Consider the following 115,343-nt stretch of genomic DNA (forward strand, 5'->3'; position numbering starts at 1 on the left):
GCAAGAGGAGCCACAATGAGTACCCAAGATCCCACCGGCGGCGACGCCGGTGGCAGTCCCTTCGAGGGCGAGCGTCTGCCCCCGTACGCGCCTATCCCGAGCGGTTGGGTCGTGCCCCAACCGGAGGAAGGTACGCCGCAGCCGGGTAGCTCCACGCCTGAGGTCGGCTCGGTATCAAGCGGCGACGCTTCCTCTGATGCACAGCCGGGCGATGCTCCCGCAGAGGGAGGCCCTGCCAGCGGTGATGGCACAGGCGGCGCACTTTCAGGCGGCGCACTTTCAGGCGGCGCACTTTCGAGCGGCGCACCTTCGGATGACGATGTCGCGAGCGACATTCCCCCCGGCGTGGTTCCGATCAGCGAAGCGCCAGCGCAGGACATCGACACCGACGACGTCATCCCTGATGATGTCGAAGCCATCCCCGCGGTATCGGAAGCAGAGATTGCGGAGATTGCTGCTGCTGAAGCTGCCGAGGCGGCGGGTGCAGCCGAATCTGCCGAATCTGCCGCCCGAGAGGAGGCGGCTGCATTCGCGGAAGCAAGCGCCGATTCCACCACGGTTCTCCCCGTTATCCCCGCCGCCGGCGACACAAGCGCCACGCAGGCAATCGCCGGGTTCAGCGCGGCTTCTTTTGCCGCTTCGAGTTATGGCTCCAGTTTCGGAGCCGCTGCGGACAACACGCCAGCGAATTCACCATCCGAGGGCGATTACTCGACGTACGAGGACGCCGAGGAGCATGACGTATTTGCGGGCTGGGCCAGCCCCAACGACTCCGCAAGCAGCGGGGGTGCGAGCGGTACCAGCCGCCCTGCCGCTGCGGTCAGGGGCCGGGATCCAATTCGCACGGCAGCTCGCGGTATTGGTCAAACTCTCATCACCCTCGGCGTCGTCGTGCTGCTCTTCGTCGTCTACGAGGTCTATGTCACCGACCTTTTTGGCAAGCAAAAGCAGGAGGCGGTCAGCGAAGCTTTGGACCAACGCTGGGCAAGTGTTGAAGCTGCCACTGCTCCCGCTACGAGCACAGCTTCAGGCAGCGCCGAGCCGGGCACCACGGCGCCTGCCGCTCCGCCATTGCCAGAGGCACAGGTGGTCGACCCCGCAAAGCGGGTGCGCAGCTATGACACCAAGATTGGTGAAGGGTTCGCGAAGATCTTTATCCCCGCTCTCGGATCCGATTATCAGTACACCGTTGTTGAAGGCACGACGGTCGAAGATCTGTACGGAAACCCAGGCCACTACCAGGACACTCAGTACCCGGGCGAGCTCGGTAATTTCGCCGTCGCTGGCCACCGGGTGTCGAAGGGGTCGCCCTTCAACGCGCTGGATGTTCTCAACTCGTGCAACTCCATCATTATTGAAACGCAAAACGACTGGTTCGTGTACCGCGTTCTGCCGATGGCCGAGGAAACCGCGAACTGGGCAAGTACCGCACCCGGCAACCCGCAGTGCGCGGGTGTCGCGCCGCTCGACGGCGAGTATTCCGGCGTGACGGGCCGCGAGATTGTGCAGCCCTCGGATTACTCGCAGGTGCTGCCCATTCCGCACAGCAACTCGGGCGGGCCGCAAGCCCTGGCCGCCGCGACCCAACGGCTGGTCACCCTTACCACGTGCCACCCGCAGTTCTCCGACCGGGAGCGAATGATCGTGCACGGTGTTCTCGTCAAGAGTTACGCGAAGACAGACGGATTCCTTCCGCCAGAACTGAACGAGGTATAGCCCATGTACAGCTTCATTTGGCGTCATTTGCCAGGGCCCGCGGCGGCCAAGTTCGCTCAATCGATCTTGCTGTTCCTCATCGTCACCGCGTTGCTCTTTTTTGTGATTTTTCCGTGGGCTGAGCCGTACCTGCCCTTCGATCAAGTCCAGGTTGGCCAGTAACACCCAGTCGGCCTACGCTTCATGCTGTGGAAACACACTGCGCCGCAAGCCTTCCGCTTCAGTAGAGCGAGAGTGCTCTCGGCGCAGTGTGTTTCGTTTCCTCGTAGGCTAGGCGCGGAAGGCTTCGGGGCGTTCCGTCGGGGCCTGCGCTAAAGCCTCAAGGGCGTCCACTCGGCCGAAATCCTTGCCGTAGACGGGGGTCCCGGGTTGTTGGCGCCATGACTCCTCTAGGGCGCCGCCATCGATGGGTTCGAATCCGAGTTCAGAAATCAGCGCGAACACGATGTCCTTTGCTGGACCATCCTCGCCGGCGATGGGGAGGGCGATGCGGTCCGGCCTATCTGCGCCCTTGGACTTATCCCGCAGGTGCTTCCACCAAATCCCGTTGAAGGCTTTATAGACCGGCACTCCGAGATGCTTGCTCACCCAAAGGCTTTCGGGTAAACCGTCTTCGATCTCCGCGATCAATCCGTCGCGTTCTTTGGGGTAATAGTTGTTGGTCTCGATCACCACTACTCCGGGGTTGGCTCCAGCCAGCACATCCGAGGCGAGCTGCGGGACATTCTTCTGGGGAATACTGATGATCACGAGATCTGCTCCCTTGGCAGCCTCGCCGGCCCAAGTGGCCACCGCGCCAGATTCGGCGGCCAACTCCGCCAGCGTCTCAGGGGCGCGGGAGTTGGAAACGCGTACTTCGTGGCCCAGCGCCCTGAGCTTGCGGGTGAGCGTTCCGCCGATAAAGCCGGCGCCGATAATTCCTATTTTCATCTGTGGCTCTTTCATGAAGTGGTTGGACCGCTAGAAGTTTCGTCTCTGATGCCTCCCAGATGGTTGAACGCGGCGTCGGCGCGCGGTATTCCGGGCCGCTATCCTGCTCCGCTCGCCCATGCGAGCAGTCGCCGAAGGCCCACCTTCCGTGGCTTTATCTATTAATGTGATGAGATTCGTATTCAGGCGACCGAAACTCCTGGGCCGCGATAGATGACAGCGGCATCATTTGGCACGAACCTACTTAATGGGGTGATCAGTGGAGGGTACTCACACAGACATCCCAGATACATCCGGATCGGCAAAGCCGCCGCAGTTGTCGGACGTTGCCGCAATTGCGCAGGTCAGCGTCGGGCTTGCCAGCCGGGTACTCCGCGGTGATTCGACTTTGAGGGCGCGACCGGAAACCCGCGAACGCGTGCTGAACGCCGCAGCTCTGCTCCAGTACACGCCCCACCGCTCGGCCCAGGCGCTCCGGGGGCAATCGACCGGCACGTTTGGCCTGGTCGTTCACGACATCGGGAACCCTATTTACGCGGAGATCATCAAAGGGGCCCAGGACGCGGCTTCGGCTGCAGGATTCGGCCTCTTCCTTGCCGATGCGGACGATATTTCTGCGCGTGATGCCGCTTACCAGTCTTTGGTGGCGCCCGGACGCGTGGACGGGTTGCTGCTGCAAGCGGGTGGTTACGAAAGAGACGAAGCGCTGACCAGCGCGTTAAAGTCGCGCCGCCCGTTGGTGCTGGTCAACTCAACATCCCCGCTGGAAGTGCCAGCTGTCCACATGGATAACGAAGCAGCTGCCCGACTGGCCGCGGCCCATCTTCTTGATGCGGGGCATCGCGACATCGCGTTCGTGGGTGGCTGGATGGGCTCGCCAACATCCAGCGCCCGTGTAGCCGGCTTAACGAGCGCGATGCGCGAAGCGGGACTGCCCGCTCCCTTGGAGTTCGATGCGGGTTGGGACATGGCGGCGGGGCGCCGGGCGATGGCGAACATAGCGGAAAGCGCTGTCCTCCCAACTGCTTTGCTAGTGTCCAATACCTTTGTGGCCGTGGGCGTCCTGACTGAGGCACGCCTACGAGGCATCGCCATCCCGGGTGATCTGAGCGTGATTGCTTTCCACGATGTGTGGCTGGCGGAAGCTGCCTATCCCGCGCTGACGGTGGTGTCGACTCCGTTGCGCGAGATGGGGACAATTGCCGTAGATGCATTGGTACGTTTGACCCAGGGTTTTGAGGTGGGTTCCACCTGTGTCACCTCTCCCGGACTACACATCGTGCTCCGCTCCAGCACGGGGCCGCCTCGGACGCGGCAGCGGCAGATCTGAGAAATTTTCAGGAAAATTCTTGACATGGCAATCAATGCTCGTTATTTTCTTCAGTAGTGGTACAACGATTTACCAAACACCAAGGGTTCCCTGTTGTGCACTACCGGTAGCTCGGGGTGTCGATCTCCAACGGTGAACGGATAGCGCAAGCGTCCAACGACGGACGTCTTAGTACGTAGGCCCATTGATGTACTTCGCAGGGCAGGCCAATGGCGGACTTCCATAAAAGCACTTCTCGCACCGCACTTCCCACGGCGTAGGCGAAGAGGGGAACGATATGACACGGTTACGGATCGCTTATCGCGCCTTTGACGGTTTTCAGCGCGCACTAGAGCGGCAGGCAAGCACATTCGCCCTGCCCGGTGTCGAGATAGAAGCCGTGGCAATGGATCCCCCATCGTTGTCACTATTGCTGCTTGACTCGGGTGCACTAGCCAGTGACGGGTGGGATGTGGTCATGGTGCTGACAGATTGGATTCCACAACTCGTGGCGGCGGGCTCCCTGCGTGCGCTGGACTCGTGGCTCGAGAAGGACACCCTCACCGACTGGCCAGGAGATTTTCACGACGGCGTGCGCAGATTGGCGGTGGGTCCTGATGGGCGCACCTACGCTTTGCCCTATCACGACGGACCTCAGGCGCTTGTTTATCGCTGCGACCTCTTCAGCGATCCGGTCGAACAGCGTATGTTCGTCACGCGTTTCGGATACCCCTTGCAGGTGCCCACAACGTGGCGTCAGTTCCTCGACGTGGCAACGCATTTCACTCGTCCGGAGGAGAACCTAGCGGGCTGTGTGATGGCAGGATTTCCCGACGCGCACAACACGGTCTATGACTTTTTCATCCATTTGTGGGGTCACGGCGGTGAGATTCTCGGCACCGACGGCCCGATGTTCGACAGTGACGCCGGGGTCATAGCACTGTCTTGGCTGCGAGATTTGATGCGATCGGGGTCGACCCAATCTGATCCATTAGACACCGACAGCGTCGCTGCGGGTGAGGTTTTCGCCGCCGGTGGCGCTGCGATGATGTGGAATTGGCTCGGTTTTGCCGTTACTGCCGAACTCGACGGGTCACCGATCCAGGGGCGGGTGGGAGTTGCTCCGATGCCCGCGGTATCCGATCCGCCCGGCCCCACGTTGAGTTTGTACTGGACGCTCGCGATCCCCGTGGGCGCCCGCGACCCGGATCTGTCCTGGCAGTTTCTCGAGCACGTTGCGCAGCCGGCGGGCGACAAGATCACTGCTGAAGCCGGAGCGGTAGCTGTGCGTCTGTCGAGTTGGAACTCATCGGATCTGCACAAGAAATTTGGCGCATACCGGGTGATTGAAAGTGCTCACGACCACGCCCGGAACCTGCCAGCGACTCGCTATTACCCGGCCATCAGTGAGGCTTTGAACACTGCCATCGACAACGTCTACCGGCACGACGCCGACCCCGCAGCCGAACTCGCCATCGCTGCTAACTTGGTGCGGATCGCCATGCAATCGGAGGTCCCCTCATGAGCTTCGCCAGCGATCTTGAGAAAGCGGTGGCACCGCCAGCGTTGTCCGAGCAGGCTCGCCAACTCGGAATCGGCGTCGTAGGTTGCGGGTCGATCGTCAGAGCCGCGCACCTGCCTGCCTACCGGAAAGCCGGATTGAACGTGGTGGCGGTAGTGGATCGCGACGAGGCGCGGAGCGCGGGCGTGGCAGAGCAATTCGGCATTGGAAGGACGTACGCCTCGGTGGCGGAAATGCTCGCCAATCCGGCAATCGCAGTGCTAGACATCGCGGTGGATCCGGAGTCGCAGGCCGATATTGCCGCGGCAGCGATTGCGCGCGGCAAGCACCTGCTGTGCCAAAAGCCTTTCTCCGAATCCTTCTCCACCGCAACGACACTCGTGGAACGCGCTGAAAGCGCCGGTGTACTTCTGGCCGTAAATCAGCAGATGCGTTGGGAGCAACTGGTCCGAGGAATTAAATTCCTCATTGACAACGGTGCACTCGGGACGATCTACGACGTCTTCATCGATATCGATGTCAGAACGGACTTCGCGTCGTGGCCCTTGATGGCGCCCCGTCCCCGACTCGAGCTGTTCTATCACTCGATTCATCACCTTGATTCGCTGCGTTTTCTGATGGGAGAGTGTGTTGACGTGTCTGCCTCATTGAGCCGGCATCCGCTTCAAACAATCCCGGGCGAAACCCGCTCGCTGGTTCACCTGCGCTACGCAGAGGGCGCCACGGCCAGTATTCGGACGGACCACAACAACTGGTCCGACGACCCGCGTGCCCTGATTCACGTTCGCGGCACCGAGGGATCCATCGATGGCGAGTTGGGGTTGCTCTACGACTACCCGAACGGCCGGCCCGATAGGTTGGTCTTGCGACGCAAGGACGGAACCGTCGAGCACCACGAGTTTAGTGGGAGTTGGGTCCCTGACGCGTTTGTCGCCAGTATGTCCGACCTGCTCGGCGCCATTGATGGCCTGCGAGAGCCATCAGCCAGTGGGCGTGACAATCTCGAGACGCTGCGGTTGGTCCATGCAGCCTATCTCTCGAATGAGCGCGGAACCCGCGTCGACTGTGGCGGTTTCACCCCTGACGAAAGCGAGCCACCGGCATGAGCGCCCAGGTGCGGCCACTGGATGGCCTCGTAGTTTTAGACCTGAGTCAATTTCTCGCCGGACCCACGGCCGCCGCCAGGCTGGCCGACCTTGGCGCATGCGTAATTAAGGTGGAGCGATACCCCGACGGTGACCCGTCGCGGGCGATGGTCGTTGCGAAAGACATGGATTCCGGCGGCGATAGCCTCATCTTCCACGCCATCAACCGTGGTAAGACGAGCTTGCTGGTCAACCTGAAATCGGCAGAAGGGTTGAGCCGAGTCCGGGAGCTCATTTCCACGGCTGATGTGCTGATTGAAAGCTATCGACCAGGCGTCATGGAAAGACTGGGCCTGTCGGTGGAACAGGTACATGAACTCAACCCGTCGCTGGTCTACGGACGGATTACCGGCTACGGCTCCGAAGGGCCATGGACTGGACGTCCCGGCCAAGACCTGTTGGTGCAGGCCCTTTCTGGCCTCTGTTGGCTGCAAGGAGTCGACGGCAGCGACCCTACTCCCATCGGATTCTCCATCGTCGACGCCGCGGCCGGTTCAGCGTTGACACAGGGCATTTTGGCCGCGTTGTTGCGACGAGCACGAGGCTTGTCTGTTGGCGGACTGGTGGAAGTCAGCCTGCTCGAGAGCGCCATCGATCTCCAGTTCGAAGTGCTGACGTTGCACCTAAATCAGAAGGCACTTGAGCAACCGCCGCGAAGCGCCGTCAACCCGGCGCACCCCTACTTGGCGGCGCCGTACGGCATATATCGGTGCTCCGACGGCTGGCTCGCTGTGGCAATGGGAGGGGTGGATGCGCTCGGAAAGTGTTTGGGTGATGCGTATTTGGCGCAGCTGAACGATTCAAAAGTGTGGTGGAGCGAGCGCGACACCATCAAAAGGCGGGTCGGTGAAGTGCTTGTTGAATTTCGTGTCCAGGACGCCTTGAACAGGTTGCTCGAAGCCGGTTTATGGGCGTCGGAAGTCCTCGGCTGGAACGAGCTGGTCCAGCACCCGGGGTTCGAAGCGTTAGATCTGCTTCAGAAATTGGTGCGTGAGGACGGCACGAGCGTGACGACCACCCGATGCCCCTACCGCATCGATGGTCAGGTTCTGACCGCGCCACTGCCGGCGCCGGTGCTTGGTTCTGCCGGAACTATCGATTAGGAAACCCATGAACACCGTCAGCCGCTTTTATCAGGATTACGAGATTGGCGCCGAGCGCGCAACTCTCGGCCGTACCATCACCGAGACCGACATCGTGATTCACGCCGGACAAACGGGGGATTTTTTTCCACACCATATGGACGCCGAGTGGAGTGCGACGCAGGAGTTCGGTGAGCGCATCGCCCACGGCACGCTGGTGCTTTCTGTCGCGGTCGGCATGACCGCATCGGAGATCAACACCGAGGCATTTAGCTACGGATACGACCGTATCCGCTTCATCCGCGCCGTCCGGATCGGGGACACGCTGACCGTGACGGCATCCATCACGGGGCTTCGAGATCACCCGCGACGCCAAGAGCACGGCATTGTCGAAGAGACCGTGACCGCAACAAACCAACACGGCGAAGCCGTGTTGTCGCTTGTCCACCTGTACATGGTCAACAAACGAGACCACCAATGACGGTCGTCCAAGTCCACGTACTTATCCAAAGGAGAAGGAACATGAAGTTCAAAACAGCGGCGATTAGCGCGGTCGCGGTCATGACGACATTGGCCGCGTGCTCATCCAGCGATTCCGCGGCCCCTAGCAGCAGTTCGAGCATGGCCCCGGCGAGCAGTTCCAGCGCGGCGCCGGCGAGCAGCTCTAGCGCCGCCCCGGCAGCAAGTTCGGAAACCTCGGCTCCGGCAGCAAGTTCGGCCGCCCCAGCTCCCGGCAAGAAGTACACGATCGGCATCTCCAACCAGGGCTTGTCCGTTACCTTTCCCGCCGCCATCGGCAAGGGGATCGCGGACGAGGCCAAGGCTATGGGGTTCGACGTAGTCGAACTTGACGCACAGTTCAATGCCGACAAGCAGGTCAACGACGTGCAGGACCTCATCTCGCAAAAGGTTGACGGCATCCTGCTGATCCCAGTCGATGCTGGACTCTCCACCAGGCTGGTCGACGCAGCGGTCAAGGCCGGAATCCCGATTGCTAGCGTGCACGGTCAGGTCGGCGCCGACCGCCCCCTCGCCGACGTCTACAAGGGACTGGATTTCCTGTACATCGAGGACGAAGTGGCAGCCGGAGCCACAGCAGGGAAAATCGCAGTGGATCAAATGCCAGCGGGCGGCAAGGTGGCAATCATTGAGGGCCAAGCTGGCTTTGCGGAGGTGCAACTGCGTGCCCAAGACTTCAAGACGACTTTAGAGAAGACAGGCAAGTTCGAGTTCGTGGCAAACCAACCAGGAGATTGGACCGCCGAGAAGGCCCAGGCGGCTTGCCAGGGGATCCTTGCTGCGCAGCCGGACATCGCGCTGTTCTATGCCCAGTCGGATGATATGGGCGTTGGCTGCTCGAAGGCAGTGAAGGCCGCCAACAGTGCAGCGAAGGTCATCGGTGTTGGTGGATCCAAGACCGGAATTGAAGCCGTCGCCAACGGCGACATGCTGGGAACCGTGTGCTACAAGCCATTCTCGTCGGGTCAAGAAGCTGTAAAGCTCTTCGCCAAGGTGCTCGAGGGCACGTGGACCGAGCCGGGCAAGCTGATCACCTACGACACGCCGGGCATCACCAAGGCAAACGTCGACAGCTGTACCCCGCAGTGGTAGTCGACTGATGGGAAACGACGAGACCGTGCACGAACACCGAGAGTTCGCAGACATACTCGATATGCGCGACGTGCATATGACGTACGCAAGTGGCACCGTTGCGTTATCGGGTGCGAGCCTTCGTGTTGGAGCGGGCACGGTGCACGGTCTCGTCGGTGCCAACGGCGCCGGAAAATCGACTCTCATCAAAATTTTGTCCGGAGCGCAAGCGGCCACCTCGGGCTCTATTCAATTCCGCGGGAAAACAGTTTCCTGGCCCAATCCCGCGGCAGCGCAAGCCGCTGGTGTGGCGACGGTTTACCAAGACACTCCTTTGGTTCCAACCCTGTCGGTCTTGGAGAACGCTTTTCTCGGACGGCGCGGAATGTGGCGCTCGCCTTCCACGCTGCGAAACCAGCTCGGTGCCCTGTTGGCCCAGATCGGACTCCACATCGATGTCGACACATTGGTGTCGGACCTGTCCATCGGGTCTAGGCAAATGGTGGCTTTGGTTCAAGCACTCGCCTGCGGCGCGCAACTGATTGTCATGGACGAGCCGACCGCTTCTCTTGCCGAGAGTGAGCGCCAAATGGTATTTGATGCCGTGCGGGAGGTGGCGGCCGCTGGAAAATCCGTGTTGTACGTTACGCATTTCCTTGATGAAATCTTTGAGCTGACATCGGAGTTGACCGTCATCCGGGATGGCAGGACTGTGTTGGCCGCCCCAACGGCCTCGGTTTCCGAGGACGAGTTGGTTCAGTCCATTCTCGGCAAGAAGGCTCTGTCCGAGATCTCAAAAAAACACAGCACAGTGGGAGAGACAGCAGTACTGCAGGTGCGTGGTGTGAGTACGGGGCAAGGCCTGAAGGAAGTTGACCTCACGGTACGTGAAGGCGAAATTCTAGGCATTGCAGGTCTTCTCGGAAGCGGTCGCTCTGAAGTGTTACATGCTATTTTTGGCGCCGACCCGCGTAGCGCCGGCTCCATCCAATTGGATGGGCGCGAAGTTCCAGCGAACGTCGGCAAGGCGGTCCATCGGGGCATCGCGCTGGTTCCGGAGGATCGCAAGTCCCAAGGTATTTTCCCTGGGTGGGAGATCTGGCGCACCACCAGCTTGCCTGACTTGGGCAATCTGTCGTGGAAGTCCCTTGTGTTGCGACCTTCTCACGAGCAACACCGGGCACAACGGGCCATTTCCGACTTGGGCATCCGGGCGGTGGACAGCGATGTGTGCACCGACGCACTCAGTGGCGGCAATGCCCAGAAAGTGATGTTCGGCAAATGGTTGTACGGGGACGTCCGGCTGCTGCTGCTGGACGAGCCGACAGCGGGTGTTGATGTGGGAGCGAAAGCCGATATCTTCTCCCTCATTCGTGGTTTCGCGGCCGCAGGCAACGCCGTCATCATCGTTGCCTCCGAGTTCGAGGAGCTCCTGCGGATCGCCGACCGCGTGATAGTTGTGCGGCACGGCCGGTGTATTGCGGAGCGAGATGCTGCAGACACCAACGAACACGAATTGCTTGCTTTGGCCAGCGGGCTCACCACACAGACCGGGAGACAGACACTATGACGGCGACCAAGGCATGGCTACCTCCCCTGCGCGCGTTGAGTTTGCAACGAGCGGGTGTGGTGTACGCGCTGGCGCTGTTGGTCGCGGGACTACAGACGTATAGCCTCATCGTCGGACGCGCTCCGTATCTCACCGCTGACAACGTCGCTAATGTTCTTGAACAAACCAGCTTGGTGGCGATCATGGCGGTCTTCATGACGATCGTGCTCATCACCGGGAACTTCGATTTGTCAGTGGGGGCAACCGCCGCCCTTTCTGGAGCGGTCGCGCTGAAGGTGCTCGACTCTTTGGGTGCTCCTTTGGCTTTCCTGGTGGCGGTACTAGTGGGGTTAGCTATTGGGCTGCTCAACGGTGTGCTTGTCCAATTCGTCGGCGTCAATGCTTTTATCGTCACGTTGGGGACCTTGACAGCTGGCCGCGGGGCGTTGCTGCTCCTCACCGATGGCCGGACAGTCACCGCTGACAGCGATGCTTTCGTCACGTTGGAGTCCGGTGACTACCAGCTTCCTATCGCGCTCGGCTACGTGAGCGCCGCGGCGCTGGTGGGAGGGGCAGTATTCCTGTGCCTGCGTCGTACTGCGCGAGGCGATGTGGCTCGACTCGGCGGCCCAGTCATTCCCCTGGCTATATCGGGCGCAGCGCTCCTAGGAGTTGCCGTATATGCCCCCCGTCTTCTCAGGCTCCCCACCTCGGTGTGGATCATGATCGCGCTGACGGCCATTGTTGGATCCATCCTCCGGTTCACCGTCGTAGGTCGGCGGGTCTATGCCACCGGCGGCAATGTAGAGGCGGCGCGCCTGGCGGGGATCAACGTCGCGCGTTACCGCGTCGCGGCCTTCATGCTGAACGGGGCAGCGGCGGCCGTAGTGGGTGTCTTGTACGCCGGGAAACTGGGCGCCATCAACCCGCAGGCGTTGCAAGGAATAGAACTCACCATCCTGGCAGCGGCGATCTTGGGCGGCACGTCGCTTCTCGGTGGGTTGGGATCGGTGGCGAAGTCCGTCATTGGCGCACTGATTCTCTTTGTGCTGGCGAATGGGTTCAATATTTTGAACCTCGGCGCGAACTGGCAGGGCTTGGTGCAAGGCGTGGTGATCGTGGCCGCCGCGACGATCTACACAGCCGCTGGCCGCAAACGCCGGAAAGTGGCTGGTCCGGCTGTCTCGGAAACGCCTCCCGTTAAGCCGCCCAACCAGATTGCGAGCTAACCGAGATGTCCGTCCGCGAGATGTCCACCACTGATGAGGCGATCGTCCTCCGAGGGGTCACCTGGGGCCACACCCGCGGACTTCTGCCCGTCATTGGCGCGAGTTCTGCGTGGGCCGACAGGACTGCGGACCGCGTCGCGGTGATCTGGGAGGCGCGAAGCCTCTGGGACTTTGGCGAAGGTGATTTGACGTCGATTGCGCAGCAATATGACCTGATGGTGATCGACCACCCGCTCGTCGGTGATGCTGTATCCCAAGGCTTGCTCGTCGATCTTGCTGGCGACGCGGCCTTCGTTGCCGAGGCGCACGCGGACAGCGTGGGCGATAGCCAGCGGACCTACTGCGCCGACGGCGCGGTCTGGGCGCTGCCAGTCGACGCGGCCTGCCAGGTTGCGGCTTGGCGTCCAGACCTTTTCGAGAATGTAGGTGTGGCAGTGCCAACAACTTTGGCCGAAGTCCACGCGCTGCCTGTTGCGTTGCCGATCGCGATGGCTGCGGCGCCAGTCGATGTGTGGTGCATGTGGCTCGCCCTGTGCATTGGTGCCGGCGAAGAGCCACTGCGCTCCGAGGGTCGCGCAGTCACGCGGGAGGTTGCCACCGCCGCTTATGACGAACTCGAGCGCTTGGTTCAGCGTGCGGGGCCAGAGTGGTTGGGGCGCAATCCGATCGACGTATTGCGAATGCTGAGCAGCGGCGATAGAGCTGCCTACATTCCTTTTGTGTTCGGCTACAGCAACTACTCCCGCCCGGGATACAGCCGCAATTTGCTACGTTTCGGCCCGTCGCCATCGTCCTCGCGAACGCCTGCAACTACGGTTCTGGGAGGCGCGGGCGTAGCTGTGTCCGGCGTCAGTCCGCACCGCGAAGACGCCATCGACCTCGCCAGATGGCTCGCTTCCAAAGAATGTCAGAGTGGCCCTTATCTGGAGGCGGGAGGTCAGCCGGGTCGGTTGTCGGCGTGGCGTAGCCCCCTGGGACAGATGCTTGCCGGGACGTACTTTTCAGACACCGAGGCCGCGCTGCAAAGGGCATACCATCGCCCAATCTCGGTCGGGATGCGCAGGTTCCAGACCCTAGCGGGCGACCGCCTGTTGGCCGCGCTGCGGGCTCACGAGCGTCCCGATGCAGTCATCGATGACATCGACCGATGGTGGGCAACAGTGGGATCGCCCGCTGGTGACCGACCCCTGGAGTAAGCGCCGTTCGGGGCGACGCCGCTATCGGGTGGACGCCAATGCGAGGAAGCCAGTTCGGGAATGAAAACGAGGTGCAGCTGATGCGGCACCGTGAGGGAATGTGGATCACCGATGAGCGTTAACGAGATCGCGTCAGTCGACGGAACAGTAGCGAAGGTCGTCATCGCGGGAGAGGCGGACCCGGCGTGGGTCCTTTCGCAGGGCGCCCAGTGGCATCGGCTGCCCGCGGACACGTCATTGGCGAGCCTTCTGGCGCTTTCCAGCGCGGACTTGGCGTCGGTGCTTGCCAGCCCGCACCCAAAAATCGACCTTGCCGCCAATGCTGTCGAACTGTGCCCACCCGTCGATACCACCACCGAAATCTGGGCAGCCGGGGTGACGTACCTTCAGTCTCAGCAGGCCCGGACTGCCGAGAGCGCTGTGCCGGACGTGTACGACCGGGTCTACGAGGCGGACCGGCCGGAACTGTTTTTCAAGAGTATCGGCTGGAAAGCCAGTGGCCCCGGTGATCCCGTGGCGGTCCGGGACGACTCGGGGTGGAACGTCCCCGAACCCGAACTGGCGCTCGTGGTTAACTCTCGCGGCGAGATCGTCGCACTCACCATCTGCAATGATGTGAGTTCGCGGTCCATCGAGGGCGAGAACCCGCTATACCTGCCGCAGGCGAAGGTGTATCTCGGCAGTTGCGCGATTGGCCCATGGTTGGTCCCCGTTTCCTCGGTGGATCCGCACAACCTTGAAATCTCCATGACCATTACCCGCGACGGCGCGGTGATCTGGTCCGATCGCACCAGCACCGCCAAGCTAAAGCGGACCATCCAGGAACTGGTAGACGCGCTCTTCACAGCAGCGGTTTACCCGGAGGGTGCGATCCTCTCGACTGGAACCTGCCTTGTTCCCGCCGACCCGTTTACTCTGATGCCAGGCGACAGCGTGGAGATCTCGATTGAGGGGATCGGGACCCTGACCAACCTCGTTCTCGCTACCTCGGATTCGGAGATGGTAGCGACCATCGCCGCACGCCGCCCGAATAGAGCTGGTGGTGTTGCCTAGCTGCGCTGGCCTTTGCGCGCGAACTGCTGGGATCTCCGTATGGCGACCTGCAGGTACATCGGTCCGGGTAACCCGCGTTGGGTGCTATCTGGGAAACTGGACCTCGTGAACAACCCCGCACGCGCCACGATCTTGGTGGTCGACAACTACGACTCGTTTGTCTACAACCTCGTGCAGTACTTAGAGCAACTCGGCGCCACCTGCGTGGTGCGCCGCAATGACGAGGTCACGCCGCAAGAAGTGCTGACCCTGGGCGCTGGCGGTGGCTCCGTTGACGGGGTTTTGCTCTCGCCCGGCCCCGGGGTGCCAGCAGAGGCTGGCGTCACCGAAGACATGATCACGTTCTGCGCGGGCAAGGTCCCGGTACTCGGTGTCTGCTTGGGACATCAAGCGATAGCGGAAGTATTTGGCGGCGTCGTGGATCGCGCACCCGAGCTGCTCCATGGCCGGACCTCATTGGTGCACCACAACAGCGCCGGAGTGTTCGAGGACCTGCCGGATCCCTTTACTGCCACCAGGTATCACTCCTTAGCCGTCGTTGACTCCACGGTGCCCGAGGTTCTGGAAGTCACGGCCCGGACTGAGGGCGGGGTGATTATGGGGTTGCGTCATCGGGTGTACGCGATCGAAGGCGTCCAATTCCATCCCGAGTCGGTGTTGACCCAGGGCGGCCACCGGATGTTGGCGTCCTGGTTAGCCGAATGCGGCTTTCCACAGGCCCGTGACGCCGTCGCGGCCCTCGAGCAGGACGTCGAAGCCCTTCGAGTGTCCGCGCTCTGAAAAACGTTTACTAAGCTGGCCAGGAGGTAAGCATCCAGACGAGGGCCCCAGCGTTGGCCAACGCGGTGATCGCCGGGCCGAATGTCTTTACTCTGTCAGATATCATACGACCGATCGCCGCATCGAATCCCTGAACCAGAATCATCGCCAGTGCGGCTGCGGCTTCGGACGCGATTGACCCAATCAACATGCCGGTGACAGCCAGGACGGAAAGCGCCATCAATGCTTCTCGCCAATGCGTACATCGATGGAATCCGAGACTCACCGGTCGCAGTTCGGAGCCCGACGAGAGCATACATGCCATTCGCGAGAAAACTGACCACGGTTACTGATGCACAGATCCAAAATGCAGCTGATACAGGCTCGCCTTCTGGGCGGGAGCCGCGCAATGGCTGGCTACGGCAAACCGAAAAATTAAATTCCGCTATCCGAAATTCACGCAGCAGATCAGAATACTGACATAAACCTGCACCCGCTCAGCTTTGGTGCTGGGCGGGTGCAGGCTTATGTTCTATGTGGTGCCCGTGTCAGGCGCGGCGTCGAGCAACGAGTAGCGTGCCAGCGCCTAAGCCCATCAACAGCAGCGCCCAAGGCAACAATGTGTCGGTGTGGCTTCCCGTTTCGGGCAAGTATTTCGTTGGAGCCGGTGGTTTGCCGTTGGCAGCACCCCCCGCGACTGCAAGTGAGCTCGTGTTATTGCCGCCTCCGTCTAACTTTGGTGCGGTAGATGAGGTGGGAGACGTTGTGGAAGCGCTCATTGGCGGCGACGGTGTCGTCGACGAAGTTGGTGTTTGGGTTGAAGTAGTGGGCGGGGTGGTTGTGGGCGGGGTGGTTGTGGGCGGCGTGGTTGTGGGCGGCGTGGTTGTGGGCGGCGTGGTTGTGGGCGGCGTTACCGTGACCTGGGCGGGATCGTCGTCGGTAACCGTGTTCTTTTCCAAATCGATCGCCGTGACGGTCGCTGTATTGACGTAACCGGCTGAGATTGATTCTGGGCACAGGAAAGTGAACGAGGCTCCAGGATCGAGCGCAGCGGGTATCACCTGAGCGACGACGCATGCCTGCAGAGTCGCATCAGTGAGCTTGATCGATGTCAAAGTCTGCTGCCCGCTGTTGGTGACTACCAGTTTCCATTGCACGAGACCGCTCAAGCCGACGGAGTAGGAATCGCTATATGGTCCGCCGGTAGCGCCAACAGTTTTGTCGATCGTAATGCTGGAGGCTCCAACGAATCCGAAGTCAACCGTCAGATTAACATCCCTGTCGGGTAAATCTGTCTTGTTGGGTGATGTTTGCCCCAAGGGTGAACCCCCAGTCAGCAAGCTGACGACACCGGACTTCACGCCGTTGAGCGCCGGGTTGACGCCGGTGGCCTGATGATCTTTTCCTTCATCGGATCCGTTGCTGGGATCGGCGACGCCGGCGGGGGCGGCCTTTTTACCCGCTAACGGTCCACCATTTGCGAAATTAATGGAGGGTAAGAAAACGAAGTAGGAGCCGGGGGCTAATCCCTTGACGAACCAGCGGCCATCGCTGCCAGTGATTGCGCTGCCGGCGGGGGAATCAGTACCTGGCACCTTTCCTGCGGCATAGATCTGGACGGCGACGCCCGGAACTCCTGGTTCGCCGGCATCAGCGACCCCGTTGTAGTTCGTGTCCAGAAAGACGAAATCGCCGATGGCTACCTGTCGGATTTGTGGCTGAATTTGGGCGCTGAAGAATACCGGCAGAGCAATGTCGCCGAATCGGGCTTCCCAAGAATTTTTGTAAATGTCCCCAGGCTTCGCGGCTGCCGTGGTTTGGAAGTTCAGCAGAATGCTGAAGTTTCCGGATTTTGCGGGCAGAAAAGCTGGGTTGGTGCTGTTGCCCACAAAGCGCAAAGCTGTGACCGCCGATAGAGTGACGCCGGGGCAGGTTGAGGCCGCCACAGCTGCGAACGTGCACGGCCATTGTGTCGAACCTAGTGCGGCCGCAGAAGCGGGGTCTACCCGGCCGTCGAGGGTGGCGCCGTCGAGTGCGTCCAGGGCGCCGGGCGCAGTGGTCGAAACCCACGCCACCTCGCCTTTTGATGAAGGTGTGATGTTTTTGAGAGTGAGACTTCCAGGGGTAACGACGCTGCCCCGCGTGTCACCAGCGTAGGGAAGGATATCGATGGCGTCGAAGCTGTTCAGGTCGGTTGCGGAGTTGTTGGCGAAATCCAGTTTGTAGGTTGCAACGTCGCCAGCATCAAGCAGCGGGGTGAGGGCCGCTTTAGAAATCACGGCTTGGTTGCTGCCATTTACGTCGACAGTATTGGCTGACAGGGTGTAATTATTGCTGTATCCCCCGATTTCGTCTGGGGTTTGGATTGGAAGTCCTGCCCTATCTGGCGAGTTGACGGAAACATAATTTGTGTAGCTCCCAGTTGCTACTGCTCCGCCAATTTGTGCTTTATAGGAGATAACCGCTCTCTTCGTCCACGGCATATCGCCAAGCTTCCACGTCATAGTTTGGTGGCCTGTCGCATCGAAGGCGAGAGTCGGCTCTGCGGTCGCTGGTGCTGCGGGGTAGGACAGGGGTGTCTGAAATTTCGCGCTGCCGGGAACATAAGTGAAACCCAGCGGCAATGTGTCTGTGGCAGTCACGTCACTGGTGCTGCCTGCGCCTGCGCCATCTTCGAAAAGGTACCCGGACGACTCCGCTGGCTGGGATTGGACTGTCACAGTCCAAGGGACGTTATCGCCTACCCCGTAAGTAGTCCCAGCGCCGTCATCATTGGACTTTCCGACGAAGACTGCGCCCCGAATTAAAGTCCACCAAGAAGAATTGAAGCCAGCACTTGTTGTGTATGCCAGCGGTACGGTGCAATCTGGGTAATTCGTGCATGGCGTCAGGGTCGGGCCCCCGACGGTGTCGGAGAATGCGGCGTAGTTGCGCATTTGTTGGCCATTGGGTCCGGTTAGTGGCTCCCAAACGAATGTGAACCCGGCGTTTTTCCCTGGTGGCACGGGTTGCAGCAGGGTAATCCGCGACATGTTGAGGTCCTTGGCGTTAACAACGCCTAGACCTGAGTTCGTGAAGTCGACGTCAGCGGCAGTTACCCAGCCGTCTGCATCACCTGGCATCGGAGCTGGGGCACTGCAGTCGTTCGAGGATTGGCTTTTGTATTCTTCGCTGTCAGTCGCGACAGTGCGATGAGTTCCCCAAGGCCCAATTCCATACTCTGCAACATAGGTCCCGTTATAAGAAACGTTATTTTGAAACTGGAGTGGGTTCGAAGAAAAGGGGACACCGAAAACGTTAGAAGATGAGCCGCTCGGTCGAGCCAAGGTAAATTTGTCGTTCTCCCATTTGTCGCATAGCTGAACGCCGGCCGGATAGTCCGCGCCGCCTTGATTGATAAGCCCTATTCTGCTCTGAAATTTCGAACCCAGCGCAACGCCGAGCCCGCGAGTTTCGGTTTTGTAGTATCGACCGTTGACTCTGAGGTCAAGCTGGGTGCAGACCCCGTTGTTGAGTGTGCTCTCAGCGCCGTTGCCGAAGTTCGACTTACCCCCGGTGTCGGCCGGATCCCAATTGTTTACTCCACTTCCGGCTAGCCATGGTGATCCTGGGTTGGGCGTTGTGCAGGTTCCAGCGGTGGTGGTTCCTACTGCGTTGCCGAAGTACATTGTGCCGATTCCGTCGCCGGCGGGGGCGGTGGCCGCGTCGACATCAGTTGCTGGAACCCGGAGCAGCACTTGCGCAAGTGCGTAATACCCAAGGTGACCGGCGGTCAGGTTCTGGCCATAAACGTCTTTGGTGGGCGGAGCGGCTGGCCTATCGAAATCGGGGCTGAAAGTCAAAGTGATGGGGGCGCCAGGGTTCGCCTGAACACACGTTGCATTCGCATCCCGCACTTGATAATCCCAATTGAGGGTGGCCGCCGACGCCACCTGCGGCGCGTTGAACAGCGAGCTGTTTACGATGCTGCAACTTTCGACCATCGTGCTGGAAGTAGTGAAAATGTCGCTGGTGGTCACCGGCGAGGTCAGCGCCGAATTGCCTCTGGTGTCAGCGTCGGCGGCCCTCAAACCGATCGTGTAGAGGACGTCGTAGCCGGCGGGCAAGGTCTCCGTCGCTGCGGCGAAGGTGGGCTGGACAGGTATGTCTTTAATTAAGTCCCAGCGGGGAGCAGCTGATGTAGTCACCGGCGCTGAAGTTTGCGAAGATGTCGCGCTGCCAAGATTGGTCACTGACGCTGTTGCGGTGAAACTAATACCGTCACCCATGGAGACTGGAATAAACGCGGGCATTTGAACGGTGCCCGTGGTCGCTACGGTCAACGGCCCTAAATTACAGGTAAATCCGGTTCTCGGCGTGAGGAAAGTTAGGCCGCCTTTGCAGATGCCGCTGACGGGGTCCGTTGACATCGCGAAGGATTTTTCGACCAATGCGCCGTTAGATAAAGACACCGTTAGTAAATTGTCACCTCCGGTGAACGGCGGGTTAAAAGAGTAGTCAACGCTGTATTGAACCGAATCGCCGGTGCGGACAAACCCGTTGTTGGCGTTAAGGTCATCACCCGGCTCCTGGACGTTGTTTCCTGCCACACAGGGAACATCGACGCCATCAGAGCCGTCGTTGCACCAATCTTCAAAAGGCGCGGTGCCGTCGGTGAGTTTTTGAATCTGTACCTGAAGCTCGTTGGCGCTTGCTGTGGGAGCCGCGACTAATTGCAGGCTCGCTGCAGCTAGGCACATCACCCCCACTGTCACAGTGGCTCGTAGTTGAGCGGATCGGGAGAAAGGGAATGTGAACAAGGCCTGCCTTACGTCAGATTTGCGGACTGTAAGGCTGATACTAGGCCATCGGGACGAATCAAAAATTCCTCTTTAGACTGGTATTACATCGAGTTTTGGTCGTTTCAGTTACTTACAGTAGTTAGATTTGCGGCCACCGCGGCGTGTACGCGCAGGCACGGAAGGCGACTAGTGGACTGAAAGAGGCAGAGTATGTCTGCGTCGCTAGAACCGCCTGCGGATTAACCTGCCCAGCGGGCAGAAGGATCGAGGAGAACAGCTCGGGGTCCGTCAAGTTGAGGTTCATGGAAAACACACTCCCGCGGACCAGCGAAAAGGCTTGTCGCCGCATTGTGGCGACAAGCACTATCGAAGCCGAAGAATTACGTACCGCTGTGAGCCGCAAGCTGGCCGGCGACGACAATCGAGGTGTCCTAGTAGTTCTTCACGAGCGCTGCAGGCGGGATGCGCTCGTGGGGCTTCGTATTGGGTTAGCCCACTCGGCGCCAGCTGGTTGTAGCTGGGGGTATTAAACCGTCGGGAACCTGATTTGAGCGTTATTGTTCCCTTGGTTGAATGGACAATATGGATCAGCGCGATGATGGCGGCGAGGGTGGCCTGCTGTTCGATCGTCAATTGTTGCTGCGCTGCTTCTCCCACCTCTTTTGGTATGTCTTTGGCGGGGGAGACGCCTACTTCTGCTTGACGGCGCCGCCCCGCGCCGCTTTCAGTACCAAGCGGAAGCCGAGGAGGACCAAAAATCACGAACCGTTAACCTGTCTCCGCCTCCGTCCAGAACGGACCTATGGGACGGTTCTGAGGCAACCGCCGACAGCGATGGGAGTGATGGAGTAGCGTCCAGCACGATCATCAAACCGGAAACAGTCGCTTGCAGGTACATGCCGACTAAAGTGCTCTGACGAATTCTTGCTGATTGTGCAGTATTGGCAGTGGAGCAAAAAGGTCTTGGGCCCCTTCAAAAGCGAGAGATTGAGAACCCGGCTATTTTGTGATCGAACGCCGACTCACCCGCTAGGAGGCAGATGATGTCCCGAGCGTGACGGTGATGGTCTCGGTAGCCGTGCCGCGTAGCAGGGTGACGTCGATCTTCGCGCCGGGCGCGGCGGAGCGGATGGTGGCGACCAACGCATCTGAGGACTCGGTGGGAATCCCGTTAACCTTGGTGATCACATCTCCCACCTGCAGGCCAGCGGTTTCCGCCGGCCCGGCGGCCGTCAGCTTGCTGATCTGAGCTCCCGTGGACACAAGCTTGCTAGCAGCGGCATCCGAAACAGAGGCGCCGAGTACGGCATGGGTTGCCGAGCCGGTCTTGATGATCTCGTTCGCGACGCGGGTGGCAGAGTCGATCGGAATCGCGAAACCGACGCCGATAAAGCCGGACTGGCTCTGCGAATCTGTCGACAGCGAGGCGATGGCGGAGTTGATTCCGATGATTTTGCCGGACATGTCTACCAGCGGCCCGCCAGAATTGCCGGGGTTGATGGCAGCGTCGGTCTGAATCGCGTTCAATACGGTATCGCTGGACGCGGCAGTCGATTGGCCGCGCTGTCCGGGTAGCTGCTGCTGTTGCTGCGGTCCACCGCTCTCGGCCGCGGTGCGCACCGGCCGGTTGAGTGCGGAGACGATGCCCGTGGTGACGGTGGCAGAAAGGCCTAGGGGAGAACCGATGGCGACCACCGGTTCCCCGACGGTCAAGTTTCCGGAAGTTCCCAACGACGCCGGCGTTAATCCGGTGACGTCAGCAACCTTGATCACAGCGAGGTCGCTGGTCGGATCGGTGCCCACCACTGTGGCGGTACCGGTGGTGCCACCGTTGAACCGCACTGTCAGATCGGTAGCTCCGGCAACAACATGGTTGTTGGTGAGGATGTAGCCATCCTTGGTAAGGATGACGCCGGAGCCTTCGCCTCCTGACGTTTGTGACGTGGCAATAACCGAAACAACGCTCGGAAGGACGGTCGCAGCAACCTGCTCGACACTGCCGGCGGGCGCCGTCGAGCTCGCCGTTTCTGCCGACGAGAGCTGGGTGAGAGAGGTATCAGCGGGCGCGGCGGAGTTGTTTCCGGACATGCCAGCACCCAGATAGCCGCCGCCGATCCCTGCGCCGAATGCGATTATCAGCGCTGCACCGACCAAGGCTGCTGATAGGCGCTTTTTACCCGCTACCGGGGGCTGTTGAGGCGTTCCGGCGCTGATGTGCTGGGGCCCGGAGGTCTGTCCCGAGTAGGACCCCGAGGACGGGAACGAGCCTGCGCCCACGGCGCGCTGCCCGCTGGTGATGCGGGGGTCCCCATCCTGCGGTCGCACGTAGGCGGTCTGGGTGTTGTAACCGGTAGCGGGATGGCGAGCAGTGTTGTAGGCCGCAGGGTAGTAGCCAGCGGCGCTGCGGTCCGCGGGGTGATAGCCACCGGAATTACCGGGCGCGTCATAGGGAGAAGGGTTATAGGAGGATGGGGCGGCTCCATCTCGGACGGACGGCTGGTATCCCTGCGAGCCGCGGCTCTGTGGGTTATATCCCTGCGGGCCATAGCCCGCATCTGCCCCGGGAGAGGGGTGGGAGCCGTAGGCCGAAGTGGCGCTGCCAGGGGTCGAACCTGGGGCGGGTGCCCACTGCTCGGACTCGACCGGGTTCGACGGGGTGGGGTAGGCGGCGCCGTAAGACGGGCGACCTTGCACCGGGGGATCGAACTGCTGACCGATAGGGCCCGTTTGGCTGTCGAAGCGAACTTGCGCGGGATACGCCGGTGACGAAATAGGTGACGGAGAAGTGGGATAAACAACCATCGCGTCAGCGTCGCCGATCTCGGGGATCGCGCCGTCGGGCTGATCGAGCCGCAGACCCCCTAAGTTCCCGGCAACCGCACTTGGGCCGTGTGGTTCGGTGTGATCCGGTTCGAAGACGGGAGTCGGGCTGCCATGTACCGGGCTGCCATGTACCGGGCTGCCATGTACCGGGCTGCCATGTTCTGGGCTGCCATGTTCTGGGCTGCCATGTTCTGGGCTGCGAAACTCGTCGGCACTGGACTGGCCGGCGCTAGACTCCCCGGCGCCGAATGTGCGATCAGACGGCGTGCTGCTCGAGGACGAGGTGTGGTCGGACTGCGCTGGGGGGAAGTTGTTCTCGCTCATGTGTCCAAGGTGATCCGTCAGTGTGTGCGTTGCATGGGGACCACCTGCGGTGATGCTCAGAGTTGGGTAGCCGTCCACCGCACCGGCCCCAAACATACGACTGCCGCCCCCAGAAGATTCTGGGAGCGGCAGTGGTCGCTGGTGGGGATCAGCCTCCCGGGGTGGGCGGTGCGCCGCTGGGCGGGGTCGCAGGCGCGGCTGGCGGGACGCCGACCTCGAAGGCAAATGGTTGGTTGAACTTCACGACAGACCCGGAAGTGGGGTTGGAGCTCACTACCAAGCCCACCTGAGCTGGATCGGCGACCACCCTATCGACGGTGGTAAACGTGCCGGTGAAGCCCTGGGAGGCAAGAAGATTCGCAGCAGCCTGGGCGCCGATACCGACGATTCCGCCAGGCACGGTGAGCTTCTTCTCCACCCCCACTTGGACGTTGATGGCGCCCACTTTGACGAAAGGCGTCCCGGTGGCGGGGTTTTGCTGGATGACTTTGCCGATTTGGGCAGGGTTGGCAGTCTCGACATCCTGCTTAGTTATCGCGGTGCCGCCTGTCCACCCCGCTTGAATCGCAAGCTGACTTGCCGCATCCGCCGTCTGGTTCTCGAGGTTGGGCATGATGAACAGCGAGTTGTCCGAGGTGTAGATGGTGGCCAGGCTTCCCTTGGCCACGGCCACGTTCGGCGGGTCCCCCACAACTTCGAGGACAGTGTCCTTCGGTTCGACTCCTGCCCGAGGAACAACCGCTGTAGTGAAACCGAGCGCTTCGATCGCTGCTTTCGCTTCCGCGAGCGGCTTGCCCTTAAAGGTGTTCCAGTCCGGAGGGGTGGCTGTCTCCGGCCCCTTACCGATGACCACCTTGACGATGGAACCGGGCGCGAGTTTGCCCTCGGCAGGATCCTGACTTTGTGCCTTCCCGAGGGAGCCCGCCGGACCGAAGGCATCACTGAATTCCGGTGTCAGGTTCCCGTCTTTGAGGATCTTTTCCACTTCTTCTTTGGTCTTGCTGACGACGTTCGGCACATCGACGAGTGCACGTTTGATACCGATGGTCAGCTGAACCTGCTCGGAGGTGTCGCGCAGGGTGTTCGGGCTGGGGTTCTGGTCCACCACCAAACCGACCTTGGCGTCGTCGACCTCTTCGGTCAAATCCTGCGGATTGATGGTGAACCCGGCGTCGCGAATAGCCGCCTCCGCCTGCTCCTTGGTGAGATTCTGGCAATCGGGAACCCTTGCCGGCTGCGCGGGTTCGGGTCGGTTGGCCACGCTGATGGTTACCCAGATCGCAGCGATCAACACCGCGATACAGAGGGCGCCGACTCCGACAAAGCCCCACACCCGCTTAGATTTTGCTGCCGGGTCCACGTAGTCAGCTTCCACGGCCGCGATACGGGACGGCGGGGCGAGCATCGGCGCTGCTACGCCGGCGCCGTTACCTACCCGCGCTGGCGTGGCGCGCATGAGTTCGGTTCGTTCGTCGTTGCTCATCACGGGGGTGGCGTGCACGGCTTGCCCGGAAAGTGCGCGCACCATGTCGCTCCGCATTTCGGCGGCGCTCTGGTAGCGGTTCAAGGGGTTCTTGTTCAGCGCTTTGAGCACGATCGCGTCGAGTTCTGCCGGCACCGCAGGGTTGACCTCGCTGGGCGCTTTGGCGTCCTCGCGAACGTGCTGGTAGGCAATAGCCACGGGGGAGTCGCCGGTGAACGGCGGTTGGCCCGTCAACAGTTCGAACAGCACGCAGCCGGTGGCATACACATCGGACCGGGCATCAACAGCCTCGCCGCGCGCCTGCTCCGGGGAGAGGTACTGAGCCGTACCGATGACGGCAGCTGTGGCGGTCATGGTGTTCTGACTATCGTTGAGCGCGCGCGCGATACCGAAGTCCATCACCTTGACGGCGCCTGCCTTGGTCAACATGATGTTGGCCGGCTTGACGTCGCGATGCACAATTCCGTGGCGATGAGAGAAATCCAGGGCTGCGCAGACATCGGCCATGATCTCCATGGCGCGCTTGGCCGGGAGTGGGCCTTCCTTTCGCAAGATGTCACGCAAGGTCTGACCGTCGACGTACTCCATCACGATGTAGGAGACGAGCCCCCCTTCGCCCTGGGAGTCGCCGGTGTCGTAGACGGCAACGATGGCGGGGTGGTTGAGGCTGGCAGCATTCTGCGCTTCACGCCGAAACCTCGTCTGGAAAGAGGGGTCTCGCGCCAAATCCGCCCGGAGGACTTTGATGGCGACGTCCCGGCCCAGACGCAGATCGCGACCGCGGTGTACCTCGCTCATGCCGCCGAAACCGAGCGTTTCGCCGATCTGGTATCTATCACCGAAGATCTTCGGGGCTGTCATTTGATTTCCTTATTTACTCTTCTAAGTAACACAACAGTCCATTCTTGCAGTTCCGGCCCACTTTGTGGGTCCCGTGGTGATCTGGGCGGTTGGCGGTTGTGGGGTTTCGCCAGACCTTGCGTTGCTCGCGACACCCTCACCACCACCCGGGAGTGGTCGCGGTGCCGACCTCGCTGGCCAGCCCCAACGTTCCGGAGCTGGCAGGGCCCGAAAAATAAAGCACCGTCGTAAACGCTGCCACCAGAGCCAGCACGAGCAGCGCGATCACCACTGCGACACCCGTGTGCTGCTGGGCGCGGACGCTGACCGGCGCCACCGGCCGCGGTGCCTGTCGGATTTGCGGCACGGGGGGCGGCAGCGGCATGTTCGTGGAACTGCGCCCCGCGACGGCAGGCATGACGGCAGTAGTCGCCGGAGTGCGTGTGGCGCGATGCTGCGCAAAGTTCGCAGGGGCGCCGAAATGCCCGGGCGGCAGGCCAAGCCCGGTACGCACTACTGCCACGGCCGCGGCAAAACTCGCTCCGTCCGGGTAGCGCCGGTTCGGATCTTTCACCAGCGCCTGCGCGATCAACTGGGCCACGGGGGTCGGTATGTCGGAAGGAAGCGGCGGCGGTGTGTTCCGGATTTGGGCCGTGGCGACGACGACGGGGTTATCGCCGGTAAATGGTCGGTAGCCAGCCAGACATTCGAAACCAACAACGCCAAGGGCATAGACATCCGAGGCCGGTCCTGCAGCGCCGCCGCTGGCTTGCTCTGGCGAGAGATAGTGCGCGGTCCCCATCACCATGCCTGATTTGGTGACAGGAACGTGATGAGCCACTTTCGCAATGCCGAAGTCAGTAATTTTTACCTGGCCCGCCGGCGTGATCAGGATGTTCCCGGGTTTGATGTCGCGGTGGATGAGGCCGCGCGCGTGCGCGTCCTGCAGGGCGCGGCCGGACTGTTCCAGCATGTCCAGAACTCTGCCCAGCGGAATTCGAGGCGTTCGCGCTAGCACCGCTGACAAGGCTTCGCCGCTCACTAATTCCATCACCAGGAAAGCGGTGTCGTTGGGGCCGCCGGGGTAGGAGAACGTCTCGCCGTAGTCGTAAACGGCCGCGATCCCCGGGTTGTTAAGGGAGGCGGTGATCTGCGCTTCGACTCGGAAACGTTCGACGAATTCTGGGTCAGCAGTGAGTTCGGGGCGCAGAATTTTCACGGCCACGGTACGAACGAGCGTGCGGTCCGTGGCTTCCCAGACTTCGCCCATGCCGCCGACGGCGATCCGGCGGTTGAGCCGATAGCGACCCGCCAACAGCAACCCTGGTGTGAGAGCCATCAGCGTTGACTCGCAATCGCCAGCGCCAGTACTTCGCGGCCGATGGGTGCGGCGACACGCGACCCGGTAGCGGCCAAGCCTTGGTCGCCGCCGTTCTCGATGAAGACCGCGATGGCTACGGTGGGATTTGCCGCGGGCGCGAAGGCCACATAGGACACGTGCGGTGGTGTGTTCTTGGGGTCGGTGCCATGCTCGGAGGTCCCCGTTTTCGACGCGATCTGCAGGCCCTCGATTTGCCCGGCGCCGAAGGTGGTTTCTTCGGTGGTGATCATCATCTGCTTCATTTCGGCGGCCACCGCCGCGGGGATGGCGCTGGCGTTCGCGGTGGTGAACTTCGCTTCCGACAAGGTAGCCAGGTCGGGGCCCGTAGTTTTGGCGATCAAATACGGCGCCATCCGGACGCCATTGTTGGCGATGGTGGCAGCGATGACGGCGCTCTGCAGGGGCGTCATCGCGACGTCACGCTGTCCGATTCCGGTCTGCGCGAGCGCGGCGTCGTCGACAATAGGTCCGACTCCCGATCCCTTCACCGGCAGCCCACCGGCGACGCGGTCGCCGTTGGGGAGGCCGATGTTGTAGCTCTCATCGTTGACACCTAGAGCTGCGGCCTGCCGCTTGAGGGCGTCGGCGCCGATGCTGACGGCAAGGTCGGCGTAGGCGGTGTTACATGAGTACGCCAAAGCTGTGGTCATGGTGACGTCCTGACCGCCGGAGTTACCGCACGTCTCGCCGCCGAAGTTGGACAACGTGGCGCCTTCGGTGCCGGGCAGGGTAATGCGCGCGACGCCGGTCAGTGGCGTTTCCGGGGTGTATCCCTGGGAAAGAGCGGCCGCGGTGACCACGAGCTTGAACGTCGAGCCGGGCGGATAGAGCGCCGAAGTGGCCCGGTTGATGAGTGGGCTGGGTGCCCCCGTTGTTTCTATGTTGAGAAGATCGTTGTAAGCGGTTCGTTGGGTCGCGTCATTGTGGCTGGCCAACGGCGTTGCGTCATACCCGGGGGTGGAGACCATGGCCAGGATGGCACCCGTCTGCGGGTTGAGGGCGACGACGGAACCGGTGAGCCCCTTGGCGGTGAGCAGGTCGTAGGCCCGTTGCTGTACTTCTGGCAGCACCGTCAGCTCGACGTTCCCACCTCGCGGATCGCGTCCGGTCAGGAAGTCCCCGACCCGGTCAGCGAGCAGGTCTGCTGACTCACCCGCTAGCAGATCGTTTTGCGCGCTTTCGATCCCCGTAGGGGAATAGCGTAGCGAGTAATAGCCGGTCAGATCCGTGAAGGCAGGTCCACCGGGATAGCTTCGCTGGTAGCGGTACGAATCGTCGGAGGCATCGGAACGGGCCAGCACCACCCCCTGTGTTGCGGTGATGAGGCCGCGTTGCCTACTTGACTCCTCGTAGAGAATCCGGCGATTGTTCGGGTCGGTGCGGTACGCATCCGACTTGACCAGCTGGATGTAGGTGATGTTGAGCAGGAGCGCGACGATCAGCACGATGACGACGTTCCCCGTTTTTCGCAGGGTGCGGTTCATGGTCGATCACCGTGGTCCGAGTCCGACCACGCGCTGTTCCGCAGGTCGCCGACCGGCACCATCTCAGTGGGAGTTTCGGTCAATTGCACGGGTGGTGCCTTGGGCGCGACGGGTGGCGCCGGCCGTCGCGACCCGTCGGATATCCGCACTAGTAATGCCAGGATGATGTAGTTAGCTAGGAGGCTGGAGCCACCGTACGACAGGAACGGGGTCGTCAAACCGGTCAGTGGGATTAAGCGCGTCACGCCGCCGACGACGACGAACACTTGGAATGCCAAGGAGAATCCGAGCCCGGCGGCCAGTAACTTTCCGAAGTTGTCTTTGACTGCCATGCCGATTCGCAGCCCTCGAGAGGCCAGCAAGAGATAGCAGATGAGTACGGCGGCGAGGCCGGCCAAACCCAACTCCTCGCCCAACGCCGCGGTAATGAAATCGGTGGAAGCGAATGGAACGAAGTCGGGGCGCCCGGCGCCTAGCCCGGTGCCGAACATACCGCCGGTGCCCAGCCCCAACAGCGATTGGACGAGTTGGTAGCCGGCGCCGGTGGGATCGCCAAACGGATCGACCCAAATGTTCACCCTGGTCTGGACATGGGAGAACTTGGTGTAGGCGAAGTAGGCGCCGCCGGAGAATCCGATAAGTCCGATGATCAACCAGCTCACCCGGCCGGTCGCCATGTAGATCATCATCAGGAAGACGCCGAAGAGCAGCAGCGCGGTGCCCAGGTCCTTCCCGAAGAACAGCACGCCGAGGGCGGCAACGATCGCGATGAGCAGCGGCGCCAGGTCGCGCGCCCGCGGCAGCACGATGCCCAGCACCTTGCGGCCAGCGGTGGAGAGCACTGTCCGCTTGGTTACTAAATAGGAAGCGGCGAAGATGATCAGCGCGATTTTGGAAAACTCCGCGGGCTGGATTGAGAGGAAACCGGGGATCCTGATCCAGATGTTGGCGCCGTTGATGCGAGGGGCCAGCTTCGGGGCCACGATAGAGAGCATCGCCGGGGTTGCTAGGAAAATTAGGCCCAGGAGCGCCAGTGTGTAGGCGTATTTCTGCAGGTGTGAATGGTGTTTGACCACCATCAACACCACGAGAAACATGATCAGCGCCACGCCGGTCCAGATCAGCTGAACGGGCGCTTCCGCGCGGGGGACTGGCTGCCCCGAAGTAATAGCTTTTACTTTTTGGGCTAGGTCCAATCTGTGGATCATGACCAAGCCCAAACCGTTGAGCAGCGCCACCAGCGGCAGCAGCACGGGATCTGCGTAGGTGGCGACGGACCGCACCACCATGTGCGCGATCGCGTAGACCACCAGGAACGCGCCGCCGTACCAGAGGAGATCCCAGGACACGGCGCGACTTTGGTTCAACTCGACCAAGGTCAAAGCCCCGGTAACAATCAGGGCAACCATGATGAGCAGCATGAGCTCGCCGCCGCGTCCCGTGTAGGACGGGGCTTTGGCGGGGTGAGCCGCGGGCGAGCCGGGCCCCGCTCCCGCGTTGGCCACGGCTTTGCCGGCAAACCGGCTCACCGGGCGACTCGGCAAGAAACGCCCGGGACCGCCGCGGGGGCAGAAATGGTGCTCCCTGAGACCGTCGGGGTGAGGACGGTGGTCGCGGTGGTCGCGGTGGTCGAGGTGGTCGCGGTGGTCGCAGTGGTCGCAGTGGTGAAGTCAGTGGTGCCTGCCGCGCCGCCTGCTGCGTCTGCGGTGGCTGCGTCTGAGGGTGTGGTGGAGCTCGCGCCGGTCACCGCCGCCGCAGAAGCCGCGGTTCCGGCGCCGATGATGATGCCGCCGGTGTTTCCAAAGTCGCCTCCCGCTGAGCCGTTGGCGGCAGAGCCCGACTCGGAGTCGGTCGCCGCTGACGGTCCCGGCACCGAGTTGTTTCCTGTCCCCGTCATACCCGGTTCATTTGCTGGGGTGAACCCGAGACCGCTGGGCACGGGAGGGTTCTCGACGGCAGGGGTGGTGGAACCTGACGAGCCAGACGCGGCCGTACTGCTCGGTGTGTTGGTTCCGGTCGCACCGCTGCCCAGTGCTTGAGCCCCAGGTTCGGGGCAGAGCGGGAGCAATTGACCATTGAGTCGGACCACAATGGCTCGGGCGTCCTGTAGGTCGGAGGCGTTAATCCCGGCGATCACTTGGTCGCGCGCTGCTGGTACGAGGTCTGCGGTGTAAATCGGGACGCAGTCGCCGCCGAGGCCGAGGCAGGAGTTTTCTTGTGCGCTGGACAGTTCGGCGCCCAACACGGATCCGTCGACTCCCCGAAAGACGGTGACTTGCCCTGCGTTGTCAGCGACGAAATATCGGGTGCCGACCCACTTAATACCGAGTACAGCGCCCACGATCAAAAGCACAACCATTGCGAGCCCGAAACCAGCTCGCCGCATCCACCGGCGGGTTCGGCTTGGGGGCGGGCCCATCAGGCTTGCGCGCAGCTCGCTGGCAGCGAGTTGCGCGTCCCGTTCGTCGCGTTCCCTGTCCGGGTCGGACTCCAGATCGCCATCGGCGTCCAAATCAGCGTCCGTGCCATCATCGGTGTCTGGACCGGCCGGACCTCCGCTACTCCCCGGGAGCGGCTCGGCCCCCGCGTCGCCGGGGCGGGCGGCCGCGGCTTGGGCTGCCAGCTCGCTCACGCTCAGTTCCTGGGGCAAGGCAATGCGAGGCATTCGCCTAGTGAACTTTATCCCGCCCAGGGGTCCGGTGGCGTCTGCGTCTAGTGGGTCGATTCCGCCTGTGCTGATCCCGCTGTCGTCGTTGATCTCGCTTCCGACATCAACCACGTCGGCAACGATCACGGTCACGTTGTCTGGTCCACCGCCGCGCAGTGCCAACTCGATCAGCCGGTCGGCGGCTTCGATCGTCTCGTAACTGGCCAGGGTATCGGCGATGGCCTCGGCGGAGATGACGCCGCAGAGCCCGTCCGAGCACACGAGGTAGCGGTCGCCGACGTTGGCCTCACGCATTTGCAGAGTTGGTTCGCTCTCGCCGCCGTTGAGTGCGCGCAGAAGCAAGGAGCGCTGCGGGTGCCGGGACGCTTCGTCTTCGGTGATACGCCCTTCATCAATAAGCGACTGTACGAAGGTGTCATCATGGGTGATTTGCGAGAGCACCCCGCCGCGCCAGAGGTAGGCACGGGAGTCGCCGACGTGCGCCACCCCCAGTCGTTTTCCGTCGAAAAGTAGCGCGGTGACAGTTGTTCCCATGCCTTCGAGGTCGGGGTCCGCGAGTACCATTTCGGAGATGGCATTGTTGCCGTCGTGGACCGCTTTCTCGAGTGGGCCGAGGAGGTCCACGCCTGTCGGGTCGACTGCGTCCAGCGGTGCGAACGCGGCCACTGCCAGCCGGGACGCAGTGTCGCCGGCCACGTGGCCGCCCATGCCGTCGGCGACTACGAGCAGCCTGTCGCCAGCGAAAACGGAGTCTTGGTTGTTCGCTCGCAAGAGGCCGCGGTCGGTTCGCGCTACATATCGCAGGGTGTGGTTCATGGCCGTAGCTCGAAGACGGTGCGGCCAATCCGAATCGGCGTCAAGGCGGGGATCGGTACCGGTGTACTCACCCTTGTTCGGTCTACGTAGGTGCCGTTCGTGGAGCCGAGATCTTCGAGCCAGTAACTCTGTCCTTGCAGTGTGAGGCGCGCATGTCTGGTGGAAGCAAAGTCGTCATCCAGCACCAAGGTTGAATCGTCGGCGCGACCAATCAAGATGGGGTTTTGGCTCAACGCGATCCTGGTGCCGGCCAAATGACCAGCGGTGACGACGAGCTGTCGTGGTGGCCCAGAGGGAGCCGGAGCCGGCCGCGTGTTGCGCTGACGGCGCGCCCGCTTCGCAGAGGGCTCAGCGACGATGGACGCTGCTGCCACCCGCATGTCGGCACGGATGACGCGAATCACGGCCAGCACAAATAGCCAGAGCAGGATAAGAAATCCCACCCTGGTGAGTTGGAGTATTACTGCTGGCACGTCGGGCGCCTACCCGTGTTGGTTAAAAATGATGGTCGAATGCCCGATCCGGATAACGTCACCGTCTGCGAGTTGCCAGGTCTGGACTCGGGAGTTGTTGACGGTGGTGCCATTCGTCGAACCCAAATCGTGCATCACAGCGACGTGTCCATCGAAGTAAATGTCGATGTGGCGCCTCGACACCGAGGTGTCGGGTAGCCGGAACGCGGCATCTTGGCCGCGGCCCACCACGTTCTGGCCCGAAACGAGTTGATAGGACCGTCCCGACCCGTCATCGGCACGCAAAATTGCGACAACCTGCGGGGGCGGCGAATTCTGCGAATACTGGCCCTGCGGGTTGTACTGGCCCTGCTGTTCGTACTGGCCCTGCGGGTTGTACTGGCTCTGCTGTTCGTACTGGCCCTGCGGGTTGTACTGGCCCTGCGGGTTGTACTGGCTCTGCGGGTTGAATTGACCCCGCTCGTCGTACTGTGCGGGTTGGCCGTACTGGTCCGACTGCGGGCGTCCGTAGGGCGGTTGCCCAGAGGGCGGCGGCTGGTGACCAGCCTGCTGGGAGGAGGGTTGCGGGTAAGGCGGCGGCGCATATAACGGCTGTTGGGGCGGCATCTGGCCGTAGACGGGTTGCCCATAAGCAGGCTGCTGATAGGCGGGGTGCTCGAAGGGTGTCGGCTGCCCTCCAGCCGGCAACTGCTGGTCGTACTGATTGCTATGGGGAGGGTGGCCAACCGACGCCTCGTATCCGTGCCCAGCGGGATTCGGGTCCTGGTAGGCAGGGCGACCGAACTGATCCGCGTTGTAATGATCTGCGCGGTTGTCGTAAGCCTCAGGCGCTGGCGAGTCTGCTGGGACAAATTGGCCGGCCCGATCCGGATGCTGAGAATCCGGCTGCTGCTGCCGGTTCGGATCAGCTGGCGGCTGAGTCATCTGCACTCCTGGGCTCGGGGGTGGTGCTTGTTGACGTCGTCCCGGGCGGCCCACATCGGGGTCAACCAGGGAACTCACACGGAACTGGCCCGTGTGCAATACATCTGACTCTTCCAGCACCACGTCCACATCACCAAAGGTGTACCAGCCTTGCTCGGCGACGTACTCCTGAACGGTGTCGGCGAGAGCCTGGGCAACGCGCCGGTCGTCGTCGCCGAGACCCTGGCGGTCTGTGGGCCCGAGGGTGACGGTGAAGCGGTTGGGTGAGACCGTGCGGCCACCCTGATGTTGCAGGTGGGATGTCGCCTCGGTCTGTAAGGCGGTGATAACTTCGTCGGGGTGCACGGTGCCGCCGAAGAGACGGGCGAAGGTGTTTCCGACAGCTCCCTGTAGGCGCCGCTCAAAACCTTGAATGATGCCCATTCCCACCTCCTTCTCGTCCGCTAGCCACGCTGAGGTACGCAGTGAAGCGATTGCGCCGCAGTCGCCTGCGTTGTGCCGAACCACCCGCCGAACTTCTGATTTTGCTCAGGAAGCGATCAGCTTGGTAGCCCACACACTTGGCAACGCTTCCGCTTGATGTTACTGGGGACGCGTGAGGACGAGGTACGTTGCGCCAATCTGCGAACTTTCCTCAGATCGGCTGAGCGGGGTCCAGGGGCGCGGTTGATGGGCCATGGGCGCGGCGCATTTCAGTGCGTGATCGTCCGGAACGCACCTGCTTTATCGGATCCTTTCGGACTCTGGCAGGGATACTTACGCGCCCGCGGGCTGCGCAATCACGCGGGGTGCGCTAACCGGCGAATGCTGGTGCTTGCCGAACCACCAGCGCAAAGCCACGTAACGAGCCACACCTACTGCTCCGTTCACGGAGATAAGAACGATCAGGCTCATCGTGCCGTTGGTGTCCACAGTGGCGAGCACCAACGTGCTTGCCACGAGCGCGACGAGACTGAAGGCAGCGGCGACTGAAAGGTCGCGTTGTCGCGAATCTTTGTCGTGCACTTTGAAGGTAACGGATCTGTGGGCTCTGTTTGCTACCACAGTGGATAGGGTCCAAGAGATGATGTTGGCCCAGACGGTAGAGGTAATCAGTGCTAGGCCGGCGAACATACCAAGCTGGATAACGGTTGCTATGCCACCGATCCCGATAAATCGCGACAGCTGGCTTTTGCTGGCGCCGGCTCCCCTGAAAGAGACGTTATCGGCTGCGTCGGGGGCGCAGGGCTTGTCCGATGCGAAGCAGATATGCATCGGAACCTCATTTCGGGTGCGCTGTTGGGCTAGGGATTGTTATCTGTGCTTCGTAACAGAACGCTGGGGCGGCGAGAATATGCCAGTTAACATTTGTGATCTCGGCCATAAGCTAGAGGGCATTTGGTCGAGCGGATGTGGTGAGGCGGCAAGGCCCGGCAACACAGGGGAGTAAAAGGTCTCACGCTAACCGACAAGTGAGCGCAAGTACCGGCCAACAAAATGACGCTGGACGCGCCGCGACACTGGGCCCCCGAGTCGCGTTAGCCGGTTTCCGGCGCGCGAGAAGGAGCGGATCTGAAAAGTCACCGATTCACTTCCCGGGTCGCGCGAGATGACGAACAATTCCTCGCCGATTTCTGGGTGCCCCTGCAACGCACCGTAGGCGAAGCCGCAACGGTGCTCTTCGTCGATCACGTACACCACTCGGCAGGGAGCCTGGAGCCGCCATGGCCCGAACCGGATCAATTGATCGACAATGGCGCCTTCGGTGACCTGCGCTGAAGAAACCGTCGCCCCGATGCCGGCGCGAGTAAGCACCTGCCAACTCATCAGGGTGAGGCGCGCTTCGTCGAAAACCGTTGCGCCACTTCCTATCTGCCGCTGCTGATCGATGTGGTGATACCCAGGGGGTAGCGGCCCCCGGGTAGCGCCGAGCTCCGAATAGTTATAGGGCAACAGCGCGAGTTGGGCGGCGGCGGCGGCAGTAAGAAATTCGGGCATGGGGGGATTATCGCTTGGCTGCAGGTCAACGTGAGTCAGCTTGCGGGTCGCTGCGTTGTAACAGCGTTTCTTGGAGGAATTCATCGAGGACGCGGTTGAATCTGTCGGGTTCGTCGAGTTGCGGAAAGTGCCCGGACCGCGGAAAGACGCTGACTTTGGCGTGCGGGAGTGCGGCGGCCAAGCTGTCAGCGTGCGTCGAGGGGATCATCCGGTCACGCCTCCCCCAGACCAGCAGCACCGGCATAGTGGCCAGGCCTGGCAGTTTGTTCACAGCAGTGACGCGTTGCCCGCTCACGTCGATGACGGCGCGGCTAGAAGCGAGAAAGGCGCGGCGCGTTTCGCCGTCAGCCAAGGTGGAAAGACTTTGCCACGCCAGTAGGGAACCGGGGCTCAGACTTGGGAGTCCAGTCCATGCCCAGGCTTTCAAAGCGAAGTCGACGCTGTGACGCACGGGTGTCGATGCGACGATGGGGATGATCAGTTCGCTGCCCGGCAGGGTTGCGGCGCGAAGTGCGGCGTTGAGTTCCAGTCCAAGACCGCCGGAGCTGACAAGCACCACCCGCGCTGTCAAAGCCGGAAAAAGGTAGGCGAATTGCATAACAATCCCGCCACCCCATGAATGTCCAATAATGGTGGCAGAGTCAATACCCAAGTGCGCCAACAGGTCTCGCAAAGTGGCCGCGTGGGCGCCGAGGGAGTAGTCGCCCAGCGGCTTGGCGCTGGCACCGTGCCCGAAGAGATCAGGTGCGATGACGCGATAGCGCTTGCTGAAGGCCTCAATCTGCGGGAGCCACGCTTCGTGTGAACTCATCAACCCATGCACCAGGAGAAGGGCGGGTCCGGAGCCGACGTCCACGAAGGCGAGTTTTTCACCGTCCAGCTCGGTTGACGTCACGTGCGGTACTTCCATGACGTCCCCTACTCTTTGCCGGTGAGGCCAGCCTAGGCGGTGGTGGACCGCCGACGGGCGGCGGCTGCCGCGGCGTCGTCGGCGCGTGCGACGTGTGGCCCCTGTCCGAGAACGGCTGCCAGAAATCTGCCTTCCGTCAGCCCACTCCCGCGTGGATGCGCCCAGCGCCCCCGCAGGAGCGTCGATGCGAAGCGCTTGGTCGGAGATGACAGCGGATTTGTTCGTGATGACGTGAGCGTTGACGCTGCCGTCAAAGCAATCGACAGCACCAAGGAAACGCCCCCGCTGGGAATAAATGCTCAGCTTTCCTTCGTTCTGGCAGGTAATTGCCAGGCGGAGTTCGGCAGCATCCGTTGATCCCGTGATCGCCACTGCACCAGGCCCAGCCCCCCCGCAGCCGCGGCGATCAGCGCGCGGTACCGCGTCCGGCTGGAATGAAAAGTAGCGGGTGCTTCGATTATTGCCCGGTTTCTACCAAACCTCTTCGATAGGCGCGAGGCGATCTATAGATGGCGGAGGCGCCCCTATGGGTCGAAAAGAATTTTGTCCGTTTTGCGTGATGAACGCCTAGCCGCCGCGTCCCTGTCTATAGAAAGCAGCGAACAGCGAGACTTGCGCAAAGTTGTGCTCGTCAGAAGTGGTTTCTACCCGCGAGGTGGGTATCTAAGCCGGATTTCATCTCGAGCGGGGAGATCACCGTGGGTGGCGCCGACGCCCGGCTCCACCCACGGATCGACTCCCAAACTATGGCGCGACATCTGGGTAAAGAGGCCTAATGTTGGCGGGCTGAACCTACCGGCGGTCAACAATTCATGCGCTGCGGGTGCGCCGGTTACGGAAGAGTAACCACAATTTTCGATGCGGACACGCCTGCAAGCAGGATGTCCATCGCGCGTTGGATGTCGGATAAGTCGTTCCCGACGACGGTGGGGTTCGGCGCCGCAACGTAGCGGCCCTCCGACAGCGCATCGGGCAAATAGTCACGGTAGATCGCTGTACTGACCTCGTTGTTCTTGAGCGATGTCCCGGCGATGTATTTGATGCGGATGCGCCGGCTTCGGGATCGAAACTGGAGTGCGATGTTCGAGCTGATCAATCGAACTGTCACACGGAGTTTCTCCGGCCACCCACCCGTGGCTAAGCCAGCGAACGATACGGGCGGGGTAGCGATCGAGAGAAACCTGTTACCCGGGAGACGACCCAAAATGCGCACGCATGATGGGGCACCCGTAGCGCCGAAAGAGATTGCCCCGGCTAGGGTTCGGCCTGTGAAGGCCTCCATAATGTCTGCCTCTACGGTCGCGCTGTGGTAGTCGAAGACCTGAGAAGCGCCGAGGGCTGTGACGAATTCGAAGTTGCGCGGGGAGGCGGTGGTGATGACGTCGTATCCGGCGGCGACCGCTAGCTGGATCGCATTGCATCCGACGCTGGTCGATCCTCCCCACACCAACACGGTCTGTCCGGTCGCAGCAGGATTCGCCGATGGGAGTTGTAGCCCTAGATTGTCGCTTTGAAAGAGGCCGCTGGACGCAGATGACACCGCCAGGGGAAGGACTGCAGCATTCTCGTAGGGCATGGACTTCGGAATTGGCGCCGTCATTCGCTCCAGCAGAACGCTGTAGGACTGGAATGCCCCCTGGGCCGGATCATTGGTGTCCTTATCCGTACCCACCGCGTGGCCGAAAACCCGATCGCCGATCTGGAAGCGGGTGACTTGGGGCCCGATCTCGACGACCTCGCCCGCAACATCTGAGCCAAGGACCGCTGGATACTTCAACCAACCAAACAGCAGACTGCCCTCGACCTGGATGATCCAATCAACGGGATTGACGGCCACGGCGTGGTTGCGCACCAAGATCTGGCCAGCCGCAGGACGCGGATAGGTAGCTGGACCGACCTCGAGTTTGGCGTGCTTGTGGCGAATCCAGGCGGCGGTATTGGTCGGCATGACGGGCACTCCTCATCGGGACCTCGGTGCATTAGAGGCAATCTCCACCGCGATTAGTGATCTTTTGCGAACGCGCGCACTTAGCGTAGGTCAGGGCCGCGATGGGCCTTCACCCAGGTCAATCGTCACCTCTCCCGATTCCACTGCCAGAGCCGGGCAACGCGTCATCGAGTGACGCGATCAAGAAACGCGACCGTCGAGGCAAGGGCCAATTGTGAATTCGCGAGGTCCAAATGGAACTGATACTCGTGCGGCAGTTCCGGTGTGGTGTCGTCGGGGTAGAACACGGAGGTCACGTCGACTCCGAGATCGGACAGTCTTGCCGCCATGGGCTTTGATTGCATCGCAGTGAGCGGGTCGGCGTTGCCTCCCGAGATCCACGTCGCGGGGAAGTCGCTCGTCACATGATCGAGGACTCCCATCAAGGCGCCGCCTGGGGTGCCCGACCACTCGCGCCGACCCAAGTACGCCCACAGCGCGGTGCGAAACCCCCATCCACCGATCCCAGGCGCTTCGGGAATGCCGCTCACGTCAAAGATGCCGCACTGCAGGACGACGGCCCGAAGTTGACCTGGAGTGAGTGCGGGTGGAATTGCGACCCTGGCGGTGTAATCCGGGTTCGAGATCATCGTTGCTAGCTGGGCAGCGAGCTGCGCCCCGGCTGAGTCACCCGCAAGGACGATCCGGTTCGGATCGATGCGGTATTCCGCGGCGTGCTCGACAACGAACCGTAGAGCGTCATTGAGCTGGCCAAGCGCGGTTGGATAGATGGCCTCGGGTGCAACCGTGTAATTGACAGCGACGGTCGTATAGCCACTCGAAGAGATAATTTTCGCGTACGGGCTGACGTCGGATTTGTCGCCCGAGATCCAGGCCCCGCCGTGTATCCAGACCATTGCGGGGAAGGGACCCGCCGAGTCGGACGGGATAAAGATGTCGCACGTAGTGTCAGCGCCACCCTTGCCGTAGGCGACGTCAAGTATCTCGACCACGCCAGCGGATGGTTCATAGGGCCGCATTTTCTCCGCAGTTTTGCGACCTTCACTCTCAAATAGCGCCCGAATCAGTAGGCACGCAGGCCAGGGACTGATCCGACTGAAAAACGTTGTAGCCATACCCATAGTGAGAAACCCCAGTGGAATCCAGTGCCGCTTCATCGAGATCCACGGTGTCATGGCTCCAGGCTAATGGACGCGCCATTCGTCCTTGGTGACTTGCCACAGGCCCTCGATGCCGGTCCCGGCCGGGCCTTGCGCAATGCAAGAGGGCCGGTCGGGAAGACGGCGGAACCCGAGTGTGGCGGGGATGCGGGCGCTGGCCAGGTTGTTCACGTCATGGGTGATCTGGACTCGTTCGATACCGGGCACGGTGAAGGCAAGATCGGTGAGCGCTCTGCTGGCAGCGGTGGCGATGCCCTGGTTGAGATGGTCGCGGGCGACCCAGTAGCCGATCTCGAGTCCGCCGGGTCCGGGCCGGCGATGCAGCCCCCCGGAGCCGACGAGCTGACCTGCGCGCCATATTCCGACGGTCAGATCACCACCGCTGGCCCAGTCGGCGGCCCAAGTCTCCAGGAGCTCACGTCGCTGATCCAGCGTTTGCGGCTCCAGCGCGATCCACGCCATGTAGGGACGGAGATGGTCGACGTTCGCGGGTATGACGGCGTGCAGCGCGGCGGCTTCTTCCGGTTGCCACAGGTGCAGGTCAAGCCCGTATCGCTGTGTCTGTTTCGGGAGGCGGTGGGCGGAGGCGGCTGTTGTCCCCGGATCAGTCATAGCCCCACACACTAAGGGTGAACAAGACCTCACAGCGAGCCGAATACTGTGCATCCGCCAACGGGCCCGGCTTAGCACCCCCCAAAAAACAACAATCCCCGCACCACCACCAAAGAAGCGGTGATCTGCGGGGATTGTGTAAACCCAATGCCGGTAGTTCTGTGAACTACCCACTGTGCGCGAGGGGGGAGTTGAACTCCGATGCACACACCAACACGCCGATACCTGAAGGTACATCAGACAGTCTCTGATCAGGGCGAACAGTGAACCAACCTAACAGCGACCAACAAGCAGATACATCCGAGACCGTCAACGGCGACACATAGCGTGACACATGGAGCCAGCGGCACAAGGTGAATTTGGAACCCATCGCGTAAGAACAGTCCCGCCTAGTCGATCAGTCTCACGACCCATCCTTCTTCTGTTGTTGGTGCTGCGTCTTGGATGTGGTCGTTGGCGCAGAACATTGGCGGGAGTGGGTGGAAGCCTTTGGCTTGGTTTGGTGGTGGGTTGATAGTGATGTGTTGTCGGAGGATTGCGTCGCAGTCTGCGTTTTGGCAATGGGCGTTGGTGTTCTCGGCTATCCAGGGCATGGGTGTTTCCTTTAGGTGGTTGTTTCGTTTGGTTGCAGTGCTTCGACTGCCTCTACTAGCTTGCCGAGATGGTTGTTGTGGGTTTTCATTCGCCCTGGGATGGACTCTGAGCTTTCGACGGTGATTCTTGCGATGTGGGGTTCGACGTTGAGGGGCATTGTGTCGGAGTATTCGCGGCCAGAGTCGTCCTGGTATTTCAGGTGGATGGTCGTTTGTTTCGGGAGTTTGTGCCGGTTGACGTAGTCGTGTTCGTCGCCTTTAGGGACGCTTTGCCACCAAACGTTTTCGAGGTGTTGCCCTGGTCCGAATACTGCGATTGGGTCGGCGTACTGCCGCCGTATGTAGTAGCTGGCCAGGTGTGGCCTGCCGTTTTCGATGGGTAGCTCCGGCGTGAACGCGACTCGGAGGTTCCTTGCCATTGATGGGCCGGCGTTTCTGATGACTAGTTCCAATGCATCACTGTTTGGCGCTGTTCGGAACTCGGCGAGGATCATGGGGCGACTACGGTCGCGGCTGTCTTTGGCAGTGCTTTGGAGGGCACCAGCGGCGATCACGGCGGTGACGACGGCAGCGATTGCAGCGAGGCCCGTCCCGTACTTGTTCGACCACTCCCAGACGTTGGTCATTCCTCCGGTAATAATGCCGACGAGGATTAGGACCGCTACCAGCCCGACGATGCTGAATCGGAGCCAGTGCTTTCGGATCGGGTTCGTTTCTGTAGCCATCGAGCGGTCCTTACCTCGTGCCCGGACCGCCTTTCGCGGAGGGCTGGGTGGTCAAGTTAGCGCGTTCTGGGGGGCATTGGATAGGAGCTCCGTTTTCTGTCATTCTGCTGCTCCTCTGAACGAGTGGACGAAGGCTGCGAAGTCAAGTATCCATAAGCACCTCTTAGGCCCTCCGTTCGGTGTGCGCACTAGGCTGTTTCCCGCTTCCCTACACATAGGTTGGGAAACGGGCAACAGTGCTTATTGCTCGTCGTGGTCGACCAGGCGTAGGTCGCTGATGTTCTGTAGGTAGAGCATTGCGAGCATGAGGGCGGTCGCTAGGTCGCCGTGGCCGTCTTTGTCGTCGGTGTCGTAGGTGGTGTTGCCGGATGCGCTGACTTTCTGCCGGAACGATGCGAGCTCACGTTCTAGTACGTCTCCGAGTAGTAGGCCGGTGGCGATCTTCAGCCGGCCCCGCTGCAGGGGTACAACCACCGCGTCCCCCATGTTGCGTTTGATCGTTGAGGTGATGGTGATCGCCCGGTAGGTGTTTTGGTTCATCTCCCCGGCCCTGTACTTCTCCCAGAACAGGTCTTTGACTGCCCGTCCGACACCTGTTGCGTCAAACCTGAATGAGGTGTTGGCGTGGTAGCGGTGCCTGGGGTGGCGCAGGATTTCGGCTGTTTCGTCCACGACCTGGGGGTAGGAGGTGCCGAGCGGCCATTTCTTCAGGTACCGGACGTGGTGTTGGGTGATGGAGCCGTGGGGGATGCGTTCGAGGTGCGGTGTTTCGGCGTAGTTGGCGCGGCTGTATCCCGGCGGGAGGGCGGTGAGGTGTTCGACCACGGCGAGTGCGCTGTAGTCCTGGGCTTGGCCGAGGTCGAGCCCGATTGTGTATGCGGCCATTAGTACTCCAAGGGTGTGACGTTGTGGGTGAATGCGGCCCGGATCAGTTCGGTGTTGAACATTTGGGAGTCGGTGTCTCCGAACTGGCATTCGTAGTCGGATGCGAACACATACGCGCCGAGGGCAGCTTTGATTTGGGCGATCCTGTTGGCGCTGTATTGCGCGGATTCGTAGGCGGTGACCTTGTGTCGTTCCCAGCCGTTGCCGAGGTCGGTGTCGAGCTTGTGGAACCATCCCCGGCGTCCCCACGGCGTTGATAGGGCGATGATCTGCCCGTCCGAGGCGACCATGGGTAGGACGCTGGCGAATATGTCGTCGTCCACCCGTGACGCTTCGTCCAGGATCAGCAGTCGTGCCCCGGCGAAACCTCTGGATGTGCCTTCGGTGCCTGGTAGGGACACGATGCGGGAGCCGTTCTCCAACTCGAGGGTGGACTCGGAGTCGGCTTTGGCTTTCACTGGCCTGCCGCACGCGTTGTAGACCGCTCTGCAGCGGCGCAACATCTCATTGGACTGTCGTTGCCCTGGGGAGAACAGCAGGACCAACGAGTTGGGCCTGTAGAGGGCTGTGTGAACGCTTTTGATTGCGGTGGTGGTGGTTTTACCGACTTGCCTGGCGCAGTTGACCACGACCCTGCTGGCGATGGTCCGCAACAGTCGCTCTTGCCATGGTTCAGCCACAAACTCGACCCGGCGCCCGAAGGCAACCGGGTCGAGTGCGGCAGCTGCGTCGGCTGCGAATGCGTTCACGCTTCTATCGCCTGCAACCGGTTGGCGACAGCGAGCGCGGCGTCGGGGAACAAGCTCAGGGCCTCAAAGATCGCGCCACGAGCCTGTATCCAGTCGGGCAAGGTTGCCAGGTTGATGACGACCTTCGTTGATTCGTCCAATTCCCCGGTGAGCTTGGCCAGCAGTTCGATCATGGAGCGCAGTTCCTTCGCTGCGCTGACGCTGAGAGCGCCGTTGCCTTTGGCGCGGGCATCTTCGAGGGTGTACTTGATTTCCTTGTAGATGTCCTCGAGCCGGTCGATTGCTCGCCTGGGTCCGGCTTCCTCGTTAATGACCCTTGCGAGGGCCTTGCTGATGTGCGAGCGGTGCCGGCGAACTGCGTCTTTGAGCAGCCCGTATTTCGCCCCGATAGCGGCGTAGGTTCCCCCTCCCATCACGATGTCGGCGTCGAGTTCGGCGCGTCTTGGGTGGGTGCATCCACCACAGGGCGGCGGCATCAGTCGGTGGACAGCGCGTCGTTGATCGCCCGGTAACCCGCCGGGTCCTCGGCGTGGATCGCGGCGAGGTGTTCGTATGCCTTGGGGCCGCTTGTGTTGCCTTCGGATATCAAGGTTACGAGGCCGTCCCAGGCCGCTGCGGACTTGTTTGCGGCGTCCGCCTGGCGTACCGCGACGTAAGCACCCGGCTCGGGCTCTAGGTCAGCGAGGCGATCAATCACGGCCTCGCCTATCCAGCTTGTTTCGGGTTCGGTGAATCCGCGTCCATCGGTGGGCGGTGCCTGACGTGACTGTTCGTAGGTGGGTCCCCAGTCGGCAATGGCTTTGAGAATTTCGGGGTCATTGGTGCTGGCGATCACAGACTGCAAGTCCCGTCCGCTTTCGAGCAGCATCATTGCTTTCTTCCAAGCCTGCTCCTGCCGAATCAGCAGGTTCTCGGGGGCTTTCATGGATGACTGCGCTTTGGTTTTCGCTGCGGCGTACTGCTGTGCTGCTGCCGCGGCTCGCGGGTTCATTACGCCGGAGGCAACCCGGTGGGCTGAGGCCATACCCTCGGCGCGGAGTTCGTTGATGCGCTGGACGCTCAGGTTCGGGTCGGTGAACTTCTTCGCGGCTTTCATTGCTGCGATGAAGGCGAGGGTGGTTTCGAGGTTCTTGTTGTCGGTCATTCTGTCTCCTAGATGAGGGTTGTACTGGTACTTCTGAGGGTGTGATCGGGGTGGGTAGGGGTCAGTAGCGGCTCCCCACGATTGCGCGGCTCGATTCGGCGTTGGATTCGCGGATTTGCACCTTGGCGTGACCGCGCACGAACTCAGCGAGGTCGCCGTGCCCTTCGATGGTGAGAACCACTTCCTGGCGGCTCGAGGTATTGCCGCCACCTGGCATCCCCCGCCCGCGTAGCCGGCGAGAACTTCGCGAGGAACACGGCGCTGCTGGATGGCGGTCATGGCCTGGACGCCGTAGTAATCCACGGACGGTTCGGGTTGGATGAACTCCCCGGAACGGACCTTGATCGGTTTGCCGTTGACCATTCCGAGCAGGTTGTCCATCGTTGGGTCCACGGGTGAAACACCCGGCAGGAGACCGCCCTGGGCGTATCCCATCAACGCTGCTACCGACCCGCCTGTGTATCCGCCGATGCTGTTCACTGCGTCGTGGACAGCTTTCCCGACGCTGTTGTTGAGAAGGATCGTCCCTGAGATGGTGAAGTACTTGTTCGCCACCGCCTTGTTATTCACTGAGTCAATATCGGCCTTCGACTTTTCGATGCCGTTAGCGATTACCGTCAGCTCCTTGTCGGTAAGTTTCACTCCCTCAACGATGCCGAGCTTGTCAGCCAAGGCACCGGCAGCAGCCACGCCACCGTCCATGCCTTTGTTGTTCTCAATGAACATGGCCCGAGCATTGTCAGCGGCTGATCTGGCACCTGCGAACGCCGTCCCGAGGTCCCCGTTCTTCAACCCCAAAGCCAGCGCGGAAGCTGTGGATGCATCGGCGGCTTCCCGCTGCTTATCGAGGGAGTCTTTCCACTTCGACCCAGCCTCGGTGACGGTGTTGATCGACCCATCGGCGTTGATCAGCGACTCAATGTGACCCTCGGTGGCCTTCGTGGCGTCGTCGAATGCCTTCTTGCCGTCGCGCATCGCGTCGTTCAAGTCCTGCTCAACTTGCTCGGCTGACTTGTTGATGCCGAGCATCCGATCGATGGAGTCGGTGAGCCCTTTTGCGGACAGGTCGAAGTCGGCTGCGGCTTGTGCACCGTCCTTGAATCCCTGTTCCATCTCCGTCAGCGGCGGGTTCGCTGCCCGCAACAACCCGGCGAGATCAGCGATGCCACCCTTGGCATCGAGGATTGCCTCGCCCATGAACGCCCCGGACTTGCCCAGGCCAGCGGCTGCCTCATCGGCTTTGCGGAATGCGGCGCTGCTGTAATCCACGTCCTTGGCCAGCAATGCACCAATTCCTGAACCCTGCACTGTCCCAACGACTTTCTCCACAATGCCGAGGGCTTCGGCCATGCTCCGCATCGTGCTTCCCATGGACTCACCGACCCACTTGAGCCCATCCCCAACAAAGCTGATGGCTTCAATGAAGGGGGTTAGGGCACCGACCGCGAACCCCAACGCCGGGGTCATGTCGTTTAGGAACCCGATTGTTGACTCCGCGAATGGCAGCAGTTTCTCCCCGATAGCAATTGCTGTTAGCTCCAACTGATGCGTGAGCGCGGAGAGCCCAGAGTTTGCGGTGTCGTTAGCCTGGTCGGTGGCCTTCTGTGCCTGACCGTTGAACACACCCAAACCGGTACTCGCTGAGTCGAGGGACTTGAGGAATCCCGGAATCTTGCTGATGCCCAGGTCCTCCAGTGGCGTACCGAACAGCGCAATGGCGGTGTTGGCCTGGATCGTTGGGTCCTTGATCTTGACCAGGCCGCCGATGATCTTGTCGAACGCGCTGCGTGCGGTTTCCCCACCGGCCAGAATGTCACCTGCCATGGTTTTGGCTGACAGCCCGATGGTGCCGTAGGCGGCAACGCTCGTTGACGACATATCCGTTGATCGGATCGTGAACTCCTTGATGGAGTCCCCGGCCTTGTCCATGGCGATCGCGCCGTCAGCGGAGGCGTCAGCGATCAAACCCAAAGCCTGGGTGCCGCTGATCCCTAACGACTCGAAATAGGTGGAGTACTCCCCAACTACGTCGAGCAGGTCGCCCCGCATGTCCGTGGTCGTTTTCTGTGCAGCCTTGGTGAGCATGTCGAATGCTTCCTGTGCATCCTTTGCCAGGCCCGTTTTGATCAGCCGGCCAACGGTTGCCGTGACCCTCTCTGATTCCTCGCCCGTCACCGTGACAAGGGTGGTGACGAATGTGGCGAACTTCTGCAACTCCGCGTCCGAGGCATCACCTAGCCCTGAGATGTTGGTGATGACACCGGCCAGGATGCCATTTAGTTCACTGATGGACTCACCGAAACCCTGCCCGTAAAGGTCACCGGCGATCTTCCCCACCCGGGCGGACTCATCGGCAGTCAGATCAAGTTGGGCCTGTAGCTTGGCTTGCCCTTCCTGAAAGTCCATTGCGGCCACGAGGGACGCGACCAGGGCTGCGCCGATAGCAGCGCCTGCGACCGTGGCCTTCCCGGCACCGGAGGAACCGAACTCTTTGATCTTGCCCAGCATCCCGCCCGTTGCGCCGTCCAGGCTGTCGCCCAAACCTCCGAGTCCGGATTCCAGGCCTGCACTGATTTCGCCACCAGATGACCTGGCTTCACTGCCACCTTCGGAGCCGATGCGGCTGATGTCGGAGCGAACCCCACCGGCGACACCATCAACAACCGAGGACAGGCCGGACAGCCCCGACTCCAAGCCCGCGCTAATCTCCCGGCCCGCTGACGTGGCCGCTGAGCCACCTTGGGAACCAACCTGGTTGATGTCACCTACGACCCCGCCCGCGCTGTTCGGGATAGCGGCGGAGAGACCGGATAGGCCAGCTTCAAGCCCGGAAGTCATGCTCCGCCCGGCCTGGGTAGCTGCGCTCTCACCTTCCGTGCCGAGGGCTTTGATAGCGGCGATGCCTTGAGCGGCCCCTGATTCTGTTGCTGACGCATCAACTTTCAGATATGCGACAAGCGTGCCTAGATCAAGACTCATTTGGTGCTCCTAGGGTTTTTTGCTGCGCAAGGTTGCGCAGCGTTTCGATTAGTTCTGACTCGTACTGCTGGGACTGGGTGCGCCACTCAGTCACTTCGGCTTCGCAAGCCCGAAACTTGGTGCGCCACCTGGCGCTCTCAGCCCGCAACTCACGGATTTCCTCCCAGATGCAGGCGGCGTCGTCCCTCGAGACAGCGCCCACCCGAGTCATGGCGTCCCAGAGGCGGTCAGTGATCACGCCGCACCTTGGCCGATGATGCAGATGACGCACCTTCCGCCTGATGTGCGAATCGCGGCTTGGCACTCGGAACAAGTGCGAGTGCCCAAGGGAGCAGCCAAGGGAGCGAAGGGTGCAGTGTGCGTGTGCGTGCTCGCTTCGCTCCCTTCCTGCTCCCTTGGAGGTTCGGTGTTCGTTAGTCGCCAGTGCCAGGGACCGTTGAATTCAGGCTTGTAGGCTTCGATCCCCAGCCGAGCCTTTGCACGTTTGGTCTGATCCTTGGAGTACCCGGCGGCATCGGCGGCGCTGTAGACCTCGGTCGCTCGGTAGTTCGCTTCGGTGAGTAACGAAGTAAGCCAGCTGTCGATGGAGCGCTGCCCGCTCGAGTCCTCGCCCGGCCTGCCTTCGGCGTTGGCTCGCATGATGTCCCGAACCGAACGCTCCGAGGTGCTGCCGGTGAACTCGTACCGTGACACCCAAGCTGTGCCGTCGTCGGTTTCCACCGGCGTCGGGATGATCTTGTATTGCAGCGACGGCAGGTTGTCCCGTCCCAAGTTGTTCTTGGTGGTGCTCATCACGAACGTCGGCTCGGATGTTTCGTCCGCGTCCTCGGCTGCTTCCTCTCGGGCGAACCCGATCCCGGCCCTAATGAGTTGCCCGAAGGCAGCAGCACCTTGGATCGCCAACAACGGGTCGCCTGATGGTGCCGACTTGTTGAAGTGGGCCAGGCCCACGACAGCGCACTTGGTCCGGTCGGCCATTTCCACCAATGGGTCCAGGGCAGCCCGAACTTCCTTGCCCCGGTAGTCGTTGATTTCAGCGCCCAGGGCAGACAACAACGGGTCGCAGACCAGCAGGCCGACGTTGTTCTTCTCAATCAACCGGCCGAGCGCTTTGGTGTCGGTCGGCAAAGTCAGCTGCGCGTGCTCGTTGTTGTCTGTCACAACGTCCACGAAGTAGACCCTGGACATATCAGCGCCAGCAGCGAGCAGGCGCGGCCCGATGGTCATCTCCCTCGAGTCCTCATTGGCGGCGATGATCACCGACTTCGGCTTGCCATAGTGGGTTCCGGGCAGGGTCCCGGTGGTCAGGCGTGCCACCAACCACAGGGTGAACTGGGACTTGCCGATCCCGGCTTGCCCGGCGGCGATAGTGAGAGAGCCGACCGGGATTCTTCCCTCGGAGTCCTGCGGGGCAGCACCTTTGGGGGCCGTGTCCCATAACCAAGTTGGCTTACGCATCCGAATCTTCGAAGCCGCTGTGAGCGTCAATTCCCGCACAGGCTTCGGTGTCGCCTTCGCCCCGAGCGTCACGATTTCGGGCATGTCCAGATCGGCAGGTTCGGCTTCGATGGTGTCCGGCCAGAACACTGTTGGCGCGTTCACTGTGCATCCGTTCCGGTGACTGTGTCGAGGCCAGCGTTGACACGGCTCAGACCCTCGTGGACAGCCTCAAGCTCCGTCAGGACCGCAAGACCTAGCTCGGCCAAACTCCCTGTGAGAGCGGCCTTGTGGACCCGATCGACCGCTGCCAAGCAATCACGGCGAACAGCGTGCTCGGCAACACAAACCGCCAAGTACTCGCCACTAATTGCGGGCGGTGCGGACAGGGAAAGACTTGCGACGAACGATGACAAGTCCATGTGTGGGCTGGCGCCAGGACGAATCAAGGCTCGGCTCACTGCAAACTCGGGGATGGTGACCATGGAGACCGGGATGCCCTCGGAGTCCATCTTGCGCATCAAGTTCTCAACGAACCGACACTTGGCCTCGACAACATCGGAAACACCATAAAGCGATCGCATCTTCTCGCGGCCCTGTTTCGTGGCGTTGATCTGTGCGGCAACCAAACCCATCTCAGCCGATGTCGAATCGACTAGCTCGGGGCGGGTTCGTACTCGGGTACTGCTCGTAACTGAGGGGCAGCCTGTGCCATGGTGAGGCTCAATTCTGCGCATACGTGCGCGAAGACTGGGTTGGCCACAAAGGTGTGGCGTTGGCCTGCCTTGGGACACCCGGTCCCTTGCCAGTACTAGGTCCACGTCCAGCAGACCCTTGAAACGGCAACACATGTCAGGCTTTTTCGTCGGTGCGCCAATGGTCAAGCTTGACCATTGTGGCGACAGCCTCGTCATAGCCGAACTGGCGGCCACTTTCCCAAAGCTCGTTGGCTTGGGCCTTGGTGAGAGTGACTGTCCGTGCCTTCTTTTTGGCGACTTTCTTGCTCATGCGCGCTTCGCTCCCGTCAGAAGGTCAGCGGCACCCGTAGAGGTGGACGCGATGATGGAGCCGAGCACGATGAGACCACCGAACTGGACGGCGGTCTCAGCGGACAGCGCCGACAACTGAGCGCCGTCGAACTCGATGCGGGCCTGTCCGGTGAACAGGCCATGGGCACGGTAGCGGGTAACCCTGATCGACACTGTTTCGCCTGAGATGGTTTGCACCGAATCGAGTTCCTGCTCGCAGTACTCATTAGGTCCAGCGGGATGACCTGACTTGCACCACTTCTCACACCGGGCGATCTTCGGCCCGAACCAGAACCGGCCCTCGATGGCGTCCAGGCCCTGCCCAGGCAGCCCATCCTGAGCCTGTTCCAAGGACGCCACAACATCGGCAACGCTGGCGGCACCGGCGATACGAACAACACGCCGATCGCCAGCATCAACCTCAACAGTGACAGGGAAACCCGGTGCCACCACAGGCACGTCAGCTTCGACGTACACGCGACAGTCGCGCTCCAACACCCAGGCACATAACACCGTGAGCGGGACGACATCTGCGACCAGGTCAGCCCCGGCGTTGAACAGTGCGTTGGCCTGACCAATCTTGTCCATGCCGTCGAAGAACCCAGGGAACTCGAGGGCATCAGCGAAAGTCGTTGCGGCGGCGCTCACAGGACAACCTCTTTCAAAGCGGCCAACAACTCACGCGCTTCGGAATCATTCAGGAACACAGTCCCCGAAATGCCGAACGTGATCTGCACTGGCTGCGCGAAAGAATCCACACGCTCAGCAACAATCGGAGCCAGGATCAGCGACCGGGACTCGATGCGGGCCATCAGCGGGACACCCGAACGCGAGCGACAGCCGGCAACGGACTGCGGGGAAGACTCCCAGTAGAACGCACGATGAACTGGGTGAACGCATTCACCGGGACCGCCGGTGTGGGTGGGACGTTGTAACCTTGATTCATTACTGAACTCCTTCTTGCGGAATGGGTGCGGTGATTGGCCACCGGGAGCGACAACTCCTTGGTGGCCGTTTTGTTTTCGGTCTGCACGATCAGGCCGCCGGACTGGCAACGCCGTCGAGAATCCGAATGAACTGCTCGCGGGGAATCAGTACGCGCCTCCCGATGCGGATCGCCGGAAAGGTGCCTTCCTCGATCGCCCGATCCAAAGTCCGAACGTCTACGTCCAGCACCTCCGCGCCTTCGGTACGTGTGAGAGCAGCTGTGGTCATCTTCCGAACGTCGGCAAGTGTGAGCTTTTTCGACTTGGACATCTCCACCTCCTTTTCAATACGCGACACAATTTGTGTCTTACTCAGTAGACCACTCGATGTATCCAAATGTCAAGATGTCCACTAGAGTGTGTTTCTATGACACAGGTAGACGGGACTGACGTAGAGCCAACTTGGGGAATTGACTGGAGTCGAATGGTCGGTGAGCAGATAAAGATCTGGCGTGGTCGGCGGGGACTGTCTGCTCAGCAGCTTGCTGATCGAACTCGGACTCTCGGCTACACCGTTAGCCGAAACACCATCGCTTCACTGGAAAGTGGGAGGAAAGAGACCGTGCCGATTCAGGAGCTCGTGACCATCGCACGCACGCTGGAAGTTGCGCCGCTGGCTCTGTTGTTTCCGGTGGGGACCATCGACACAGTCGGTGTGCCAGGTCCAGACCGAATCTCAACCTGGGAGGCGGCTCTCTGGTTCTCCGGTGAAGTTCGCAAACTTACAAGCGCCGACGACCCCATGCATCAAGACTGGGGACGAGGGGAATACAGCCTGGGCTATGAGGAATGGGATGCCGGAGAAACACACGGAATCTGGGAGTACTACATCGAACCGCGAAACGACGCTGGCGCACTGTCAGACCTCCGCCTCGCGGAAGCCGAACTGACGAAGTGGCGAGCCCTGATGCCGCTGGTCAAGCACGCTTTCCTGGTCTTTACTACGGCCAAAACTGACTCCGTGATCGATACCTGGCAGTCCGTGTTCCAGTACGTCGGTCAACAGGCAGACAAGCATTGGCAAGTTATGGAGGCGCACCGAGCGAAAGCCAGGACGTACCCAGTCCCCGCCGACCTACACAACATGGAATCCGAGGAAGCCGACCACGCCAAACTGTTGCGACTCCTAGCCGGCGAATCCTCATGACTACCCGCAAACGGCAAGCAGGGGACGGCAGCATCAACGCCTACACAACCCAAGCCGGCACCCGCTACCGCTTCGAAACCCGACTACCCGTAGACCCCGACAACCCCGATGCAGGCACCAAGCGCATCGTGCGCGGAGGGTTCACCACCCGCACCGAGGCAGCCACCGAAGGCCGACGCATCCTCACCGGCACATCAACCACGACAGCCAGGAAGAAAGGGGCGGCGACCTTCGGGGACTTCATCACCAAATGGCTCGCAGGCCTAGACCTGGCCGAAATAACCATGGCCGGATACCGCAAGCTCGCACGCCTACACATCACCCCCGCCCTCGGTGCGCTCACCATCCCTAAGGTGACACCGACGACCCTTGCCAAGCACTACCGGGAACTCGAGGCACACGGCAGGAAGGACGCCACCCGCACCGGTCAGGCACTCTCAGCCAACACCGTCCTCAAGGTCCACGTCCTCATCGGGCAGATGCTCGAGGCAGCAGTCAGCGACAACCTAGTCACCCGTAACGCAGCCAGGCACAAGGACGCCAGGCCGCCGTCACCCAAGACAGTCAGGGCGCAGAAGCCAGAGATACACCCATGGGAATCGGAGCAGGTGAAAGCGTTCCTCGCATGGTCCAAGCAGGCAGGGGATGGGAGATATTGGGCGTGGGCCGTAGCGGTCCGTACCGGCGCTAGGCGTGGGGAAGTACTGGGACTTCAATGGCGCGACCTAGACCAAACAGCCAGCACCATCAGCATCAGGCGATCCGTTGTCCTGGTGAAGGACCACCAACAGGGTGAGCACCTGGCCGTGAAGCCACCGAAGTCGGGTAAGTCCAGGGTCATCGCCTTGGACGCGGCGACCATGAAGCTACTGCAGGAATGGAAACTACAACGGGCATCACTGTCCCTCGAACTTGCAACACCCGGCGCATACGTGTTCGGTGATCTGTCCAATAAGCCGCAGCACCCTGAACGCTTCTCACGGCAGTTTCAGCGGTCAGTGGAGCAATGCCGCCGGGCGCAGATGCAGGCAGCGCAGAAGGCAGCAGGGGAGGGAAGGCCGGCTGATCTGACAGGGCTGGTCCCCACGGTCAGGCTCCACGACCTACGGCACACGCACGCCACGTTGCTACTGCAGCAGGGGGTCAGCCCGAAGGTGATTCAGGAACGACTCGGACACGCCAACATCAGCATTACCCTCGACATTTACAGTCACGTCCTGCCGACCATGCAGGCATCAGCGGCCGACCTCCTGGCCGCCGTCCTCGCCTAACCGATGCGCGTTCCAGCCACTTCGGACACATGCAAGGACGCGGATCTTGACCCGAATAAACGCGCTTGACACATAACTTGACACATGGAAACGACGAAAGCCCCCGATCTGCGACGTAACCGCAGGTCAGGGGCTTTCTTGCACTGTGCGCGAGGGGGGAGTTGAACCCCCACGTCCTTTCGAACACACGGACCTGAACCGTGCGCGTCTGCCATTTCGCCACTCGCGCGAGTAACTCGCCTGAGATTATCACGCATCGATGGGCGCTCGACACACACTGCGATCGGAGGGTGGTGTGCCGGGGACCGTCAGCCCCGACCGGCCCAGCTGACAATGCCAGCTGTGTGATCAGGCCCGAGATCTGCACTCCCCTGCGCCCCGACATCAAGTGCGTGCTCGATGGTCTCGGCGTCGATGGCATGCGAAAACAGGTACCCCTGCGCGTACGGACAGCCCAGGGACTCGAGGATCTTTGCTTGCTCCTCGCGTTCCACGCCTTCGGCAATGACGTCCACCCCAAGGCTTTGACCAAGCTTGATGAGGGCCTGCAGAAACCTGACCGCCGCCGGATCCTTGTCGAGTCTTGTCACAAAACAGATGTCGATCTTGAGCACTTGTACCGGTATTTGTTGTAGGTGGAATAGCGACGAAGCGCCGGTACCGAAATCGTCCAACGCCAACAGGACGCCGAGTGTGCACAGTCGACCCGTGACGTTTGCTGCGACGTCGAGGTCCGTCAAAAGCGCGTCCTCGGTAATTTCAAGCATCAATTGTTGGGGCAGGAGCCCGTGGAGTTCGAGGACTGCGGCGACCCGATCGGGAAACTCGCTGTCGGTAATCAAGCTGGGCGGGATGTTGACCGCAACACGCAGGTTTCGGTGACCCACTAGCTCAGACCAGCGGGCAACGTCGGCGCACGCCCGCCCGAGGATGTGGTCGGTAAGTGCGGGCATCAGGTGGGAGCGCGCCGCCAACGGAATGAATTCTGCTGGGGGGATTTCTGCCCCCGCGTGCTCCCAGCGGGCCAAGGCTTCGAAGACGACGGTTCGTCGAGAGCTCAATTCGACAATGGGTTGGTATAGCACTGTGATGGTGCCCTCGTGGACAGCCCTCGACAACGGGCCACGCAGTCGGAGGTCGGAGCTCGTGGCCAGCGCCATCGACGGGTGGTACATCGCCATTTGGCCTTTGCCAGCGCGTTTCGCCGAATACATGGCGACATCCACCCGGCTCATCAGCGACTCAACTGTGGGAGCTTCGTCTTCGGCAGGCACCTCGATCACGCCGACGCTCGCCCCAATCAGAACCGATGTGCCAGCCAGTTGGAAGGGTTCTTGGAACGCATCCATCACGCGGGTGGCAACAAGCGTGGCTTCTCCGCCATCCTCGATCAGGATGGCGAATTCGTCGCCGCCCAACCTGGCAAGGGTGTCGCCGGTGCGCAGAGCTCCGCGAAGCCTTTCGGCAATCCGGATCAAGAGCTCGTCACCCGCCGCGTGCCCCAGCGAGTCATTCACGCCTTTGAAGTCATCGAGATCGCAATACAACAGTGCCAGCGGACGCATATCGCGCCGATGCAGGTCCAGTGCGTGGGCGAGGCGGTTGGAGAAGAGTGCGCGGTTAGCCACACCGGTGAGCTGGTCGGAGAATGCTTGCTGCTGCAGTTTGTGTCCCCGGGCAGCTACTTCGGCCAGCAGTCTGTGGTTTTCCCGCATTGTCAGGTACTGGCGGGCCAGAACTGCGAGCGCGACGCTAGCCAGAGCGAACCTCTCGACACTGCCGAGAGGGTGTCCGTAGAGGTACCGAACAAACAGCACTACCGCAGCGATGAACAGTGGGGTGTACGGAAGCATGGTCGCCCCCGCCGGGACGTCGGTGTGCGCTTCACCCCCGATTTCGGTGCTCGGTTTGCTGGAAACGGCGGCTCCAGCGAGCAGGATGAACGCCGCAAGCCAGCCAAGGTCGACGTACGTTCCAGTGATGTAGGAGTCAGTGGCGGTTTGGTAGGCGAAGGCGCTATCCGACAACGACATGGCGGTCATCGCCAGGGTGATGAGCACCAAGCTTGGGCGTTGCACTGTGGGTCGGGCGAGAACTGAAAGTGCTAGTGCCACTAGAAGAATGTCACTGAGCGGGTAGGCGAAGGAGACGATGAGTTCCCATTCGCCGGGATGCCCGGCCTGCGCCATCGCGTTCAAAACAACTGATCCAGAAATTGCCAGCAACGCGCCCGCTGCGACGCAGCCGTCGAGAAAGCTGCGGGAGCGAGCCTCGGAACTGCTAGGCCCGGGGAACAGGAAGAGGGCAGCGCAGGCTGCCACCGGGAACAGGAGGTATCCGGCATCGGCTACTGAGGGAAACGGGGATTCGACGTGGGCAATCAGCTCATACCAACACCACACTGCTTGCCCGAGCATCCAACTTCCGAGACCAACGGCGAAGGCGATCCACGCGAGGCGCAATCGGCCGATGCTGCGTCGCGCGGCGAACGCAGCGCAGGTCGCTCCAATCCCCGACGCTATTAACTGGCTCAGGTTGCCGACCACGCCCATGACGTTGTCCCCGCCGGGTCTTACGACAAAGGTGACCACCAGTAGTACGCACGAGAGTGCCGCTAGCCCCCGCCAGAACGGCAGCGCGCTGACGCGAAGCGTGCGCAAGTCGACTGGCATAGCTGTGGGTAACCTTTCTGTGGCACCGCCCATTGTCGCCTGTTCAGCGGCCGAATGGCGGGAATATTCGCTGCTCATCTTTCTCTCACCCAGCTGCGCAGCCGATGGCGGGCACAGCTGCCGAGATCTTGACCTTCGGTGACGGGGTTGTGCCGGGGATTAGCTCCGAGGGGGAAGCGGCCGCTGAAGAGCAGCGAAAAAAAGTCGTCGTGCGGACGCCGGTGCGCCCCCCATTCACCCGAGGTATCTGATTCGATGGTGTTCATCATTCCCCGGCGGCTCCATGGCCAGTGGTCGCCCGTCACTGTCAGGTCAGGAGTTTCCCGCCGTGCCAAGACAGGCCGAATATCCCCACGCCAAGCACTTTGTTCTACATCTGAGCGACACACACCTGCTCCCGGGCGGCGCCCCGTTATACGGGCATATCAATAATGCCGGCTACCTGCGCCAGTTGCTGGCGTCGTTAGAAGCGGCGGGGACCAAACCGGAGGCCATCATTGTCACCGGCGACCTCACGGATAAGGGTGAGCCGCAGGCGTACGCGGCGCTGCGGGAGATCGTCGACCCGGTGGCGGAACGTCTAGGGACCCGGGTTATTTGGGTGATGGGTAACCATGACGATCGCGCTAATTTCCGCACTGAGCTGCTGGCAGACGGCCCCAGTGTCCAGCCTATTGACCAGGTTTTCGACGTCAACGGACTCCGGGTCATCACACTCGATTCCACCGTTCCGGGTTTCCACTACGGGGAGGTCAGCGACCAGCAATTGGAGTGGCTGGCGGCCGAACTCGGCACGCCAGCGCCGCACGGCACGATCCTGGCAATGCACCACGCTCCGCTGCCGTGCATCCTGGATCTAGCGGTTCTGGTCGAACTGCGAGACCAGGAAAAGTTGAAGCGGGTTATCACCGGCAGCGACGTTCGGACGATCCTCGCGGGTCATCTGCACTTTTCGACGCATGGAACATTCGCGGGGATCCCGGTCTCGGTCGCCGCCGCCACGTGTTACACGCAAGACTTGGTGGTTGCTGTCGGCGGTATGCGCAGGCAAGACGCCGCGCAGGCCTACAACCTGGTGCACGTGTACGGCGACACCGTGGTGCACTCCGTGGTTCCGATGGTGCAGCACCAGACCTTCGGCGCTGTCGACGCCGAGGAGGTGGGGGATCGGCTGCGCGAGGCCGATGTGGTGATCGCGCCACCCGGTTCGCCCACCACGTCGAACTTTGTCTTCTAGTGCCGTGCCGTGTGCGGCGACAGTCCTAGTTCCGAGGCAGCTTCGGGTACTTCCCAGGGTGCAGGGATCGGGAAGTAACGGTCCAGGAACAGCCGCACCGTCGCGGCCCGTTCCTCTTCGGGTACCTCGGGGAAGCTGCCGTCGTTCAGGCAGAAGAAGTCGAGTGAGCGGCTCTTGAGTAAGCCGGTGAGGGAGCGCAAACCCGAAGTAGACGTGGTGTCAACGTATTTCAGGCGCGCCCTGTCTTGGACCACTGCCCGCCCCGTCATCAGTGCGTAATAGTGGTAGAGCGAATTAGTTACTGAGATGTCGGTGGCGCTGCGGAATTTACTGGCCTGGGTGCGAGCGAAGTCTTCCGCGAATTCGGTTTCCATTTCGACCAACACGCTTTTTCGCAGAGGGGTCGCGGCGTGTTCCAAATGACGGGTCGTCACCTTGCCGAACCTGTGGAGAAGGAGGGCCCGGTTGACCCTGGCCGCGTTTTCGTAGCCGCTGCGTTGCGGGTCGGAATCGCCCACACCGATGCGCAGTGGAGCTTGCAGGAACTTCGTCAAACCGCCGGGGGAGAAGAACATCTCGGGGCGGACAGGCCGACCGAAGAACATATCGTCGTTGGAGTACAAGAAGTGCTCGCTGAGGCCCACGATGTGCTGCAGTTGGCTTTCCACCGCGTGCGAGTTGTGCGTGGGCAAGGCATTTTGGTTGGAGAAATGATCGCTGCCGCGAACAAGGGTGACCTTGGGGTGTTCGTCGAGCCACTGCGGCCGCGGCGAATCGGTGGCAATGAAGATGTGGCGGATCCACGGTGCGAACAAGTAGATAGACCGCAGCGCGTATTTCAACTCGTCCAGTTGGCGAAACCTGGAATCGGCGTCGTCGCCTTCGCCCACCACGTAACTGTCCATCCGGCGGGCGCGGGCTCGCTGAAACTCCGCTGACGAACCATCTACCCAGGAGAACACGATGTCGATATCGAAGGTGATGTCGGTCGCGAACTCGGCGAACATATTCTCGAGCGTCGGCCAGGTGGCGCCGTACTTCAGGACGGTGGTGTGCGGGGCTTCGTCCCGCATCACGCGCTTGCGCGTGAGCGAATTATCCACGGGCGCGATAATGGAGTTTTTGCGCATTGACCACATCTCGAGCTGAACCCCCGACGAGGCGCCGTATTTCAGGCCTCCGCGAAGTTCTACGCGCGGCCGGAACAACCGGAAGATGCGGCACCTCCCTCTTTCTGACGGCCATCCCGCCGACATCAGGAAGGGTTCCTTGTCCTTGCCATCTGCAGGCTTGGCGTAGAACGGTTCGTTTGCCAATGACGCGCTCAACGCCGTCATGATCGCGACGCGCTGGCGCCAGTTGACCGCGAGCACGGGGCGCTCATCGTTGCCGCGCACCAGCAGGTATTCGAATCCGCCCGCATCGAGAACATCTTTGATGGCTAACAGGTCGGCAATCATTGCCTGCTGGGGGGTCAGCTCGCTGTTGACGAGCGTCAAACGCCCTTGGTGCATGACAATATCGTCGCGTTGCAACAGCTTCGAGGGTTCTTCCGCGCCGGAGCGAGCCTCGGCGGCGACAGATTTCATAATGGACCCCCTCGATACAGCGGTTGCGCCTCGTTAGAGCTACTGCGAACACAGCAATTCGGTTGTCGAAAAGTATTCGCCCGAGGCGTGAATCCGCTGGCGGGTCTGGTGGACACCCGCTGCTGTCGATGACGGCGCGACACGCTGGGACGTCTCCATTCTAGCCCGCGCGGCGCGCCACGATATTTTTTGCGCCGCCAGCGGAAGAGTTCGCTCGGAGGTGGCACCGCGACGTCGAGAGCGCCGATGATGGAAGCTGCGCGGGCCGCACCCTCGCATGCCGTAGCACCGGGCACCGCTTCGGTGGTGGCCACACCCACGCAGTTGAGGAGCATTTCACAGTGCGAGATAGCGCGAGTTTCTCGATGATGCGCGCCGCTCGGCGCGAGCCAGGTATTGAACGCAAGCCGTTGGCCAAGGGCCTCGCGAGGCGGGTCCTCACGTTTGCCCGTCCGTTTCGCCGGTTGCTCGCAATGTTTACCGTTCTGGTCGTCTTCGCTGCGTTGATCAGCGTGGCCACCCCGTTACTGGCCGGCCGAGTTGTCAACGAGATCACCAGCAATGGGCGCGTGTCTGTTGTCGTGTGGACGGCGATCTTTATCGCGGGGCTGGCGGTCGTTGATGCCGTGCTCTCGTATGTGCAGCGCTGGTACTCGGCGCGTATCGGTGAGGGGCTGATTTTTAAGCTGCGCTCTGCGGTCTTCACGCACATTCAATCGATGCCGCTGGCATTTTTCACGCGCACCCAGACCGGCGCGTTGGTGAGCCGCCTCAACAACGACGTTCTGGGGGCGCAACAGGCATTCACGTCCACCCTGTCCGGGATCGTTAGCAACGCTGTCAGCCTCGTCATCACCGCCACCGTGATGTTTACGCTGTCGTGGCAAATCACCGCGCTGGCCCTGGTGTTGCTACCGGTATTCGTATTCCCCGCCAAGCGCGTCGGCCGCCAGCTACAAACGATCACCAGGGAGTCCTACAGCCTGAACGCGTCGATGAACACGACGATGACGGAGCGCTTCAACGTCTCGGGCGCGTTGCTGGTGAAGCTGTTCGGTCGTCCGCAGGTCGAGGCGCAGTCGTTTTCGGATAAAGCGCAGCGGGTCCGCGATATCGGCATCAGGTCGGCTATGTATGCACGGGCGTTATTCGTCGCGTTGAGTCTGGTGGCAGCGTTGGCGCAGGCGCTGGTCTACGGCCTCGGCGGGTACTACGCGCTGACCGGACAGCTCTCTGCGGGCACCGTGGTCACGCTGGCATTGTTGCTTTCTCGGCTGTACGGGCCGTTGATGGCGCTGTCGAATGTGCGTATAGATGTGATGAGCGCGCTCGTTAGTTTTGAGCGAGTGTTTGAGGTGTTGGATCTGCCGCCGATGGTTGCCGATGCACCCGGCGCCGTGGAGCTGGCGGATGCCACCGCCGCGGACGTCACGTTCACCGATGTTCGGTTCTCTTACCCGCGAGCAGCGGAGGTGTCCCTTGCGTCCCTAGAGGACGTCGCCGTTCTTGACCAGTCCTCTCCCGCAGAAGTGTTGAAGGGCCTCACTTTTACCGCACATGCCGGCCAGATGTTGGCGCTGGTTGGCCATTCCGGGGCGGGCAAGACCACTATCAGCCAGCTGATCCCGCGTATTTATGACGTCCGCGGCGGCGCCATTCGCATCGGGGAGCAAGACGTCCGCGGTGTGACCCAGCAATCCCTGCGCGATGCTATCGGCGTTGTGAGCCAGGACGCGCACCTGTTCCATGACACCATCGGCGCCAACCTGCGGTATGCAAAGCCGACCGCCACGGATGACGAAATCTGGGAAGCATTGCGGGCAGCCAACATCGCTGACAAGATCGCCGAGCTACCGGAACGACTCGACACGCTGGTCGGCGATCGCGGGTATCGACTTTCCGGTGGGGAGAAGCAACGTGTCGCAATCGCCAGGCTGCTCCTCAAGTCCCCGAGCATTGTGATCCTCGACGAGGCAACGGCGCACCTGGATAGCGAGAGTGAACACGCGGTTCAGGGCGCCTTGGCGGTGGCTCTGGCAGGCCGCACCAGTATCGTGATAGCGCACCGCCTCTCGACAATCCGTGCAGCACACCAGGTGTTGGTGATCGACGACGGACGAATTGTGGAATCCGGTACTCACTCAGACCTGTTGGAACTCGGGGGAGCGTACGCAGAGCTCTACCGAACTCAGTTTGCTGAGCCCGGATATCGAAACACCGGAGGCGAAGGTGGCTCGTGACACCACCGGTCGAAAGCTGATCGCCTCCAACAAGAAAGCTCGACACGACTACCTCGTTATCGACACTATCGAGGCGGGGATTGTGCTGACCGGTACCGAGGTGAAATCGCTTCGGGAGGGCCGCGCATCTCTCGTCGAGGGGTACGCCACCATCACCGACAACGAAGTGTGGCTTCGCAACGTCCACATTCTCGAATACCTTCAGGGAACATGGACCAATCACGCGGCGCGGCGGCCCCGCAAGCTCTTGCTGCACCGCCGGCAGATCGCCAAACTTGCCGCCGAGGTCCGCGACGGCGGACATGCATTGGTGCCCCTGAGTTTGTATTTCCTTGACGGCAAGGTAAAGCTCGAGCTGGCTTTGGCCAAGGGTAAGAAAACATACGACAAGCGTCACGCGTTGGCCGAACGCGACGCCAACCGCGAGATTCAACGCGAAGTGAGTCGGCGCTACAAGGGCCAAATCTGACCTCTAGCAATATATCTCACTGTAGTTCACTACTACAGACGGCGAGCCCGCCTTTACGCTTCGGCGGGAACTACCAGCACCCTCGGGCGGGACAATGTAGTTCGGGGTGCCCGAGGCCAAAAGATATATTAACGACAACAAAGATTGTCGTTGACAACGCAGGTTGTCGTGGTGCACACTTCCCACATGCCAATCAGCGAGCAGTTCCAAAACATCGCCTCAGCCCTCGCCAGGGTGATAGCTGGCAGCACCGGAAGGCCTCGCGGCCGGCTGATCATCAAGCGGCGCAGGCGCTCTGGGCGCTAAGCCAGCCGCATTTCCGCACCTCCCATCGCAGCAAACCACCCACACTCAAAGGAGCACCACCATGTCCACACCCAAGGTCGCAGCAAAAAACACTTCAGCATTCTTCGGCGCTTCCATCGCCTTTCTCGGACTGACCGGCATCTGGAACATCGGGAACCTCTGGATGCTCAACATCACCGTGCAAGACCGGTACACGATCGGCATGGGCATCATCGCCTCGATGTTTGCTGTGGTGGTGGTGTCCAAGGTGGTCCGCGACAAGGAAGATGCCAACGACTTCGTGAACGGCATTCGCCAGGCCCGTTACGAAGAGGTGCTGGCCAATGCCCCGGCCCCTGGCCTTGGCCAAACGTATTAACCCGATTTTTCGCGTGCGCACGCGATAAACCAGAGGCGCCCAGGCCACGCCGGCCAGGGCGCCTCTGCCGTTTCCGCTCCGGCTCCCATCGACAACGACAGTTGTCGATGAGAGCGATTGTCCGGCACACTCAAGTAATGGAGCTCACCGAGATGTACGACTACATCGAGAACCTCATCGACAAAGCAGCAACCCAGGCCAACGGCGACACGGACGACAGTACTGAGTTCGCGCTCGATCTGACGAAGATCGAACTCATCTCGAAGGCGCGGGTGGCGCTAGACATCATCGAGGCGTTGGCAGTACACCGCCTGCGTACTTCACTGCCGCAGGCTAGCTATGGCGACATCGGCGAATCCCAGGGAATTAGCAAGCAGGCCAGCAGGATTCGGCACACGAAGTTGGAGCAAGTGCTTAAAGTCCACCAGATCGATGGCAAGCGGCACGCCATGGCAAAAGTGGTGGCGCCGACCAAACATCGTCGAGCAGCAAAGCCCACCCGGGTGACTCGGAAAGAATTGCAAAGCTAAAGCAATCGCATATTTTGCGGGCAAACTCTTCCCGCACTACGACCGCGCGCCACCTGATGGTGGCATCATCGGCCCATGGCCATATCAAACGAAGAAAGCATCGCGTACCCAGCTCCCGGGTCGCGCCCGTCGCGTAGCGCCACCGAACACATCTCGCCGCACGTCGTCGTATTGTTCGGCGCAACCGGAGACCTGGCGCGCCGCAAGCTGTTGCCCGGCCTCACGCACCTCGCGCTGTCGTCGTTGACGCCGGAAATTCAGATCGTCGGGACCTCGCTGGAGGCCTTCGACGATGAGTCGTTCCGTGAGTTTGCGCGGCAGGCGGTGTCGGAGTTCAGCACCCACGCGCTGTCGGATGCGCAGTGGGACTGCTTTGCCAAGAACCTGCATTACGTGCCGCAAAGTGCGGGGCCTGCGGAGTTGGCCGCGGCGGTCCTGCGGGCGGAAACCGAACTCGGAGATGACGTCCTTCGGCTGCACTATCTTTCTGTGCCGCCGAAAGCGGCGCTCGCGGTAATCAAAATGTTGAAAGACGCAGACCTCGTGGCCCGCTCGCGCGTCATTATGGAGAAGCCTTTCGGTACCGATCTGGAAAGCGCGATCCACCTTAACGACCAGGTCCACGAAACGTTTTTCGAGAGTCAGATCTTCCGCATCGACCATTTTCTCGGCAAAGAGCCAGCCCAGAACATTCTGGCGTTCAGGTTTGCGAATGGCCTGTTCGAGCCGATTTGGAACCGCAACTTCATCGATCACATTCAGATCGATATTCCGGAGACACAGGGACTTGACCGCCGCGCGGAGTTCTACGAGTCCACCGGCGCCTACAAGGATATGGTCGTCACCCACCTCCTTCAGGTGATGGCTTTCGTCGCCATGGAACCGCCGACCGCGCTCGAGCCGCGCGCTATTAGCGAAGAGAAGAACAAAGTATTCAGGTCAATGTTGCCTGTTCGGCCGAGCGATGTAGTGCGGGGCCAGTACAGCGGATACCGCGACGAGCACGGCGTGGCGCCTGACTCGGACACCGAGACTTTTATCGCGCTGAAGGTGCGGATCGACAATTGGCGGTGGGCGGGTGTGCCGTTCTATCTGCGGACGGGTAAGAAAATGGCGGAGGGGCAGCGGATTATTTCGATCGCTTTCCGGGAGGCGCCGAAGAGCATGTTCCCGCCGGGGTCCGGCGTGGGATCTCAGGGACCGGATCATTTGACGTTCGATCTCGCGGATGCATCAAAGGTATCTCTGTCCTTCTACGGCAAGCGGCCTGGACCCGGGATGCGGCTGGACAAGTTGTCAATGCAGTTCGCGACGCAGGAGACGGACCACTCCGCGGATGTGCTTGAGGCGTACGAGCGGCTGATTCTTGACGCGATGCGCGGCGACCACACGCTGTTCACCACTGCCGAGGGCATCGAAAGCCTGTGGGAGCGTTCAATTCCCCTGCTGGACGACCCACCTGCGGTGAAGACTTACGCCCCCGGGACATGGGGACCGAATGCCATCCATCAGCTGGTTGCTCCCCACGCGTGGCGGTTGCCCTTCGAACGCACCTGGCGCGAGAAGAAGTCCACGTCCTAGGGCATCAGACCCGGGCTCTGTTGGCTGCCGACACGGCGAGGGGGGTTGCCACCAGGATCAAAATTCCGCAGCCAGCAAATGTCCAAGAAAATCCTGCTCCCGCGCTGGCGACGAGCCCGACGAGGAGGGCTCCGATAGCTGTTCCCGAATCGAACGCCGCGTTCCACATGGCACTTGCGGTGGCTTGCCGGTCCGGGCCTGCAAGTGCAAATGCGAGCAACAGCGTCAGGTTTTGTGCTGATCCGTAGCTAATTCCCAGGAAGAATGCGCCAGCCAGCACCAAGGCCCCACTGCTCTGAGCGATGCCGAGAGCCAGTGCCACCATGCCAACTGCGCCGCAGGTGATTCCCACGGGAAGCAACAACCGGGAGCCAGTGCGATCGAACAAGAGGCCGACGCCCCATCTGCTTACAGCGGCGACCAGACCCAGGATCACCAAGGCCAAAGTGGTAACGGTGGCGCTGGTGTTGACGATGGGTAGGAACGTCAGGACCGCACCGCCCGCGAGGGTGATGACCAGCAATACGAGGGTGATTCCGGTGATCGCGCGGACACTTTTCCCCAGCGGGGTGACGGGTTGGTTTGCCGGAGTTTCTTCGTGGGGTTTGAACTGCGCGAACCCCCTCACCAGGAAAAGTGCCAAGACGGGCGCGGCTCCGAATAGCGCGACCCAGTAGAAGTTCCCGGCGTTGGTCACGGCGACGCCGACGGGGACACAGATGAGATTCGGGATTGCGATGGCGAGGCCGTAAATGCCGATTACTTCGCCACGTCGGCGGGCTGGGACCATGCCGGCGGCAGCAATCGGCATCATCACTGTGATCACCCCGAAACCCGCGCCGCGGACGGCGGAAACCACCAGTAGCCACCACAGGTCATGGCTCAGCAGGTAGAACGGGCTCGCGCCGCCGAGGGCGATCAGGCCAGCAGCGAGGGTGACGCCAACGCCGAGGGTCCGGATCATCGCCGGAACCAGGAGTTGGGTAGCTACGGTGCAGGCGAGCATGACGGTGGTAACGAGGCCGGCAGAGCCTTCGCTGGCCCCGCCGGCAACTGCCCACAGCGGGAGAGACGACAGCGTGAAGAAGAAACTGACAAAAGCGAAAATGCTGACGAGGACGAGCCTTTGGACGTCAGACTGCGCCCAGAGGGAGCCTGACGTTTTTTGCGGGGTAGGGTCAGATGACATGACGGGGGGTGCTGCACTTCCCAGAGATTTCCGGCCCAGGCAGGTTCTAAAAGTGTTGGGACACCAGCGAAGTACCAGGGAAGCCCGGGCCGACGGCCGCAGACTGCGACCCCAGCTTATAGGTCGCACGCACCGGCTGCGAGTTTCGAAGGTGGGGGGACAGCTCCGTAGACAAAGCGCAGGCTGGCATCGGTCTCAGTGTCGATGGGTTCATCGGCGCTAGCTCGCTGGCCAGCGCAGCGGCCGTCGCCTTGTTGACGCGCACCCTCATTCCGGGCCTGCCAGCCGGCGACCGAGGTGCTGGTTGCCAAGTGTGCGGGCACTGCCCAGCATCAGCTCAGAAGCCCTCGGATATCCGACGCGGTCAGTGCGCCGGCAGGTACCCCGCCGGAGTCCATCACGCTGGAAAATAGCTTCGCCTTGCTCGCTTTGAGCGCCATCACCTTTTCTTCGATGGTGCCCTTGGCAACGAGCCGATACACCATGACGTTCTTGGTTTGACCGATCCGGTGCACCCGGTCAACCGCCTGTGCCTCGGAGGCCGGGTTCCACCAGGGGTCGAGCAATATGCAGTAGTCAGCCTCGGTGAGGTTGAGGCCAAAGCCGCCGGCTTTCAGGCTGATGAGGAACACGGGTGCACGCCCAGACTTGAAGCGGTCTAGCACTTCTGGCCGATCACGGGTCGACCCGTCGAGGTAGCAATAGTCGAAACCGGCCGATTCCAGGCGACCTCGCACCTTCGTCAAGAAACCGGTAAATTGACTAAACACCAGGACTCGGTGTCCCTCGGCAACGATATCGTCGAGTTGCTCAAGTAAGGCGTCGAGCTTGGTCGAAGGAATGGCGGAGTATTTTTCATCGATCAGGCTTGCGTCCAGGCTGAGCCGGCGCAGGAGGGTCAGCGACCGGAAGATCTCGAACCGATTCTTATCCATGTCGTTGATGAGCCCGAGCACTTTCTGCCGCTCTCGCTGTAGATGGGTCTGGTAGACCTTTCGGTGCTGGGGGTTGAGTTCCAACTCGATGGTCTGCTCCTGCTTCGGTGGCAGATCTTTCGCTACCTGATCCTTGGTGCGGCGCAACATCAATGGTCGGATGCGGCGCCGAAGCTGGGCGAGCTTCTCAGCCTCGACACCCTTTTCGATGGGCTTTTGGTAGTACTCGGCAAAACGTTGCGGGGTGGCGAACAAGCCCGGGGCGGTGATCGAGAACAGCGACCACAGCTCCATCAGGTTGTTTTCCATGGGCGTGCCGGTGATCGCGAGCTTGAAGGGTGTGGTGAGTTTCTTGGCGCACTTATAGCCTTGGGACAGGTGGTTTTTCACAAATTGGGCTTCATCCAGGATCAGACCCGCCCACTCCAGGCTGTCGTAGGCGGCAAACTCAAGGCGGAACAACGCATATGACGTGATCACGATGTCGGCACCCTCGACCACATCCGCGAGCTCGATGCCGCGCTTCTTGCCGGTCCCGGTGACCGCAACGGTAGACAGGGTAGGGGCAAACCGCTTCGTTTCCGCTTGCCAGTTCCCGACGACGCTGGTCGGAGCGACCACCAGAAACGGCCGCCGAGTCCTACCTTGGTGGACAGCGCGAGTGATCAGCGCGAGCGCCTGAATGGTTTTACCCAAACCCATGTCGTCAGCCAGAATGCCGCCCAGCCCGCTGTCGCAGAGGAAGCTGAGCCAGTCGTACCCATCCTGCTGGTAGGGCCGCAGTGTCACGTCCATCGTCGGTGCGAGCTCCTGATGCGTCAACTCGCCGACGTTGTTCAGGGCGCTGACCGATTCCTGCCACGCCCTCGCTTGGTCGTCGACGACGCCGAGCGCATGGAGGTCATTCCAGAGGCTGGCCTGGTATCGACTGATACGGACTGACTTCTCGCCCGGATCGAGCAGCAGCCGGGCCTCCTCGATGAGCACCCGGAGTTGCTCGAAAGCTGTTGTTGCCAAGCGAAAGTAGGTGCCATCTTCCATGATCATGTGGTCTTGGCCGCGGGCCAAGGCTAGAAAAATCTCCCGCAGCGGCACGTCCGCGCCGTCCACGCTGACGCTGATCTCGAGATCCAACCAGTCTCTGCCCTGAGCCGATTCGCTGCCAGCGATGGCAATAACGGCATCGGATTCTGCAGCGCGGTAGGTCGCTTCCCCTAGTACCACCAGCTCGAGACCATCAAGGTTCTGCAGTACCGGCAAGAGTTCGGCGAGGAATTCCAGCATCTGTAGGCCAGCTAGTTTCTTCTCCGGTGTAATTCTGCCAGCGTCAAACAGAGCGGGCAAAGCAAGGACCGATGACGACAAGCGCTGCAGTACAGCGCTTTCGAATTCCAAATCTCGGTAGGTGACCCGCTGTGCGCCCGGGTAAAGCCCCTGCCTGGTCGAATCGCCGAAGTAGTTCCAATTCCATCGAATGTGAAGTTCGTGCCCAGGCAGATGCTCCACGACCAGTTCGAGTTTTGGGAGTGGCGGTTCGGGAATAGTGAACGACTCGTCAGTGGAGGTGAGGTGCACCCTGCGGCGCAGCGCGGGAAGATAGGTGGCGACGAACCGGTCAATCTCGGGGTTCGCAATTTCCTGTGTGCCAGCCTGAAAAACGGAGCGCAACTCTTTGCGGACAGTCGATTCCAGTGGCGTGATGGTCAGATAGAGGTCCTTGATAGATGCGGCCAGATCCCCGGCGATCCATGAGACCACCGCGGTGGCAGGGGATCCGAGTAATAGGCACGATTCGGATCGGACAGGCCCGACCGCGGCGGCAACGATGGGACGCAAGGAAATACCGTTGCTCGCGCGGGAGATATCGAGGGCAATCCTGACTGGCCGCGCTTCGACCTGAACTGCTGATTGCTCCTTATCGGAGCCGATCAGGGTGATCCCGACCTCGCCCGCCCGGGCGAGCAGGTCCCAGAACGCCGCCCCGGCGATGTCCTCCAAGTACAGCCACGATGTCGGTGCGTAGTACGAGCCACCGGCGGCTATCGCGGCGATTGAGCTGAGCCATTTCAGATGCGCGGCATTGGGTTGGCTGCGGCCGTATCCGAAATAGTGCAGATTCGACCATCCGATTCCCGTTCGAACCCACTTACCCTTGCTGCCACGCTGAACGGGACGAATCCCCAAAGTGGAAGGTCGCAGCTGCGCACCCGCCAGCGGTGTGGACGCATATCGGCTGGCAGGCGCCATCAACTCGAATTGCAGGCCAAGCGGGACCTCGCCGGTTGCGGGTTCGTCATCGGGCTGCTCGATGAGTCCGGCCAGCGATCGTTCCCAGGCTGGCTTCGGCGGGGGAGCGTGGCGGCTGCCGAGTCCGCTGATGATCAGCGCTGCGATGTGTTTGCACTTCATCCGCACAGGGCACGAACACACCCCGGTGAGGGCCGCGATGGACTCGCCGCGCATTACCAGCGAAACGCTTGCCCGGTAGGGGGTTCGGGCCGTGCCCTGTACCTGGCCGACGACAGTAAGCGGTTCTTCGGTGACAGCGACGTCGATAACGGCGCCGCGGCGGACATAGTCCAGCCCTTTCTGCAAGGTGGCGCCGCCGACGAGTCGGCTCAGCGACAGTACGTCAATCACCGTGGGCAGCCGATCATCGTCAGAGGCAATGGGGAGGCAGTTGTCGACACAGGCGCAGCCTACTGAGAAGAACCGACGCTGCACACCGCCGCACAGCACCACCGCCGCCTCACCGCCGCACAGCCGAGCGGAGCGTCTGAGGGGCGCGGGCAGAACTCATGCTTTTCTCACTTGCGCCGAGCTTGGATTCGGCGAACCCATCCCCAGTTGTGTCAGTACCTACGAGCGAAGGGGAGTTTCCTCTCGGTGCTGATCGCCCTCGGTGCCGGAGGGAAAGCTTGCGTAGGGCAACGCATTCCAAGATTCGGACTGCGATCCCTAGCCGACTTTGACCACCAAGAATGTGGGTAAGTCACCGACCACCGTCGTCTCCAGCGGGCTGGTCCGCACACCAAACGAGTGTCCTGCAACCTTGAGGCCGTCGACGCTGAGGCTGCCAGCGCTCGGTGACGGATTTAGCGTCATCGTCTCGCCGGGAACGTCTACGCGCAGGCCGAGAATGCTTTGCAACAACACCGCTGCCGAAGCCGCTGACCAGGCTTGCGGACGGCAGGACGCGGAATAGGGAACCAGCGCCGCAGTGTCGTCAAAAACGCCGAAAAGCTCCGGCATCCGCCCGTAAAAGGCGGTGCCAGCGGTCAGCAGACCTTCGGTGAGCACCGCGGCTTGCGCGATCAGACCTTCTCTCGTCATGCCGTCGATCACAATCGCCGTGTCGTGGGGCCAGACCGAGCCGCAGTGGTAGCTCAGTTCCGAATAACCGCCGCCGGTCGACGACATCGTCCGTAGCCCATACGCTGTCGCCATGGTCGGGTCGACCATGCGATCGGCCACGATGATGGCTTCGGCGGGATCCAAGATGCCGGTACCTAAGAGATGGCCCATGTTTGAAGTGACTGAATCCACGAGTTGTTTGTGGCCATCGAGTGCGATCCCAAGGTAGGAGCCGCGCTCGTCTGAGGTCCAGAACGACTGGTGCACGGCGGCTTTGAGCCTGGCAGCGTATGCCAGCCACTGGCTAGCGCCGGGCCGGCCGAAGGCTTCCAGCAGCGCCGCCCCCGCGATGGCTGCCTGGTAGGCGTAGCCCTGGACCTCCACCAAAGCGACGGGCCCTTCGGCGATCCGGCCATCGGCAAACCGCACCGAATCCCCGGAGTCTTTCCAACCCTGGTTCGTCAGGCCGCGGCCGGATCGGTCGATGTACTCCAGGAAGCCATCACCGTCGCTGTCACCGTAATTTGCCAGCCACGCGAGCGCAGCCTCGGCTGCTGGCAACAGTTCTCGGACGTGCTCATCTGCTAATCCCCACCGCCAAGCATCGTGCAGGAGGCAAATCCAGAGCGGCGTGGCGTCGATGGTGCCGTAGTAGAGCGGAGGCAGGAACGTGTGCGACACCTCGGACGGTGCGCGCCGGAGCTCGTGCGGAATCTTGCCGGGTTCCTCGGCCGTGTCGAGCACCACCGATGTGCCCTGGTAGGCAGCGAGAGTCCGCAGGGTTCCTAACGCCATTTCCGTCCCGAGCGGCAGCAGCATTCGGGCCGCCCAGATGGAGTCGCGGCCGAAAAGTGTGAGGTACCAGGGGGAGCCGGCGGCGAAGAACTCGTCGTTCGGGGCCAGTCCGGTGCAGAGCCGAAGTCCCTTGAGATCGGCAATGCTGGTGGTGATCAGCGGCGCCAGTCTTCGGTCGTCTGCCATCACGTGCGGGGCGGTGAACGGCGCTGCACCCAGCGGCGCGGTAACTGCTGCGCCGTCGTCGGCGACTTCTACCGACCAGCCGCATGAGCGCGCAGACCTGGCTGGTACGAACAAGTTCCACGTGGCAACCACGTCATTGCCCTCGATCACCAGGTCAGCGTCATCTGCCTGGACCCATACGGTGGTCTGGGCGGCGGCGAACAGTGCTCGGGTGCCTTGCAAAACGGGTGTGCGCGGTTGCGAGTGCAGACCGGATTTGACCATCTCCATATCCGCGAGATCAGTGGCCAGTCGTAGCTCCAGGGTCAGGTGCCAATCGGTAAACCCAGCGTTATGGAGCACAAAGTTTTCTTGGCACCCCGTGGCCAGCGCCTTTCGGCGCCGGCGCAGCCACCTGATCGGGTCCGGTGTGGGGTCTTCGACAGAGCGAGTCACAGCAACAAACTCAGCTTCGGCTGCGCCCAGTATCTGGTGGCTGACCGGTTCCAAAGCAGCCCCGGAAACGGACACCACGGCCTGGCCGATAGCTCGCAAATCTGCGGCAAAGATGCCCTGTGCGCCCACCGGGTGGATCTGGCCATCCTTGCCCGACAGGCTGACGGTCGGCGCAGCCAGACAGGTCACCAGATCGTGGAGGAACGGCTGCAGACCTTGCTGAGTCATGGCGGAGCACTCGATTCTTCCGGGAAGAAGTAGGCCCGGCCCCACTGGTAGAAACGGGCGAATTTTTGATTACGTTTTGGCAAAGAGCTTGACAGGCTATGTGACTCAGCCGACACTTCGACCTTAGTTGGATCGATCCAACGGACGCAAGCCTGAAATTGGAACGATCCATTAGGACCAATCGTCAAGGAGGACGAGTGACCGATACGGCAACCAATAACACCGCAAGCACTCCTGCCTCGGCCTCGAAAGCCACCCTCGACTCGGTAGCAAAGCTGGCTTGTGTCTCCCGCCAGACAGTGTCGAACGTGATGAACTCCCCGGCATTGGTGAAGGCAGAAACAGCGGAGCGGGTCCATCAGGCCATCAAACAACTGGGGTACCGGCCGAACCTAGCCGCTAAGCGCTTGCGCACGGGCCAATCCCGGTTGATCGGCCTGCGAATCGTCGGTGTCGACGGCGACGCGGTCTTTGACCGTTTCCTACACGCGCTGACCGATGCGGCAGCGCTTCGTGATTACCGCATCATTTTGTACACCTCACCGACTGACGCGGGAGAGATCGCCGCTTTCGACGAACTCCTCGATCGCTGGGACATCGACGGCATCGTGCTCACTAGCACCCACCGCGGCGACGTGCGTACCGATCACCTGGCCACCAAGGGCATTCCGTGTGTGACCTTCGGCCGCCCCTGGGACGACTCGGACCACCACTCCTGGGTGGATGTCGATGGACGCGCCGGCACCAAAGCTGCGACCGAAACGTTGATCGCAGCTGGCCATCGACGGATCGGGTTTTTGGGCTGGCAGCCAGACTCCGACGTCGGCAACGATCGTGAGGCTGGGTGGCGCGAGGCGATGCGCGAAGCCAATCTTGACTGCTGCGAACCGGTGCGACGCGACAACACTCTGGATTCCGCCCGGATGGGCGCCCGCGAAATGCTGGCGCCTGCAGTGGCCGATTCCGACCTGCCGGTCACCGACGCTTTGACAGCGGTGGTGTGCGTGTCCGACGTCATGGCACTGGGAATGCTAGCCGAGCTCGCCGCCCAAGGGCGTCCCACCGGGATTTCGATCGTCGGCTTCGATAACTCGACCGTGGCTGCCAGCAATGGGTTGAGTTCGGTGGATCAACCACTGGTGGCGGTGGCCGATCACTGCGCCCGGCTGCTCATCGACCAAATTGAACGGCCATCCGGCGCTACAGCCGCGCTGGAGCGGATTCTGCTCCCGCCGAAATTTATCCCTCGGGCCTCTTCGCGGCCACCAGACCAGTAGTCGTCGCCTCGCAATGTCCCCCTAGTTTTCCTGCACCAAACCACGCGGACCTGAATCCAGTGCCGTGCCCCTTGGCCTTAAGGAGCCTGCGTCATGAGAAGTACCCGCTTAGTAAAATCTGCTGTGGCTGGCACCATCGCCGCCACATTATTGTTGGTCTCCGCGTGCGGTAGCTCCGACTCAACCGCTGGCAGCTCGAGCAGCTCCAGCAGTGCAGCACCCGCAGCAAGCAGCGCAGATGGTTCGACCGCCGATACCCCTGCCGCCTCTGGTAGCGAGATGGCCCCGGCTTCCTCGAGCGCGGCACCTGTTGCCGGCGGCGCTGAGCTATCCGTGCTGATCGGTAGCTCCGGCCAGGTCGAAACTGACGCTCTGATGTCCGCCACCGACGCGTGGGGCAAGGACACCGGCAACAAGGTCACAGTCGCGCCCGCTCAGGATCTCGGACAGCAACTGGCCCAGGGCTTCTCGTCCAATACCCCACCCGATCTCTTTTACGTAGGGGCTGATCAGGTCGCAAACTATGCCAAGGCTGACAACATTGCTCAGTACGCCGACGGCCTCAGCAACGCCAGCGATTTCTACCCGGCGCTCAAGGACTCATTCACCTACGACGGCAAATTCTATTGCGCACCCAAAGATATGTCGACCCTGGCGCTGTTCATCAACAATGACCTTTGGGCCAAGGCTGGCCTGACCGATGCTGACATTCCGAAGAATTGGGATGACCTGGCGAAAGTAGCTAAGAAGCTGACGGTTAACGGTGTGGCTGGCCTCGCGCTCGCCCCCGAACGCGACCGGATCGACGCGTTCCTGGTGCAGAACGGCGCCTACCTGACCGATGATGCGGGAAAAATCACCGCCAACGACCCGAAGAACGTCGAGGCACTGACGTTTGTCAAAAAAATGATGACGGATGGCGTCGTCAAGACGCCGGCAGAGCTCAGTGCTGGATGGGCGGGAGAGGCTTTCGGCAAGCAAGCTGCCGCGATGACGATTGAGGGCAACTGGCTGCTCGGCGCCATGGGCAAGGACTTCCCGACAGTCAAGTACACCGTGGCAGAACTTCCCGCCGGCCCGACTGGCACGAAGGGCACTTTGGTATTCACCAACTGCTGGGGTATCTCCGCCACCACCAAGTTCCCCGAGCAGGCCAAGGCTCTCGTCGAGTACTTGACAGGCAGCGATCAGCAGATGACCTTCGCCAAGGCGTTCGGCGTCATCCCGTCAGTCGAATCAGCAAAGGACACCTATCTCAAGGAATTCCCAAAAAATAAGCCGTTCGTTGACGGTGTCGGGTATGCCCGCGGTGTCGTCAACTTCCCTGGGGTCACCGCTGAGTTGGCCGAATTCAACGCCCAGCTGCAGGCTCTCGCTACCGGCGATCCGCAGACCATTCTGGACGATTTGCAGAAAAACCTCGAGGCCGCGATCGGTTGATCTCATTCTCGATGTGACAACCAAAAACAGCACGAGGGGAGTGAACAGCAATGTCGATAGTTGAAGCCAGTAGGGACAAAGGCGCGCAAGACCCGAAGGCGATGAAGCCTGCAGCGCGCAAGCGTAAAGCGGCATCCATCCGTGGATCGCAGAACAGGACGGGGTGGCTCTTCATGGCCCCAGCTGCCATCATCCTCGTGCTGTTTTTGGTGGTTCCCATTTTTGGAGCTGTGTGGGTTTCACTCAGCGATTGGAAAGGCAAGGGATCACCGCTTGGTGCCGAATTTGTGGGATTTAAACATTATGAAGCACTGCTAAGCGGTGGAGGTCTGGCTCAGAAGGACTTGGGCACCTCGCTGCGCAACAATATGTTTTACGTCATTCTGGTGGTCCCGCTTCAGACGTTACTAGCACTCACCCTGGCGGTAATTCTCAATAAGCGCCGACTCAAGGGCAGAGGTTTCTTTCGGACGGCGTTCTACTTTCCATCCGTCACATCGTCGGTGGCTATCTCGCTGGTCTTTCTTTTCTTGTTCACAGCTTCTGGCGCGATCAACAAAATCTTGGCCTGGCTCGGAGTCAACGGCCCGAACTGGTTCGCCGACCCGCGCGGCGTGGGCCACCTTGTGCTCAACGCCTGGGGAATCGTCGACATGAACAACCCGCCTGCGTGGATGTCGAACGGCAGCTTCATGGGGCTGGACTTGTTTCAGTGGATCTCAGGTCCGTCAGTGGCGATGTGCGCCATCATCGCGCTTGCCGTGTGGACTACGGGTGGCACGTTTATGTTGATGTTCTTAGCCGCGCTCCAGGATGTTCCGGTCGATGTCGATGAGGCCGCGATGGTGGACGGTGCCACGGCGTGGCAGCGTTTCCGCTTCGTGACGGTGCCAGCATTAAAGCCGACTTTTTACCTGGTGATCACACTTGGACTCATCGGGACCTGGCAGGTTTTCGACCAGATCTACCTGATGGGTAAAGGCGGCCCAGCCAAGTCAACGCTCACCCCAGCGTTTTTGAGCTACCAAAGTTCATTCAATGACGGCAAGTGGGGGCAAGGCACGGCTATTGCGTTCATTCTCTTCGCCATCATCATTGTGATGAGCGGCATTCAGCGCTTCGTGATGCGGGACAACAAAAAGCTACCGAAGCGCAAACGGATGGTCTTTGTAGAAACTCCCGCCACCAGCGCCGGTGTCGCAGGGGCCACAGCCACCGCGACCACGTTGAGCAAGACCACCCCATCGAAGGACAAGATATGACGACGACGCTTTCCGGCCGCGATACGTCAGTTCACTCGGCCGAACTTCAGAAGAAACGGGGCTTCTCCACTGCGTGGTTGGTGTACCTAGCGCTGATATTTTTCGCGTTGATCTACCTCTTTCCTTTCTTCATCCAGATCGGAACCTCGTTCAAGACCGATGTAGAGGCGACCGCCACCCCGTTGAACCCGATTCCCAAGATGTGGACCACGGCGGCCTTCCAAACGCTGGCCCAAGCCGACTTCCCTCGGTGGTTTATGAACTCGACAATCGTCACACTCAGCGTGACGGTGGGGCGAGTGCTGATCGATTCGCTGGCCGGATATGCGTTGGCGCGCTTGCACTTCACTGGACGGAAGGCAATCGGCCTCTTGATCATTTCCGTGATGGCCGTGCCTGGCGTCGTATTGCTGATCCCGAAGTACCTGGTGCTGGTGCAGCTCAACATGTACGACACCTACGCCGGCATGATCATCCCGCTCCTTGCTGACGCCGCCGGCATTTTCATCATGCGCCAGTTCTTCATCTCTATTCCGTTGGAGGTGGAGGAGGCAGCTCGAATCGATGGAGCAAGTACGTTGCGGACCTTCTGGTCGGTGGTGTTGCCGATGGCTCGCCCAGCTGTGATCACCTTGACCATCCTGTCGTTTCAGGGGTCGTGGAACGAGTTCAGTTACTTCATCGTCTCCCGTAAGGATCCGGCCTTGAACACTCTCACCAGCGGGGTGGCCTCGCTGACTTCGGGAGCGCTAGGCAGTGGCAACATGTTCCCGGTCAAAATGGCTGCTGCGTTGCTCATGACGATCCCCGTGGCGTTGGTGTTCTTCTTCTTCCAACGCTTCTTCGTGCAGGGGGCTGGGGCTGGGGCTGTGAAGGGGTAAGAGGGCCCCGTTGTGAGGTGCTGCTTACTGGGGGCCCGCGAATGGTTCGGTTACTACCGTGCCAATGCGGGCCCCTTTGCATCGCAGTGCCGGGCGTCGAGGCGCTCCAAAGCGCTGCCTGGTTGCCGTTCCGAGGGGCCGCTCCCACCACCAACATCTGGGACCATCAGCCCGCCCTCAGCGGGCTAATGATCCCGAAACCCATCGCGGGACGCTTCCCCGGGTCTTGGCCAAAGCCGTCCCCGCTGCGCATCGGTAGCGGCGCAATACGCCTTATGACGCGAAATCCCTGGACACAATTTCTACACGGGTTGCCCGGGCTGGCCCCCTGACCTGCTGAGTTGACGAAGCCTGGATCACCCCCTAATGTTTACGAAGTTGCCCCGCCCGAGTTCGCGTGAAGATGTCACAGTCTGATGAGCGAGTCGGCCCAAGCGTTAGACGAAAGTCTGGACCATGGGGGCAGCGAACCCCAGGAAGTCGAACTCCGGTGACGGAGTGGGGCGGAGCTTGTTTATGACAGGCTTTGGACGGCATCCATAGTGGAATAACAGTCGCAGTCGCAAGATTGAGACAGCACCCCGGATATGGCTTAGAGGTCATGGGTGGTGTGTGTTTGTTCTTTGAGAACTCAACAGCGTACCGAAAGTCAGTGCCAATTGTTTTATCTTGGTGCGCTCTCGTTGTTTTCCTGTCCTGGCTTGTGTGCCTGGGGTGGGTGTGGGGGTGTGTTGGGTTGTTTTTGGTTTCGGATTGTATTGGCGAATTCAATTTTATTGTTTTTGTCAGTGTTTTTTCGATTCAGTGATCGCAGGCTTTTGAGTTGCCTGTTTTCTTTCTTTTGTTGATCATTGCTCGTCTTCCTTTTCTGGTTGGTGGGTGTGGTTTATATACATTCAATGGAGAGTTTGATCCTGGCTCAGGACGAACGCTGGCGGCGTGCTTAACACATGCAAGTCGAACGGAAAGGCCCGCTTGCGGGTACTCGAGTGGCGAACGGGTGAGTAACACGTGGGCAACCTGCCCTCAGCTTTGGGATAACACAAAGAAATTTGTGCTAATACCGGATAATAAACGGCCGCGCATGTGGTTGTTTTGAAAGTTTTTCGGCTGGGGATGGGCCCGCGGCCTATCAGCTTGTTGGTGGGGTAATGGCCTACCAAGGCGACGACGGGTAGCCGGCCTGAGAGGGCGACCGGCCACACTGGAACTGAGACACGGTCCAGACTCCTACGGGAGGCAGCAGTGGGGAATATTGCGCAATGGGCGGAAGCCTGACGCAGCGACGCCGCGTGAGGGATGAAGGTCTTCGGATTGTAAACCTCTTTCAGCAGGGACGAAGCGCAAGTGACGGTACCTGCAGAAGAAGCACCGGCCAACTACGTGCCAGCAGCCGCGGTAATACGTAGGGTGCAAGCGTTGTCCGGAATTATTGGGCGTAAAGAGCTCGTAGGCGGTTTGTCGCGTCGAATGTGAAAGCCCGGGGCTCAACTCCGGGTCTGCATTCGATACGGGCAAACTAGAGTTCGGTAGGGGAGTCTGGAATTCCTGGTGTAGCGGTGAAATGCGCAGATATCAGGAGGAACACCGGTGGCGAAGGCGGGACTCTGGGCCGATACTGACGCTGAGGAGCGAAAGCGTGGGGAGCGAACAGGATTAGATACCCTGGTAGTCCACGCCGTAAACGGTGGGCGCTAGGTGTGGGGGACTTCCACGTTCTCTGTGCCGCAGCTAACGCATTAAGCGCCCCGCCTGGGGAGTACGGCCGCAAGGCTAAAACTCAAAGGAATTGACGGGGGCCCGCACAAGCGGCGGAGCATGCTGATTAATTCGATGCAACGCGAAGAACCTTACCAAGGCTTGACATGTACAGGAAAGTTCCAGAAATGGTTCTCCCGCAAGGTCTGTATACAGGTGGTGCATGGTTGTCGTCAGCTCGTGTCGTGAGATGTTGGGTTAAGTCCCGCAACGAGCGCAACCCTCGTCTTATGTTGCCAGCACGTGATGGTGGGGACTCATAAGAGACTGCCGGGGTCAACTCGGAGGAAGGTGGGGATGAGGTCAAATCATCATGCCCCTTATGTCTTGGGCTTCAAGCATGCTACAATGGCCGGTACAAAGGGCTGCGATACCGCGAGGTGGAGCGAATCCCAAAAAGCCGGTCTCAGTTCGGATTGGGGTCTGCAACTCGACCCCATGAAGTCGGAGTCGCTAGTAATCGCAGATCAGCAACGCTGCGGTGAATACGTTCCCGGGCCTTGTACACACCGCCCGTCACGTCACGAAAGTCGGTAACACCCGAAGCCGGTGGCCTAACCCCTTGTGGGAGGGAGCTGTCGAAGGTGGGATCGGCGATTGGGACGAAGTCGTAACAAGGTAGCCGTACCGGAAGGTGCGGCTGGATCACCTCCTTTCTAAGGAGCAACTGACCATCATGTTCGCCGGCGTTCGCTGGTGGGGTGTTGGTACAGGACGCCATTTCGCAACCGTTCGTGTTGTGGTGGTGCTCATGGGTGGACGCTGACTAGTTCGGGATTTCTTGTAGTTCAATCTGTGTCTAGTACAGGGTCTCTTCTGCTTGCAGGGGGTTTCAGGAACGGGCAGTGTTGGCCGGGGGGTTTCGTAGGTACGCTGTTGGGTCCTGAAAGAATAAACAGGAACTTTCCCAATGCCACTTGTGGCGGCGGGGTTTTTGTTTGTTGTTTCTCGGGTCAGCCTTGCATCAAACTGCCGTGTTTGCGGTGTGTGGTGTGTGTGGGTTGGGTTCGTCTGTTTTTTGAGAACTGCACAGTGGACGCGAGCATCTTTGTGGTCAAGTTAATAAGGGCACACGGTGGATGCCTAGGCATTAGGAGCCGATGAAGGACGTAGGAGGCTGCGATAAGCCTCGGGGAGCTGTCAACCGAGCTGAGATCCGAGGATTTCCGAATGGGGGAACCCGGCAGGAGTCATGTCTTGTCACCCTGGCCTGAATATATAGGGCTTGTGGAGGGAACGTGGGGAAGTGAAACATCTCAGTACCCACAGGAAGAGAAAGCAACCGCGATTCCGTGAGTAGTGGCGAGCGAAAGCGGATGAGGCTAAACCTGATGTGTGTGATAGCCGGCAGGTGTTGCATGTTGGGGGTCGTGGGACCATTCAGTGGAGGCTGCCGCCTTTGCAGGGAGTAAAAAATTATGGTGTTAGGCGAATGGTTTGGAAAATCCAGACGTAGAGGGTGAGATCCCCGTAGCCGAAAGCACTGTTTCTCCCGAGTGGGATCCCAAGTAGCAGCGAGCCCGTGAAATTCGCTGTGAATCTGGCGGGACCACCCGCTAAGCCTAAATACTACCTAATGACCGATAGCGGACTAGTACCGTGAGGGAAAGGTGAAAAGTACCCCGGGAGGGGAGTGAAATAGTACCTGAAACCGTGTGCTTACAATCCGTCGGAGCGATCAACTTGTTGGTTGTGACGGCGTGCCTTTTGAAGAATGAGCCTGCGAGTTAGTGGTATGTGGCGAGGTTAACCCGTGTGGGGAAGCCGTAGCGAAAGCGAGTCCGAATAGGGCGACCTGAGTCGCATGCTCTAGACCCGAAGCGAAGTGATCTACCCATGGCCAGGATGAAGCGTGTGTAAGAGCACGTGGAGGTCCGAACCCACTTCAGTTGAAAATGGAGGGGATGAGCTGTGGGTAGGGGTGAAAGGCCAATCAAACTTCGTGATAGCTGGTTCTCCCCGAAATGCATTTAGGTGCAGCGTCGCGTGTTTCTTACCGGAGGTAGAGCACTGGATGGTCTAGGGGGCCTACAAGCTTACCGAAATCAACCAAACTCCGAATGCCGGTAAGTGAGAGCGCGGCAGTGAGACTGTGGGGGCTAAGCTTCATAGTCGAGAGGGAAACAGCCCAGATCGCCGGTTAAGGTCCCTAAGCGTGTGCTAAGTGGGAAAGGATGTGGAGTCGCCCAGACAACCAGGAGGTTGGCTTAGAAGCAGCCACCCTTTAAAGAGTGCGTAATAGCTCACTGGTCAAGTGATTCCGCGCCGACAATGTAGCGGGGCTCAAGCACACCACCGAAACCGCGGCATTCACACATACAGATCCGCCTCAACTTGTTGGGGTGCAGTCGTGTGGATGGGTAGGGGAGCGTCGTGTGGGCAGTGAAGCAGCGGAGTGATCCAGTTGTGGAGCCCACACGAGTGAGAATGCAGGCATGAGTAGCGAATGGGGAGTGAGAAACTCCCCCACCGAATGACCAAGGGTTCCTGGGCCAGGCTAATCCGCCCAGGGTAAGTCGGGACCTAAGGCGAGGCCGACAGGCGTAGTCGATGGACAACCGGTTGATATTCCGGTACCCGCGAAGAACCGCCCATGGCGAACGATTTGATGCTAAACGCCCAAAGCTAGTTGGATCCTTCGGGTGAAGGCGACGTGGAGCGCGTGACCCTAATTTCTAGTAGTTAAGCGATGGAGTGACACAGGAAGGTAGCGCCGCCAGTCAGTGGTAATACTGGTGTAAGGGTGTAGGGAGTTCTGATAGGCAAATCCGTTGGAACATTAATCCTGAGACCTGATGCATAGCCGATTGAGGCGAAGTAGCGTGATCCTATGCTGTCGAGAAAAGCTTCTAGCGAGGTTCTAGCGGCCCGTACCCCAAACCGACACAGGTGGTCAGGTAGAGAATACCAAGGTGCTCGAGCGAACTATGGTTAAGGAACTCGGCAAAATACCCCCGTAACTTCGGGAGAAGGGGGGCCGGGTGCTGTGAAATCCCATGCGGGTTAGCGGTGTCCGGCCGCAGAGACCAGGGGGAAGCGACTGTTTACTAAAAACACAGGTCCATGCTAAGTCGCAAGACGACGTATATGGACTGACGCCTGCCCGGTGCTGGAAGGTTAAGAGGACCGGTCAACTACTTCGGTGGTGAAGCTGAGAATTTAAGCCCCAGTAAACGGCGGTGGTAACTATAACCATCCTAAGGTAGCGAAATTCCTTGTCGGGTAAGTTCCGACCTGCACGAATGGCGTAACGACTTCCCTACTGTCTCAACCATAGGCTCGGCGAAATTGCACTACGAGTAAAGATGCTCGTTACGCGCGGCAGGACGGAAAGACCCCGGGACCTTTACTACAGCTTGGTATTGGTGTTTGGTTCAATTTGTGTAGGATAGGTGGGAGACTGTGAAGCGATTACGCCAGTAATTGTGGAGTCAACGTTGAAATACCACTCTGATTGTACTGAACATCTAACTTAGGTCCATGATCTGGATCAGGGACAGTGCCTGGTGGGTAGTTTAACTGGGGCGGTTGCCTCCTAAAGAGTAACGGAGGCGCCCAAAGGTTCCCTCAGCCTGGTTGGTAATCAGGTTTCGAGTGTAAGTGCACAAGGGAGCTTGACTGCGAGAGGGACATCTCGAGCAGGGACGAAAGTCGGGACTAGTGATCCGGCACCACCTTGTGGAAGGGGTGTCGCTCAACGGATAAAAGGTACCCCGGGGATAACAGGCTGATCTTGCCCAAGAGTCCATATCGACGGCATGGTTTGGCACCTCGATGTCGGCTCGTCGCATCCTGGGGCTGGAGTAGGTCCCAAGGGTTGGGCTGTTCGCCCATTAAAGCGGCACGCGAGCTGGGTTTAGAACGTCGTGAGACAGTTCGGTCCCTATCCGCCGCGCGCGCAGGAGTTTTGAGAAAGGCTGTCCCTAGTACGAGAGGACCGGGACGGACGAACCTCTGGTGTGCCAGTTGTTCCACCAGGAGCACGGCTGGTTGGCTACGTTCGGAAGGGATAACCGCTGAAAGCATCTAAGCGGGAAGCCTGTTTCAAGATGAGAACTCCCACCCCATGTGGGTTAAGGCCCCCGGCTAGACCACCGGGTTGATAGGCTGGAAGTGGAAGCACCGCAAGGTGTGCAGCTGACCAGTACTAATAGGCCGAGGACTTACCACAAAAATGCTACGCGTCCACTGTGCAGCTCTGAAAACACAGAGCGAAGCACCCACCTTTCACACTTGACCGTGTGGGTGGGTGCCCAAAAAATCACTCTCACAATGTTTTCGCAAAGTTACGGCAGTCATAGCGTAGGGGAAACGCCCGGTCCCATTCCGAACCCGGAAGCTAAGCCCTACAGCGCCGATGGTACTGCACCCGCCAGGGTGTGGGAGAGTAGGACGCTGCCGGACAAACATTCCCAAAAAAGGGGAAACCACCACGTGGTTTCCCCTTTTTTGCACCCAAAACACCTTTGACGTGCCTCCTGATCCGGTGGGGTGGGGGAACTAGGCGCTCCTGGGTTGGAGCGGGGAATCAATGCCGGCTGGGGCCGGTAACGGGCTCCGTTACCGAAAACCTGCGCCTATGCGTGCTAGCACTACTTGTGTAGTGTGGTGGCATGCGTGCCGGAGTGTGTGGCTTGCGCCCTCGTCTTGATCTGCTTTCAAGAGCAGAATTTGAGATAACACGGAATGAGCCGTGACCGAGCACATGAAAGAACGGCGTACGATGACTTACCTGCTCAGGCGTCTGCTGCCCACCCCGCGCACCGAACTCCGCCTGGACCTCAATACCTCCGACGTGTACTGGCTGCCGCAACCGTGCAAGGAGCCTTGGACGGCCGAAGAAGAGCGTCTTGCGACACAGTCCGAACTTGATGCCCTACGCGCCCAGATGTCTGTGTGAGTGCGACATGTCAGTAGCAGATTTCGGCAGGCAGTTAGAGCTAGATAGTCAGAGTGCGCCCGCCGGCGGAATGTGCGGGGCCGCTCAAAAGGGCTGGAGCCCCGCAGCGTCGCCTTTGCGTACCAGGCCATCTGCGGCGAGTGAGGCGTCGGGCGAACTGCAGCCTTTATACAAAGCAATTCTCGATTCTGCTATGGATGCCGTGGTGACCATTGACCACCACGGCCGGATCCTCGAATGGAATATCTCCGCGGAGCTGATTTTCGGGTATCGCGCGGATGAGGTGCTCGGTAGGGAACTCTGCGATTTGATCATTCCCGCTAAAACTCGTCATTTACATCGCGCAGGGCTGCACAGCATCGCATCCGGTGGGGTTCCTACCATTCTTGACCAGCGCGTCGAGGTTATTGGACAACGTGCGGACGGCACCGAAATCCCGGTAGAACTCAGTATCACCAGGGTGATTTCCACTGCTGGAGTGATGTATTGTGGGTTTCTCCGTGACATTAGTGACCGGAAGAAAATGCTGGAGGACCTGAAGGCCAGCCGCAGCCGACTCATCACGGTCTCTGATGACACGCGTCGCCGGGTGGAGCGCGATTTGCATGATGGCGCTCAGCAGCAGCTGGTGGCGGTAGCAATCGCTTTGGGCAATGCCCGGAATCTGATCGATTCGGATCCAAGTTCTGCGGCCACGACCATTGAGCTAGCTAGCGAAGTGCTTGTCAGCGCTATTGCAGAACTGCGCGAGTTGGCCCGTGGTATCCATTCTTCGACACTGGCCGATCACGGCCTACCCGTGGCTCTTCAGGAGCTGGGCCGACGATCCGCCATTCCAGTGCAGGTGCGAGCCGACATGCAGTGCCGAGTAGCCAAGCACGTAGAGACGTCAATCTATTTCATGGTCTCCGAAGCGTTAACCAACGCTGCAAAGCATGGCGCGAGGAGCGCGTTGGTGGTGGTCGATCTTGTTCCGCGCCCTCAGCGGTTTACCCACCAAGCGGCTGTTTCACCCCAGTGGGTGCTGCGATGCGTCGTCTCCGACGACGGACCCGGCGGCGTTGATTTGAATCGAGGCACGGGGCTTCGCGGGCTGTTCGATAGATTAGCTGCAGTCGATGGGACCTTAACGCTCGATAGTTCAGCTGACGCAGGCACCACGCTAACGGCGATTGTTCCTGCCCCACTCCACGACCTGTCGCCGCTGTCAGTGTGAGCTCGCGGGTACAGCTCCGACCAAGGGCCCTAGAAGTCCCTTAGTGCTCGGACAGGTACAGCAGCACCGCCCGCACCCGATGGTGGGCGTCAGCGTCAGCGCTCATCCCCAATTTAGCGAAGAGGGCGTTAATGTGACGCTCGACGCCGCGCACTGTGAGGAATAGGCGTTGAGCGATGGCGCTGTTTGTCCGGCCTTGAGCCATTTCTCCCAAGACTTCCATTTCACGGGGCGTGAGTTTATCCAATGTGGACCCCGGGCTTCGGCTCCCACCTCGTACAAGGTTCTCCACCACTTGGGGGTCGATGACGGACCCGCCACGCGCCACCTCAAACACTGCATTCAGAAGCTGGCCCGGCTCGGCAACACGTTCTTTCAACAAATAGGCGCGGCCCGCAGACCCATGTTCGAGCAGATCCAGTGCGTGTTGAGGATCGTCCCTGCTAGAGAGCACGACTACACCAATATGAGGCATATCCCGTCTGAGTTCCCGAGCCACCTGGATGCCTTCATCACTTAGTCCCGGCGGCATGTGAATGTCGGTAACCACCACGTCCGGCTCGTATTCTTTGATGGCGATCCGGAGTTCATCCGCGTCGGCGCACGCGGCGACGACCTGCAGACCCTCCCCGGAGGAGAGCACCCCTCGGACACCTTCACGGACGAGGAGATTGTCTTCGGCCAGCACGATAGACAGCATTGATTGAGCCTAGACACCTCGAGCACACGAGGGGAAGAAACGACAGAAAACTGTGGTGTCTCCACGCCGAAAGGCGTGTCGGGTGAATGGGACAAGAACCGGGATTGGACCGATCAGGCCCTGGCGACCTCACCCCGCGCGAGGTTGGCGAGGGGGAGTGCGCCGAATGTTAACGCCAGTTCCAACCCTTCCTCAGTTTCAGGCGCTGGGTGACCGGCCGCAGCTTTCGCGGCGCCAAGGGCGACAAGGCAATACGCCAGCTCGAGTCTCGCGACGCTCTCCCGAACAAGAGCGGTTGCCTCTTCCAGAAGTGTCACCTTCTCGCTTGTGCTGCCTACCTCAGCTGTGAGGCGCAAGGACGCTGCAAGTGAGCCGGGCGCCCCCCAACGTCTCGCGTGCGCTAGGTCTTCTGCGGCCAATTCCGCAGCTTCTACCGAGCGACCCACAGCGAACAGACACAGAGCGGCCTCGCGCCGCCACCCAACCATGGCCGGGTTTCCGCCATTGGAGGGCGCGCAGCGCTTCTCAACCTCTCGGGCGAGGCGTAGTCCGCTCTCGAAGTCTCCCCGCACGCGGTGGAGTCGGGCATAGCTGCTGAGCGCGAAAACGCTGTACGGCTGCGCAGCCGGTGAGGTGACCACCTGCGACCAGTCCAGTGTTGCTTGGGCATCTGCGTAACGTCCAGTGGCGATGCAAATATCGGCGAATACGGAAGCTACGAATGCCCGGTTGTCGAGACCGCAGATTGTTGTCGCCCAGCGCGCTGTCGTGGCGTCCTGGTAGGCATCCGAGAGCCTGCCTCGCAGAAACAGTGCGTGTGCCCGATAGGTGTAGGCGCCGGCCACGGCGGGCAGCGAACCTAGCCGTTCGGCCCGACGCACAGATGAGTCGAGGTGTCCGAGAGCTTCAGGAACATCGGCAATTGTGAGGACCTTGAGCGCCATTTGTAATGGTCCACGGCCAGGGTCGGTGGCGTCGAGGGCATCGTCAGACATCGCGCGAATAGCTCTACCCACCCCCTCGGGCTCGGTCCTGAATGCGTGATAGATGGCAAGAACGCCGTCTAACGAACGTCCACCAACCCCGGTCGTCGGAGGGGCCGTCAGCATCGCCGCAATGTCGTCACGCAGCCCAGGGAAATCGGGGCTTGTCAAACTCGCTATGGCAATGATGCAGTTCAGCTGCGCGATCAGGTCGTCGTAGTGTTCCGCGCTGTCGTCGATGGCGCACTCTTCGATCACGCACTCTCGGGCGGTGACGAGCTTCGACCGCTCGGATCGAAGTAGATCGATTGCCTCCGCCATTCGTCCGGTCAGCATCAACGCGTTCGCCAGGGTCGCTGTGAGAGTCGCTCTCCGGCTGGTATCGCTGGTGTGCTCCAGCGCCTCGGACAGATATCCCACCGCACTCGGGGGATCGGCTGCGTAGGCTGCGACACCAGCGGAATACTGCATGTCGAGCCGCGCAACGGGATCTGATGTTTCGGCAAGCCCGCGCCGTAGATACCGAAGGGCGCTTTCCGGAGAACCCCGGAGAATTGCATCCGCAGCAGCTCGTTGCAAAATCGACGTGCTCGCAGTGTTTTCAGTCGACGTTGTTGCCGCAATGGCCTGGGCAGGAGTCACCTTCGCCGCCGAAGCCCCCTCGTCACGGTGAGATAGGAGAGCCGCGGCAGCGCGATGCGCCTGTGTCCTTGCTGCTGGCCCAATGGACTCGTACACAGCGGCCCGAACCATTGGCTGGGAGAAAGATCCGCTGCCGTTCGCAACGGGTGACGCGAAAAGTGCTGCGTTAGCGAGGGTGTCGAAGGCAGCGCGCGTGCGGTCTGACGATGGTGAGCCTGCCAATTCGGTCACGAGGTCGAGTGGAACGCCGTCTCCTAAAACCGCCACGGCGTGCAGGACGGCAACATCGACCGCGCCGAGCGATCCCGTCATTGTGGCGACTTGGTTCTGAATTGCCTGTGAACCCAACCCGGCAACCACTGGGCTGTGTTCGGCCAACGGAGAAATATCAGCACTATCTAGCGCGCCCGCGAGCTCTGACAACAACCATGGGTTGCCGCCGGTCTCGCGCAGACATGTTGCCGTGAACCAGCTGTCGGGACGTTTCCCGAGGCGCTGCGCGAGAAGTGCATTCACCGATTCCTTTGAAAGAACAGTCAGCTCCAACAACAGGACTTCTGGAGTATCGATGATCCGATCGATCAGTGCGGAGGGAGCGTGGGCCAGCCGCGGTCGGGTACCGAAGAACAGCGCGATCGGTGAATGCAGGGGCATCGCAGCGAGGTAGGCGAAAAACCTCAGAGATTCCTCGTCCACCCAGTGGGCGTCATCGACCACGATGACGAGACCGCGGGAGCCGGCGAGGGTGTGCAACTGGGCGGTTAATGCGTGCATGACGGCAACTTCGCCATCGGCGGTTCGCCAATCATTTGTCAGCGTGAGTCCGGATAGCAGTTGGTCAATAGCGCTGTAACTGGCGGCCGGGCCAGTGTCTGCTCCCTGAGCACGCAGAACGAGGCAACCTGATGCGGCCGCGGACTCCGCAGCGGCCGCAAGAAGAGCGGACTTGCCAATTCCCATGGGGCCGCGCAGGACGATGGCGCTGCCGTCGCCGGTCACAGCAACCCCTACGGCCTTCTCGAGTACGGCAAGCTCCGCGCCGCGCTCGAAAAGGGTGAAATCCGCTCCGGCAACCGGTGATGTGCTCGTCACAGGGGGAGACAATTCATTAACGGGGTGAGGTGACGATGGTTCGGCAATCCGAATCGTCCTGTTTCCACCAGCGAACAATATCAAGAATTTCCGTCCACGAACGGTCCGCACGGGGGTCAACTTATTCGCTACCAGCGGGTGTGGGGATTCGGTCCCACGGCGAAAGCCCCGGAGCTACCGCTGTCTGCCGTTCGAGACAGCAGATGTGGTTCGTGGTACAAACTTGTGATCCGGCAGTGAACGGAGCCGCGACCGGCGGCATCGAGCGGAGGGCGCGTCATCGACATCCAGATTTTTAACGACACGACCGGCACCGAACTGGCACTGCTCGGTATTACGTTCGTGCTCTCCTGCGTTATCGGCCTGGAAAGGCAGTTTTATCAAAAGAGCGCCGGAATGCGTACTCACGTTTTGGTGGCGCTGGGATCGTGCACCTTCACGCTGGTCTCAGCCTTCGGGTTCGCCGGGGTGCTCGGCCAGGACGTGAACCTGGACCCTTCTCGTATTGCGGCCCAAATTGTTTCCGGGATCGGCTTTCTCGGTGCCGGGGTGATCTTCATGCGCCGCAACGTGGTTCGCGGCCTCACCACCGCGGCAACGATCTGGGTGAGTGCTGCAGTGGGTATGGCGTGCGGCGCCGGCATGCCGACACTGGCCGCGGCTTTAACGCTCCTGCACATGGTGGCATTACTCGTGATCTCCCCCCTGATCCGACGGTTGCCAACGCAAGACCGGAAACGCGTGGTGCTGATTACCTATCGGGATGGGCAGGGTGTCCTACGACTCATTTTGGCCGAGGCCACCGAGATGGGTTTCGAGGCTTCCGTTCTCGCCACGAAAGTATTGTCTCGAACGGATAGCGAGCCCGCGGTGGCGGTCCGGATGCGTTTCCGCGGTGGCGCTCCGATGTCCGACCTACTTCTCACGCTCTCGGAAATACCTGGCGTGCAGCAAGCAAGGCTCTCCAATACCAGCGAAGATGATTCAGACGACGACGACGACTACCTGTAACACGGTGGTCGACAGCGCGGGCTCCTGGACGAGTGGCTACCGCTCTGCAGGATCGAGAAGGAACTCAGCAATTCCCGAGACGAGGTAGCCGGCGTCGAGGACTCCGCCGAGTTCCCGCGTGGAGTGCATCGAAAGGATGGGGATTCCGACATCGACGGTGCGGACGCCTAAGGACGTGGCAACAAACTTTCCGAGTGTGGAGCCGCAGGTGACATCGTTGCGGCCGACGAACGTCTGTGTTGGAATTTCCGCGGTTCGGCATGCTCGAATCCATGCTGCTGTCCCGATCGCGTCGGTGCCGTAGTGCTGATCCGCGTTGACCTTCAAGGCTGGGCCCTGGTTGATCTGAAGATAATGGCCCGGATCGTAATGGGAGAGGTAGTTGGGGTTGACTGCGTGCGCAGCGTCTGCGGACAGGCACCGCGACGCAGCTAGCATTCGGCCCAGCTCCTCTTCAGTGCCACCGAGCGATATACCGATACGCCGGATGATGTGGGAAAGCAGCGGACCACCAGCTCCGGTAAACGTGCCGGAGCCGACCTCTTCATGGTCGAACGCAGCGAAAACACTGATCACGTCGGCGTGCGGACTCTTTTCAACGTTTTGAAGGAGCGCCGTTAATCCGGCATAAGAGGAGGAGAGATTGTCCAGCCGCGGCGCAGCGAGCAGGTCCTGCTCCCGGCCGAGCAGAGACGGCGGTGTCAGGTCGTGAAGAAGAAGGTCGTGCCCCACAACGTCGCTGGCGCTGAAATCGGTTTCTGCGCAGAGGTGCTCCATCAGGACGCCGTCATCGACGGGCCCGGTTCCCCACAGGGGGAGGAGGTGTTGTTGCGGGTTGAGCGTGAGTCCGCGGGTGTTGATTCCGCGGTCCAGATGCGGCGCCAGCTGGGGGATTCGCAGCAGCGGTTGGTCGATACGGATGAGGTGGCTGCTGCCGTCTACCAATGCCACGCGACCGGCGATACCAAGGTCACGATCCAGCCAGGAGTTCCACAATGCACCGCCATACACTTCGACGGCGACCTGCTGCCAGCCAGCGGCGCCGGTGTCGGGGCGAGGTTTCACTTTCAAAACGGGCGAATCAGTATGGGCAGCAATGATTCTCAATCCAGTCGACGCGGTAGACCCTTCGGGTACCCACCACGCAACGATGGTGCCGTCGACGACGCAGAAGTGTCCGCCAGTGCCGCCGTTCCACTCCTCCCGAAGGTCCTGCTCGACAAAGCCCGCTCCGCTCAGTTGCCGAGCGGTTTCAGCGCAGACATGGTGCGGCGTCACGCCAGCCGTGATGTAGCTCGCCATCTGCTGCGCAACCGCGGTGCTCACGTGTCTCACTCCTCATCATGTGTGTGCTGCAAACTCCCAGTGAGTCTAGGACTTGCCGCGTCGGGAGAGCATTGCTGCTGCCGCGCCTTTACCGCCACCGCCGGTTTCAGTCGGCGACCTCGCTGCAAGCCCAGGCAAGCAGCTCCAGAACATGTTGATACTGCGAGCCACTCGCGCGCGTCATCCCCAGCTCGCAAGTTCGGTTGCAGGATGCGTACGCGGAGAAGTTACCCGCCGCAAGCTCAGCTGCTTGGGCTTCGGTAGCCGATGCCGTCAGCTCGGGGTGAAGCAGGCCACGGTCGCCCGCGAACCCGCAGCAACCCCAACTCTCAGGCACCGTGACCACGGTGGCGAGGGCGTCAGCGACCGCGTGGAGGCTGGAATTAAGGCCCATCCGGGTGGAGGAACAGGTGGGGTGCAGTGCCAGTGAATCGACCTTCCTGCGCACCCGCAGCTTGCCCAACACTTCCTGTTCTACGAATTCGACGACGTCGATGATCCGCAGGCTTGCCCAATCGGGCGACTCTGTCGCATGCTCCTGCATTTGCCGTAAGCCCTCGGTGCACGAGGAAGCGTCGCACACGATGGGGATCTTACCCTGCCTACTGGCTGCCCACAGGGCGGGCAGCACGATGGCGGCCATGTGTTCATAGCCTTTCGTCATACCTTTGGAACGCCAGGGGGTTCCGCAGCACAAACCGGGAAGATCCTTGGGGTAGGCAAGAGACACCCCTGCACGGTCACAGATTTGCTCGAACGCTTCCCGCACCCCGGGTCCCGCGTCGGTCGGTCCGAAAATGGCGCCGACACATGCGGTGAAGTAGACAGCGTCCGCATGCCCCACGGTGCGCTGCCGTTCTCGCTGGACGCCGCCAGCTGGGAGTTCGGACGACCACAGCGGCAGGGTGTCTTTGCTAATTACCTTGCGCCCCAGGCTGTTTGCTGTACGAACGAGCGGCTCGGGTAGTTTCTGGGTCACGGTGAGCGCCAGAGAGGCCACCGTACTGCTACCCGCCCAGTGGCGGGCGGCAGACCTCCACGCCGTAGATTCGAGCTTCCCTGCCGTGTCAGCGCGTAGCCGCTTGACCAAGTCGCCAGTGTTGATCAACACGGGGCATGCGGTCTGGCACATCCCATCTACAGCGCACGTCTGGACCGCGTCGTAGTCGAATTGTTCCGCGAGCTCGGAAAGTAAGGCGCTGTCGCCGGCCAATCGGGCCCGCTCCATCTCGCGCCGAAGCACAATGCGTTGGCGCGGAGTGGTAGTCAGGTCCTTGCTGGGGCAAACAGGTTCGCAATAACCGCATTCCACGCAGCCGTCAACTTCGGCTTCGATCGTGGGAGTCACCTTCAGATCACGGACATGCGCGTCTTTATCGTCGCTGATGACGACGCCGGGGTTGAGTGTTCCCGCCGGATCGCACAGCCGTTTGACCTCGCGCATAACGTCGTACAGTTCGTCGCCATACTGGCGGCGAACATAAGGAGCCATCATTCTGCCCGTGCCGTGCTCGGCTTTCAGCGACCCGCCGTTGCTGAGGATGAGTTGCACCATGTCTTCGGTGAAAGCAGTAAATCTGTCGAGATTACTTCCACCGCCGAGCTTTTCGGTCAACATAAAGTGAATGTTGCCATCTTTGGCATGTCCGAAAATGACGCTGTTGGAATAGGCGTGACTTTCGAAGAGCCTCGTTAGCTGCTGACAGGTGTTCAGTAGCGCCGGTAGCGGGACGGCGACGTCCTCCAAGAGCGCGGTAGTTCCGGAGGGCCGGGCCTGTGCCACCGCTGCATACAGACCTTTCCTGGTGTGCCATAGTTTTGCCCGGACCCGGGGGTCCGCGCTCAATGACGCGGTGCGCTCTAACGGAAGCCTGCGCAACGTCGAGTATGCGGTAGCACTGAGATCTGCTGTCTCGAGAGCGCTCTGCGCCTGATACTCGACCAACAGCGCGGCATGGTTGCGAACGGTAATACTGCGCAGGATCTCGGCAGCGCTCGGATCGGACTGGCTCACGCGCAACGAAGTGGCATCGAGCAGTTCGATAGTTGCAGGCCCCGTTGCCACCAGCTCGGGCAGCGAACCGGTGGCACGGTCCAGACTTTCAAAGACAAGCAGGCCCGTCATCGAGTGGGAGAGTAGCGGGACCGTCCGCATGACGACGGAGGCAATGAATGCGAGGGTGCCCTCGCTGCCCACCACCAAGTGCGCCAGAATCTGCGCGGGGGTGTCATAGTCCAGAAACGAGTTGAGCCCGTATCCCATCGTGTTCTTCATTGAAAACTGTTGCTGCAGCTTGGTTACCGAAGCAGGATTGTGACGAATACGCTCACGCAACTGGTCGAGACCGGCGAAAAGTTCAGGTTCCAGAGCCTTCAGTCGCGCGTCGGCGTCCGATGCGCCAGTATCGATAACGGTGCCGCTCGGCAACACAAGTGTTACCGAATCGAGCGTGTTGTAGGTGTTGGCAACTGTTCCGCAGGCCATTCCGCTGGAGTTGTTAGCAACGACACCGCCCAGTGTGCAGGCACTTTCGCTCGCTGGATCCGGTCCCAGTTTGCGGCCGAACTTGGCAAGGCGCGTGTTGACCTGGCGAACCGTGGCGCCAGGACCGATGCGGACCCGGTGGCCGTCATCGATGATTTCGATCTCACGGAAGTTTCGTCGGGTATCGACAAGGACTCCGTCGGTGACTGCCTGCCCACTCAGGCTGGTGCCACCGGATCGGAAGGTGAGCGGGATCCCGTGAGCGGCCGATGTGCGTAGCAGTCGCCCGACCTCGGCGGCGTTGATAGGTGTAGCAATCGCGCTGGGCGTCAGGAGGAAATGAGAGGCGTCATGGGCCATGGCGAGTCGGTCAGTAGCGCGGCTGCGCACTGTCCCGCCTTCCAGCATCGCGGCGCTAAGGTCGGCGAGTAGCTGCGGTGGTGGTGCGGGCAGGGTGGAACTCATGAGCGGGGTCCTTGCGAGGCAGTAGCTGAGGCGCGGTTCTCAAGGCACTGACTCTGAGAAGCTGACCCGGTACCGCTCGCAACAAATATCGCCGCGAGCGTTGTTGCCTATATTATTCGCTCGCGCAGCCGCAGTGGGTCTTCCCAGATAGCTATGAGTGCCTTTCCTGCCTGCGGCCTGGCCAGGCCCGCCACACCAAGAGTCTGAACTATCTCGTTGTCGCGGATTGGCCTACTTCTCGCAGCCGATGCCGTCGCCATCCTTGTCGAATTTTTGTTGAAACCCAGGGTCACCGCGACGGATCGGGGCTGCTCCTGCAGCTTTCACCGCCGTGCAGTTCTGGTAGTACACGTTGCTGTCCGGAACGATGGCAGCTTGCTGGATCCTGGCGTCGGCGGCGGCCTGGTCGGCCGCGGCCTGGTCGGCCGCGGCTTGGTCGGCGGCTGCTTGGTTGGCGGCTGCTTGGTCGGCGGCTGCTTGGTTGGCGGCTGCTTGGTCGGCCGCTGCTTGGTTGGCGGCTGCTTGGTCGGCCGCTGCTTGGTCGGCCGCTGCTTGGTCGGCCGCTGCTTGGTCGGCGGCTGCCTGGTCGGCAGCCGCTTGGTCGGCAGCCGCGCGCGCGACTTCTGCAACGCGCGCGACTTCTGCAACGCGCGCGACTTCTGCAACGCGTGCGATTTCTGCAACCCGTGCGACTTCGGCAACCTGCGCGGCTGCGTTGTCTACGGCGAAGGTCAGGTCTGAGGTGTGCTCGGTGCACAACGTGCCTACCGCGAATTGCAGAGCAACCAGCTGTGGCGCGGTCGCGGAAGATACCAAGGTGCCGAGATCGGTCGCAAGGGAACCGGCCCGTTTTCCCGTCGCGAGGGCGAGGCAGGTCGCTGAAGCAGCGGCGAAGGTGAGCAATGGGTCGGCTGGATTGAGGTGAGCAGCAGTGGCAGCTGCGATGTAGAGCTGCTCGGGGTCTGCGGATGTGGTGGTGGCGCTCGGCGAACTAGCGGTGGTCGACTCGGATGGGGCCGTTGTTGTGGACGGAGCCAGGCTGGTGGAACTCACCTCTTGTGTGGCCACCACGTTCCTGGTCGTCGACGCAGCAGCCGCGGCCAAGCCAACTTTCTGGGTATCGACGGAGCCGCAGCCGGTCATTGCTAGCGCGCCGATCATTACAGCTGCCCACACGTGCTTTTTCATATTTTCCCCAGGCTGCGTAGCGGATGCGCCCAGATGCGATCCCCCTCGGAGGTCACCCTCCCAGTAGCCCGCCGCCGGGTCTAGGTGTTTTGCGAAGTTCATCCCGTTGGGATGGCTCGATGCACGTTCGAGAGCGTCGATCGGCGTGAAGCGGTTACTCTCTGGCACTGCCGATGCGGCCTAAAGAGCGCATTCTGATGGGTGAAACTCATCTTTTTGCCAGAGGTTCGGACGCTAACGATCCGCAAGTGGAGTATTTTGTGCTTGCCCACTGTGCGATTCCGGGCACCCACGCGTGGCTGTGGTAGCTGGCAGCTGCTTACCCTGAGGGAGAAGTTATGGCACAAAAAAGAGTCCACTCCGCCCCCGTTGACGCGGTCGTTCCATCGACCTTGCACAAGCTCGGTGCCGAATTTATGGGCACGTTCTGGCTGGTCTTCGCTGGCTGCGGGTCTGCGGTCCTGGCTGCCAAGTTCGGTGACACCGACTTAGGAATCGGGTTTGTGGGCGTTGCACTGGCATTCGGTCTGACGGTGTTGACTATGGCCTACGCCGTCGGACACATCTCAGGCGGGCATTTCAATCCGGCCGTCACTCTCGGACTGTGCGCGGCGGGTCGCTTCGCATGGAAAGAGGCACCCGGCTATATCGTTACCCAAGTGGTGGCCGCTATCGCGGCTGCGGGCGTGCTTTTCGCCATCGCGTCGGGCAAGCAAGGATTCAGCGCCTCCGAGTCGGGCTTCGCCACCAACGGGTATGGCGCGCATTCCCCGGGCGGGTACTCGCTGGTCTCCGCGCTGATCGTAGAAATTGTGCTGACAGCGTTCTTCCTCTTCATCATCTTGGGGTCGACGGATACGCGCGCACCCAAGGGGTTTGCGCCGATTGCGATTGGACTGGGCCTGACCCTGATTCATCTTGTGTCGATTCCAGTGACCAACACGTCGGTCAACCCCGCCCGCTCCATCGGTCCGGCTCTTTTCGCCGGAAGTGTGCCGCTCGGGCAGCTGTGGCTGTTTATCGTTGCGCCCATTATCGGCGCCGTCATCGCCGGCGTGGTGTACACCGCCCTGCTCGATCGCAACCCACACCCGGTGTCGCTGCAGGAGTCCAACGCCGGCTGACCCATGCCGCGAAACGGGGAGACCAAGTGCCGATGCTATTTCAGTCGCACAGCCACCCCGAGTGGCCGGCGAGCTCCGTGCCGGCGGCGGGACCCCAGGAACCAGCGTCGTACGGAAGCGGCGCGGGCGGGTTGGCGACGATCGCTTGGGCGACTTTCCACGCGCTGGCCAAGCCCGCACTGCTGGTGAAAAGAGACCTATCGCCGACGGTGACGTCATGCAGGAGCGAAACGTATGGCGGCAGAGCGTCGGAGTCCGGGACTTCGTCGAGACACAGGGAGATTGTCTGCTCCGCAAGTTCCAGTGTGGCGCCCGGCTTCTTCAAAACCAGATCCAGATGGATCGCGCCGGGTCCAGAAAGGTCGAAGGTGATAATCGTGCCGTCGCCGGGAATGTGCCGCAAAGGCCCGTCGGGTTTCTTGAGAATGAGCGAGACCCGTTGATGGGAGCGCTGAAGCTGCTTTCCGCTCCGCAGAAGGAAGGGAACACCTCGCCACCGATCTGTATCCACCCACAGGCGTACCGCCGCATAGGTATCGGTGTTGGAATCGTTGGCCACCTCGGGTAGGTTGCGGTAGCCGTTCACCTGGCCGAACACCACGTCGTCGGTGCCGAGCGGCCGGAAGGCGCTGAGCACGGATTCCCTCGCCTCTTGGAGGTTGTCCGCCGTCATATCCAGAGGTGGTTCCATAGCGATTTCGGCGGCAACTTGGAATAGGTGAGTGACGATCATGTCCCGAAAGGCGCCAGTGGCATCGTAAAACTCAGCCCTATCCGCGACATCCAGGGTTTCAGGCACATCGATGTGGATCTGCGCGACGTGCCGGGCGTTCCAAATATCGCCGAATAGCTGATTACCAAACCGCAGCACATGGATGTTCTGCGTCGCTTCCTTTCCCAGAAAGTGATCAATGCGATAGACCTGCTCTTCGTCCATGACGGAGTGGACGAGATCGTCGAGGTGGCGGAAGCTTTCAGGGTCAGTGCCGTACGGCTTTTCGTAGACGACTTTGGCGCCGTCAAGTAGATCGTGTGCGGCCAATGCTGATGTCAATTTCTCAAAAGCGACCGGTGGAACGGCGAGGTAGTAGACGAATTGAGTATCTAAACCAAGCTCAGACTTGGCCTGCTGCAACACGTTCAGTAGTTCGCCAGCATCGTCAACACTAAATCCGCCCCCAGCGAAGCGCAGGTTCTTTGCGTGGGCAGCCCATTTCTTGGCGTGAAGATCAGTTTCGATTTCAGCGACGGCGTCGTGCGCTGCGGCTTGGAAGGCTTCATCCGACATTTCACCCCGACCGTTGCCGACGAGTCGCCAGCACTCGGGCATGAGGCCGTACTTGTCCAGTTGGTAGAACGCGGGCAGAACCATCCGGCGGGCTAGGTCGCCAGTGGCCCCGAAAAGGATGAAGACGGTCGGAGTGTGCGTAGTCATGCGTGCTCAGAACCTTTCTGAAGTCATTCGTCGTAGGTGATGTCGGGCCACAGTCCTAGCAGTGCATCGATTTTGCTCTGGACCCACAAGCAGGCGTCCCACTCGGGCTTTGCTCCGAGGTCGGTGAAACGTCGTTGAATGTCCTGATAAGTAACAGATGTCGTCAAAGAGCGCCGGACCAGCAAGTAGTAGTAGATCCGAGGTGGGTTCGCGGTGTGGTCCGTATAGCTGTGGCGGACGAAGCCGGGAGGGGTCACCTTGGCTGCGGCCGCAGTGCGCTTCCTTGTCGACTCCACACCTATGACGTAGCGACCGCGGGGATATTTCCAGACCTCGCTCAGCCCGCCTTTTTCATCCCACCACATCATGTTGAGGCCAAATTCACTGCTGCCCAGGCTATTTCCGCGGCTGTCTACGTCGAAGTCCAGGCCTTCCTCGGCGTGTAATTCACCCAGTATCTCCAGCGCCGGCTGCGAGGGAGAACCGGGGGAGTCCATCGCGGCCAGGAAAATTCCGGCCGGACGTCGCCACGTGATGATGGGCGCTGGGCCGGGTGCTGGAGCCAACGCCTGCTCATCGTGCAAGGAGACGCTCACTCCAGTGTGCTGGCGAAGGGGAGGAGTCGGTGGGGGACTGGCAGGCTCAGGGGCAATGAGACGGGGAGCGGGCATAGCCGGTTCCCACACCACCCGTGCGGCCTTTGCGGGCGCGACTTTTTCACGTGTGGGAGCTGTGGGCGCTGTGGGCGCTGGCGCTGGCGCAGGAGCTGGCGCTGTGGGCGCTGCAGCTGTGGCCAGCGGCGGGTCCGCTACCGCTGGCGGAAGCACAGCATCAATCCCGAGCAAATCCGCGCCGTAAAAATCGATGGCGTCGGTCAGCCACTGTTCGCTTAAGGGGCCACGCGGATCGACTTGATTGAGCCAGGCCACGAGGGTGCTGCGGAGCTGCGCAACCACGTCAGCGTCCTCGGACACGATCATAGCTTCGAAGAGCCCATTTCGCGAAGACCACGTCGGATCCGCTGAGCCCACCATGGCGACGGGATGGTCGCCTTCGGCCAAGATCGCTTTCGCGTGCAAACCCGGCAGGCTGAACACGTACACCCCGCGGCGAACCCAGCGGAGCAAGACTTCCGGGTCGGTGTTTCCTTCACGAATGGCGGAAACGGAGGCGTCGGTGATGAGGGTGGAACCCGGAAGCAGCGGCAGGAGGGAATCGGCGTTCGAGCCAATGTGAGCTAAAGCGGCAAAGATGTCGCCACGACTGCCGACAAGCGGCGTGATGTGCTCCCAGATCTGTTGTCCCGCAACCAAAATGTGGCTGCGGCCTTCCCCGCGGAAATGAAACTCACAACAATGCCCCTTGCGTTGTACGGCACACTGCGAGGGCGCCATCAGATTGACTGCGCACGCCATCCTCAACTTCACGATACGTGCCCTCGTTTTAAGGATTCGTAGCACCAACGGGTTTTATCCCACCCGCGCTCCCATATCCGACATCGTCACCCGCAGCATCAGTTGAGCCTCGGGCCCAATAATTTCGCCCACAATGTGGACAAGTCGACCAACGAATTCCGGTCCGTGCGTCTGTTCGCCCGCTGGCGCGAGATGGTGGGCAAGTTCGTGCAGGACGACCAATTCGCGCATGGCCCATGCGGAGGCGTTGACGTGACCGGGCACGGCGATGGTGGCGGCGGCTCGTTCGTAGTGGGCGGCCTGTTGGCCCGATCTGCGACGGACGACTACCGGAACCTGGGCGCGCGGCCACGTTTCTCGGACCCATCTCAGAGCCAGAAATGCGTCGCAGTAGATCTGTACATTGTCCACGGATGCGAACTTGCGCTCTACCGGAATCGTGATGGTCGAGCCCGCGATCTGCAGTAGCGGGTAGTTGTCCGAGCGATCGAAGATCCGCATCACCGCATGCTCGGCCTCGTAGACGCGGGTGCGCTGCGAGTCGCGCTGCTGTTCCCGCGCGGGGTGCGAGCCGCGCGCCCGCCGTGAGCCAGGAGCAGAAGAATCCCCTGGGCTCCCGCTATCGGGCCTCCGCTGATTCACCGACGGCCTCAACCCGTAATCGCCGGCCGGGACCCGCCCAACGCTGTGTCCGAGCCCAACTTCGCAGAACGCGCAGCGCGATCACCGGCTCGGCGGGACTGCTCGGAGTGTCCCGCCGAAGCTCGATTCCCTCCCCAACTTCCTCGTGCAGTGGAGGTCGCTCTGTAGTGGTTGCGCAGTTCGATTTCCTTATCGCGCAGCGCAAGAGCAACTCCGGTGAGCGCCCCGGGGGCCACCGCTGAATCAGCTGCGATCACTTGTTGCTGGGCCTGGTGCCTGGCCTCCATCAAGCGATTTCCGATGCGTGCTGCGAAAGCCTCTTGGAAGTTGATGCGAGCTGTGGTGGCGTGAACGGGTTTGGGGACAAGCCGCGTGCGGTGCAGCACTCGGCCCCCGGGAAGAACGCGCTCGACCCTGACCTGGCGGATAACCACTTCGCTGCTGTACTCGCCCGACTTGATGTAGGCATCGGAGGTTCGGACCATCTGGACCACCAACGACGCATAGAGCGCCTCGGTGGCGCGAATGTCGGTGTCGAACCCGTAGGCAAAGACCTTGGTGGAGTTTCGGGCGATGTCACACGTGATGTTGTTGGCTGCGCCGATCATCAAAAATAGTTGCACGTAGGTTCGCAGCCCCCGTTTGCCAGCTTCTCCGATCTCGATGGTCCGCTGGGTTGGCGCGACTCGCTTTTCTCTATTCGCGGAGTGGGCCCTGGCGACGGCCAAATCGACCGACTCCATAGTTGCCAATCGTTGAGCAGCCGCCATGTAGGCGTCAGCTTCGTGGGCGTTGTCCGTGCCCTCCGCCTTGCGCAGCAGCGCTGCGATGCGAGATAAACCCCTGTCGCTCATGCTTGGTCGTCCACTGCTATCCACATCTCTCGCCGCCTCGTGCCACCCGACAGTATGTCCGGCGCCCCTGGATTCCCCGTGCCCCACCCGGCTACTTTTCACCGTAGCGCCGGGGTCCGACAAGATGGAGTCAGGATTCAGAACCGCCCTGGTGGGTACGAACCCTGACAAAGCCACGACGATCGAAGAAACGGATGAGCAAAATGAAGGTAGTCGTTACCGGAGGTCGCGGAAAAGTTGGACGCCCGCTCGTCGCGGCCCTGGCTGCAGCGGGACACGACGTCACGGCCGTGGACTTGTCAGCTCCTGGCTTTGAGCGCAAAGAGGCGGGCGAGCCCCGCTACATTCAAGCCGACCTGACGGATGCTGGTTCGGCATTTGCCGTCATCTCTGGTGCGGACGCTGTAGTCCATACCGCGGCGATTCCCGAGCCGACTGGTAACCCTGCACATGTCGTGTTCGGCACGAACATGATGGCGACTTTCAACACCCTCGAGGCCGCAGTGCGGACCGGGGTTCGACGCTTCGTGAACATTTCCAGCGAGACCGTGCCGGGGTTCTTCTTCCCTGAGCGTGCATTCTTGCCGACCTACGCGCCGGTGGACGAGCTCCACCCGATCGCACCGCAGGATCCCTACGCGCTGTCGAAGCACTTCGGTGAGCAGCTCATGGATGCAGCTGTTCGGCGTAGCGACATTCGATGCATCTCCATCCGACCGTGCTGGGTGCAGAACGAAACCAATTACGAATTCAACCTTGGGCCGCAAATCCGTGATGCGTCGAATTTGAGCCAAAACCTATGGAGCTACATCGATGTCTACGATCTGGCGGACGCCATAGTTTTGGCCACCGAATCGGAGTTGCCTGGCCACGAGGTTTTCTACATCGCCTCACCCGACAATGTTGGTGGTCACGACTTCGCGGAGGTAATGAAAACCTACTACGGGGATTCCATCGAGGTTCGCGAGCTTGACCGCCGGGATGCTTCCGGCATTTCCAGTGCGAAGGCTATGCGGATGCTCGGCTGGGAGCCGAAACGTTCCTGGCGCGACTACTTGGACACAGACGGAAAACTGCTCAAGGCGCCTTCGGAAGAGGGCTGATAAAGACCACCATCCCGCCGCAGAGGACCCTGCCCGCTCGGGCCGGTTTCGGTAAGCTTGGCCTGAGGCCGTGAACGGCTCGCCAGCCCTAGTCGGGGCGGGTTCGGCGACACAGAAAGAGGTAAATTCATGGCGTTCTGGGACTCACTCAAATCGAAGACCACGGAAATGAGCGCACAGCTCAAGACAAAAACCGGTCAATTTAAGAACAAGGAATTGGCCAACGGCTCGATGGCAATGTGCGCGCTGATCGCGGCCGCCGACGGCACGATCGATCCCGAGGAGCGACGCAAAACAGCTGCTCTGATCAGCAGCAACGATATTCTGAGCATCTTCGAGCCGTCGGAGCTGAAGGAAAAATTCGATTGGTACTGCGACAAGTTGGCAAAAGATTATGACTTCGGCAAGGTCGAAGCGATCGCAACTATCGGCAAGCTGAAGTCCAAGCCGGAGCAGGCTAGGGCCGTGATACAGATCGGCATCATCATCGGCGGCGCGGACGGTAACTTTGATGCGCACGAGCGTGGGGCCGTCAAGGACGCGTGTTTCGCTGTTGGCATCGCGCCAACTGAATTTGATCTGTAGTTGGTGCTGGCCCCCGCCAGCTTGAACGCGTAGTACCAGCAGGTGGGCGTGCGAACGGTTGCGCTGTTCGCACGCCAACCGCGCCGTCATAGGCCCTGCTGCGCGCCGTCATAGGCTCTGCCACGCGCCGTCATAGGCTCTGCCACGCGCCGTCATAGACGGCGCAACCAGTCCTCGACGCCCGCGATGTGGGTGAGCGCCCGCGCGCTCGCCAACTCTGCATCTCGCGCCTCCAAGGCTTGCAGGATCGCTGCGTGCTCGTTGACGGTTCGGGCAAAAGCATTTTCTTCAGCAAGCCCGCGCCACACTCTGGCGCGACTGGTTGGCATGGCCAACGAATCGAGAACCGCTGCCAGCACAGGGTTGTGCGATCCTGCTGCGATCATGGAATGGAAGCGCAGATCGTGTTCGACAAGGTCGGCGACCGAATCAGCGGCCGCACCGGCCTCTGCTTCTTTGCGTAACGCCAGCAGGCCGGGTTGGTCAAGGCGGGTGGCGGCAAGGCCTGTCGCAGCCGGCTCCAAAATTCTCCTGACGCCGAAGAAATCCAGCACTGAAGCGTCTTGGTGAAATTCCAACAAGAAGCCCAGTGCGTCGAGCAGAACCTCTGGTTCCAAGCTGGAGACGTACGTGCCATCACCCTGCCGGACTTCCAGTATCCGAACGAGCGACAGTGCTCGCACAGCTTCACGAAGCGAGTTTCGCGAGACCCCAAGCTGGGCCGCCAGGTCAACTTCGCGAGGCAGTTTGCCGCCCGGCAACAGCGCTCCGGAGAGAATCATTTCCTTGATGCGATCAATCGCTACGTCAGTTACGGCCACGGCATCTTCCCGTCTGTGATCGGGCACTCCTTTGGACCCCGAGTCTGTCGCTGAGCCGCCTGGCAAAACGATAGCTGATGGGAGGCGTCGAAAGTCGCGGAATGCTGCAGTGCGGCTCCAACAGATGGGATCTATTGGCTTACTGATCGCAGTTAGCGGGCCGATTTTCGAACGACTGGGACAGAGTCGAAGCAGAAGGCAAGACATACATCGGATGTCTTGTTACAGTCTGACCTAGGTCCGCCCTACAGAGTTGGAGCAGACCTCCGTCCGGCGGCCGTCACCGCCGGATCGCCGATAGGAGAACGCAGTGCCAACAATCATCAGCATGGACATTTCGGATATCCGCTTCCCTACGTCCCGTCTTCTGGACGGATCGGATGCGATGAATCTGGACCCCGACTATTCCGCTGCGTACCTGCGACTGGGTACTGATTACCCCGGGCACCCTTATGGCTACGGGTTTGTCTTCACCATCGGTCGTGGCAACGACGTGCAAGCTGCCGCTATTAGCTTGCTCGAGCCGTTGGTGCTGGGCCGAGACGTCGATGAGGTCATCCAGGACTTGGGCGCATTCTCCGCGAGTTTGAATCGGGACAGCCAACTCCGTTGGCTCGGTCCGGAGAAGGGCGTCATTCATATGGCGATCGGCGCCGTGGTGAACGCGGCTTGGGACTTGGCCGCCCGGATTGCCGAAAAGCCGCTCTGGCGCTTCATTGCCGATATGACTCCGGCGCAACTGGTCTCACAGATTGACTTTCGCTATCTGACCGACGCGCTGACGCCCGACGAGGCGCTTGCGATCTTGACCGACGCCGAACCTGGGAAAGCTGCCCGGATAGCCGATCTCACCGCGCGCGGATATGCGGCCTACACCACCTCCCCCGGTTGGCTGGGATATGACGATGCCAAGCTGGAGCGGCTGGTGGTCGAAGCGGTCGAAGCGGGCTTCGGTCTGATCAAGCTCAAGGTGGGACGCGACGTCGACGAGGACATTCGCCGAGTTGCGTTGGCGCGCAGGGTCATGGGCCCATCCGTACAACTTGCGGTCGATGCTAATCAGCGTTGGGATGTACCAGATGCGATCGCGTGGATACGTCAACTTGCGTCTTACGATCTGGCCTGGATCGAAGAGCCCACCAGCCCTGACGATATCCTTGGGCACGCTGCCATCCGCAAAGGGATTGCCCCCATTCCGGTTTCGACGGGGGAGCACACGCACAACCGGGTCATGTTCAAACAGCTCCTGCAAGCCGGGTCGGTCGACCTCATTCAGATTGACGCGGCCAGAGTGGGTGGAGTCAATGAGAACTTGGCCATTTTGCTTCTGGCCACGAAGTTCTCGATCCCGGTGTACCCCCATGCAGGCGGCGTCGGCCTGTGCGAACTCGTCCAGCATCTTGCAATGGCCGACTTTGTCGCTATCAGCGGGCAGATGGATGATCGCTCCATCGAATACGTCGATCACCTGCATGAGCATTTTGTTGACCCTGTGGTAATCAACAATGGGCGCTACATGGCCCCCACCGCACCCGGCTTTTCAGCCGAGATCAAAGCCGAGACGGTCGCCGATTACGTCTTCCCGCACGGCCCGCAATGGCAGGAGCCAGGCCCCATTAACGCGGTGGAGTGAGGCAAGTACCTGCCGTGGAGAACGCACTACAGTCTGAGCCAGTAGAAAACTGATCAATGAAAGAGAGTGGCATGAAGCTAGGCAGAGTCGGAGAACTAGGCGCGGAACGCCCGATCGCCGAAGTGGAGGGAGTCAACTACGACCTGTCGAGTGTGTGTACTGATATTGACGGGGAGTTCTTTGCTGCCAACGGTATTGACGCTGTGCGAACAGCTATCACCGCAGGCACCTTGCCGACGATCGACGTGGCCGGCCTGCGCGTAGGCGCGCCTGTGGCGAGGCCGCATGCCCTCTGGTGCATCGGAATGAACTACGCTGCCCACGCTGCGGAATCCGGCTCGGCGCCGCCCACAGTTCCGATTGTGTTTTTCAAGACTCCGAACACCGTTGTTGGCCCGTTTGATCCGATTCAGATCCCACCGGGCTCGGAGAAGACCGACTGGGAGGTTGAGTTGGCAGTCGTCATTGGGCGTCAAGCAAGCTACCTCAGCGGTCCCGACGAGGCAGCGTCGTATATCGCGGGCTACACGGTGTCCAACGACGTATCCGAGCGGCACTACCAACTCGAGATTTCTGGCGGGCAATGGTCGAAAGGCAAGTGCTGCGCCACTTTTAACCCGATGGGCCCGTGGCTTGTGCCCGCGGATGAACTCGACCCCAGTGACCTGCGCCTACGGTCGTGGGTGAACGGGGAAGCGCGACAGAACTCGTCAACCGCGGACTTGATCTTCAACGTGCCGTACCTCATCTGGCATCTGTCGCAGTTCGCTGTGCTTGAACCAGGAGACGTGATCAACACTGGTACTCCGGAGGGTGTCGCACTATCGGGCCGCTTCGATTACCTTCGATCGGGCGACGTCGTCGAGGTAGCGATCGAAGGTATTGGCCGCGGGCGACAGATGTGTCAGGGCAGTTCTGAAGGCTGAGTCGCTAGGTGGTGACCCCTGTGGGCAGGCAGGCGGGGATTTGGACTCCATCGAAATCCCCGACTGCGTGTGTGGCGCTGCGCCAGCACTATTTGCTACCGGTTCCCCACTTCATGCCCCAGCCGTACATCGTGTCGAGATCGCGCTGGCTTCCTTTGATGTACTTAACTTCTCGCTGAACCACCAGCTCCCCGCCGCGATTTTCCAGCAGCGCGATCGCGCAGACTCGGGACGCGGTGTCGTCGGCGTCGAGGCGGACCTCGATCTGTGGGCCAGTTGCTGGATAGAGGGTGACTACGCCGTTTGCTTGGGCCCACCGCGATGCTCCTTGGTAGATCGTGGCGTAGATCAAGATCCGCTTGAAGTAGTGCGGATTGGCCAGGTTGATCATCAAGTTCTCGCCGCCGGTGACGGCTCCGGTGCGGTCATCGCCGTCCAGTTGGATGTACGGCTCTGAGTTCAGGCTTCCGAAAACTCTTCCGAGCGCTTGGATCCCGCCCTTGCGACCATCGGCAAGCTCGTACAGGCATTCCAGGTCAAGGTCGATGGAATCGGCTCCGGCGAGTTTGGCCAGGAAGCCGGCCTTCTTTTCTGGCCGCGCTGTCCAGTTCAAGTTCACCCGCATGACGCCCTGACCCTGTCCACCCTTGGTCAGCGAGATCGAGGGGGCGGATTTGGTCAGGGTGATCTTGTTCAGCGACACCGGGCTGGAAGCAACTGGATGGACCGCTGCGGCGGCAGGCCCTGCCGAAAAAGGGGTTGCAGCAGGGGTTGCAGTAGGGGGCGCCCCAGGGTGCGGAGCCGCTTCTCCGCGGCTGCCTCGCGACGGCCGGCGGAAGTCCAACTTCCCCAGGTCTGAGGGCGTCCCCGATGCGGGAATCGGGGGTTCGTCATTGCCGCTATTGGGGCGCGAGGGACGCGAGTAATCAATGGCCATGGTGAAAGTAAACCTTTCTTTGCCGGTGCTGAATATAAGTCTGGGGTCGAGCGAACGCGTGAGCGCCATCTCGACCCCAGGGCAACGAGATCTGTTATGGCTTGGCGATAGTCACTGAAGGTTCAGCGGCCGCGATACGCCGGTTGCGCATAATGCTGGAGATGAAGGCTGCGCCGATAAACGCGACGCCCAGGAGGCCGGTGATGATCTCGCTGACGTGAACCCCGATAGAGATGAACAGGATCGCGGCTAACGCTCCGATCGCCCAGTGCGCACCGTGCTCCAGGTACACGTAGTCCTGCAGGGTGCCCTTGCGAACAAAGAAAATAGTCAGCGACCGTACGTACATTGCCCCGATCAAACCAAGGCCCAAGGCGATGATGATGGGGTCGGAGGTGATGGCAAACGCCCCGATAACGCCGTCAAAGGAGAAGGACGCGTCCAACACTTCGAGGTAGAGGAAGAGGAAGAAGGCCGCTTTACCGGTGGCCTTGACGAGGTTGTTGGGCCCCTTCTTCGTCGTTTCAGCTGTCGTCGGTGCGTCGGCGACGTCGGCACCCCCTGCGGGCTCGTCGCCATCGCCGGTCTGGGCGCCTGAGAACAGCGACCCCAGTCCGTTGACGGCTAAGTACGTCACCAAGCCGAGCACTCCGGATAGGAGCACCACCTCGGTGTCTTTGGCCAGAAACTCTGCAGACAGAACGAGAACAATCGCTGCGACAACGACCGAAAGTTGGTCCAACTTGCCGATTTTGGCCAGCGGCTTTTCGAGCCAGGTCAGCCACGTGATGTCGCGGTCTTCAAAGATGTAATCCAGGAACAGCAGCAACAAGAACATGCCGCCGAATGCCGCGATCTGTGGGTGCGCGGCATTGAGCAGGTATTCGTAACTCGTCGGATCGTCGCCGGGTCGTTGTTCCAACGCCAGATTTATAGCTTCGATCGGGCCAAGATTAGCGGTGACACCGACAATCAGCAGAGGGAAAACTAACCGCATGCCGAAGACGGCGATGACGATGCCGACGGTGAGAAAGATTTTTTGCCAAAAATCACTCATTCGCTGCAGGATGCCCGCGTTGACGACGGCGTTGTCGAAGGACAATGAAACTTCCATGATCCCGAGAATTACGCACAGGAAGAGTGCGGTCGGCCCGCCATAAAGAAAGGCCACTACGAGCGAGACGGCCGTAACCGCGTACGACCAGCCGAATACCTTCAACATAACGAGAGGGCGCCTTTCAATCGGAAAGCGCCTGCGGAGGAAGCACATACCGGCGCACGGAACTCACACTGCGGACATAGGTAGGTCCCGGTGTCGCTGTGGCAGCGACACCGGGACCTGAGGAAGATCTGAGAAATCAATTACAGATTGACGCCGAAGTCACGGGCAATTCCGGCCAGACCGGATGCGTACCCCTGGCCGGTGGCGCGGAACTTCCATTCCGCGCCGTTGCGGTAGAGCTCGCCAAAGACCATGGCGGTCTCGGTGGAGGCATCCTCGGAAAGGTCGTAGCGCGCGAGTTCGGTGCCGTTGCTGGCATCGACTACGCGAATGTAGGCATTGCGGACCTGGCCGAAGCTCTGGCTGCGAGCATCCGCGTCGTAAATGGAGACGGGGAATGCGATCGAGTCGATCTCGGCGGGTACCGCGGCGAGGTTCACGTTGATGACCTCGTCGTCGCCGTCGCCCTCACCAGTCAGGTTGTCACCGGTGTGTTCGATGGAGCCGTCCGGCGATTTTAAGTTGTTGAAGAACACGAAATGCTTGTCGGACAGAATCCTTTTGGCGGTGTCCAGGCCGAGGGCGCTGGCGTCGAGGTCGAAGTCTGTTCCGGTGGTGGTCCGGATGTCCCAACCCAGGCCGACAGAAACTGCCGTCAGGTTTGGTGCCACCTTGGTCAGGGAGACGTTGCCGCCTTTAGTCAAGCTCACGCTCATTACTGGGTCCTCCTCATAAGAAAATCACTGGGTTTACGGGTGCCGCCGACGTTAACTGCGGCGCGAAATGGGTCTGTCTGAATTCGTCAATTCCGCACCTCTCCGACCACCGGAATCGTACACGGCCGGGTTTTTCACCACAGGCAATTCACTACTTTGCTCTCCTTCTGGGGTCGCTGTTACGAGCGGTAACTCGGGGTGGTTCTCGATGATTGAACGCCGGAAGGCCGTGCAAGGTTCCCGGTGTTCTCGCCGTTCCGGGCGCTGGGCGGATGAGAGCGCACTCCCACAGGTGGGATTGGGCTCAGGGCGGCCCCACCGGTAACGACCCGTCGTAGCAGTAGTGTTTGAGGCAATGTCAACACCGTGGTTCGGGCGCCGGAACAGAAGTCCCGAAGACCTAGCCGCTGCAGAGTCCGCCCGCGACGGCGCTGTTGCCGCATTCCTGGACCTGGACACCCGGCAGAGCTACATAACCGATGCGCTGCGGCCGCTGCAGAGCTCAGACCCGATGACGGCGGCGAGCGCTATTCTTGCCGCTTGGAAAAAGGTCGAACAGAAATGTTTTGACGCCAACTCGCAATACTTGACGATCTCGCAGCAGTACGCGCTGGAGGATGCGCTGGGGCAGCCGACTGCCGTGGAGCTGCCAGTCGCTGCACAAGCCTTCGCCAATACCCACCGAACCTTGGCCCAGGCCGCAACCGCGATCAACGATTTTTACACTGACAACCGCCGCGCCCTCGACCAAGCGCGCAGTGCTGCGTCGGAGATCCCGAAACTAGCTGAAGCTGGTGTGGCTCAGGCGTTGTCGATTCGAGCGCGACTGACCGGGGTGCACAGTGACGTCGCGGGTTTTGCATCGGTGCGGGGGGCAGCTGCCGAGCTGGAAACCGGCGTCGCCGACCTCGACCGCGCGCTGGTGGCTGGCTCGCTGGAAGGTATCCAAGCAGCCACCGCAGCGATTACTGCAGCGGGTGAACAGATTGATGCGGCGGCGGCGGCAGCTCGCACCGCTGGTGATCGGGCAGCGACGGCCATTTCCTCCGTCCGCACCCGGATCAGTGCTGTCACCACTCGCACCGAACGGCTACCGGGCGTTCGGTCGATCCTGCTGCGCGAGTTCAGCGCCCCGAACTCGGCGGATCTTGCAGGCAATGTCGAGGTTGCGGCGCGCGAATTGGCCGCGGGCGAACACGCGTGGGAAGAGGCGTCACAAGCGCTTCGCTCGGGCGATGCGGAGAAATCACTGAGCCTGCTTGCAGATTCTCGCGAGCACCTCCATGCTGCAAGCCAGGCATGTGACGACGTCACGAACCGGCTGGAAACGCTGAAAGCAGTCAAGGCGGACCCGAGCGGCCCCGAACGTCAAACCAGGTTCCGAATCCGAGATGCACAGCGTCTGGTCGTGGACCGCGGCCTCACCAGCCAATGGGGTTCGGTGCTGGATGCGCAGTCCGCGCGGGTCGACCGCGCACTCCACGCTTTGACAGGGGTGCACCCGGACTATTGGGCGTACGTCCGCGAATTGGACGCGGTGACAGAGTTCGTCAAGGGTGTCGTTGAGCGAATCAGAGAGCAAGCCCGACACAGCTAGTCATCATATTTTGGAACCCATCTCCACCGATGACGACACCGTGACGTAGCGAGCACCCAAGACCGGCTTGAGTTCTTCCTGTTCCTCGCCCAGAGCGAGCTTGACCGCGGCCCAGGGCATGTTCAGTTTGGCCATCGCTGTTTGATAGAGGCCACCGGAGGGGCGGGTGTTGATTTCGAGCAAAACCGCCTGCCCCTGCCATTGGCGAAATTGGACATTGACTAATCCGTCCAGACCGAACTCGGCCACCAGCAACCGGGCGGCCTGCATGGTCTCTTCCGGTGCGCTGAGGAATCGGTCTCGACCGACTTTGGAGCGGGGGACTGCCACTACCGTTTTGCCGTGGTCGGCCAGCACGTCGACACTCACTTCGGGACTGTCCAAATAGGGCATGACCAGCAGCGGGTTGATCGAGACACCCGAATCCTGTGCCTGTTTCAAAGCGAAGACGAACTGAGCAGCGGTGGCCGTCGGATTCAACGGTCCCATCAGCTCGGTGAGCGTGGGCTCGTTTTCGGCAATGAATCGGACCCCGTCGGCTCCGACACCGCGAGCGGGTTTTACTACGATCGGCTTGCCGAGGGGACGAAGGTCCTCCAGTGCCTGTTCAAACTCTGCGACACAAGCTACTTTTCGCCAGGGTGGGACCAGTTCGTAATGCTCACCGAGGGCCTGGTAGGTGGCGCATTTATCGGTGAGCAACTCGATGGACTCCGCACTGGGGCAGATTACCGCGACACCCATTTCGGCAAACTCGTTGGCCCGCAACGCGATGGCGAGCTGTTCGTAGACGGGAAGGAAGACCTTGATCCGGTGGTCCCGGCAAAACTGAAGGGCGTAGTCCACATAGGCCGAACCTGTCAGTGTCGACTCCATGAACCGGTGGTCGCACCCGGTCAGCATGGGCGAAGCGGCGTCCTTGTGACTGCCGTAGAGGGTGATTTTCCGCCTGTCCGGGTTGTTACGAAGCAGCTCCAAGACATGCACCGTGGTGGCATAATTGCGGTTGAGCCAAATAGCGAGACTGGGCACAATAACTCCTAGCCGTGGGCTGTGGGGGAAGTGAGCGTCGGTGGCAGTTTCTTGCCGTTGCCTTGCGGCGCCCTGCCGTACCCCTGCACTCGAAGCCTAGCGCTTTGGGTCCGTACCAGAAAGAAGCGCGTGCGCCACTTCGATCATTTAGACCCTGCCGTCCGTCAGGAGCTGTTCTACCTGGACCCGGCAGAGTTCAATCGGGACAGCGGCATCGACCTGCTCGCTTCCGCGCTGGGGGCGACGTTGTATGTCCCCGGTACCCGCGAGAACCTCGTGGCGGCCATCCATCGACGCGCGAAGGCCGGGGTGCGCTCCATCGTGATCGACCTCGAGGATGCTGTCGAAGACTCGCGTGTTGATGAGGCGATGAGTCACGCCATCGCCGCGATCACCGAGCTTTCGCAGACCGGCATAGACGCGATGCTCTTCATTCGGGTGCGCACCGCGGAACATATCCAAGAACTTTCCGACCGGCTCACCGATGCCCGTGCCTTATACGGCTTCGTCATTCCAAAGTTTTCTCCGTGGACAGGGCAAGCATTTCTCGACGCAGCTGTGGAATGCGGTGTGGCACATGGACTTCGCATGCTGGTGATGCCCGTGATTGAAACCCCGGAAGCGATCTACCGCGAATCCCGCAACGCGACCCTTGCGGGTATTCGCGAGCTATTGAACAGGTATCGAGACAACGTGTTGGCGGTTCGCTTCGGCGCAACTGACCTGTGCGGATTGTTCGGCATCCGCCGCGAACGCGACCTCACAATTTATGACGTCAAGGTGGTGGCTGACCTCATCTCCGACACGGTGAACCACCTCGGCCGTGGCGACGACTCCAGCTTTCTGATCACTGGCCCAGTGTGGGAGTACTTCGCCACGCACGAACGCCTCTTCCGCCCCCAACTGCGAACCACACCCTTTATGGACCACGACGCGCAGGCGCTCCGGCACAGCCTGATCACCAAGGACTTCGACGACTTGATCCGGGAAGCGTTGCTGGACAGGGCGAACGGCTTGCATGGCAAGACCGTGATCCACCCTTCCCACGTCGCTCCCATTCATGCACTTTCTGTCATCTCATTTGAGGAGTACACCGATGCGGTGGAAATTTTGGAATCCGGCACCGGTGCCAAGGCTTCGACGTATCGGGACAAGATGAACGAGGCGGGCCCCCACCGGTATTGGGCAGAGCAAGTATTACGGCGAGCCAGCGCGTTTGGGGTTGCCAGCGAGCAGACTTCGTTTGTCGATGTGCTGTCAGCCTTGGTCAGCGCGTGAGTGAACGTCCCGCGGTTCAGGCCGCAGCCCCCCGGCATGCCGAGCAATGGGTGCAGCGCATGTTCGGGGTCGGGCTGACGACGGGCGATTCGCAGCTTGGCTGGGCGCTGAGTGACCTGGTCGGGCTCGCACTACGACGAAACCCGCGTCGCGCACACCTGCTGGTTTCGTCGATTCTCGGCAAACACGTCCCTGTAGATCCTGATCTGGTCCACGGCACGGGGATGTTGCTGGGTGCGCTGGTGTCCTACTCGCTTGCAGGCGTTGAGCTGCCGGAAGACGTGAAAACAGTTGCAGTAGAGGCATTATCGGGTGCAAAGCCGGACGGTTTGGTCAGGCTGTTGGAACGGCCAGCCTTCGATCACCCCGACGTGTTGGTGGTCGGATTTGCCGAGACGGCCACCGGGCTGGGGCATTGCGTGGCCCAGGCTCTTGGCGCTGGCGTGTACTTGCACTCGACCCGCCGCGCCGTGCCGGGCGTGCAGGTGGTGGGCACGTTTCAGGAGGGACACTCACACGCGACTGATCACCTACTTCAACCCCTGCCAGGGACGATGTTATCGCCGGCTGGCGTGATGGTGCTCGTCGACGACGAGTTCTCCACGGGGAAGACTGCTATGGAGACCATCGCCGAAATGCATCGGCTCTTCCCTCGACCGCACTACGTGGTAGCAGCGCTCGTGGACCTACGGGCCAGCAGCGACCAGGAGGCGATGGCGTCATTCGCGACGCAGCTTGGTATCCAGATCGACGTGGTGGCAATCGTTTCCGGGAGTGTGGACCTGCCTCTCGGATTAGCGGCTGCTGCGGCGGCACATATCGCGACTGCAGGTGTCAGCATCGTTCGGGCTGGGTTGCTGCCAGTGCAGCAGGAACGGGCCCGTCCGTACACGGAGTTGCGCTTGCCCTGGCCCGCGACGGTCCCGGACGGCGGCAGGCACGGCTTCCTGCTCACCGACCGGGAGCCTTTCGAGATTGCTCTTGAAGCAGCGAGTGCGATTCTGCTGCAGGCGCTCTCGCCTCACGCCCACCATGTGCTGGTGCTGGGAACCGAGGAGCTGATGTACCTGCCGATGCGGCTGGCTGGGGCGATCAGTAGTACCCCTGGCCACATCTGCAGATTCCAAACCACCACCCGCTCGCCGATCCACGTCGAAGATGCGGACGGATATCCAGTTCGTCGCGGATTCGCTTTTGAATCCCCCGAGAAAGATCCGGCAGCCCATCGCTACCTCTACAACGCGGATTGGGACGGCGCGGAGGCGGATGCCATCGTGCTGGTGATCGACGAGGCGATGGACACCGTGGATCTGCGCAGCGAGCATGGGTTGCTGCCGGTCCTGGAGTCTGTCGGAGTCCCAGTGGTGCTGGCAATCGTGACCGGCGCTTCCCCCGAGGCCCTTGGCCAGAATCGAATTGCTCACTCATGACGGATAAAACGCTGCTTCCCGCGCCACTTTTCGGCCCCGAGTTCGGGTCGTACGCACCCGACGAGGTGGCGTGGCTCCTCAAGGACCTGTCCGCGGTGGATCTGGAAGCAGACATCGCCGAGCGGGAGCAGCAGATTCAATCGGGGAGGGCGCACTACGCAGAGTCACTGCCGATCGAATACCAGCCGGATCAGCAGTACCAGGAGCTGTTCGAGTCGGTGCTTGCGCAGAGTGCCCCCAGATTGGCGACGGCCGTCGGGCTGATAACGGAGCTGGTGTTGGCAGAGCGCGGCTCCGATATCGTGCTGGTCTCGCTGGCCCGAGCCGGCACGCCGGTGGGTATTTTGATGAAGCGGTGGGCGGCACACACCTACGGATTGAATCTGCCGCATTATGCGGTGTCGATTGTGCGTGGCCGCGGCATCGACCGGGTGGCATTGGAATACCTTGCGGCACATCACGATCCGGCGAGCATCGTCTTCGTCGACGGGTGGACGGGCAAGGGTGCGATCGCTCGGGAGCTGGCGGAGGCACTCGACGCGGTGGCTAGGCAGGGTGGTCCTCGGTTCAATGCACGGCTCGCCGTCCTCGCCGACCCGGGTAGTTGCGTCACTGACTATGGGACTCGGGACGATTTCCTGATCGCCTCGGCGTGTCTGAATTCCACGGTATCCGGACTGATTTCTCGAACAGTGTTGAACAATGCGCTCATCGGCCCGGGTGAATTTCACGGTGCGAAGTTCTACTCCGAGCTCGCTGCCAGCGACAGGTCGGTTGCGTTTCTCGATGCGGTGGGCGCCGAGTTCGGTTCCGTATCCACGGATGTCGTGTCTGCGCTGCCCGGGTTGCTAGCCAGCGATCGAACGCCGACATGGGCCGGCTGGGCAGCGGTGGACAAAATACGCGCTGACTACGGGATCGAATCTGTGAACTTTGTCAAGCCGGGAGTGGGGGAGACCACCCGGGTATTGCTGCGGCGAGTGCCCTGGCGGATTCTGGTGAGGGTTGCGAAAGCGCTTGACCACGAACACATTCGGCTCCTGGCAGCCGCCCGGGGTGTGCCCGTTGAAGTGATTCCGGACTTACCCTACGCCTGCGTCGGGTTGATCCGGACCCTGCCCACCGATACCGCCGCCGAACGAGGAGAAGCCTGATGCCGCGCCCCATGGTGGTCACCGACCTAGACCGCACCATGATTTTCTCACCCGCGGCACTTCAGTTCCCTGGCGCGGATATTGAGGCGCCGCAATTGGTGTCGGTGGAGGTGCTGGATGGTCGTCCCAGTGCGTTTATGACGGTGCGGGCCGCGGAGCAGCTGTCCGAGCTGTCCGCCCTCACCCAGGTGGTGCCGTGCACCACCCGCACGCTCGAGCAGTTCTCCAGGGTGCATCTACCCCTGTCCGATAATGGACAGGACCGGTACGCGATCGCGAGCAACGGAGGGACGATCGTTGTCAACGGCCATCCCGACAAAGGCTGGCGCCGAAATTTGGAAAAATCGATCGCTGACTCGGCTGCTCCGTTGCACGAGATCAAAGACGAGATCAAGGCCCATATCAGTGATGATTGGGTGATTAAGCGACGCAGCGCGGATCACCTTTTTTGCTATCTGGTGGTCGACTTGGCGAAGGTCCCCGAAGGATTCATCGAGCAGTGGCGGCACTGGTGCGCAGAGCGCGGCTGGCGAATCTCCGTGCAGGGCCGCAAGATCTACTCGATCCCGGAGCAGCTCTCAAAGTCTGCGGCAATGCTGGAGGTTGCCGGGCGAACGGGTACCGACCATATGATCGCCGCTGGCGACGGTGGACTTGATGCGGACATGCTAGAAGCAGCCGATCGTGGTATCCGGCCCAGGCACGGCGAACTAGCGCAGATGGACTGGAACCGGCCGCATGTCGACGTCACGCAAGCGTCCGGGGTGCTGGCTGGTGAGGAGATGGTGCGGTGGTTCGTCGACCAGGTGGACGCCTACTAGCGCACCCGCTGCGAGGCCCGTCGGGCTTGGCTTAAATGTTGACGCCGTAGTCGCGAGCGATGCCGCCCAGACCTGACGCGTAGCCCTGGCCGACCGCGCGAAACTTCCACTCGACGCCATTACGGTAGAGCTCGCCAAAAATCATCGCTGTCTCGGTGGAGGCGTCTTCGCCGAGGTCGAACCTGGCGATCTCGGAACCGCTGTTGCGATCCACCACACGGATAAAAGCGTTGCTGACCTGGCCGAAGGACTGCGACCGGGCCAGTGCGTCGTGGATCGACACCGGAAAAACTATGGCGGCGACAGTAGCCGGAACCGCTGGCAGCGACACGTTGATGCTTTCGTCGTCCCCTTCGCCCTCGCCTGTGAGGTTGTCGCCCGTGTGCTCGACGCTGCCGTCGGGAGAGCGGAGGTTGTTGTAGAAGACAAAATGTTGATCGGAGAGAACTCGACGATCAGACCCGACCAGCAGCGCGCTGGCGTCCAAGTCGAAGTCGATGCCGGTGGTGGCGCGGACATCCCAGCCCAGACCGATGCTGACCTCGGTCAGGTTGGGCACCTGCTTGGTCAACGAGACGTTGCCGCCCTTAGCAAGGCTCACTGTCATGGTGGGTGTCCTTTCATGGTCGCCCCGCTGAAGGGGCGAAGTGGTTGCCGAGTCGACCCTACCTGCGCCAGTCGTGAGGTCCCTGAGAGGTGGAGCAACTACGAGGTCAGACTTCCTCGGTCCACGCCAGCAACGCCTCAACAGGAAGGGCATTGATCACGCGGTCAGCACTGATTCCCGCCCGTTGCGCGCGATCTGCGCCATAGGCTTGGAAGTCCAGCTGGCCGGGGGCGTGCGCGTCCGTGTCGATACTGAACAAGCAGCCTGCCGCTACCGCTTCAGCGAGTAGCTCCATGGGCGGGTCGAGCCGCTCTGGGCGGCTGTTGATCTCGACCGCCACGGACTGTTCGGCGCAGGCGGCGAAGATCGCGGCAGAGTCGAACTGGCTCGGGGGTCGCTGCCCTCGCCCCCCGGCGATCAGTCGCCCCGTGCAGTGACCGAGGATGTCGGTGTGTGGGTTTTCGATAGCGGTGAGCATCCGAGCCGTCATGACGGCGCTGGTCGAGCGCAGCTTGGAATGTACTGAGGCGACAACGATATCGACCCTAGCCAGCAGCTCGTCGGTTTGATCGAGGGTGCCGTCCTCGTTGATATCGCACTCGATTCCGCTTAAAAGCCGGAATGGGGCGAGGCGCTCGTTGAGGGATGCCACG

The 115,343-nt window shown here is 61.0% G+C and carries 92 protein-coding genes, 1 tRNA gene and 3 rRNA genes (2 of these 96 cut by a window edge); 44 read left to right on the plus strand and 52 right to left on the minus strand.

From position 1 onward, the window contains the following. The 3 genes in view from EH165_RS00800 to EH165_RS15240 are tightly spaced (at most 3 nt apart) and all read left to right on the plus strand, a layout consistent with a single transcriptional unit that may run on beyond the window. A protein-coding gene (locus tag EH165_RS00800; RefSeq protein ID WP_239020634.1) for a DUF881 domain-containing protein crosses the window boundary here: on the plus strand, window positions 1-19 show its final stretch. Its footprint begins 812 nt before the window's first position; 19 of the gene's 831 nt are visible here — the last part of the coding sequence; the start codon falls outside the window, past its left edge; it ends in the stop codon at window positions 17-19. Then, on the plus strand, window positions 16-1,716 hold the full coding sequence (locus EH165_RS00805; protein WP_124797610.1) for a class E sortase: 1,701 nt from the start codon (window positions 16-18) through the stop codon (window positions 1,714-1,716). Before EH165_RS00800 ends, EH165_RS00805 begins: the two co-directional genes overlap by 4 nt. Before the next feature lie 3 nt (window positions 1,717-1,719). Continuing rightward, window positions 1,720-1,878, plus strand: a complete 159-nt coding sequence (locus EH165_RS15240) for a hypothetical protein (RefSeq protein WP_164479044.1) — start codon at window positions 1,720-1,722, stop codon at window positions 1,876-1,878. 108 nt (window positions 1,879-1,986) lie between these two features. On the opposite strand, the gene EH165_RS00810 is transcribed toward EH165_RS15240, so the two are convergent. After that, window positions 1,987-2,661, minus strand: coding sequence for an NADPH-dependent F420 reductase (locus EH165_RS00810; protein ID WP_422392115.1), 675 nt, complete (start codon window positions 2,659-2,661; stop codon window positions 1,987-1,989). A gap of 244 nt (window positions 2,662-2,905) precedes the next feature. Between EH165_RS00810 and EH165_RS00815 the strand changes: the two genes are divergently transcribed. From EH165_RS00815 to EH165_RS00835, 5 genes are all read left to right on the plus strand, one after another. Next, complete coding sequence (locus EH165_RS00815) at window positions 2,906-3,976, plus strand: LacI family DNA-binding transcriptional regulator (RefSeq protein WP_124797612.1); 1,071 nt, start codon at window positions 2,906-2,908, stop codon at window positions 3,974-3,976. Between the two features lie 277 nt (window positions 3,977-4,253). Continuing rightward, window positions 4,254-5,480 (plus strand): extracellular solute-binding protein, encoded by a 1,227-nt coding sequence (locus EH165_RS00820; protein ID WP_124797613.1) that lies wholly within the window; start codon window positions 4,254-4,256, stop codon window positions 5,478-5,480. Beyond that, window positions 5,477-6,583: a Gfo/Idh/MocA family protein gene (locus EH165_RS00825; protein WP_124797614.1), complete on the plus strand. Its 1,107-nt coding sequence runs from the start codon at window positions 5,477-5,479 to the stop codon at window positions 6,581-6,583. The genes EH165_RS00820 and EH165_RS00825 overlap by 4 nt, the downstream gene beginning before the upstream one ends. After that, window positions 6,580-7,725, plus strand: a complete 1,146-nt coding sequence (locus EH165_RS00830; RefSeq protein ID WP_206426032.1) for a CaiB/BaiF CoA transferase family protein — start codon at window positions 6,580-6,582, stop codon at window positions 7,723-7,725. Before EH165_RS00825 ends, EH165_RS00830 begins: the two co-directional genes overlap by 4 nt. 7 nt (window positions 7,726-7,732) lie before the next feature. Then, window positions 7,733-8,185, plus strand: a complete 453-nt coding sequence (locus tag EH165_RS00835) for a MaoC family dehydratase (protein WP_124797615.1) — start codon at window positions 7,733-7,735, stop codon at window positions 8,183-8,185. On the opposite strand, the gene EH165_RS15245 is transcribed toward EH165_RS00835, so the two are convergent. Then, complete coding sequence (locus tag EH165_RS15245) at window positions 8,163-8,498, minus strand: hypothetical protein (RefSeq protein ID WP_164479045.1); 336 nt, start codon at window positions 8,496-8,498, stop codon at window positions 8,163-8,165. The genes EH165_RS00835 and EH165_RS15245 overlap by 23 nt on opposite strands. Between EH165_RS15245 and EH165_RS00840 the strand changes: the two genes are divergently transcribed. The 6 genes from EH165_RS00840 to EH165_RS00865 all read left to right on the plus strand — a co-directional run bounded on the left by EH165_RS00840 (window position 8,473) and on the right by EH165_RS00865 (window position 15,101). After that, window positions 8,473-9,315, plus strand: coding sequence for a sugar ABC transporter substrate-binding protein (locus EH165_RS00840; RefSeq protein WP_164479046.1), 843 nt, complete (start codon window positions 8,473-8,475; stop codon window positions 9,313-9,315). The two genes, EH165_RS15245 and EH165_RS00840, sit on opposite strands and share 26 nt — an antisense overlap. A gap of 7 nt (window positions 9,316-9,322) precedes the next feature. Next, the gene (locus EH165_RS00845) at window positions 9,323-10,864 is read left to right on the plus strand and encodes a sugar ABC transporter ATP-binding protein (protein ID WP_124797617.1); all 1,542 of its coding nucleotides are present in this window, start codon (window positions 9,323-9,325) and stop codon (window positions 10,862-10,864) included. Then, a complete protein-coding gene (locus tag EH165_RS00850; RefSeq protein ID WP_124797618.1) occupies window positions 10,861-12,072 on the plus strand; it encodes an ABC transporter permease in 1,212 nt (403 codons plus the stop codon). The genes EH165_RS00845 and EH165_RS00850 overlap by 4 nt, the downstream gene beginning before the upstream one ends. Before the next feature lie 20 nt (window positions 12,073-12,092). After that, the gene (locus EH165_RS00855; protein ID WP_164479047.1) at window positions 12,093-13,268 is read left to right on the plus strand and encodes an ABC transporter substrate-binding protein; all 1,176 of its coding nucleotides are present in this window, start codon (window positions 12,093-12,095) and stop codon (window positions 13,266-13,268) included. Between the two features lie 111 nt (window positions 13,269-13,379). Next, window positions 13,380-14,321, plus strand: coding sequence for a fumarylacetoacetate hydrolase family protein (locus tag EH165_RS00860; protein ID WP_124797620.1), 942 nt, complete (start codon window positions 13,380-13,382; stop codon window positions 14,319-14,321). A 105-nt stretch (window positions 14,322-14,426) separates the two neighbouring features. Then, window positions 14,427-15,101 (plus strand): aminodeoxychorismate/anthranilate synthase component II, encoded by a 675-nt coding sequence (locus EH165_RS00865; protein ID WP_239020635.1) that lies wholly within the window; start codon window positions 14,427-14,429, stop codon window positions 15,099-15,101. Between the two features lie 10 nt (window positions 15,102-15,111). Here EH165_RS00865 and EH165_RS00870 read toward each other — a convergent pair whose 3' ends face one another. Together EH165_RS00870 and EH165_RS00875 are read right to left on the minus strand one after the other, a co-directional pair. After that, window positions 15,112-15,321, minus strand: a complete 210-nt coding sequence (locus EH165_RS00870) for a hypothetical protein (RefSeq protein ID WP_206426033.1) — start codon at window positions 15,319-15,321, stop codon at window positions 15,112-15,114. Window positions 15,322-15,628: 307 nt separating this feature from the next. Beyond that, entirely contained in the window at window positions 15,629-19,819 is a 4,191-nt protein-coding gene (locus EH165_RS00875; RefSeq protein WP_124797622.1) for an SdrD B-like domain-containing protein, read from the minus strand. A gap of 344 nt (window positions 19,820-20,163) precedes the next feature. Between EH165_RS00875 and EH165_RS00880 the strand changes: the two genes are divergently transcribed. Continuing rightward, complete coding sequence (locus EH165_RS00880; protein ID WP_124797623.1) at window positions 20,164-20,391, plus strand: hypothetical protein; 228 nt, start codon at window positions 20,164-20,166, stop codon at window positions 20,389-20,391. Window positions 20,392-20,890: 499 nt separating this feature from the next. Here the strand turns inward: EH165_RS00880 and EH165_RS00885 are convergent, their stop codons facing one another. From EH165_RS00885 to EH165_RS01000, 26 genes are all read right to left on the minus strand, one after another. Next, the gene (locus EH165_RS00885; RefSeq protein WP_124797624.1) at window positions 20,891-23,008 is read right to left on the minus strand and encodes a S1C family serine protease; all 2,118 of its coding nucleotides are present in this window, start codon (window positions 23,006-23,008) and stop codon (window positions 20,891-20,893) included. 148 nt (window positions 23,009-23,156) lie between these two features. Beyond that, window positions 23,157-25,352, minus strand: coding sequence for a Stk1 family PASTA domain-containing Ser/Thr kinase (gene pknB, locus EH165_RS00890; protein WP_124797625.1), 2,196 nt, complete (start codon window positions 25,350-25,352; stop codon window positions 23,157-23,159). A 136-nt stretch (window positions 25,353-25,488) separates the two neighbouring features. Next, window positions 25,489-26,670 (minus strand): serine/threonine-protein kinase, encoded by a 1,182-nt coding sequence (locus EH165_RS00895; RefSeq protein ID WP_124797626.1) that lies wholly within the window; start codon window positions 26,668-26,670, stop codon window positions 25,489-25,491. Further along, window positions 26,670-28,196, minus strand: a complete 1,527-nt coding sequence (locus EH165_RS00900) for a penicillin-binding transpeptidase domain-containing protein (RefSeq protein ID WP_124797627.1) — start codon at window positions 28,194-28,196, stop codon at window positions 26,670-26,672. Before EH165_RS00900 ends, EH165_RS00895 begins: the two co-directional genes overlap by 1 nt. Next, window positions 28,193-29,701, minus strand: a complete 1,509-nt coding sequence (locus EH165_RS00905; protein ID WP_422392166.1) for an FtsW/RodA/SpoVE family cell cycle protein — start codon at window positions 29,699-29,701, stop codon at window positions 28,193-28,195. Before EH165_RS00905 ends, EH165_RS00900 begins: the two co-directional genes overlap by 4 nt. A gap of 20 nt (window positions 29,702-29,721) precedes the next feature. Next, window positions 29,722-31,680 carry a PP2C family protein-serine/threonine phosphatase gene (locus EH165_RS16375; protein WP_206426034.1) on the minus strand — a complete coding sequence of 653 codons (1,959 nt, stop codon included), beginning with the start codon at window positions 31,678-31,680 and terminating at the stop codon, window positions 29,722-29,724. Beyond that, entirely contained in the window at window positions 31,677-32,153 is a 477-nt protein-coding gene (locus tag EH165_RS00915; protein ID WP_124797628.1) for an FHA domain-containing protein FhaB/FipA, read from the minus strand. The genes EH165_RS16375 and EH165_RS00915 overlap by 4 nt, the downstream gene beginning before the upstream one ends. Before the next feature lie 9 nt (window positions 32,154-32,162). Next, window positions 32,163-33,500 (minus strand): FhaA domain-containing protein, encoded by a 1,338-nt coding sequence (locus EH165_RS16380; protein WP_124797629.1) that lies wholly within the window; start codon window positions 33,498-33,500, stop codon window positions 32,163-32,165. A 333-nt stretch (window positions 33,501-33,833) separates the two neighbouring features. Continuing rightward, entirely contained in the window at window positions 33,834-34,331 is a 498-nt protein-coding gene (locus EH165_RS00925; RefSeq protein ID WP_124797630.1) for a GtrA family protein, read from the minus strand. A gap of 186 nt (window positions 34,332-34,517) precedes the next feature. Beyond that, complete coding sequence (locus tag EH165_RS00930; RefSeq protein ID WP_164479048.1) at window positions 34,518-35,054, minus strand: DUF1990 family protein; 537 nt, start codon at window positions 35,052-35,054, stop codon at window positions 34,518-34,520. A 25-nt stretch (window positions 35,055-35,079) separates the two neighbouring features. Further along, a complete protein-coding gene (locus EH165_RS00935) occupies window positions 35,080-36,336 on the minus strand; it encodes an alpha/beta fold hydrolase (protein ID WP_239020637.1) in 1,257 nt (418 codons plus the stop codon). A gap of 460 nt (window positions 36,337-36,796) precedes the next feature. Further along, window positions 36,797-37,912 (minus strand): zinc-binding alcohol dehydrogenase family protein, encoded by a 1,116-nt coding sequence (locus EH165_RS00940; protein ID WP_124797632.1) that lies wholly within the window; start codon window positions 37,910-37,912, stop codon window positions 36,797-36,799. A gap of 164 nt (window positions 37,913-38,076) precedes the next feature. Next, entirely contained in the window at window positions 38,077-39,087 is a 1,011-nt protein-coding gene (locus tag EH165_RS00945) for an alpha/beta hydrolase (protein WP_124797633.1), read from the minus strand. 9 nt (window positions 39,088-39,096) lie between these two features. Further along, window positions 39,097-39,684 carry a GNAT family N-acetyltransferase gene (locus EH165_RS00950; protein WP_164479049.1) on the minus strand — a complete coding sequence of 196 codons (588 nt, stop codon included), beginning with the start codon at window positions 39,682-39,684 and terminating at the stop codon, window positions 39,097-39,099. A 604-nt stretch (window positions 39,685-40,288) separates the two neighbouring features. Then, window positions 40,289-41,002 carry a hypothetical protein gene (locus EH165_RS00955; protein ID WP_124797635.1) on the minus strand — a complete coding sequence of 238 codons (714 nt, stop codon included), beginning with the start codon at window positions 41,000-41,002 and terminating at the stop codon, window positions 40,289-40,291. Between the two features lie 240 nt (window positions 41,003-41,242). Then, window positions 41,243-41,887 (minus strand): hypothetical protein, encoded by a 645-nt coding sequence (locus EH165_RS00960; RefSeq protein WP_124797636.1) that lies wholly within the window; start codon window positions 41,885-41,887, stop codon window positions 41,243-41,245. Then, window positions 41,887-42,636 (minus strand): terminase large subunit domain-containing protein, encoded by a 750-nt coding sequence (locus EH165_RS00965; RefSeq protein ID WP_124797637.1) that lies wholly within the window; start codon window positions 42,634-42,636, stop codon window positions 41,887-41,889. Before EH165_RS00965 ends, EH165_RS00960 begins: the two co-directional genes overlap by 1 nt. Then, window positions 42,633-43,112: a hypothetical protein gene (locus EH165_RS00970; protein ID WP_124797638.1), complete on the minus strand. Its 480-nt coding sequence runs from the start codon at window positions 43,110-43,112 to the stop codon at window positions 42,633-42,635. Before EH165_RS00970 ends, EH165_RS00965 begins: the two co-directional genes overlap by 4 nt. Beyond that, the gene (locus tag EH165_RS00975; protein WP_124797639.1) at window positions 43,112-46,759 is read right to left on the minus strand and encodes a phage tail tape measure protein; all 3,648 of its coding nucleotides are present in this window, start codon (window positions 46,757-46,759) and stop codon (window positions 43,112-43,114) included. The genes EH165_RS00970 and EH165_RS00975 overlap by 1 nt, the downstream gene beginning before the upstream one ends. After that, complete coding sequence (locus EH165_RS00980; RefSeq protein ID WP_124797640.1) at window positions 46,749-46,997, minus strand: hypothetical protein; 249 nt, start codon at window positions 46,995-46,997, stop codon at window positions 46,749-46,751. Before EH165_RS00980 ends, EH165_RS00975 begins: the two co-directional genes overlap by 11 nt. After that, on the minus strand, window positions 46,994-48,361 hold the full coding sequence (locus tag EH165_RS00985; protein ID WP_124797641.1) for an AAA family ATPase: 1,368 nt from the start codon (window positions 48,359-48,361) through the stop codon (window positions 46,994-46,996). The genes EH165_RS00980 and EH165_RS00985 overlap by 4 nt, the downstream gene beginning before the upstream one ends. After that, the gene (locus EH165_RS00990) at window positions 48,358-48,831 is read right to left on the minus strand and encodes a hypothetical protein (protein WP_124797642.1); all 474 of its coding nucleotides are present in this window, start codon (window positions 48,829-48,831) and stop codon (window positions 48,358-48,360) included. Before EH165_RS00990 ends, EH165_RS00985 begins: the two co-directional genes overlap by 4 nt. A 217-nt stretch (window positions 48,832-49,048) precedes the next feature. Next, window positions 49,049-49,204, minus strand: a complete 156-nt coding sequence (locus EH165_RS15250) for a hypothetical protein (RefSeq protein ID WP_164479050.1) — start codon at window positions 49,202-49,204, stop codon at window positions 49,049-49,051. Then, the gene (locus EH165_RS00995; protein ID WP_124797643.1) at window positions 49,201-49,872 is read right to left on the minus strand and encodes a hypothetical protein; all 672 of its coding nucleotides are present in this window, start codon (window positions 49,870-49,872) and stop codon (window positions 49,201-49,203) included. The genes EH165_RS15250 and EH165_RS00995 overlap by 4 nt, the downstream gene beginning before the upstream one ends. Then, the gene (locus EH165_RS15255) at window positions 49,869-50,036 is read right to left on the minus strand and encodes a hypothetical protein (protein ID WP_164479051.1); all 168 of its coding nucleotides are present in this window, start codon (window positions 50,034-50,036) and stop codon (window positions 49,869-49,871) included. The genes EH165_RS00995 and EH165_RS15255 overlap by 4 nt, the downstream gene beginning before the upstream one ends. 223 nt (window positions 50,037-50,259) lie before the next feature. After that, on the minus strand, window positions 50,260-50,481 hold the full coding sequence (locus EH165_RS01000; protein WP_124797644.1) for a helix-turn-helix domain-containing protein: 222 nt from the start codon (window positions 50,479-50,481) through the stop codon (window positions 50,260-50,262). Between the two features lie 96 nt (window positions 50,482-50,577). Between EH165_RS01000 and EH165_RS01005 the strand changes: the two genes are divergently transcribed. Then, window positions 50,578-51,357, plus strand: a complete 780-nt coding sequence (locus EH165_RS01005) for a helix-turn-helix transcriptional regulator (protein WP_164479052.1) — start codon at window positions 50,578-50,580, stop codon at window positions 51,355-51,357. Further along, the gene (locus tag EH165_RS01010) at window positions 51,354-52,628 is read left to right on the plus strand and encodes a tyrosine-type recombinase/integrase (RefSeq protein WP_124797646.1); all 1,275 of its coding nucleotides are present in this window, start codon (window positions 51,354-51,356) and stop codon (window positions 52,626-52,628) included. Before EH165_RS01005 ends, EH165_RS01010 begins: the two co-directional genes overlap by 4 nt. A 146-nt stretch (window positions 52,629-52,774) precedes the next feature. Here the strand turns inward: EH165_RS01010 and EH165_RS01015 are convergent. After that, window positions 52,775-52,857, minus strand: a tRNA-Leu gene (locus EH165_RS01015). Window positions 52,858-52,936: 79 nt separating this feature from the next. Then, window positions 52,937-55,378, minus strand: coding sequence for a putative bifunctional diguanylate cyclase/phosphodiesterase (locus EH165_RS01020; RefSeq protein WP_124797647.1), 2,442 nt, complete (start codon window positions 55,376-55,378; stop codon window positions 52,937-52,939). 26 nt (window positions 55,379-55,404) lie between these two features. Between EH165_RS01020 and EH165_RS15260 the strand changes: the two genes are divergently transcribed. Together EH165_RS15260 and EH165_RS01025 are read left to right on the plus strand one after the other, a co-directional pair. Next, a complete protein-coding gene (locus EH165_RS15260) occupies window positions 55,405-55,551 on the plus strand; it encodes a hypothetical protein (protein ID WP_164479053.1) in 147 nt (48 codons plus the stop codon). 53 nt (window positions 55,552-55,604) lie between these two features. Further along, on the plus strand, window positions 55,605-56,537 hold the full coding sequence (locus tag EH165_RS01025) for a phosphodiesterase (protein ID WP_124800214.1): 933 nt from the start codon (window positions 55,605-55,607) through the stop codon (window positions 56,535-56,537). Here the strand turns inward: EH165_RS01025 and EH165_RS01030 are convergent. After that, on the minus strand, window positions 56,534-58,126 hold the full coding sequence (locus tag EH165_RS01030; protein WP_124797648.1) for a stealth family protein: 1,593 nt from the start codon (window positions 58,124-58,126) through the stop codon (window positions 56,534-56,536). The two genes, EH165_RS01025 and EH165_RS01030, sit on opposite strands and share 4 nt — an antisense overlap. A 365-nt stretch (window positions 58,127-58,491) precedes the next feature. Here EH165_RS01030 and EH165_RS01035 point away from each other — a divergent pair, with 365 nt between their 5' ends. The 5 genes from EH165_RS01035 (at window position 58,492) to zwf (ending at window position 63,610) form a co-directional block, all read left to right on the plus strand. Next, the gene (locus EH165_RS01035; RefSeq protein ID WP_124800215.1) at window positions 58,492-60,366 is read left to right on the plus strand and encodes an ABC transporter ATP-binding protein; all 1,875 of its coding nucleotides are present in this window, start codon (window positions 58,492-58,494) and stop codon (window positions 60,364-60,366) included. Further along, window positions 60,356-60,835: an SsrA-binding protein SmpB gene (gene smpB / locus EH165_RS01040; RefSeq protein WP_124797649.1), complete on the plus strand. Its 480-nt coding sequence runs from the start codon at window positions 60,356-60,358 to the stop codon at window positions 60,833-60,835. The genes EH165_RS01035 and smpB overlap by 11 nt, the downstream gene beginning before the upstream one ends. Before the next feature lie 367 nt (window positions 60,836-61,202). Continuing rightward, entirely contained in the window at window positions 61,203-61,499 is a 297-nt protein-coding gene (locus tag EH165_RS01045; RefSeq protein ID WP_124797650.1) for a hypothetical protein, read from the plus strand. 137 nt (window positions 61,500-61,636) lie between these two features. Then, complete coding sequence (locus EH165_RS01050) at window positions 61,637-62,029, plus strand: hypothetical protein (protein ID WP_124797651.1); 393 nt, start codon at window positions 61,637-61,639, stop codon at window positions 62,027-62,029. 75 nt (window positions 62,030-62,104) lie between these two features. After that, entirely contained in the window at window positions 62,105-63,610 is a 1,506-nt protein-coding gene (gene zwf, locus EH165_RS01055) for a glucose-6-phosphate dehydrogenase (protein ID WP_206426036.1), read from the plus strand. A 4-nt stretch (window positions 63,611-63,614) separates the two neighbouring features. Here zwf and EH165_RS01060 read toward each other — a convergent pair whose 3' ends face one another. From EH165_RS01060 to EH165_RS01070, 3 genes are all read right to left on the minus strand, one after another. Continuing rightward, entirely contained in the window at window positions 63,615-64,799 is a 1,185-nt protein-coding gene (locus EH165_RS01060) for an MFS transporter (RefSeq protein ID WP_124797652.1), read from the minus strand. A gap of 332 nt (window positions 64,800-65,131) precedes the next feature. After that, window positions 65,132-68,374: a DEAD/DEAH box helicase gene (locus tag EH165_RS01065; protein WP_124797653.1), complete on the minus strand. Its 3,243-nt coding sequence runs from the start codon at window positions 68,372-68,374 to the stop codon at window positions 65,132-65,134. Window positions 68,375-68,692: 318 nt separating this feature from the next. Further along, window positions 68,693-70,732 carry a glycogen debranching N-terminal domain-containing protein gene (locus EH165_RS01070; protein ID WP_124797654.1) on the minus strand — a complete coding sequence of 680 codons (2,040 nt, stop codon included), beginning with the start codon at window positions 70,730-70,732 and terminating at the stop codon, window positions 68,693-68,695. Window positions 70,733-70,929: 197 nt separating this feature from the next. Between EH165_RS01070 and EH165_RS01075 the strand changes: the two genes are divergently transcribed. The 9 genes from EH165_RS01075 (at window position 70,930) to EH165_RS01115 (ending at window position 83,466) form a co-directional block, all read left to right on the plus strand. After that, window positions 70,930-72,009 (plus strand): LacI family DNA-binding transcriptional regulator, encoded by a 1,080-nt coding sequence (locus EH165_RS01075; RefSeq protein WP_206426037.1) that lies wholly within the window; start codon window positions 70,930-70,932, stop codon window positions 72,007-72,009. Window positions 72,010-72,102: 93 nt separating this feature from the next. Further along, entirely contained in the window at window positions 72,103-73,449 is a 1,347-nt protein-coding gene (locus EH165_RS01080; RefSeq protein WP_124797655.1) for a sugar ABC transporter substrate-binding protein, read from the plus strand. 50 nt (window positions 73,450-73,499) lie between these two features. After that, window positions 73,500-74,711: a carbohydrate ABC transporter permease gene (locus EH165_RS01085; protein WP_206426038.1), complete on the plus strand. Its 1,212-nt coding sequence runs from the start codon at window positions 73,500-73,502 to the stop codon at window positions 74,709-74,711. Then, a complete protein-coding gene (locus tag EH165_RS01090; RefSeq protein ID WP_124797656.1) occupies window positions 74,708-75,592 on the plus strand; it encodes a carbohydrate ABC transporter permease in 885 nt (294 codons plus the stop codon). Before EH165_RS01085 ends, EH165_RS01090 begins: the two co-directional genes overlap by 4 nt. An 896-nt stretch (window positions 75,593-76,488) precedes the next feature. Then, a 16S ribosomal RNA gene (locus EH165_RS01095) occupies window positions 76,489-78,006 on the plus strand. 396 nt (window positions 78,007-78,402) lie between these two features. After that, window positions 78,403-81,520, plus strand: a 23S ribosomal RNA gene (locus EH165_RS01100). Between the two features lie 117 nt (window positions 81,521-81,637). Beyond that, window positions 81,638-81,754, plus strand: a 5S ribosomal RNA gene (gene rrf, locus EH165_RS01105). Together the 16S, 23S and 5S rRNA genes form the textbook arrangement of a ribosomal RNA operon. A 289-nt stretch (window positions 81,755-82,043) precedes the next feature. Then, window positions 82,044-82,250 carry a hypothetical protein gene (locus tag EH165_RS01110; RefSeq protein WP_124797657.1) on the plus strand — a complete coding sequence of 69 codons (207 nt, stop codon included), beginning with the start codon at window positions 82,044-82,046 and terminating at the stop codon, window positions 82,248-82,250. A 7-nt stretch (window positions 82,251-82,257) separates the two neighbouring features. Continuing rightward, window positions 82,258-83,466: a PAS domain-containing sensor histidine kinase gene (locus EH165_RS01115; RefSeq protein ID WP_164479054.1), complete on the plus strand. Its 1,209-nt coding sequence runs from the start codon at window positions 82,258-82,260 to the stop codon at window positions 83,464-83,466. Window positions 83,467-83,506: 40 nt separating this feature from the next. On the opposite strand, the gene EH165_RS01120 is transcribed toward EH165_RS01115, so the two are convergent. Both EH165_RS01120 and EH165_RS01125 read right to left on the minus strand, forming a co-directional pair. Beyond that, on the minus strand, window positions 83,507-84,166 hold the full coding sequence (locus tag EH165_RS01120) for a response regulator transcription factor (RefSeq protein ID WP_124797659.1): 660 nt from the start codon (window positions 84,164-84,166) through the stop codon (window positions 83,507-83,509). Window positions 84,167-84,279: 113 nt separating this feature from the next. Further along, window positions 84,280-86,883, minus strand: a complete 2,604-nt coding sequence (locus tag EH165_RS01125; RefSeq protein ID WP_164479055.1) for an AAA family ATPase — start codon at window positions 86,881-86,883, stop codon at window positions 84,280-84,282. 333 nt (window positions 86,884-87,216) lie between these two features. On the opposite strand from EH165_RS01125, the gene EH165_RS01130 reads away from it, so the two are divergent. Next, window positions 87,217-87,894 carry an MgtC/SapB family protein gene (locus tag EH165_RS01130; RefSeq protein WP_277870539.1) on the plus strand — a complete coding sequence of 226 codons (678 nt, stop codon included), beginning with the start codon at window positions 87,217-87,219 and terminating at the stop codon, window positions 87,892-87,894. Window positions 87,895-87,930: 36 nt separating this feature from the next. Here EH165_RS01130 and EH165_RS01135 read toward each other — a convergent pair whose 3' ends face one another. The 3 genes from EH165_RS01135 to EH165_RS01145 all read right to left on the minus strand — a co-directional run bounded on the left by EH165_RS01135 (window position 87,931) and on the right by EH165_RS01145 (window position 93,460). Beyond that, window positions 87,931-89,220, minus strand: coding sequence for a M18 family aminopeptidase (locus EH165_RS01135; RefSeq protein WP_206426039.1), 1,290 nt, complete (start codon window positions 89,218-89,220; stop codon window positions 87,931-87,933). A 106-nt stretch (window positions 89,221-89,326) separates the two neighbouring features. Continuing rightward, window positions 89,327-92,170 (minus strand): FAD-binding and (Fe-S)-binding domain-containing protein, encoded by a 2,844-nt coding sequence (locus EH165_RS01140; RefSeq protein WP_124797662.1) that lies wholly within the window; start codon window positions 92,168-92,170, stop codon window positions 89,327-89,329. A gap of 231 nt (window positions 92,171-92,401) precedes the next feature. Beyond that, on the minus strand, window positions 92,402-93,460 hold the full coding sequence (locus EH165_RS01145) for an excalibur calcium-binding domain-containing protein (protein WP_124797663.1): 1,059 nt from the start codon (window positions 93,458-93,460) through the stop codon (window positions 92,402-92,404). Window positions 93,461-93,696: 236 nt separating this feature from the next. Here EH165_RS01145 and aqpZ point away from each other — a divergent pair, with 236 nt between their 5' ends. Continuing rightward, window positions 93,697-94,482, plus strand: a complete 786-nt coding sequence (gene aqpZ / locus EH165_RS01150; protein ID WP_239020640.1) for an aquaporin Z — start codon at window positions 93,697-93,699, stop codon at window positions 94,480-94,482. A gap of 40 nt (window positions 94,483-94,522) precedes the next feature. On the opposite strand, the gene EH165_RS01155 is transcribed toward aqpZ, so the two are convergent. From EH165_RS01155 to EH165_RS01175, 4 genes are all read right to left on the minus strand, one after another. Beyond that, entirely contained in the window at window positions 94,523-95,917 is a 1,395-nt protein-coding gene (locus EH165_RS01155; protein WP_124797664.1) for a glucose-6-phosphate dehydrogenase, read from the minus strand. A gap of 23 nt (window positions 95,918-95,940) precedes the next feature. After that, window positions 95,941-97,230 (minus strand): phospholipase D-like domain-containing protein, encoded by a 1,290-nt coding sequence (locus EH165_RS15265; RefSeq protein ID WP_164479056.1) that lies wholly within the window; start codon window positions 97,228-97,230, stop codon window positions 95,941-95,943. Window positions 97,231-97,386: 156 nt separating this feature from the next. After that, window positions 97,387-97,974 (minus strand): TIGR04338 family metallohydrolase, encoded by a 588-nt coding sequence (locus tag EH165_RS01170; RefSeq protein WP_277870513.1) that lies wholly within the window; start codon window positions 97,972-97,974, stop codon window positions 97,387-97,389. 8 nt (window positions 97,975-97,982) lie between these two features. Next, window positions 97,983-98,828 (minus strand): DUF2786 domain-containing protein, encoded by an 846-nt coding sequence (locus tag EH165_RS01175; protein ID WP_124797668.1) that lies wholly within the window; start codon window positions 98,826-98,828, stop codon window positions 97,983-97,985. Between the two features lie 194 nt (window positions 98,829-99,022). Between EH165_RS01175 and EH165_RS01180 the strand changes: the two genes are divergently transcribed. Together EH165_RS01180 and EH165_RS01185 are read left to right on the plus strand one after the other, a co-directional pair. Next, window positions 99,023-99,931, plus strand: a complete 909-nt coding sequence (locus EH165_RS01180; protein WP_206426040.1) for an NAD-dependent epimerase/dehydratase family protein — start codon at window positions 99,023-99,025, stop codon at window positions 99,929-99,931. Window positions 99,932-100,060: 129 nt separating this feature from the next. Beyond that, a complete protein-coding gene (locus EH165_RS01185; RefSeq protein WP_124797669.1) occupies window positions 100,061-100,516 on the plus strand; it encodes a tellurite resistance TerB family protein in 456 nt (151 codons plus the stop codon). 152 nt (window positions 100,517-100,668) lie between these two features. Here the strand turns inward: EH165_RS01185 and EH165_RS01190 are convergent, their stop codons facing one another. After that, window positions 100,669-101,337 carry a FadR/GntR family transcriptional regulator gene (locus EH165_RS01190; RefSeq protein ID WP_124797670.1) on the minus strand — a complete coding sequence of 223 codons (669 nt, stop codon included), beginning with the start codon at window positions 101,335-101,337 and terminating at the stop codon, window positions 100,669-100,671. 310 nt (window positions 101,338-101,647) lie between these two features. Here EH165_RS01190 and EH165_RS01195 point away from each other — a divergent pair, with 310 nt between their 5' ends. Next, entirely contained in the window at window positions 101,648-102,970 is a 1,323-nt protein-coding gene (locus EH165_RS01195) for an enolase C-terminal domain-like protein (protein WP_124797671.1), read from the plus strand. 71 nt (window positions 102,971-103,041) lie between these two features. Then, window positions 103,042-103,896, plus strand: a complete 855-nt coding sequence (locus EH165_RS01200) for a fumarylacetoacetate hydrolase family protein (RefSeq protein ID WP_124797672.1) — start codon at window positions 103,042-103,044, stop codon at window positions 103,894-103,896. Between the two features lie 88 nt (window positions 103,897-103,984). Here the strand turns inward: EH165_RS01200 and EH165_RS01205 are convergent, their stop codons facing one another. The 3 genes from EH165_RS01205 to EH165_RS01215 all read right to left on the minus strand — a co-directional run bounded on the left by EH165_RS01205 (window position 103,985) and on the right by EH165_RS01215 (window position 106,771). Then, window positions 103,985-104,599, minus strand: coding sequence for a TerD family protein (locus EH165_RS01205; RefSeq protein WP_124800220.1), 615 nt, complete (start codon window positions 104,597-104,599; stop codon window positions 103,985-103,987). Window positions 104,600-104,927: 328 nt separating this feature from the next. Next, complete coding sequence (locus tag EH165_RS01210; protein ID WP_239020641.1) at window positions 104,928-106,055, minus strand: DUF475 domain-containing protein; 1,128 nt, start codon at window positions 106,053-106,055, stop codon at window positions 104,928-104,930. A 140-nt stretch (window positions 106,056-106,195) separates the two neighbouring features. Next, entirely contained in the window at window positions 106,196-106,771 is a 576-nt protein-coding gene (locus tag EH165_RS01215; RefSeq protein ID WP_124797674.1) for a TerD family protein, read from the minus strand. Window positions 106,772-107,126: 355 nt separating this feature from the next. Between EH165_RS01215 and EH165_RS01220 the strand changes: the two genes are divergently transcribed. Further along, the gene (locus tag EH165_RS01220; RefSeq protein ID WP_124797675.1) at window positions 107,127-108,368 is read left to right on the plus strand and encodes a hypothetical protein; all 1,242 of its coding nucleotides are present in this window, start codon (window positions 107,127-107,129) and stop codon (window positions 108,366-108,368) included. A gap of 3 nt (window positions 108,369-108,371) precedes the next feature. Here the strand turns inward: EH165_RS01220 and EH165_RS01225 are convergent, their stop codons facing one another. Next, a complete protein-coding gene (locus tag EH165_RS01225) occupies window positions 108,372-109,400 on the minus strand; it encodes an ATP-grasp domain-containing protein (RefSeq protein WP_164479057.1) in 1,029 nt (342 codons plus the stop codon). A gap of 129 nt (window positions 109,401-109,529) precedes the next feature. Between EH165_RS01225 and EH165_RS01230 the strand changes: the two genes are divergently transcribed. The 4 genes from EH165_RS01230 to EH165_RS01245 are packed head-to-tail and all read left to right on the plus strand — an operon-like array spanning window position 109,530 to window position 114,083. Then, window positions 109,530-110,678 carry an HpcH/HpaI aldolase/citrate lyase family protein gene (locus EH165_RS01230; protein ID WP_124797677.1) on the plus strand — a complete coding sequence of 383 codons (1,149 nt, stop codon included), beginning with the start codon at window positions 109,530-109,532 and terminating at the stop codon, window positions 110,676-110,678. Then, a complete protein-coding gene (locus EH165_RS01235) occupies window positions 110,675-112,108 on the plus strand; it encodes a phosphoribosyltransferase family protein (RefSeq protein WP_206426042.1) in 1,434 nt (477 codons plus the stop codon). Before EH165_RS01230 ends, EH165_RS01235 begins: the two co-directional genes overlap by 4 nt. Next, window positions 112,105-113,262, plus strand: a complete 1,158-nt coding sequence (locus tag EH165_RS01240) for a cysteine protease StiP family protein (RefSeq protein WP_124797678.1) — start codon at window positions 112,105-112,107, stop codon at window positions 113,260-113,262. Before EH165_RS01235 ends, EH165_RS01240 begins: the two co-directional genes overlap by 4 nt. Then, complete coding sequence (locus tag EH165_RS01245; RefSeq protein ID WP_124797679.1) at window positions 113,262-114,083, plus strand: HAD family hydrolase; 822 nt, start codon at window positions 113,262-113,264, stop codon at window positions 114,081-114,083. The genes EH165_RS01240 and EH165_RS01245 overlap by 1 nt, the downstream gene beginning before the upstream one ends. A gap of 31 nt (window positions 114,084-114,114) precedes the next feature. Here EH165_RS01245 and EH165_RS01250 read toward each other — a convergent pair whose 3' ends face one another. Both EH165_RS01250 and EH165_RS01255 read right to left on the minus strand, forming a co-directional pair. Beyond that, window positions 114,115-114,690 (minus strand): TerD family protein, encoded by a 576-nt coding sequence (locus EH165_RS01250; protein WP_124797680.1) that lies wholly within the window; start codon window positions 114,688-114,690, stop codon window positions 114,115-114,117. A 106-nt stretch (window positions 114,691-114,796) separates the two neighbouring features. Beyond that, window positions 114,797-115,343, minus strand: the 3' portion of a protein-coding gene (locus EH165_RS01255; RefSeq protein WP_124797681.1) for a PHP domain-containing protein. The gene runs 467 nt beyond the window's last position; 547 of the gene's 1,014 nt are visible here — the last part of the coding sequence; its start codon lies beyond the right edge, outside the window — the gene reads right to left on this strand; its stop codon occupies window positions 114,797-114,799.

It is taken from the genome of Nakamurella antarctica (assembly GCF_003860405.1).
Classification (GTDB): domain Bacteria; phylum Actinomycetota; class Actinomycetes; order Mycobacteriales; family Nakamurellaceae; genus Nakamurella; species Nakamurella antarctica.

Excerpts from the sequence above, each read along its gene's own strand:
- EH165_RS00805 (WP_124797610.1), top strand. The coding sequence starts at position 16 with ATGAGTACCCAAGATCCCACCGGCGGCGACGCCGGTGGCAGTCCCTTC.
- EH165_RS15240 (WP_164479044.1), top strand. The coding sequence starts at position 1,720 with ATGTACAGCTTCATTTGGCGTCATTTGCCAGGGCCCGCGGCGGCCAAG.
- EH165_RS00810 (WP_422392115.1), bottom strand. The coding sequence starts at position 2,661 with ATGAAAGAGCCACAGATGAAAATAGGAATTATCGGCGCCGGCTTTATC.
- EH165_RS00820 (WP_124797613.1), top strand. The coding sequence starts at position 4,254 with ATGACACGGTTACGGATCGCTTATCGCGCCTTTGACGGTTTTCAGCGC.
- EH165_RS00825 (WP_124797614.1), top strand. The coding sequence starts at position 5,477 with ATGAGCTTCGCCAGCGATCTTGAGAAAGCGGTGGCACCGCCAGCGTTG.
- EH165_RS00830 (WP_206426032.1), top strand. The coding sequence starts at position 6,580 with ATGAGCGCCCAGGTGCGGCCACTGGATGGCCTCGTAGTTTTAGACCTG.
- EH165_RS00835 (WP_124797615.1), top strand. The coding sequence starts at position 7,733 with ATGAACACCGTCAGCCGCTTTTATCAGGATTACGAGATTGGCGCCGAG.
- EH165_RS15245 (WP_164479045.1), bottom strand. The coding sequence starts at position 8,498 with ATGGCGGCGGGAAAGGTAACGGACAAGCCCTGGTTGGAGATGCCGATC.
- EH165_RS00845 (WP_124797617.1), top strand. The coding sequence starts at position 9,323 with ATGGGAAACGACGAGACCGTGCACGAACACCGAGAGTTCGCAGACATA.
- EH165_RS00850 (WP_124797618.1), top strand. The coding sequence starts at position 10,861 with ATGACGGCGACCAAGGCATGGCTACCTCCCCTGCGCGCGTTGAGTTTG.
- EH165_RS00855 (WP_164479047.1), top strand. The coding sequence starts at position 12,093 with ATGTCCACCACTGATGAGGCGATCGTCCTCCGAGGGGTCACCTGGGGC.
- EH165_RS00860 (WP_124797620.1), top strand. The coding sequence starts at position 13,380 with ATGAGCGTTAACGAGATCGCGTCAGTCGACGGAACAGTAGCGAAGGTC.
- EH165_RS00870 (WP_206426033.1), bottom strand. The coding sequence starts at position 15,321 with ATGGCGCTTTCCGTCCTGGCTGTCACCGGCATGTTGATTGGGTCAATC.
- EH165_RS00875 (WP_124797622.1), bottom strand. The coding sequence starts at position 19,819 with ATGTGCCTAGCTGCAGCGAGCCTGCAATTAGTCGCGGCTCCCACAGCA.
- EH165_RS00880 (WP_124797623.1), top strand. The coding sequence starts at position 20,164 with ATGGAAAACACACTCCCGCGGACCAGCGAAAAGGCTTGTCGCCGCATT.
- EH165_RS00885 (WP_124797624.1), bottom strand. The coding sequence starts at position 23,008 with ATGAGCGAGAACAACTTCCCCCCAGCGCAGTCCGACCACACCTCGTCC.
- pknB (WP_124797625.1), bottom strand. The coding sequence starts at position 25,352 with ATGACAGCCCCGAAGATCTTCGGTGATAGATACCAGATCGGCGAAACG.
- EH165_RS00895 (WP_124797626.1), bottom strand. The coding sequence starts at position 26,670 with ATGGCTCTCACACCAGGGTTGCTGTTGGCGGGTCGCTATCGGCTCAAC.
- EH165_RS00900 (WP_124797627.1), bottom strand. The coding sequence starts at position 28,196 with ATGAACCGCACCCTGCGAAAAACGGGGAACGTCGTCATCGTGCTGATC.
- EH165_RS16375 (WP_206426034.1), bottom strand. The coding sequence starts at position 31,680 with ATGAACCACACCCTGCGATATGTAGCGCGAACCGACCGCGGCCTCTTG.
- EH165_RS16380 (WP_124797629.1), bottom strand. The coding sequence starts at position 33,500 with ATGGGCATCATTCAAGGTTTTGAGCGGCGCCTACAGGGAGCTGTCGGA.
- EH165_RS00925 (WP_124797630.1), bottom strand. The coding sequence starts at position 34,331 with ATGCATATCTGCTTCGCATCGGACAAGCCCTGCGCCCCCGACGCAGCC.
- EH165_RS00930 (WP_164479048.1), bottom strand. The coding sequence starts at position 35,054 with ATGCCCGAATTTCTTACTGCCGCCGCCGCCGCCCAACTCGCGCTGTTG.
- EH165_RS00940 (WP_124797632.1), bottom strand. The coding sequence starts at position 37,912 with ATGCCGACCAATACCGCCGCCTGGATTCGCCACAAGCACGCCAAACTC.
- EH165_RS00945 (WP_124797633.1), bottom strand. The coding sequence starts at position 39,087 with ATGACACCGTGGATCTCGATGAAGCGGCACTGGATTCCACTGGGGTTT.
- EH165_RS00950 (WP_164479049.1), bottom strand. The coding sequence starts at position 39,684 with ATGACTGATCCGGGGACAACAGCCGCCTCCGCCCACCGCCTCCCGAAA.
- EH165_RS00955 (WP_124797635.1), bottom strand. The coding sequence starts at position 41,002 with ATGGCTACAGAAACGAACCCGATCCGAAAGCACTGGCTCCGATTCAGC.
- EH165_RS00960 (WP_124797636.1), bottom strand. The coding sequence starts at position 41,887 with ATGGCCGCATACACAATCGGGCTCGACCTCGGCCAAGCCCAGGACTAC.
- EH165_RS00970 (WP_124797638.1), bottom strand. The coding sequence starts at position 43,112 with ATGCCGCCGCCCTGTGGTGGATGCACCCACCCAAGACGCGCCGAACTC.
- EH165_RS00975 (WP_124797639.1), bottom strand. The coding sequence starts at position 46,759 with ATGAGTCTTGATCTAGGCACGCTTGTCGCATATCTGAAAGTTGATGCG.
- EH165_RS00990 (WP_124797642.1), bottom strand. The coding sequence starts at position 48,831 with ATGGGTTTGGTTGCCGCACAGATCAACGCCACGAAACAGGGCCGCGAG.
- EH165_RS15250 (WP_164479050.1), bottom strand. The coding sequence starts at position 49,204 with ATGAGCAAGAAAGTCGCCAAAAAGAAGGCACGGACAGTCACTCTCACC.
- EH165_RS15255 (WP_164479051.1), bottom strand. The coding sequence starts at position 50,036 with ATGGCCCGCATCGAGTCCCGGTCGCTGATCCTGGCTCCGATTGTTGCT.
- EH165_RS01000 (WP_124797644.1), bottom strand. The coding sequence starts at position 50,481 with ATGTCCAAGTCGAAAAAGCTCACACTTGCCGACGTTCGGAAGATGACC.
- EH165_RS01005 (WP_164479052.1), top strand. The coding sequence starts at position 50,578 with ATGACACAGGTAGACGGGACTGACGTAGAGCCAACTTGGGGAATTGAC.
- EH165_RS01010 (WP_124797646.1), top strand. The coding sequence starts at position 51,354 with ATGACTACCCGCAAACGGCAAGCAGGGGACGGCAGCATCAACGCCTAC.
- EH165_RS01020 (WP_124797647.1), bottom strand. The coding sequence starts at position 55,378 with ATGAGCAGCGAATATTCCCGCCATTCGGCCGCTGAACAGGCGACAATG.
- EH165_RS15260 (WP_164479053.1), top strand. The coding sequence starts at position 55,405 with ATGGCGGGCACAGCTGCCGAGATCTTGACCTTCGGTGACGGGGTTGTG.
- EH165_RS01030 (WP_124797648.1), bottom strand. The coding sequence starts at position 58,126 with ATGAAATCTGTCGCCGCCGAGGCTCGCTCCGGCGCGGAAGAACCCTCG.
- EH165_RS01035 (WP_124800215.1), top strand. The coding sequence starts at position 58,492 with ATGATGCGCGCCGCTCGGCGCGAGCCAGGTATTGAACGCAAGCCGTTG.
- EH165_RS01045 (WP_124797650.1), top strand. The coding sequence starts at position 61,203 with ATGTCCACACCCAAGGTCGCAGCAAAAAACACTTCAGCATTCTTCGGC.
- EH165_RS01050 (WP_124797651.1), top strand. The coding sequence starts at position 61,637 with ATGGAGCTCACCGAGATGTACGACTACATCGAGAACCTCATCGACAAA.
- zwf (WP_206426036.1), top strand. The coding sequence starts at position 62,105 with ATGGCCATATCAAACGAAGAAAGCATCGCGTACCCAGCTCCCGGGTCG.
- EH165_RS01060 (WP_124797652.1), bottom strand. The coding sequence starts at position 64,799 with ATGTCATCTGACCCTACCCCGCAAAAAACGTCAGGCTCCCTCTGGGCG.
- EH165_RS01070 (WP_124797654.1), bottom strand. The coding sequence starts at position 70,732 with ATGACTCAGCAAGGTCTGCAGCCGTTCCTCCACGATCTGGTGACCTGT.
- EH165_RS01080 (WP_124797655.1), top strand. The coding sequence starts at position 72,103 with ATGAGAAGTACCCGCTTAGTAAAATCTGCTGTGGCTGGCACCATCGCC.
- EH165_RS01085 (WP_206426038.1), top strand. The coding sequence starts at position 73,500 with ATGTCGATAGTTGAAGCCAGTAGGGACAAAGGCGCGCAAGACCCGAAG.
- EH165_RS01090 (WP_124797656.1), top strand. The coding sequence starts at position 74,708 with ATGACGACGACGCTTTCCGGCCGCGATACGTCAGTTCACTCGGCCGAA.
- EH165_RS01115 (WP_164479054.1), top strand. The coding sequence starts at position 82,258 with ATGTCAGTAGCAGATTTCGGCAGGCAGTTAGAGCTAGATAGTCAGAGT.
- EH165_RS01120 (WP_124797659.1), bottom strand. The coding sequence starts at position 84,166 with ATGCTGTCTATCGTGCTGGCCGAAGACAATCTCCTCGTCCGTGAAGGT.
- EH165_RS01140 (WP_124797662.1), bottom strand. The coding sequence starts at position 92,170 with ATGAGTTCCACCCTGCCCGCACCACCACCGCAGCTACTCGCCGACCTT.
- EH165_RS01145 (WP_124797663.1), bottom strand. The coding sequence starts at position 93,460 with ATGAACTTCGCAAAACACCTAGACCCGGCGGCGGGCTACTGGGAGGGT.
- aqpZ (WP_239020640.1), top strand. The coding sequence starts at position 93,697 with ATGGCACAAAAAAGAGTCCACTCCGCCCCCGTTGACGCGGTCGTTCCA.
- EH165_RS01155 (WP_124797664.1), bottom strand. The coding sequence starts at position 95,917 with ATGACTACGCACACTCCGACCGTCTTCATCCTTTTCGGGGCCACTGGC.
- EH165_RS01175 (WP_124797668.1), bottom strand. The coding sequence starts at position 98,828 with ATGAGCGACAGGGGTTTATCTCGCATCGCAGCGCTGCTGCGCAAGGCG.
- EH165_RS01180 (WP_206426040.1), top strand. The coding sequence starts at position 99,023 with ATGAGCAAAATGAAGGTAGTCGTTACCGGAGGTCGCGGAAAAGTTGGA.
- EH165_RS01185 (WP_124797669.1), top strand. The coding sequence starts at position 100,061 with ATGGCGTTCTGGGACTCACTCAAATCGAAGACCACGGAAATGAGCGCA.
- EH165_RS01200 (WP_124797672.1), top strand. The coding sequence starts at position 103,042 with ATGAAGCTAGGCAGAGTCGGAGAACTAGGCGCGGAACGCCCGATCGCC.
- EH165_RS01210 (WP_239020641.1), bottom strand. The coding sequence starts at position 106,055 with ATGTTGAAGGTATTCGGCTGGTCGTACGCGGTTACGGCCGTCTCGCTC.
- EH165_RS01215 (WP_124797674.1), bottom strand. The coding sequence starts at position 106,771 with ATGAGCGTGAGCTTGACTAAAGGCGGCAACGTCTCCCTGACCAAGGTG.
- EH165_RS01220 (WP_124797675.1), top strand. The coding sequence starts at position 107,127 with ATGTCAACACCGTGGTTCGGGCGCCGGAACAGAAGTCCCGAAGACCTA.
- EH165_RS01240 (WP_124797678.1), top strand. The coding sequence starts at position 112,105 with ATGACGGATAAAACGCTGCTTCCCGCGCCACTTTTCGGCCCCGAGTTC.
- EH165_RS01245 (WP_124797679.1), top strand. The coding sequence starts at position 113,262 with ATGCCGCGCCCCATGGTGGTCACCGACCTAGACCGCACCATGATTTTC.
- EH165_RS01250 (WP_124797680.1), bottom strand. The coding sequence starts at position 114,690 with ATGACAGTGAGCCTTGCTAAGGGCGGCAACGTCTCGTTGACCAAGCAG.